The sequence below is a fragment of the Streptomyces sp. NPDC001927 genome (assembly GCF_053594455.1).
The window spans coordinates 305,940-414,978 of the sequence record NZ_JBSFEN010000006.1; the positions used below are offsets into that span (position 1 = coordinate 305,940).

112 protein-coding genes and 2 pseudogenes (2 of these 114 only partly in view) are annotated in these 109,039 nt (G+C 72.7%); 53 read left to right on the forward strand and 61 right to left on the reverse strand.

Features of this window, described 5'->3' with window-relative positions; genetic code table 11:
* Positions 1 to 53: the 3' portion of a discoidin domain-containing protein gene (locus ACWCO8_RS18565; protein WP_451033111.1), read on the forward strand. The gene continues 1,693 nt to the left of window position 1, outside the view; 53 of the gene's 1,746 nt are visible here — the last part of the coding sequence; its start codon lies beyond the left edge, outside the window; it ends in the stop codon at positions 51 to 53.
* 14 nt (positions 54 to 67) lie between these two features.
* On the opposite strand, the gene ACWCO8_RS18570 is transcribed toward ACWCO8_RS18565, so the two are convergent.
* The 4 genes from ACWCO8_RS18570 to ACWCO8_RS18585 form a co-directional block, all read right to left on the reverse strand.
* The gene (locus ACWCO8_RS18570; RefSeq protein WP_451033112.1) at positions 68 to 514 is read right to left on the reverse strand and encodes an SRPBCC family protein; all 447 of its coding nucleotides are present in this window, start codon (positions 512 to 514) and stop codon (positions 68 to 70) included.
* A gap of 112 nt (positions 515 to 626) precedes the next feature.
* Entirely contained in the window at positions 627 to 1,064 is a 438-nt protein-coding gene (locus ACWCO8_RS18575) for a DUF5990 family protein (protein ID WP_451033113.1), read from the reverse strand.
* Positions 1,061 to 1,390: an ArsR/SmtB family transcription factor gene (locus tag ACWCO8_RS18580; RefSeq protein WP_451033114.1), complete on the reverse strand. Its 330-nt coding sequence runs from the start codon at positions 1,388 to 1,390 to the stop codon at positions 1,061 to 1,063. Before ACWCO8_RS18580 ends, ACWCO8_RS18575 begins: the two co-directional genes overlap by 4 nt.
* A 22-nt stretch (positions 1,391 to 1,412) precedes the next feature.
* On the reverse strand, positions 1,413 to 2,006 hold the full coding sequence (locus tag ACWCO8_RS18585) for a cysteine hydrolase family protein (RefSeq protein WP_451033115.1): 594 nt from the start codon (positions 2,004 to 2,006) through the stop codon (positions 1,413 to 1,415).
* A 144-nt stretch (positions 2,007 to 2,150) separates the two neighbouring features.
* Between ACWCO8_RS18585 and ACWCO8_RS18590 the strand changes: the two genes are divergently transcribed.
* Positions 2,151 to 3,521, forward strand: a complete 1,371-nt coding sequence (locus tag ACWCO8_RS18590) for a cytochrome P450 (RefSeq protein WP_451033116.1) — start codon at positions 2,151 to 2,153, stop codon at positions 3,519 to 3,521.
* Between the two features lie 16 nt (positions 3,522 to 3,537).
* Here the strand turns inward: ACWCO8_RS18590 and ACWCO8_RS18595 are convergent, their stop codons facing one another.
* Both ACWCO8_RS18595 and ACWCO8_RS18600 read right to left on the reverse strand, forming a co-directional pair.
* Positions 3,538 to 4,212 (reverse strand): permease prefix domain 1-containing protein, encoded by a 675-nt coding sequence (locus tag ACWCO8_RS18595; protein ID WP_451033117.1) that lies wholly within the window; start codon positions 4,210 to 4,212, stop codon positions 3,538 to 3,540.
* The gene (locus ACWCO8_RS18600) at positions 4,209 to 4,550 is read right to left on the reverse strand and encodes a PadR family transcriptional regulator (protein ID WP_362008778.1); all 342 of its coding nucleotides are present in this window, start codon (positions 4,548 to 4,550) and stop codon (positions 4,209 to 4,211) included. Before ACWCO8_RS18600 ends, ACWCO8_RS18595 begins: the two co-directional genes overlap by 4 nt.
* A gap of 85 nt (positions 4,551 to 4,635) precedes the next feature.
* Here ACWCO8_RS18600 and ACWCO8_RS18605 point away from each other — a divergent pair, with 85 nt between their 5' ends.
* The 6 genes from ACWCO8_RS18605 (at position 4,636) to ACWCO8_RS18630 (ending at position 8,386) form a co-directional block, all read left to right on the forward strand.
* Positions 4,636 to 5,082 (forward strand): hypothetical protein, encoded by a 447-nt coding sequence (locus tag ACWCO8_RS18605; protein WP_451033118.1) that lies wholly within the window; start codon positions 4,636 to 4,638, stop codon positions 5,080 to 5,082.
* A 5-nt stretch (positions 5,083 to 5,087) separates the two neighbouring features.
* Positions 5,088 to 5,330 carry a hypothetical protein gene (locus ACWCO8_RS18610; RefSeq protein ID WP_451033119.1) on the forward strand — a complete coding sequence of 81 codons (243 nt, stop codon included), beginning with the start codon at positions 5,088 to 5,090 and terminating at the stop codon, positions 5,328 to 5,330.
* Between the two features lie 56 nt (positions 5,331 to 5,386).
* Positions 5,387 to 5,971: a hypothetical protein gene (locus tag ACWCO8_RS18615; RefSeq protein WP_362008784.1), complete on the forward strand. Its 585-nt coding sequence runs from the start codon at positions 5,387 to 5,389 to the stop codon at positions 5,969 to 5,971.
* A 23-nt stretch (positions 5,972 to 5,994) separates the two neighbouring features.
* Positions 5,995 to 6,825, forward strand: a complete 831-nt coding sequence (locus ACWCO8_RS18620; RefSeq protein WP_451033120.1) for a DUF5995 family protein — start codon at positions 5,995 to 5,997, stop codon at positions 6,823 to 6,825.
* A 120-nt stretch (positions 6,826 to 6,945) separates the two neighbouring features.
* Positions 6,946 to 7,461: a nucleotide triphosphate diphosphatase NUDT15 gene (locus ACWCO8_RS18625; RefSeq protein ID WP_451033121.1), complete on the forward strand. Its 516-nt coding sequence runs from the start codon at positions 6,946 to 6,948 to the stop codon at positions 7,459 to 7,461.
* Between the two features lie 85 nt (positions 7,462 to 7,546).
* A complete protein-coding gene (locus ACWCO8_RS18630; RefSeq protein WP_451033122.1) occupies positions 7,547 to 8,386 on the forward strand; it encodes an SGNH/GDSL hydrolase family protein in 840 nt (279 codons plus the stop codon).
* Here ACWCO8_RS18630 and ACWCO8_RS18635 read toward each other — a convergent pair.
* Positions 8,334 to 8,738, reverse strand: coding sequence for a DUF5997 family protein (locus ACWCO8_RS18635; RefSeq protein ID WP_362008795.1), 405 nt, complete (start codon positions 8,736 to 8,738; stop codon positions 8,334 to 8,336). The genes ACWCO8_RS18630 and ACWCO8_RS18635 overlap by 53 nt on opposite strands.
* A 58-nt stretch (positions 8,739 to 8,796) precedes the next feature.
* Here ACWCO8_RS18635 and ACWCO8_RS18640 point away from each other — a divergent pair, with 58 nt between their 5' ends.
* Both ACWCO8_RS18640 and ACWCO8_RS18645 read left to right on the forward strand, forming a co-directional pair.
* Positions 8,797 to 9,570, forward strand: a complete 774-nt coding sequence (locus ACWCO8_RS18640; RefSeq protein WP_451033123.1) for a LysR family substrate-binding domain-containing protein — start codon at positions 8,797 to 8,799, stop codon at positions 9,568 to 9,570.
* Between the two features lie 32 nt (positions 9,571 to 9,602).
* Entirely contained in the window at positions 9,603 to 10,595 is a 993-nt protein-coding gene (locus ACWCO8_RS18645) for an MBL fold metallo-hydrolase (RefSeq protein ID WP_451033124.1), read from the forward strand.
* Positions 10,596 to 10,615: 20 nt separating this feature from the next.
* Here the strand turns inward: ACWCO8_RS18645 and ACWCO8_RS18650 are convergent, their stop codons facing one another.
* From ACWCO8_RS18650 to ACWCO8_RS18685, 8 genes are all read right to left on the reverse strand, one after another.
* Positions 10,616 to 13,696, reverse strand: a complete 3,081-nt coding sequence (locus tag ACWCO8_RS18650; protein ID WP_451033125.1) for a phosphocholine-specific phospholipase C — start codon at positions 13,694 to 13,696, stop codon at positions 10,616 to 10,618.
* A gap of 200 nt (positions 13,697 to 13,896) precedes the next feature.
* On the reverse strand, positions 13,897 to 15,081 hold the full coding sequence (locus ACWCO8_RS18655) for a cytochrome P450 (RefSeq protein ID WP_451033126.1): 1,185 nt from the start codon (positions 15,079 to 15,081) through the stop codon (positions 13,897 to 13,899).
* Complete coding sequence (locus tag ACWCO8_RS18660) at positions 15,071 to 15,781, reverse strand: tRNA-dependent cyclodipeptide synthase (RefSeq protein ID WP_362008806.1); 711 nt, start codon at positions 15,779 to 15,781, stop codon at positions 15,071 to 15,073. The genes ACWCO8_RS18655 and ACWCO8_RS18660 overlap by 11 nt, the downstream gene beginning before the upstream one ends.
* Before the next feature lie 289 nt (positions 15,782 to 16,070).
* Entirely contained in the window at positions 16,071 to 17,480 is a 1,410-nt protein-coding gene (locus ACWCO8_RS18665; RefSeq protein WP_451033127.1) for a serine hydrolase domain-containing protein, read from the reverse strand.
* A gap of 140 nt (positions 17,481 to 17,620) precedes the next feature.
* Entirely contained in the window at positions 17,621 to 18,409 is a 789-nt protein-coding gene (locus tag ACWCO8_RS18670) for a hypothetical protein (RefSeq protein WP_451033128.1), read from the reverse strand.
* A gap of 174 nt (positions 18,410 to 18,583) precedes the next feature.
* A complete protein-coding gene (locus ACWCO8_RS18675) occupies positions 18,584 to 18,928 on the reverse strand; it encodes a hypothetical protein (RefSeq protein WP_451033129.1) in 345 nt (114 codons plus the stop codon).
* A 72-nt stretch (positions 18,929 to 19,000) separates the two neighbouring features.
* Positions 19,001 to 20,527: a carboxylesterase/lipase family protein gene (locus ACWCO8_RS18680; RefSeq protein WP_451033130.1), complete on the reverse strand. Its 1,527-nt coding sequence runs from the start codon at positions 20,525 to 20,527 to the stop codon at positions 19,001 to 19,003.
* An 81-nt stretch (positions 20,528 to 20,608) separates the two neighbouring features.
* The gene (locus tag ACWCO8_RS18685; RefSeq protein ID WP_451033131.1) at positions 20,609 to 23,119 is read right to left on the reverse strand and encodes a SpoIIE family protein phosphatase; all 2,511 of its coding nucleotides are present in this window, start codon (positions 23,117 to 23,119) and stop codon (positions 20,609 to 20,611) included.
* A 175-nt stretch (positions 23,120 to 23,294) separates the two neighbouring features.
* Here ACWCO8_RS18685 and ACWCO8_RS18690 point away from each other — a divergent pair, with 175 nt between their 5' ends.
* Entirely contained in the window at positions 23,295 to 24,671 is a 1,377-nt protein-coding gene (locus ACWCO8_RS18690; RefSeq protein ID WP_451033132.1) for an NAD(P)/FAD-dependent oxidoreductase, read from the forward strand.
* Here ACWCO8_RS18690 and ACWCO8_RS18695 read toward each other — a convergent pair.
* Complete coding sequence (locus ACWCO8_RS18695) at positions 24,607 to 25,788, reverse strand: Cmx/CmrA family chloramphenicol efflux MFS transporter (RefSeq protein WP_451033133.1); 1,182 nt, start codon at positions 25,786 to 25,788, stop codon at positions 24,607 to 24,609. The two genes, ACWCO8_RS18690 and ACWCO8_RS18695, sit on opposite strands and share 65 nt — an antisense overlap.
* Positions 25,789 to 26,087: 299 nt before the next feature.
* Positions 26,088 to 27,179: a magnesium/cobalt transporter CorA gene (gene corA, locus ACWCO8_RS18700; RefSeq protein WP_451033134.1), complete on the reverse strand. Its 1,092-nt coding sequence runs from the start codon at positions 27,177 to 27,179 to the stop codon at positions 26,088 to 26,090.
* A gap of 172 nt (positions 27,180 to 27,351) precedes the next feature.
* Between corA and ACWCO8_RS18705 the strand changes: the two genes are divergently transcribed.
* The gene (locus ACWCO8_RS18705) at positions 27,352 to 28,707 is read left to right on the forward strand and encodes a serine hydrolase domain-containing protein (RefSeq protein WP_451033135.1); all 1,356 of its coding nucleotides are present in this window, start codon (positions 27,352 to 27,354) and stop codon (positions 28,705 to 28,707) included.
* A 55-nt stretch (positions 28,708 to 28,762) separates the two neighbouring features.
* Here the strand turns inward: ACWCO8_RS18705 and ACWCO8_RS18710 are convergent, their stop codons facing one another.
* From ACWCO8_RS18710 to ACWCO8_RS18720, 3 genes are all read right to left on the reverse strand, one after another.
* On the reverse strand, positions 28,763 to 29,359 hold the full coding sequence (locus ACWCO8_RS18710) for a hypothetical protein (RefSeq protein ID WP_451033136.1): 597 nt from the start codon (positions 29,357 to 29,359) through the stop codon (positions 28,763 to 28,765).
* 127 nt (positions 29,360 to 29,486) lie between these two features.
* Complete coding sequence (locus ACWCO8_RS18715) at positions 29,487 to 30,452, reverse strand: tellurite resistance/C4-dicarboxylate transporter family protein (RefSeq protein WP_451033137.1); 966 nt, start codon at positions 30,450 to 30,452, stop codon at positions 29,487 to 29,489.
* A 132-nt stretch (positions 30,453 to 30,584) separates the two neighbouring features.
* Positions 30,585 to 31,499, reverse strand: a complete 915-nt coding sequence (locus ACWCO8_RS18720; RefSeq protein WP_451033138.1) for a carbohydrate kinase family protein — start codon at positions 31,497 to 31,499, stop codon at positions 30,585 to 30,587.
* Positions 31,500 to 31,681: 182 nt separating this feature from the next.
* Between ACWCO8_RS18720 and ACWCO8_RS18725 the strand changes: the two genes are divergently transcribed.
* Positions 31,682 to 32,302, forward strand: a complete 621-nt coding sequence (locus tag ACWCO8_RS18725) for a hypothetical protein (protein ID WP_451033139.1) — start codon at positions 31,682 to 31,684, stop codon at positions 32,300 to 32,302.
* A 98-nt stretch (positions 32,303 to 32,400) separates the two neighbouring features.
* The gene (locus ACWCO8_RS18730) at positions 32,401 to 33,324 is read left to right on the forward strand and encodes a universal stress protein (protein ID WP_451033140.1); all 924 of its coding nucleotides are present in this window, start codon (positions 32,401 to 32,403) and stop codon (positions 33,322 to 33,324) included.
* A 36-nt stretch (positions 33,325 to 33,360) separates the two neighbouring features.
* Here the strand turns inward: ACWCO8_RS18730 and xylB are convergent, their stop codons facing one another.
* Complete coding sequence (gene xylB, locus ACWCO8_RS18735) at positions 33,361 to 34,848, reverse strand: xylulokinase (RefSeq protein ID WP_451033141.1); 1,488 nt, start codon at positions 34,846 to 34,848, stop codon at positions 33,361 to 33,363.
* Positions 34,849 to 34,991: 143 nt separating this feature from the next.
* On the opposite strand from xylB, the gene xylA reads away from it, so the two are divergent.
* Positions 34,992 to 36,179, forward strand: coding sequence for a xylose isomerase (gene xylA / locus ACWCO8_RS18740; RefSeq protein WP_451033142.1), 1,188 nt, complete (start codon positions 34,992 to 34,994; stop codon positions 36,177 to 36,179).
* A 126-nt stretch (positions 36,180 to 36,305) separates the two neighbouring features.
* Entirely contained in the window at positions 36,306 to 36,518 is a 213-nt protein-coding gene (locus tag ACWCO8_RS18745; protein ID WP_451033143.1) for a DUF4287 domain-containing protein, read from the forward strand.
* Positions 36,519 to 36,528: 10 nt separating this feature from the next.
* Here ACWCO8_RS18745 and ACWCO8_RS18750 read toward each other — a convergent pair whose 3' ends face one another.
* From ACWCO8_RS18750 to ACWCO8_RS18760, 3 genes are read right to left on the reverse strand one after another with little or no spacing between them, the layout of a single operon-like run.
* A complete protein-coding gene (locus tag ACWCO8_RS18750) occupies positions 36,529 to 36,795 on the reverse strand; it encodes a hypothetical protein (RefSeq protein ID WP_362008845.1) in 267 nt (88 codons plus the stop codon).
* A gap of 52 nt (positions 36,796 to 36,847) precedes the next feature.
* Positions 36,848 to 37,357, reverse strand: coding sequence for a DinB family protein (locus tag ACWCO8_RS18755; RefSeq protein ID WP_451033144.1), 510 nt, complete (start codon positions 37,355 to 37,357; stop codon positions 36,848 to 36,850).
* A 40-nt stretch (positions 37,358 to 37,397) separates the two neighbouring features.
* Entirely contained in the window at positions 37,398 to 37,691 is a 294-nt protein-coding gene (locus ACWCO8_RS18760; protein WP_451033145.1) for a hypothetical protein, read from the reverse strand.
* Positions 37,692 to 37,794: 103 nt separating this feature from the next.
* Here ACWCO8_RS18760 and ACWCO8_RS18765 point away from each other — a divergent pair, with 103 nt between their 5' ends.
* Positions 37,795 to 40,326, forward strand: coding sequence for a SpoIIE family protein phosphatase (locus tag ACWCO8_RS18765; RefSeq protein WP_451033332.1), 2,532 nt, complete (start codon positions 37,795 to 37,797; stop codon positions 40,324 to 40,326).
* A gap of 87 nt (positions 40,327 to 40,413) precedes the next feature.
* The gene (locus tag ACWCO8_RS18770; protein ID WP_362008853.1) at positions 40,414 to 40,668 is read left to right on the forward strand and encodes a type B 50S ribosomal protein L31; all 255 of its coding nucleotides are present in this window, start codon (positions 40,414 to 40,416) and stop codon (positions 40,666 to 40,668) included.
* A gap of 226 nt (positions 40,669 to 40,894) precedes the next feature.
* On the opposite strand, the gene ACWCO8_RS18775 is transcribed toward ACWCO8_RS18770, so the two are convergent.
* The 4 genes from ACWCO8_RS18775 to ACWCO8_RS18790 form a co-directional block, all read right to left on the reverse strand.
* The gene (locus tag ACWCO8_RS18775; protein ID WP_362008856.1) at positions 40,895 to 41,113 is read right to left on the reverse strand and encodes a hypothetical protein; all 219 of its coding nucleotides are present in this window, start codon (positions 41,111 to 41,113) and stop codon (positions 40,895 to 40,897) included.
* Positions 41,114 to 41,262: 149 nt separating this feature from the next.
* Positions 41,263 to 41,763 (reverse strand): NUDIX domain-containing protein, encoded by a 501-nt coding sequence (locus ACWCO8_RS18780; RefSeq protein WP_451033146.1) that lies wholly within the window; start codon positions 41,761 to 41,763, stop codon positions 41,263 to 41,265.
* Positions 41,764 to 41,861: 98 nt separating this feature from the next.
* Positions 41,862 to 42,563, reverse strand: a complete 702-nt coding sequence (locus tag ACWCO8_RS18785; protein WP_451033147.1) for a response regulator — start codon at positions 42,561 to 42,563, stop codon at positions 41,862 to 41,864.
* Positions 42,560 to 43,786, reverse strand: a complete 1,227-nt coding sequence (locus ACWCO8_RS18790) for a sensor histidine kinase (protein ID WP_451033148.1) — start codon at positions 43,784 to 43,786, stop codon at positions 42,560 to 42,562. The genes ACWCO8_RS18785 and ACWCO8_RS18790 overlap by 4 nt, the downstream gene beginning before the upstream one ends.
* A gap of 133 nt (positions 43,787 to 43,919) precedes the next feature.
* Between ACWCO8_RS18790 and ACWCO8_RS18795 the strand changes: the two genes are divergently transcribed.
* Both ACWCO8_RS18795 and ACWCO8_RS18800 read left to right on the forward strand, forming a co-directional pair.
* Positions 43,920 to 44,837 (forward strand): ABC transporter ATP-binding protein, encoded by a 918-nt coding sequence (locus ACWCO8_RS18795; protein ID WP_451033149.1) that lies wholly within the window; start codon positions 43,920 to 43,922, stop codon positions 44,835 to 44,837.
* Complete coding sequence (locus tag ACWCO8_RS18800; RefSeq protein ID WP_451033150.1) at positions 44,834 to 45,685, forward strand: ABC transporter permease; 852 nt, start codon at positions 44,834 to 44,836, stop codon at positions 45,683 to 45,685. The genes ACWCO8_RS18795 and ACWCO8_RS18800 overlap by 4 nt, the downstream gene beginning before the upstream one ends.
* A gap of 18 nt (positions 45,686 to 45,703) precedes the next feature.
* On the opposite strand, the gene ACWCO8_RS18805 is transcribed toward ACWCO8_RS18800, so the two are convergent.
* On the reverse strand, positions 45,704 to 46,588 hold the full coding sequence (locus ACWCO8_RS18805) for a YhjD/YihY/BrkB family envelope integrity protein (RefSeq protein ID WP_451033151.1): 885 nt from the start codon (positions 46,586 to 46,588) through the stop codon (positions 45,704 to 45,706).
* 255 nt (positions 46,589 to 46,843) lie between these two features.
* Between ACWCO8_RS18805 and ACWCO8_RS18810 the strand changes: the two genes are divergently transcribed.
* Entirely contained in the window at positions 46,844 to 47,332 is a 489-nt protein-coding gene (locus ACWCO8_RS18810; protein ID WP_451033152.1) for a PaaI family thioesterase, read from the forward strand.
* A 32-nt stretch (positions 47,333 to 47,364) separates the two neighbouring features.
* On the opposite strand, the gene ACWCO8_RS18815 is transcribed toward ACWCO8_RS18810, so the two are convergent.
* Positions 47,365 to 47,733 carry a luciferase domain-containing protein gene (locus ACWCO8_RS18815; protein WP_451033153.1) on the reverse strand — a complete coding sequence of 123 codons (369 nt, stop codon included), beginning with the start codon at positions 47,731 to 47,733 and terminating at the stop codon, positions 47,365 to 47,367.
* Positions 47,734 to 47,915: 182 nt separating this feature from the next.
* Positions 47,916 to 49,115: a PP2C family protein-serine/threonine phosphatase gene (locus ACWCO8_RS18820; protein WP_451033154.1), complete on the reverse strand. Its 1,200-nt coding sequence runs from the start codon at positions 49,113 to 49,115 to the stop codon at positions 47,916 to 47,918.
* Between the two features lie 297 nt (positions 49,116 to 49,412).
* On the opposite strand from ACWCO8_RS18820, the gene ACWCO8_RS18825 reads away from it, so the two are divergent.
* The 3 genes from ACWCO8_RS18825 to ACWCO8_RS18835 all read left to right on the forward strand — a co-directional run bounded on the left by ACWCO8_RS18825 (position 49,413) and on the right by ACWCO8_RS18835 (position 52,134).
* Positions 49,413 to 50,282: an AAA family ATPase gene (locus ACWCO8_RS18825; protein ID WP_451033155.1), complete on the forward strand. Its 870-nt coding sequence runs from the start codon at positions 49,413 to 49,415 to the stop codon at positions 50,280 to 50,282.
* Positions 50,279 to 51,673 carry a vWA domain-containing protein gene (locus tag ACWCO8_RS18830; RefSeq protein WP_451033156.1) on the forward strand — a complete coding sequence of 465 codons (1,395 nt, stop codon included), beginning with the start codon at positions 50,279 to 50,281 and terminating at the stop codon, positions 51,671 to 51,673. Before ACWCO8_RS18825 ends, ACWCO8_RS18830 begins: the two co-directional genes overlap by 4 nt.
* A gap of 92 nt (positions 51,674 to 51,765) precedes the next feature.
* On the forward strand, positions 51,766 to 52,134 hold the full coding sequence (locus ACWCO8_RS18835) for a hypothetical protein (RefSeq protein WP_362008882.1): 369 nt from the start codon (positions 51,766 to 51,768) through the stop codon (positions 52,132 to 52,134).
* A 24-nt stretch (positions 52,135 to 52,158) separates the two neighbouring features.
* On the opposite strand, the gene ACWCO8_RS18840 is transcribed toward ACWCO8_RS18835, so the two are convergent.
* Positions 52,159 to 52,362, reverse strand: coding sequence for a cold-shock protein (locus ACWCO8_RS18840; protein WP_362008885.1), 204 nt, complete (start codon positions 52,360 to 52,362; stop codon positions 52,159 to 52,161).
* A 79-nt stretch (positions 52,363 to 52,441) separates the two neighbouring features.
* Here ACWCO8_RS18840 and ACWCO8_RS18845 point away from each other — a divergent pair, with 79 nt between their 5' ends.
* Positions 52,442 to 53,026: a nucleosidase gene (locus tag ACWCO8_RS18845; protein WP_451033157.1), complete on the forward strand. Its 585-nt coding sequence runs from the start codon at positions 52,442 to 52,444 to the stop codon at positions 53,024 to 53,026.
* Between the two features lie 4 nt (positions 53,027 to 53,030).
* On the opposite strand, the gene ACWCO8_RS18850 is transcribed toward ACWCO8_RS18845, so the two are convergent.
* Positions 53,031 to 54,032 (reverse strand): GlxA family transcriptional regulator, encoded by a 1,002-nt coding sequence (locus tag ACWCO8_RS18850; RefSeq protein ID WP_451033158.1) that lies wholly within the window; start codon positions 54,030 to 54,032, stop codon positions 53,031 to 53,033.
* A 52-nt stretch (positions 54,033 to 54,084) separates the two neighbouring features.
* On the opposite strand from ACWCO8_RS18850, the gene ACWCO8_RS18855 reads away from it, so the two are divergent.
* Both ACWCO8_RS18855 and ACWCO8_RS18860 read left to right on the forward strand, forming a co-directional pair.
* A complete protein-coding gene (locus ACWCO8_RS18855; RefSeq protein WP_451033159.1) occupies positions 54,085 to 54,507 on the forward strand; it encodes a cupin domain-containing protein in 423 nt (140 codons plus the stop codon).
* 356 nt (positions 54,508 to 54,863) lie between these two features.
* On the forward strand, positions 54,864 to 55,694 hold the full coding sequence (locus ACWCO8_RS18860) for a hypothetical protein (RefSeq protein ID WP_451033160.1): 831 nt from the start codon (positions 54,864 to 54,866) through the stop codon (positions 55,692 to 55,694).
* A gap of 34 nt (positions 55,695 to 55,728) precedes the next feature.
* Here the strand turns inward: ACWCO8_RS18860 and ACWCO8_RS18865 are convergent, their stop codons facing one another.
* From ACWCO8_RS18865 to ACWCO8_RS18875, 3 genes are all read right to left on the reverse strand, one after another.
* A complete protein-coding gene (locus ACWCO8_RS18865; RefSeq protein WP_451033161.1) occupies positions 55,729 to 56,802 on the reverse strand; it encodes a PP2C family protein-serine/threonine phosphatase in 1,074 nt (357 codons plus the stop codon).
* 88 nt (positions 56,803 to 56,890) lie between these two features.
* Positions 56,891 to 58,408, reverse strand: coding sequence for an MFS transporter (locus ACWCO8_RS18870; RefSeq protein ID WP_451033162.1), 1,518 nt, complete (start codon positions 58,406 to 58,408; stop codon positions 56,891 to 56,893).
* Positions 58,409 to 58,422: 14 nt separating this feature from the next.
* Positions 58,423 to 59,061 carry a TetR/AcrR family transcriptional regulator gene (locus ACWCO8_RS18875; RefSeq protein ID WP_451033163.1) on the reverse strand — a complete coding sequence of 213 codons (639 nt, stop codon included), beginning with the start codon at positions 59,059 to 59,061 and terminating at the stop codon, positions 58,423 to 58,425.
* Positions 59,062 to 59,361: 300 nt separating this feature from the next.
* Here ACWCO8_RS18875 and ACWCO8_RS18880 point away from each other — a divergent pair, with 300 nt between their 5' ends.
* The 3 genes from ACWCO8_RS18880 (at position 59,362) to ACWCO8_RS18890 (ending at position 62,318) form a co-directional block, all read left to right on the forward strand.
* Positions 59,362 to 59,946, forward strand: a complete 585-nt coding sequence (locus ACWCO8_RS18880) for a TMEM165/GDT1 family protein (RefSeq protein ID WP_451033164.1) — start codon at positions 59,362 to 59,364, stop codon at positions 59,944 to 59,946.
* A gap of 121 nt (positions 59,947 to 60,067) precedes the next feature.
* Complete coding sequence (locus ACWCO8_RS18885) at positions 60,068 to 60,685, forward strand: TetR/AcrR family transcriptional regulator (RefSeq protein ID WP_451033165.1); 618 nt, start codon at positions 60,068 to 60,070, stop codon at positions 60,683 to 60,685.
* A complete protein-coding gene (locus ACWCO8_RS18890) occupies positions 60,669 to 62,318 on the forward strand; it encodes an acyl-CoA dehydrogenase family protein (protein ID WP_451033166.1) in 1,650 nt (549 codons plus the stop codon). Before ACWCO8_RS18885 ends, ACWCO8_RS18890 begins: the two co-directional genes overlap by 17 nt.
* Before the next feature lie 67 nt (positions 62,319 to 62,385).
* Here the strand turns inward: ACWCO8_RS18890 and ACWCO8_RS18895 are convergent, their stop codons facing one another.
* The 3 genes from ACWCO8_RS18895 to ACWCO8_RS18905 form a co-directional block, all read right to left on the reverse strand.
* The gene (locus tag ACWCO8_RS18895; RefSeq protein ID WP_451033167.1) at positions 62,386 to 62,718 is read right to left on the reverse strand and encodes a hypothetical protein; all 333 of its coding nucleotides are present in this window, start codon (positions 62,716 to 62,718) and stop codon (positions 62,386 to 62,388) included.
* On the reverse strand, positions 62,690 to 63,280 hold the full coding sequence (locus ACWCO8_RS18900; RefSeq protein ID WP_451033168.1) for an RNA polymerase sigma factor: 591 nt from the start codon (positions 63,278 to 63,280) through the stop codon (positions 62,690 to 62,692). The genes ACWCO8_RS18895 and ACWCO8_RS18900 overlap by 29 nt, the downstream gene beginning before the upstream one ends.
* A gap of 190 nt (positions 63,281 to 63,470) precedes the next feature.
* Positions 63,471 to 63,812, reverse strand: coding sequence for a DUF5713 family protein (locus ACWCO8_RS18905; RefSeq protein ID WP_362008918.1), 342 nt, complete (start codon positions 63,810 to 63,812; stop codon positions 63,471 to 63,473).
* Positions 63,813 to 63,936: 124 nt separating this feature from the next.
* Between ACWCO8_RS18905 and ACWCO8_RS18910 the strand changes: the two genes are divergently transcribed.
* Positions 63,937 to 65,220 (forward strand): amidohydrolase, encoded by a 1,284-nt coding sequence (locus tag ACWCO8_RS18910; protein ID WP_451033169.1) that lies wholly within the window; start codon positions 63,937 to 63,939, stop codon positions 65,218 to 65,220.
* On the opposite strand, the gene ACWCO8_RS18915 is transcribed toward ACWCO8_RS18910, so the two are convergent.
* Positions 65,217 to 66,131: a LysR family transcriptional regulator gene (locus ACWCO8_RS18915; RefSeq protein WP_451033170.1), complete on the reverse strand. Its 915-nt coding sequence runs from the start codon at positions 66,129 to 66,131 to the stop codon at positions 65,217 to 65,219. The two genes, ACWCO8_RS18910 and ACWCO8_RS18915, sit on opposite strands and share 4 nt — an antisense overlap.
* A gap of 91 nt (positions 66,132 to 66,222) precedes the next feature.
* Here ACWCO8_RS18915 and ACWCO8_RS18920 point away from each other — a divergent pair, with 91 nt between their 5' ends.
* Together ACWCO8_RS18920 and ACWCO8_RS18925 are read left to right on the forward strand one after the other, a co-directional pair.
* Positions 66,223 to 67,512 (forward strand): MFS transporter, encoded by a 1,290-nt coding sequence (locus ACWCO8_RS18920; protein WP_451033171.1) that lies wholly within the window; start codon positions 66,223 to 66,225, stop codon positions 67,510 to 67,512.
* Positions 67,509 to 67,826, forward strand: a complete 318-nt coding sequence (locus ACWCO8_RS18925; RefSeq protein ID WP_451033172.1) for a cupin — start codon at positions 67,509 to 67,511, stop codon at positions 67,824 to 67,826. Before ACWCO8_RS18920 ends, ACWCO8_RS18925 begins: the two co-directional genes overlap by 4 nt.
* 17 nt (positions 67,827 to 67,843) lie before the next feature.
* Here the strand turns inward: ACWCO8_RS18925 and ACWCO8_RS18930 are convergent, their stop codons facing one another.
* Positions 67,844 to 68,353, reverse strand: a complete 510-nt coding sequence (locus ACWCO8_RS18930; protein ID WP_451033333.1) for a tetratricopeptide repeat protein — start codon at positions 68,351 to 68,353, stop codon at positions 67,844 to 67,846.
* A 216-nt stretch (positions 68,354 to 68,569) separates the two neighbouring features.
* Between ACWCO8_RS18930 and ACWCO8_RS18935 the strand changes: the two genes are divergently transcribed.
* The 3 genes from ACWCO8_RS18935 (at position 68,570) to ACWCO8_RS18945 (ending at position 74,424) form a co-directional block, all read left to right on the forward strand.
* Positions 68,570 to 70,210, forward strand: a complete 1,641-nt coding sequence (locus tag ACWCO8_RS18935; RefSeq protein ID WP_451033173.1) for an extracellular catalytic domain type 2 short-chain-length polyhydroxyalkanoate depolymerase — start codon at positions 68,570 to 68,572, stop codon at positions 70,208 to 70,210.
* 108 nt (positions 70,211 to 70,318) lie between these two features.
* Positions 70,319 to 71,785, forward strand: a complete 1,467-nt coding sequence (locus ACWCO8_RS18940; protein WP_451033174.1) for a threonine/serine exporter family protein — start codon at positions 70,319 to 70,321, stop codon at positions 71,783 to 71,785.
* Between the two features lie 131 nt (positions 71,786 to 71,916).
* A complete protein-coding gene (locus ACWCO8_RS18945; protein ID WP_451033175.1) occupies positions 71,917 to 74,424 on the forward strand; it encodes an ATP-dependent Clp protease ATP-binding subunit in 2,508 nt (835 codons plus the stop codon).
* Positions 74,425 to 74,513: 89 nt separating this feature from the next.
* Here the strand turns inward: ACWCO8_RS18945 and ACWCO8_RS18950 are convergent, their stop codons facing one another.
* The gene (locus ACWCO8_RS18950) at positions 74,514 to 75,530 is read right to left on the reverse strand and encodes a LysR family transcriptional regulator (RefSeq protein ID WP_451033176.1); all 1,017 of its coding nucleotides are present in this window, start codon (positions 75,528 to 75,530) and stop codon (positions 74,514 to 74,516) included.
* A gap of 71 nt (positions 75,531 to 75,601) precedes the next feature.
* On the opposite strand from ACWCO8_RS18950, the gene ACWCO8_RS18955 reads away from it, so the two are divergent.
* The 3 genes and pseudogenes from ACWCO8_RS18955 to ACWCO8_RS18965 form a co-directional block, all read left to right on the forward strand.
* Complete coding sequence (locus ACWCO8_RS18955; RefSeq protein WP_451033177.1) at positions 75,602 to 76,519, forward strand: dihydrodipicolinate synthase family protein; 918 nt, start codon at positions 75,602 to 75,604, stop codon at positions 76,517 to 76,519.
* 60 nt (positions 76,520 to 76,579) lie between these two features.
* Positions 76,580 to 76,984 (forward strand): annotated as a pseudogene (locus ACWCO8_RS18960) (maleylpyruvate isomerase N-terminal domain-containing protein); the annotation flags it as partial.
* Positions 76,985 to 77,099: 115 nt separating this feature from the next.
* Positions 77,100 to 77,822: pseudogene (locus ACWCO8_RS18965) on the forward strand (IS5 family transposase); the annotation flags it as partial.
* Between the two features lie 478 nt (positions 77,823 to 78,300).
* Here ACWCO8_RS18965 and ACWCO8_RS18970 read toward each other — a convergent pair.
* The 4 genes from ACWCO8_RS18970 to ACWCO8_RS18985 form a co-directional block, all read right to left on the reverse strand.
* Positions 78,301 to 78,606 (reverse strand): CU044_2847 family protein, encoded by a 306-nt coding sequence (locus tag ACWCO8_RS18970; protein WP_362008942.1) that lies wholly within the window; start codon positions 78,604 to 78,606, stop codon positions 78,301 to 78,303.
* Positions 78,607 to 78,672: 66 nt separating this feature from the next.
* Complete coding sequence (locus ACWCO8_RS18975) at positions 78,673 to 80,013, reverse strand: Ig-like domain-containing protein (RefSeq protein ID WP_451033178.1); 1,341 nt, start codon at positions 80,011 to 80,013, stop codon at positions 78,673 to 78,675.
* 184 nt (positions 80,014 to 80,197) lie between these two features.
* Positions 80,198 to 80,992: an ArsR/SmtB family transcription factor gene (locus ACWCO8_RS18980; protein ID WP_362008948.1), complete on the reverse strand. Its 795-nt coding sequence runs from the start codon at positions 80,990 to 80,992 to the stop codon at positions 80,198 to 80,200.
* Between the two features lie 62 nt (positions 80,993 to 81,054).
* On the reverse strand, positions 81,055 to 81,582 hold the full coding sequence (locus ACWCO8_RS18985) for a TetR/AcrR family transcriptional regulator (RefSeq protein WP_451033334.1): 528 nt from the start codon (positions 81,580 to 81,582) through the stop codon (positions 81,055 to 81,057).
* Positions 81,583 to 81,773: 191 nt separating this feature from the next.
* On the opposite strand from ACWCO8_RS18985, the gene ACWCO8_RS18990 reads away from it, so the two are divergent.
* From ACWCO8_RS18990 to ACWCO8_RS19020, 7 genes are all read left to right on the forward strand, one after another.
* Positions 81,774 to 82,988, forward strand: a complete 1,215-nt coding sequence (locus ACWCO8_RS18990; protein ID WP_451033179.1) for an FAD-dependent monooxygenase — start codon at positions 81,774 to 81,776, stop codon at positions 82,986 to 82,988.
* Between the two features lie 41 nt (positions 82,989 to 83,029).
* Positions 83,030 to 83,620, forward strand: coding sequence for a PadR family transcriptional regulator (locus ACWCO8_RS18995; protein WP_451033180.1), 591 nt, complete (start codon positions 83,030 to 83,032; stop codon positions 83,618 to 83,620).
* A 74-nt stretch (positions 83,621 to 83,694) separates the two neighbouring features.
* Positions 83,695 to 84,150 carry a peroxiredoxin gene (locus tag ACWCO8_RS19000; RefSeq protein WP_362008957.1) on the forward strand — a complete coding sequence of 152 codons (456 nt, stop codon included), beginning with the start codon at positions 83,695 to 83,697 and terminating at the stop codon, positions 84,148 to 84,150.
* Between the two features lie 107 nt (positions 84,151 to 84,257).
* Complete coding sequence (locus ACWCO8_RS19005) at positions 84,258 to 84,653, forward strand: SHOCT domain-containing protein (protein ID WP_451033181.1); 396 nt, start codon at positions 84,258 to 84,260, stop codon at positions 84,651 to 84,653.
* 146 nt (positions 84,654 to 84,799) lie between these two features.
* On the forward strand, positions 84,800 to 85,624 hold the full coding sequence (locus tag ACWCO8_RS19010) for a hypothetical protein (RefSeq protein WP_451033182.1): 825 nt from the start codon (positions 84,800 to 84,802) through the stop codon (positions 85,622 to 85,624).
* Positions 85,625 to 85,660: 36 nt separating this feature from the next.
* Positions 85,661 to 86,113, forward strand: a complete 453-nt coding sequence (locus ACWCO8_RS19015; RefSeq protein WP_362008964.1) for an RrF2 family transcriptional regulator — start codon at positions 85,661 to 85,663, stop codon at positions 86,111 to 86,113.
* A gap of 81 nt (positions 86,114 to 86,194) precedes the next feature.
* A complete protein-coding gene (locus ACWCO8_RS19020) occupies positions 86,195 to 87,382 on the forward strand; it encodes a globin domain-containing protein (protein WP_451033183.1) in 1,188 nt (395 codons plus the stop codon).
* Positions 87,383 to 87,473: 91 nt separating this feature from the next.
* Here ACWCO8_RS19020 and ACWCO8_RS19025 read toward each other — a convergent pair whose 3' ends face one another.
* The 4 genes from ACWCO8_RS19025 to ACWCO8_RS19040 form a co-directional block, all read right to left on the reverse strand.
* Entirely contained in the window at positions 87,474 to 87,845 is a 372-nt protein-coding gene (locus tag ACWCO8_RS19025; protein ID WP_451033184.1) for a peptidase inhibitor family I36 protein, read from the reverse strand.
* Positions 87,842 to 88,555 carry a hypothetical protein gene (locus ACWCO8_RS19030; RefSeq protein ID WP_451033185.1) on the reverse strand — a complete coding sequence of 238 codons (714 nt, stop codon included), beginning with the start codon at positions 88,553 to 88,555 and terminating at the stop codon, positions 87,842 to 87,844. Before ACWCO8_RS19030 ends, ACWCO8_RS19025 begins: the two co-directional genes overlap by 4 nt.
* Before the next feature lie 403 nt (positions 88,556 to 88,958).
* Positions 88,959 to 89,744, reverse strand: a complete 786-nt coding sequence (locus ACWCO8_RS19035) for a polysaccharide deacetylase family protein (protein WP_451033186.1) — start codon at positions 89,742 to 89,744, stop codon at positions 88,959 to 88,961.
* A 232-nt stretch (positions 89,745 to 89,976) separates the two neighbouring features.
* On the reverse strand, positions 89,977 to 90,402 hold the full coding sequence (locus tag ACWCO8_RS19040) for a hypothetical protein (RefSeq protein ID WP_451033187.1): 426 nt from the start codon (positions 90,400 to 90,402) through the stop codon (positions 89,977 to 89,979).
* A gap of 146 nt (positions 90,403 to 90,548) precedes the next feature.
* Here ACWCO8_RS19040 and ACWCO8_RS19045 point away from each other — a divergent pair, with 146 nt between their 5' ends.
* Positions 90,549 to 91,034 carry a DUF6328 family protein gene (locus ACWCO8_RS19045; RefSeq protein ID WP_451033335.1) on the forward strand — a complete coding sequence of 162 codons (486 nt, stop codon included), beginning with the start codon at positions 90,549 to 90,551 and terminating at the stop codon, positions 91,032 to 91,034.
* A gap of 2 nt (positions 91,035 to 91,036) precedes the next feature.
* Here the strand turns inward: ACWCO8_RS19045 and ACWCO8_RS19050 are convergent, their stop codons facing one another.
* From ACWCO8_RS19050 to ACWCO8_RS19060, 3 genes are all read right to left on the reverse strand, one after another.
* On the reverse strand, positions 91,037 to 92,584 hold the full coding sequence (locus tag ACWCO8_RS19050) for an ATP-dependent DNA ligase (RefSeq protein ID WP_451033188.1): 1,548 nt from the start codon (positions 92,582 to 92,584) through the stop codon (positions 91,037 to 91,039).
* Positions 92,585 to 92,680: 96 nt separating this feature from the next.
* Entirely contained in the window at positions 92,681 to 93,724 is a 1,044-nt protein-coding gene (locus ACWCO8_RS19055) for a DUF6397 family protein (RefSeq protein WP_451033189.1), read from the reverse strand.
* Positions 93,725 to 93,807: 83 nt separating this feature from the next.
* The gene (locus tag ACWCO8_RS19060; RefSeq protein WP_362008981.1) at positions 93,808 to 94,212 is read right to left on the reverse strand and encodes a roadblock/LC7 domain-containing protein; all 405 of its coding nucleotides are present in this window, start codon (positions 94,210 to 94,212) and stop codon (positions 93,808 to 93,810) included.
* Positions 94,213 to 94,397: 185 nt separating this feature from the next.
* Here ACWCO8_RS19060 and ACWCO8_RS19065 point away from each other — a divergent pair, with 185 nt between their 5' ends.
* The gene (locus ACWCO8_RS19065) at positions 94,398 to 94,823 is read left to right on the forward strand and encodes a PPOX class F420-dependent oxidoreductase (RefSeq protein WP_451033190.1); all 426 of its coding nucleotides are present in this window, start codon (positions 94,398 to 94,400) and stop codon (positions 94,821 to 94,823) included.
* Between the two features lie 70 nt (positions 94,824 to 94,893).
* Here ACWCO8_RS19065 and ACWCO8_RS19070 read toward each other — a convergent pair whose 3' ends face one another.
* From ACWCO8_RS19070 to ACWCO8_RS19090, 5 genes are all read right to left on the reverse strand, one after another.
* On the reverse strand, positions 94,894 to 95,511 hold the full coding sequence (locus ACWCO8_RS19070) for a GTP-binding protein (RefSeq protein WP_315889912.1): 618 nt from the start codon (positions 95,509 to 95,511) through the stop codon (positions 94,894 to 94,896).
* Positions 95,492 to 95,908 (reverse strand): DUF742 domain-containing protein, encoded by a 417-nt coding sequence (locus tag ACWCO8_RS19075; protein ID WP_362008985.1) that lies wholly within the window; start codon positions 95,906 to 95,908, stop codon positions 95,492 to 95,494. Before ACWCO8_RS19075 ends, ACWCO8_RS19070 begins: the two co-directional genes overlap by 20 nt.
* Positions 95,909 to 95,921: 13 nt before the next feature.
* Positions 95,922 to 96,356, reverse strand: a complete 435-nt coding sequence (locus tag ACWCO8_RS19080; protein WP_362008988.1) for a roadblock/LC7 domain-containing protein — start codon at positions 96,354 to 96,356, stop codon at positions 95,922 to 95,924.
* Entirely contained in the window at positions 96,353 to 99,175 is a 2,823-nt protein-coding gene (locus tag ACWCO8_RS19085; RefSeq protein WP_451033191.1) for a sensor histidine kinase, read from the reverse strand. Before ACWCO8_RS19085 ends, ACWCO8_RS19080 begins: the two co-directional genes overlap by 4 nt.
* A gap of 152 nt (positions 99,176 to 99,327) precedes the next feature.
* On the reverse strand, positions 99,328 to 100,269 hold the full coding sequence (locus ACWCO8_RS19090) for an MHYT domain-containing protein (protein ID WP_451033192.1): 942 nt from the start codon (positions 100,267 to 100,269) through the stop codon (positions 99,328 to 99,330).
* Positions 100,270 to 100,420: 151 nt separating this feature from the next.
* Here ACWCO8_RS19090 and ACWCO8_RS19095 point away from each other — a divergent pair, with 151 nt between their 5' ends.
* From ACWCO8_RS19095 to ACWCO8_RS19105, 3 genes are all read left to right on the forward strand, one after another.
* Complete coding sequence (locus tag ACWCO8_RS19095) at positions 100,421 to 101,023, forward strand: class I SAM-dependent methyltransferase (protein WP_451033193.1); 603 nt, start codon at positions 100,421 to 100,423, stop codon at positions 101,021 to 101,023.
* Between the two features lie 202 nt (positions 101,024 to 101,225).
* Entirely contained in the window at positions 101,226 to 101,531 is a 306-nt protein-coding gene (locus ACWCO8_RS19100) for a hypothetical protein (RefSeq protein ID WP_362008998.1), read from the forward strand.
* 100 nt (positions 101,532 to 101,631) lie between these two features.
* Positions 101,632 to 102,483, forward strand: coding sequence for a hypothetical protein (locus ACWCO8_RS19105; RefSeq protein ID WP_451033194.1), 852 nt, complete (start codon positions 101,632 to 101,634; stop codon positions 102,481 to 102,483).
* Between the two features lie 129 nt (positions 102,484 to 102,612).
* Here the strand turns inward: ACWCO8_RS19105 and ACWCO8_RS19110 are convergent, their stop codons facing one another.
* Positions 102,613 to 102,795: a hypothetical protein gene (locus tag ACWCO8_RS19110; protein WP_362009004.1), complete on the reverse strand. Its 183-nt coding sequence runs from the start codon at positions 102,793 to 102,795 to the stop codon at positions 102,613 to 102,615.
* A gap of 16 nt (positions 102,796 to 102,811) precedes the next feature.
* Positions 102,812 to 103,936 (reverse strand): fatty acid desaturase family protein, encoded by a 1,125-nt coding sequence (locus ACWCO8_RS19115; protein WP_451033195.1) that lies wholly within the window; start codon positions 103,934 to 103,936, stop codon positions 102,812 to 102,814.
* Positions 103,937 to 104,211: 275 nt separating this feature from the next.
* Here ACWCO8_RS19115 and ACWCO8_RS19120 point away from each other — a divergent pair, with 275 nt between their 5' ends.
* Positions 104,212 to 107,166 (forward strand): DEAD/DEAH box helicase, encoded by a 2,955-nt coding sequence (locus ACWCO8_RS19120; protein ID WP_451033196.1) that lies wholly within the window; start codon positions 104,212 to 104,214, stop codon positions 107,164 to 107,166.
* The gene (locus ACWCO8_RS19125) at positions 107,163 to 108,509 is read left to right on the forward strand and encodes an SWIM zinc finger family protein (RefSeq protein WP_451033197.1); all 1,347 of its coding nucleotides are present in this window, start codon (positions 107,163 to 107,165) and stop codon (positions 108,507 to 108,509) included. The genes ACWCO8_RS19120 and ACWCO8_RS19125 overlap by 4 nt, the downstream gene beginning before the upstream one ends.
* A 26-nt stretch (positions 108,510 to 108,535) precedes the next feature.
* Here the strand turns inward: ACWCO8_RS19125 and ACWCO8_RS19130 are convergent, their stop codons facing one another.
* Positions 108,536 to 109,039 carry the 3' portion of a hypothetical protein gene (locus ACWCO8_RS19130; protein ID WP_451033198.1) on the reverse strand. It continues 96 nt past the right edge of the window, so the window shows 504 of its 600 coding nt (coding positions 97-600); its start codon lies beyond the right edge, outside the window; the stop codon is at positions 108,536 to 108,538.

The following is a 109,039-nucleotide window of genomic DNA, read 5'->3' on the forward strand; positions in this document are numbered from 1 at the left end:
ACACGGTCACGAACGCGGGCAGCGGCCTGACGAACATCCCCGTCACGCCGTGACCTGACCCGGGTGTCTACGACGCTTCGGCCGCCGCCTTGATGCGGCGGCCGAACGCGTCGGCGTCCTTGCGGGCGGCGGACAGGGCGAAACCGACGAGGAGCTTGCCGATGCCGTGGCCCTCCAGGACGTTGTGGATCCTGACCCTGGTGCCGCCCGTCGGCAGGGGTTCGAGGTCGTAGCCGCCCTCGCGGGCCTTGACGATGTTCTTGGAGATCTCGGCCCAGCGGATCCGGTGCGGCGCTTCGAACTCGGTGATGCGGAACTCGCGGGAGGTCGTCATCCCGGCGTCCTTCACCGTGCTGCGGAAGACGGTACCGACGGCCGTCGGGGTGTCAGGGACGCGTTCGATCTTCTGGACGCGGGGGCTGAACTTCGGGTCGTTGCGGCCGTCGGCGAGGAACGCGAAGACCTCGTCGATGGGGCGGTCGACGTCCGTCGTCGCCTCGAACTGTCCGGACATGAGCCCACTCCCTGGAGTCTTCGCTGTCGTGCGGCGATCGTACGGGCGGGAACCCCGCGCCGCGCTCCGGCAAGCGCCGGTCGGGTGACGGGGGCTCAGCGGCTCGTCGGGCTCAGCCCGCCGTCCATGCGATGCGGGGCGGGCGTACTGCGGCGCAGAGCGGCAGGCCGTGGGCGTCGGTGAGGCCGAGCCGTCCCTCGGCCGCGCCCCGGTCGACGGCGGTCGCGGGCAGGTCGTCGAGGAAGAGCTTGGCCCGGCGGAACATGGTGAACGCGCCGCCCGGGGGCCACTCGCCCCACGTGAGGTAGAGGAACCGCGCGCCGCGCTTGCCGTGGACGTACGGCCCGCGGAAGTCCCGGGTGCCGTCCGGTGCGAGCACCGTGTCCACGGTGAACTCCCACACCGCCTCGGCCGCGTCCCCCGGCACCGCGCCGTCCGGCTCGCGCCCGCGCTGCACGGCGACGTGGACGTCCTCGAACGTGCCGCAGGAGCGCCCCGGCAGTTCGCCGCCGACGATGCGCAGCGCGAGCGGTGTCCCGGCGGCCCTCATTCCTTCCCCACCACGGCCTGGAGCAGGCCGGGGAAGGCCTCCTCGAACTCCTCGCGGCGCAGCCCGTTCATTCGGGAGGTGCCGACGTAGTGCTGCCGGATGAGGCCGGCCTCGCGCAGCACGTGGAAGTGGTGCGTGGCGGTGGACTTGCTGACCGGGAGGTCGATGGCTCCGCAGTTGAGGTCCTGGTCCGCGGCGTGCAGCGCGCTGACGATCTGCCGGCGGACGGGGTCGACGAGGGCTTCCAGCACCTGCTGGAGGCCGATCGTGCGGAGGTCCGGGTGGGGCGGGACCCGGTCCTGCCCGCTGCGTTGTGGTGTCACCATCGGCTGTCTCGACCTCCCGCGGTCATCGTAGGGCACCCACCTGGTGAGCCGGGGCGGTGAAGGTGACGGCGGAGGCGGGGGTGGTGGTGTCGGCCTCGCGGCTGAGGGCCCAGGCGGCGACGCGGGAGACCGTGGCGGCGGGGACCGGGTCGGCGATTCCGGGGGCGGCCGGGATGTCGTGCGTGGCGTGGGCGTCGTACGGGAGGACGACGCGGTAGCCGAGCTCCAGGGCCGTGCGGGCGGTCGCCTGGACGCACATCTCGGACATCATTCCGCAGACGGCGAGCGAGCGTACGCCCGCGTCGGCGAGCATGCCGTTGAGTGAGGTCCCCGCGAAGCTGTCGTCCCGGACCTTGCGGATCACCACCTCGGTGGGGCCGGGCTCGACGCGGTGGTGGAGTTCCCAGCCGGGGGTGTGGGGTGCGCAGTCCGCGCCGGGCGGGCCGTCGTTCTGCACGTGGACGACGAGCGCGCCGCCCTCGCGCGCCCGGGCGATCAGGGCGGCCGTACGGTCCAGGAGACGGCCGGCGTCCGGTACGGCGCCGGGGCCGGTGACGAAGGCCGTCTGGACGTCCACGACGAGCAGGGCTTCTGCGGGGTGCGCGCGAAGGGTCATGGCGTCATCCTGTCCGGCCGCGCGTGGGCGCCTCCACAGGATTTCGCGGGGGCTTGCTACGGCGCATGGCGGGCGCCCGACCAGGCGTGATCCGGCGCACAGACCGGCCGGTAGGGGCGGGGCCGCGTGCTAGCGTCCGCGAGCGTGACATCCGCCCCCGGCGGGCCGGGGCCCGCTTCCGCGACGGCTCCCGTCGGCTCCTGTCCGTACGGTGGAACGACTCCGTACGGAGGGACGACTCCGCACGGTGGGACGACCGGCGCCGAGGGCTCTCCGCTCCCGCTCCTCGACCAGCTGGACGTCTTCGGGGAGGACTTCGTCCGCGACCCGTACCCGTGGCTCGACGTGCTGCGGGACCAGGCGCCCGTCCATCGCGACGCCGCGACCGGCCTGTGGCTGGTCAGCCGGTACGAGGACATCCGCCGGGTGCTGCTCGACCCCGAGGCGTTCCGGCCGGACAACGCCCAGCACGCGGTCACGCCGTTGAGCGTGCCGGCGCTCCGGCTGCTCGCCCGCGCGGGCTTCCGGCTGCGGCCCGCCCTCGCCAACAACGCGACCGAGAGCCACGCGGGCCTTCGCCGTGTCGTCACCCGGTTCTTCAACGCCCAGCGGGTCGCGGCGGCGGTGCCCGTCATCGAGCGGGTCGCGGGCGAACTCCTGGACGCCGTACGGGCGGAGCTCGACGGTCAGGGCGACAGCGACCTCTTCGGCACCTTCGCGCACACGCTCCCCTGCCGGGTCATGATGGAGCTGCTCGGCATCGACGGCCTGGCCCCGGAGACCCTGGTGCGCTGGAGCGACGCCTCCCTCGAGCTGTTCTACGGACGCCCGACGCCGGAGCGGCAGCTCGAACTGGCCGCGCTGGTCGGCGAGTTCCATCAGTGGCTGACCTCGGTCGTGACCGACCGGACCGCCCCGCCGGACAGTTTCGTCGGCGCGCTGGCCCGTCACCGGCTGCCGGACGGCGAGCCGGTGGACGTGGCGACGGCGGTCGGCGCATGCTTCTTCGTCTTCATCGCCGGGCAGTCCACGACCGGCCAGCTCATCGCCACAGTGCTTCGGGGCGCCCTGGCCGAACCCGGCCTCTGGCAGCGCCTGGCGCACGAGGAGGGCCTGGCCGAGGCCTGGGTCGAGGAGGTGCTGCGCCGCGAACCGCCCGTGACGACCTGGCGGCGCGTGACGGCAGCGCCGGTGGAACTGGGCGGCGTACGGCTCCCCGCCGGGGCCGAGCTGCTGCTGATGCTCCTGGGCAGCGGCTCCGACCGGGAGGTCTTCGACGCCCCCGAGCGGATGCTTCCCTCCCGCGAGAACGTCCGCCACCACCTCTCCTTCGGCGCGGGACGCCACCGCTGCCCGGGCGCGTCCCTCGCACGTACGGAGGCCGCCGTCGCGCTGCGCGCGGCGGCCCGCCGACTCCCCGGTCTCCATCCGACACCGGGCGCGCCGCTTCCGCCGGTCCTGGACCTGCTCTCGTTCCGGGCACCTCTGGAAGTGCGGGTGAGCGTCGCTCCGTAGGGAGCGCGCTCAGGGGTCATACGGGCAGCTTGGCGCAGCGGCGGCAGGCGCGGGCGGAGGGCGCGGTCAGCGCGTGCGAGGCGGCGGCGAGGGTGCAGGCGGTCGCGATCAGGGGCCAGGCGGCGGTCGTGAAGGCGGCGACGGCCAGGGAGAGGGTCGCCACGGCCATCGACACACTCGCCGTGGTGCCCGTCCAGGCGACCAGGAGCGGCAGCCGGTGCGGGACGCGTACGTGACGGGCGAGGGGGCCGGTGGCGGCGAGGGCGGTCGCTGCGAGCAGGGCAGCGACGCCCGCGACGGCGGCCAGGGACTGGGCCGTACCGGCGAGCAGTCCGTCCTGGCCGGTTCCCGTGGTGAGGAGCGCGTACCAGCAGGCGAGCAGCAGCGGGGCGACGAGGACGACGGAGCGGGCGGTGTGGCGGGCCTGGGCGACCGTCAGTTCGCGCTGGCATGAGGGTGCGAGCTCGGCGGGGCTGCCGAACTCCCGTACCGCTTCCTTGACCGCGTCCTCGTATCCGACCCCTTCATTGATCAGGGCCTCGGCGGTGTCGATGAGCCCGCCGCGTACCTCCTCGACGAGGCGCGCGGTGGCCTTGGGCGGGCCGTGGAGGGCGCTCCGGAGTTCCGCGACGTAGGCGTCGACGGGGTCGACGGGGTCGGTCGGGCCGGTGGGGTCCGCGGCGGCGCTCATGTCGCGGGTCCGGGGCGGACGGCCGGGTTCAGGACCGAGCCGATGGCCGCCGTGAACTCGTGCCAGGCCGCCCGCTCCCCCGCGAGGCCTTCGCGGCCGGCGTCGGTGAGTTCGTAGCAGCGCCGGCGGCGCTCGCCGACCGCGTCCCAGCTGCTGCTCAGCAGCCCGATCCGCTCCAGCCGGTTGAGCGCCGGGTAGATCGTGCCCGTGCGCAGGTCGAGCACGCCTCCGCTGCGCTGCTGGACTGCGGTGATGATCGCGTACCCGTGCAGCGGCCCCTGCTCCAGTACGGCCAGCAACAGTCCGTCGAGGTGCCCTCGCACCGCATCCGCCCTCATGAGTAGGCAGCCTACACACCAGAGGAGTAGACATGCTATCTATTGGCAGCCAACACATACGCTCACTCGACTGAAGAGGCCCGCGGTGACCAAGCTGCTGCTGTCCGTACATGTCCTCGCGGCGATCCTGGTGGTCGGACCGATCACCGTGGCCGCGTCACTGTTCCCCCGTTACGCGCGCCAGGCCTCGCCGGTCGCCGCGCTACTGCACCGGATCTGCCGGGGCTACGCCGTCGCCGGTGTCGCCGTCCCGGTCTTCGGCCTCGCGACCGCGCTCCAACTGGGCGTCCTCACCGACGCCTGGCTGCTGACATCGCTGGCGCTCACGGCGGTAGCCGCGGGCGTCCTGGCGCTAGCCATACTCCCCGGCCAGCGACTCCTCCTCAACGGCGGCGAGGGCGACGGGGACACGACCGGCGCCTCGCGCGCGACCGCCTCGCGCCTGGCCATGCTCACGGGGGTCTTCAACATCCTCTGGGCGGTCGTCGTCGTCCTCATGATCGTCCGCCCCGGCTCGACCACGGGAGCGTGACGCCCGTGCGCACCCTGCGTATCGCAGCCGCGGCGGAAGCAGCCTCCCTGGTGGCCCTCCTGGCCAACCTGCTCACGACACACACGCCCGCGATCTCGTCACTCGTCGGCCCGCTGCACGGCACGGCGTACCTCGTCACCATCGCGGCCGCCTGGCCGGCACCGGGCACACGCTGGCTCTCCGTCATCCCCGGCGTCGGCGGACTCCTGGCCCTGCGCAGGCTGAAGGGCGGCCATCAAGCCGCTTAGAGCGGCCGAGCCGTCCAGGATCATCACTCACAGGGAGTGATGATACGCTACGCACCGTGACAATGGAGCCCGAGGGCATTCCTCGAACCCGCACGAACGCGCCCAATCACGTCTACTACTTCGACATCGGGACCGGCATCTGGCAAGGAATCGCCACCTTCCGCGTCACCGATTGGCGTCGTCTCCTGCGCAGCGACATCGGGTTGATGAACAAGCTGCTCGCGGCCGCCATGCACACCGTCGAGCGGCTCACCGGTGCGCCGCGGCAGGAGTCGACGATCGTGGCGAAGCCGCACGAGGGCGAGTTCGGTGTGGCCGACAACGTGGTCAAGATCTCCAAGTTCGGCATGACCCTGTACCTCTTGGAAGAAGAGTACGTACTGCACAGTGACGGAATCGGAGTCACCGTGAACGGGAAGGAGAGGCTCGGCCCTGTGCCGGGCCTGCTCACGCGGACCTTCACCTACTCCGCGGAAATTCGCGACGAAGGGATGGCCGCGACGTACCTCATGCCGTTGCTCGGAACCCCTTGGACCGCGGACTACCAGGTCGCGGCCGACCGCCAGAGCCTCTTCGCGGAATTGCTGTGCGACTGGGGCAGGGTGACCGAGGAAACCCGCCTGATCAGCGCGCCGGCTTAGCGAGCGGCTGGAACAGACTCCCGATGACCGCCGAGTTCATGCTTCCCGCCGAAAAGGTCACCCGGGTCGCCGGACTGCTTGCCGACCGGGTCAGGCAGTACGACACCACGCGCGATCGCCGGGCCGCGTTCGCCTACACCTACTACCGCCTCACGACGACGCTCGCCACCGCCTTGGACGCCGGCAGCCCCGCGTTCAAGGACCCGCCGTGGGTCGCCGAGCTCTGCGAGACGCTCGCATCGGCCTACTTCAGCGCGATGGACAGCATCGATGAATGGCTGGCGGGACGATCCGGTGGGGCCTCAGGCGAAGTTCAGCCCAGCGATCTGCCCGACTCCATCCCTCAACCGTGGCGAGACGTCTTCGCCGCTTCGAGCGTCCGGCGCTCCTACCTGCTGGAAGACGTGCTCTTTTCCATGATGGCGCACATGTCCTACGACTTGCCGGAGGCATTGCGGCGCATGGCGACGTCCACGGGCGACCGCAGGCACATCGCCGACTTCCACCACATGAACGCCGTGCTGGCGTCCTGTATCGACGAGGTCCAGGACGACCTTTCGTCCAGGTACATGCGTGGACTCAGCTCTCTGGACAAGCTGTTCACCCGTAGCGACGAACTGCTGACCAATTACGGGATCCGGGTCGCACGGGGCTTGGCCTGGTTCAACTGCGACCGACTCCTGGACCCGGATTCGACCGAGGATGCGACGCAGTCGATCGGCAGGAGCACCGCCGCGCTCATCTCCGAGATCCGCTCCCCCGGCAACCGGAAGCTGCGCGCCGGCTTGTGGATCCTGCGCAGATTGATTCCCGACCGCCGGCACTGGCCCGCAGCGGGTACGCCCCTCGCGTGATCACCATGTCCCACGACAGGTGATCGTCGGCGAACAAGATCCCCTTTCGCAACAGGCCCTCGCCGGGCATGGTGTTGGCTGGTGGGCGACACGCGTCCATGGTTCGTACGAGGAGTCGACATGCGTCCGGCCGACCGGCCCACCACACCCCCGCCGCACCGCAACGCCCAGCCTCCGTCCGCGCAGGCCTCGCTCGGGGCCGGTGTCGTGGTGACCGACGCGGCCGGGCGGGTGCTGCTCGGGCTTCATCCGAGCGGCACGTGGGAGCTGCCCGGCGGCAAGGTCGATCCGGGCGAGTCCATCGAGCAGGCGGCCGTGCGCGAACTCGCCGAGGAGACCACCCTCGTGGCCGATGTGGCCGATGTCGACGTCGTCGGGATCCTGTTGGACTCGCTGACGTCGACGGACCTCACCCGGCTGACGGCGGTGGCGGTGGTACGGGCCTTCAGCGGCACCCCGGTCGTCGCGGAGCCGGACAAGATCGAGCGCTGGGAGTGGACCCCGCTCGACCGCCTCCCCGAGACGATGTTCGCGCCCTCCGCCCAGGCGCTCAGGACGTGGCGCCCGGAACTGCCCATCGAGGAGGGGCCGTTCCATCTCTACCCCATGGCCCCGGCGGCTCCACCGAACCCCTAGTCGCGTAATTGAATAGGTCGGGTGTTGAATACCGTCGAGGGCGCGCCGCACGAGGCGCGTCGCCGCACGGAGGAGCAGCAGGCGTATGCACACCGGCCCGTACGAGCGTTACGTCGCCCTGGGCGACAGTCAGACCGAAGGACTCGGGGACGGCGACGACAGCACGGGGCTGCGCGGTTGTGCCGACCGGCTCGCGGAGCTGATGGCGGTCGGCAGTCCGGGGCTCGCCTACGCCAACCTGGCCGTCCGGGGCAGGCTCGCCGGGCAGGTGCGCGCCGAGCAGCTCGGCCCTGCGCTCGCGCTGCGGCCCGACGTGGCCACCGTGGTGGCGGGGATGAACGACCTGCTCAGGCCCCGGTTCGACGCGGACGAGGCGGCCGGCCATCTGGAGGCGATGTTCGCCGAGCTCACCGCAGGAGGCGCACGGGTGGCGACGGTGACGTTCCCGGACCTCGGGCGGCTCGTCCCGGTGGCCCGGCCGCTCGGCTCCCGTGTCGTCGCGCTCAACGTGCGGATCCGGGAGGCGGCGGCGCGGCACGGTGTGGTGGTCGCCGAGACCGACCGGCACCCGGTGGTGACCGACGCCCGGCTGTGGAGCCCGGACCGGCTGCACGCCAGTCCGCTGGGTCATGCGCGGATCGCCGCCGCCGTGGCCGACGCCCTCGGGCTGCCCGGCAGCGACGACTCCTGGACGCGTCCGCTGCCGGCGGCGCCCGGAACGCCTCCGGCGGGCCCGCGCAGGGCGCTCGACGAGGCGCGATGGGTCGCGGGCTTCCTCGGCCCGTGGATCGGCAGACGCCTGCGCGGCCGCTCCTCCGGAGACGGCCGCACGGCGAAGCGTCCCGACCTCATGCCGGTCGGGAACGCGCAGGTCAGGACTGCGAGCGGTCGGCCTTCGCGGCCTTCTCCGCCTGCTTCTCCTTGATGCGGACCGCTTCCTTGCGGACATCGGCCTGGGTGGCGCGCTCCTTCTGGAGCCACTCCGGGGCTTCCTGCTTCAGGGCCTCGATCTGCTCGGTGGTGAGCGCCTCCGTGATGCCACCCCGGGCGAGGCCGGAGATGGAGATCCCCAGCTTCGCCGCGATCACCGGGCGGGGGTGGGGGCCGTTGCGGCGGAGCTCGCGGAGCCACTCGGGCGGATCGGTCTGCAGGGCGTTGAGCTCGGTGCGCGAGACCACACCCTCGCGGAACTCGGCGGGGGTGGCCTCAAGGTACACACCCAGCTTCTTCGCCGCGGTCGCGGGCTTCATCGTCTGGGCGGTCTGGTGCGACGTCATGGTCTCAAGGGTATCGAGCGTATGAACCACCGCTGACCACGGCGGGTAACCTGGCGGAGTGACTGGCCAGGAAGAACCCTCCTCGTTCCGGCTCGCGTACGTCCCCGGAGTGACGCCCACGAAGTGGGTGCGGATCTGGAACGAGCGGCTCCCGGACGTCCCACTGACCCTCGTCCAGGTTCCGGCCGACGAGGCCTTCGAGCTGCTGCGGGGCGGCGGCGCGGACGCCGGCTTCGTACGCCTGCCCGTCGACGACACGGACCTCAGCGCGATCCCCCTGTACGTCGAGACGACGGTCGTCGTCGTGCCGAAGGACCATGTGGCGGCGGCGGTCGAGGAGGTGTCGCCGGAGGACCTGGCCGAGGAGATCGTGCTGCACCCGCTCGACGACACCCTGGACTGGGAGCGCCCGCCGGGGCTGCCGGCCATGGAGCGCCCGGCGACGACGGCGGACGCGATCGAGCTCGTGGCGGCGGGCGTGGGGCTGCTGGTGGTTCCGCAGTCGCTGGCGCGGCTGCACCACCGCAAGGACCTCACCTACCGGACCCTGCGGGACGCGCCCGAGTCGCGGGTCGCGCTGTCCTGGCCGCAGGCCGAGCCGACCCCGGACCTGGTGGAGGAGTTCATCGGGATCGTCCGGGGCCGGACCGTGAACAGCACCCGCGGCCGTGCGCAGACTCCCCCACAGCCGAAGGCCAAGGCCAAGACCGGCGACAAGACCAAGCGTCCGGAGCGGAGCACCGGGGGCAGGCCCGCGGCAAAGGGCGGTGCCAAGGGCGCGAAGGGCGTCAAGCGCGGCGCCAAGCCCGGGAAGCCTCGCCGCAGGTCCTAGCCTTCCGGCCCGTCGCCTGATCTTCTGGCGGCATGAACGACGACACTCACACCTTTCACCGGCGGACCGTCCTGCGGGGCGCCGCCGCCGGTTCGGCCTTACCCCTCCTCCCGGCCGCCGCCACTGCCGCGCACGCCCGCCCCGCCGCCTCCTCCCCCGCTCCCGAGCCCGGCTCGGCGGCGCTGCGCTGGCTGGGGACGGCCGGCTGGCGGATCGACGCGGGCGGGAGGACGGTGCTCTTCGACCCGTATCTGACCCGATTCAAGACCGGTCTCTTCGAAAAGCCCTTCAATCCGGCCACGCCGATCGAGGAGACCGACGCCACGCTGGTCCGGGATTTCGCCGGGCGTCCAGAGCTGATCCTGGTCAGCCACTCCCACTGGGACCACATCGCCGACGTCCCGTACCTCGCGAAGACGACCGGTGCCCGCGTGCTGGGGACCGAGACGACGTACCACCTGCTGGTCGCCCTCGGTGTCGATCCGGGGCAGATCTCCGTGGTCAAGGGCGGTGAGGTGCTCGACTTCGGCCGGGGCCTGGTGGTCGAGGTCGTGGCGAGCCTGCACAGCCGCAACAAGCAGCACTCCTACTTCGCGCCGGGCACGCTGACCGGGCCGCCCGCCACCGTGCCCGCCACCATCTCCGACCTGCCGGAGGGCGACACCCTCGCCTTCCAGGTGACGGCCGGATCCGACGGGCCCACGCTCTTCCTCATGGGCGCCAGCGACTTCGACCACCGGTCCGCCGAGGGGCTCCGCCCGGATGTGGCGATGGTCGCGGTCCCCTCCAGCACCTCCACCCACCGGTACGTGCCCCGGCTCATGCGGGCCCTCGGTCGTCCGGAGGTGGTCGTGCCCGTGCACTGGGACAACTTCGAGACGCCCCTGCGCGACCCCGTGCGGGCCGATCCGACGATGGACCTGGCCGGGCTGATCGGCCAGGTCCACCGGGAGTCGCCCGGGACGCGCGTCGTCGTCCCGGACTACCGGACGGTCTACGGCGCGGATCTGCGCCCCCGCCGCTGAGCCGGAGCTCCCGTTCCGTCTCAGCCGAGGCGGATGTGGTCCACCGCCCAGTACCAGTTGTTTCCGGCGTCGTACATCCGGAAGCGGAGGGTCACCGTCCTGGCGCCCGCCGGGACGGTGAGCTCCTTGGAGACGGCGGTGTTCTCGGCGTCCGGCGAGCCGGGGCCGTAGCTCAGGAGGATCTGCTCCTGGCCGGTGTCGAAGACGGCGCGGACCTCGGCCTTCTGGTTGCCCTCCTGGCGGTAGTGCGAGTCGAAGTCGAGCCGCAGCGTGGTGGTGCCGGCCGGGACGGGGACGGCCGGGGAGACGAGGGTCGAGTCGAACCGGCCCTTGGCCGCGGGCGCTCCGGTGTCGTCCCAGTCGTCCGGGTCGGCGACGGCGACGACGCCCAGGCCCCGGGTGAAGTTCGGGCGGTTCTGGGCGCCGCCCGACCAGGCGCGCCTGGTGTGGAACGTCCAGCCCTGGAACATGGGCGTGCCCTGCGGCATCGCGGCGGCGTTGACGACGGACCAGCCGTCGGGGGCGGTCGCCGTCCAGCCGAGCACCTGGCCGCGCTTGACGAGCTTGCCGGCGAGTGACTGAAAGTCCTCGCCGAGCAGGTGGCCGGTCATCGCGGGGGCGATCCGGGCCTGGATCTCGCCGTCGGCGAGGCGCAGGCCGTCGGCGGCGCGGGCGCGGGCGACGGCGAGCAGCCGGGCCGAGCCGTACGGCTCGGCGTTGGCGGGGGCGGTGACGTCCCAGCTCGCGGTGGTCGAGGAGCCGGGCGCCAGGTTCTGCGGCGGGGTGTCCGCGACGGCCTTGACGATCCAGCCGGCCGGTACGGCGAACCGGGCCCGGACGTCGTGCAGTTCGACGGGTCCGCGGTTGGTGACCGCGGCCGTGAAGCGGGCCGTGCCGCCGCCGGCGACGACGGGCTCGTCCCCGGCGGCCGTGGTGACCTCGACGGTCAGGGCGTCGGGCAGCCCCATCGCCGGGTCGGTGACGCCGGCCTCGCGGTCGGCGAACCGTCCGGCGAAGCGGCGCAGGTACAGCGGGTCATCGGTGGCGCTCACGGCGATGTCGTACCAGCGCTCGGCGGGCACGCGCACGGTCACGGTGCGGTCGTCGCGGGCGCCCACGCGGACCTCCTTGACGCCGCCGCCGTACGCGAGGTCGCCGACAAGGACGGTTCGGGCGCGGCGGCTCCGGTTCTTGATCTCGATCTCGATCTCGGGGCGGCGGCCGTCGTGGTCCTCGGAGAGGCGGACCTCGAGGGCGTCGTCGGCGGCGCCGCGCAGGTGCCAGAGGTAGCCGTTGGGGCCGTGGACGCGCACGTCGTAGCCGTCGGCGGCGGGGCGGCTGCCTGAGAGCTCGGAACGGGCGCCGACGGTGTAGTGGTCGGGCCGGGTGCCGGGCTCGGGGTAGACCTGGAAGACGGCGGCCTGGCGGCCCTTGTTGCGGAAGTCCAGTTCGATCCGGCCGTCGCGGAGCCGGGAGCGGAGGGAGAGGGCGTACGGCACGGGCCTGGCGGGCCGGGTGCCGCGCTGCTGCTTCGGGAAGAACTGCGGGGAGGGCACGGCGATCGACGGCTTCCCCGCGGCGGCCTGGCCCTTGGCCACGTTGCCGCTGGTATCGGGGAGTTCGGGCCAGTCGATCTCCTCGCCGGAGAAGTCGAAGACGGAGGTCAGATCGCCGGTGACGGCCCGTCGCCACTCGCTGATCTGCGGCTCGTGGACGCCGAAGCGGCGCTCCAGGAACTTGATGACGGAGGTGTGGTCGAGGACAGAGGAGTCGACGACACCGCCCCGGGTCCAGGGCGAGACGACGAGCATCGGGACCCGGATGCCGAGGCCCATGGCGTGCGGTCCGGAGACGAGGGTCTCGCCGGCGGGCAGGGTCGCGGACCATTCCAGGGTGCCGTCGGCGGCCTTCACGCGGTAGCGGCCGTCCTGGGCGACGACGCGCATCGCGGTGGAGCCGTCGGCCTTCTGGACGCGGACCACGACCTCGCCGTCGACGGACATGGTGGCCTCGCCACGGTCGGCGGAGAGCGGCGGGACCGGGGGCATGCAGTGGTCGAAGAAGCCGCCGTGCTCGTCGTAGTTGAGGATGAAGACGGTCTTGGCCCAGACGTCCGGGTGGTCGGCGAGGGCCTCGACGAGACGGGCGGTGAGGTGCTCGCCGTTCGGCGGCGGCCAGCTGGCGTGCTCGGAGAGCGCTTCGGGGGCGACGATCCAGGAGACCTGGGGCAGCCGGTCGGCGGCGATGTCGGCGCGGAAGGCCTCGACAAGCGCGTCGCCCATCTTGTGGCCGTCCTTCTCGTCGGCGGCCGCGCCGACCCGGGCCATGCCCTTGTCGTACAGCGGCTCGCCGGGCTTGGCCTGCTGGAAGGGCTTGAACCAAGCGAGGGCGTTGTCGTCGTAGTTGTCCCGGGCCTGGTACGTCTTCCAGCTGATCCCGGCCTCCTCCAGGCGCTCGGCGTAGGTCGTCCAGGTGTAACCGCCGGGTATGTAGCTGTTGTTGTAGACGACCGTGTCGTTGACGGTGCCGCCGCTCGTGCCCGTCATGAAGTGGTCGCGGTTGGTGTTGGTGTTGCACTGCACCGAGGCGTGGTACTGGTCGCAGACGGTGAACGTGCTGGCGAGGGCGTTGTAGAACGGCATGTCGGCGGGCTCGTAGAAGCCGTGGCCGAGCCAGCCGCTGGAGCGGCCGGTGACGAAGCCGTCGGCGCGGCCGTCGTTCCAGAGGGGGAAGGAGTCGACGAAGCCGAAGGCGGGCGCGCCCTGCCGGTAGGCGTTGGTGTGGGCCGCGTTCATCGCGAAGGGCACCAGATGGCCTTCGGCGCGGGACGGGTCGGGCTGGTGGAAGACGGACCGGCCGTTGGCGCCGCGGATCGCGGTGCGGTCACCGAGTCCCCGGACGCCGGGCAGGGTGCCGAAGTAGTGGTCGAAGGAACGGTTCTCCTGCATGAAGACGACGACGTGCTCGATGTCCTTCAGCCGGCCGGGCCGGGCGGGAGCGGCGAGCGCCTCGCGGACGCTGAGCGGCAGCGCGCCGAGGACGGCCGCGCCGGCGGCGCCGCCGAGGAGGGTGCGGCGGGAGACGTCGGGGGACGGGGGCATGGCAGGTGCTCCTTCGGGTGTCGCTTCGGGACCTCGCTTCGGTCCAGACCCGTTATGTGTAGGTGATGTGAGGGTCCGGGTTCCGCGTCTTCGGTGAACGGCGGACGAACACCCTTCGCGCTACTCGGGGGTACGGAAACGCCGTCGCCCCCGGCGGGTGTCCGGGGGCGACGGTGCGGAACGGGCCAGTCAGGCGGTGGTCACCAGGCGACCGGAAGGCGTTCGGGGATGCGCTTCATGAAGCGGGTGCGCCAGACGAGTTGGTCGACCGGGACCGCGAGGTGCAGGTCGGGCATCTTGTCGAGCAGGACCTCCAGGGCGATCTCGGTGTGCTTCTTGCCGAGGGCCGTGGCCGGGCAGTAGTGGCCGCCGCCGCCGAAGGAGAGGTGGGTGCCGGCGTTCGGCCGGGTGATGTCCACGGTGTGCGGGTCGGGGAAGACGGCCGGGTCGGTGTTGGCCGCCTCCACCAGGACGAGGAGGAGTTCTCCCTTCCGTACCTCGACGTCTCCGAGCGTGACGTCTTCGAGGGCGAGGCGCGGAAGCCCGTCGGCGATGGACAGGTTGACCCGCAGCAGTTCGTCCACGGCGGACGACAGAAGCTCCGGCTCCTTGCGCAGCCGCTCCCAGACGTCGGGGTTCTGGAGCAGGGAGAAGAGGGCCATGGTGAGGAAGCCCATGGTGGAGATGACGCCCGCGCCGAAGAAGGTGACGCCGACCGTGGCGAGCATCTCGTCGGTCAGGTGGGCATAGTCGGGGTTCCCGCGCAAGGCCGCGAGTTCGGCCATGAGCCCGGTGGTCGCCGGGTCGTCGAGCCGCTCGACCATGTACGCGATGTCGCGATCCCAGTTGAGCCGGGCGCCGGTGATCGGGCAGGCCGAGTTCATGAACGCGATGTCCAGGCTGGCGGCCAGGCGCGGCGCGTCGGACTCGGGGATGCCGAGGATCCGGCAGTGCAGGTTCTCCGCGTAGGGGTTGGTGAATTGGCTACGGAGGTCGACCGGCGGTCCGTAGGCGAGGAGTCCGTCGACCAGCGCGGTGGCGTGGTCGCGCATCCAATCGGTCAGGCCGTCCGTCTTGGGGTTGATGGCCTTGAGGACGGCCTTGCGCAGTCCGGCGCCGGTGATGTTGCCCATGTTGTTGACCACCTCGGGCGGGATGGTCAGGGCGTACTGCCGGGGCGCGCCGGGCGCCGAGGTGTCCTTGAGCGAGAACCTCGGGTCTTCGAGGACCTGCTTGCAGAGCTCGTAGGAGGAGACGAGCCAGGCCTCGTCGCCGGCGATCGTACGGACCCGCTTGACCGGTTCGGCGCGCAGGGACTCGATCTCCGGCGGCAGGCGGTCGCCGCGCGCGGAGAACGGGAAGTCGAGGAGCGTGTCAGTGGTCATCGTGGTCTCCGAGCATGGGTGTGACGATGGCGTGGCCCTGGTTGCGGGAGGCACGCAGTCCGGAGCCCCTGGAGTAGAGGAGTTCGGCCATCGGCAGGAGCTGGTGGTAGCAGTTGAGGGAGGAGGGGACACCGAGGATCGCGGGGGTGTCCAGGAAGAGCGGTGCCTCGGCGCAGATGTACTGGAGGCAGACCTCGCGCTGGCGGGCGGTGGGGGTCTGTCCGTCGAGGACCTTGGAGGAGAGGAACGCCGCGACGAGCCGGTCGCAGGTGGCGAGGAACTCGGCGTCGGTGGCGAGCAGATCGTCCAGGTGTTTGCGCAGGTGCCGGTAGGCCGGGATGTCGAGGAGCGCGGACATGGGGCGCCCTCGGAGCCGTTCACCACCGGGGTCGATGGCGGCGACGGCGTTGTTGACCTTGGCGCGGACGCCGCGGAGGTTCTTGACCGCTTTGCGGCGGGCTTCGTCCGGCGGGTAGCCGAGAGCCTCGTACATGTCGGCGACGTGCAGGTCGGTGTAGATGAGGTCGACCTGTTCGAAGCCGCGGAGTCCCCAGGCGGCGAGGTCGGCCACCCGCTGGGCGGAGAAGTAGCCGTTGCCCGGGGAGATGCCGATGACCGCGTGGGCGCCTTCGGTGTGGATCACTTGGCAGTGCTGCGTGTACGGCTGGACCTTGAAGCTGTCGGTCGCTGTCGTCGTCAAGTGAAGAGATGTCCTTCGGGCCGCTAGTCCCGTCGGGGCCTTGTGCCCCTGGTGTGGCGGCGACGGCATGAAGTTACCGGCGATCTCCACAGAGTGACGATTCTGGGCATGAGGTGGCCGGATACTTTCGGTACCTGACGTGATTTGACGCATCATCTCGGCAGGGAGCGATGAATTCCGGTCACTCCGGACAGACGTCACCGCTGACCGGACGCACGGCCACCGGCCTCGCCCGTCCGAAGGCGTCGACGTCTTCGGAGCGGGCGAGGCCGGTGGCCTGGAGCGGGCGTCACACGGAGGGGGTGGGAACCCGGGTGAAGACCCGGCCGCCGAGGTCGATGCCGGCGACCGCGCCGTTCTCGCCACGGGAGAAGAAGCCCCGCTGCCCCGCGAGGCCACCGGCGGTCACGATGAACTCGTTGCCGTCGCCGGGCAGGAGCCCCATGGCGGCCGGCTCGTAGTCCGCCGGCATCTCGAAGTCGGCCGCCGCCCGGATCTCCGGCTTGATCACGGCCCCGAGGGTCAGCCCCGCCGCGTCCGTGCCGACGGTGAGGATCATGCCGTCGTTGTCGTACGCCCCGAGCAGGTCCCGGGCACGCTCCTCGTCGTACGGCAGCGGCTCCGGGTCCTTGTCGACGACGCCCAGGTAGTGCTCCAGGGCCCAGCGGACGGCGGAGCGGTTGAACGGAATGCCTTCCGCGCCCGAGTTGGACATGGCGACGACGGCGAAGTTCCGCTCGGGGACGATCACCAGTTCCACGAACTGGCCGTTGGTCGAACCGCCGTGCTCGATCGTCCGCACACCGTCCACCTCGCGCAGGAACCAGCAGATGCCGAAGCCGTCCCCCAGGTTGCTGCCGCGCAGCTCGACCGTCCGCTCGCGCATCCGGTGCAGCACCTCGGTCGGCATCAGGCGCTCGCCGCTCTCCGTACGACCGTCGCCGAGCTGGAACCGCGCCCAGCGCAGGACGTCCGTGGCCGAGGAGGCGAGACCACCGCCGGGGTTGTTGCCCCGGGTGAGCCGCCACTCCCTCGCGACGGCCAGGTCGCCGTCCTCGTCGGGGTTGTGGCCCACGGCGAACCGGCGGGTCATGACCTCCGCCGTCCCGAAGAAGCTGTCGGTGAGCCCCAGCGGCTCGAGCAGGAGCGAGGCGATGGCCTGCTCGTACGTCAGCCCCGTGACGTTCTCCAGGACGTGGCCGAGCAGATTGAACGCGGCCTGGCTGTACGAGGCGCGCTCCCCCGGCGCGCCGATGAACTGCAGGTCGGCCATCTTCGCCACGAAGCCGGCCAGGGCGTCGTCGCCGTCACCGGTGTCGACGATGACGTTCCAGTCGAGGCCCGAGGTGTGGTTGAGCAGGTTCAGGACGGTGATCTCGGCCGCCGCCTTCTCGTCGGCGAGGACGAGCTCAGGCACGTACCGGCGCACCGGCGCGTCCAGTTCGATCCGGCCGTCGGCGACCAGGCGCATCAGCGCGGTCGCCGTGAAGGTCTTGCTCGTGGAACCCAGCTGGAAAAGGGTGTCCTTGTCGACCGGCAGCGGGTTGTCCAGGCTCGTCACGCCGTGGCTCGCGAAGGCCTCCCGGCCGTCGGCCCACACCCCCACGATGCCGCCGGGGATGCTGTGCTTGACGCCCATCCGCTCGACGAACTCGGCCAGCTGGGACGGGGACTGCTCGATGGTGGTGGTGGCGCTCATGGTGTGTGCTCCGTATCGGGTGTCGTCGTTCCTGATGACCACGACGATGCCCGGGCGCGCTGACAGCGTGCCGACCGTGCGCTGACAGCGGCTGACCGGCGGCGGACGGTGCTGTCAGCGGCGCCACCGCGGGCGGGCGGTCAGCCCGCGATCTTGGCCGCCGGTCCCATGACGATGACGGGTTCCTTGGCCGGGTCCAGGGCGAGCAGGAGCTTTCGCATGACGTCGACGGTGAGGGAGACGCAGGCCTGGGTGGGGCCGCCGTGGTCGACGTGGACCCAGACACCGCCGCCCTTCTCCAGGCCGAGCGGCCGCTCCTTGTTCAGGGGGGTGGTGCCCGGGACGCGGTTGTAGTCGATGGCGATCACGTGGTCGAACGAGCCCTCCAGGGGTTCGCCGAGGAACCCGACGCCCGGGGAGACGAACTCCTCGTCCTGGTCGTAGGGCAGCTTCGAGCCGGGGTCGGGCAGCAGTCCGCCCGCGTCGCCGAGCCGGAACACGCCGGTCGGGGAGCGCAGATCGCCGGCCCAGTGGTCGTCGGTCCAGCCGCGCAGGGCGTTGTGCGCCGTCCACGGCCCGCCCGTACGGCGCCACTTCCCCGCCGTGTCCCGCTCGTAGAGCGAGGCCGTGGCCACGTTGGAGTCCTGGGACTCGCCGGTCACGACGAACACCTGTCGCGTACCGTCCGGGATCCGCGTCAGGGTCGCGGGGCCGACCCCGGGCGGCGCGGCGGGCACCTGCGGCGCGGGGGCCCGCGGCGGGAGCGGCGGGGCCTGCGCCCCGGTGTTCTTGGCGGCGGCCCGGGCCTCCGGCGACGCGTCCGGGGCGGCGGGTTGGTCGTACACCTTCAGGTAGCCGACGAGCGCGAGGGTCGCGCAGAGCGCGGCGGTCACCACGCGCGGGCCGGGGCGGACGTTCCTGACATGCATGGGGCGGCATCCTCCGACGCTCGCGGACGGCAATGCCGCGATACGTACCCGATCCGCGCCCGCGCCTGTCGGCAGAGCCGCGCACTCACCCGACCGGTGCAGAGCGGAGGGCGATCGCCCGGGCGGCAGTGGCCCGCTGAAGCCCCGTCAGGAGTGTCAGGAATGCCAGGGGTGTCAGGCCGTGGCGGTGGGGGTCTCGTCGAGTTCCCAGGCGTGGCGCTTGAATTCGCGGGCGAAGTCGGGGTGGTCCTCCCAGTTGCGGGCGACTCCGCGCAGGACGTCCCAGTTGTGCTCCAGGGCCTGGTCGATGATGTGGCGGAGCGCCGGCTCTGCGGCCGCCCGCTGGTCGGCGAGGCCCTTGACGGCCGCGGCGGCCTTCACCGTGCCGAGGAGGGCCCGCAGCGCGCGGGAGGTGTCGTCCATGCCGAATCCGTGGTCGCTGCCGTTCGCGGGGTCGAACAGCGGCCGGAGACGGTCCTCGATGAAAGCGGTGATCCGCTCGAAGTGCCGCACGTCCATCGGGTTCTCATCTCCTGTGTCGGGGGGCGCGCCCGGGTGGGTCGCGTCTGCGCCGTCATTATCCCGTGCGCGTCACGGGAGAGACGGCGGGGCCATCCGCGCGCCGCGCCAGAGCGCGTGAGCGGGCATCGGGCCCTCGGTGCGGTCCCGGGGGACGTCCCAGACGTGGACGGTGGGGGCGGCGGGAGCATCGGGGCCGGCGGCCGGGCCGGCGAGCGGGGCCCAGCCCGGGTCGCCGGTGGCGGCGAAGGCCACCCAGGCGTCGACCATCCGCCGGGACAGCGCGCGGTCGTCGGCGTCGGCGGGGCCTCCGGTCAGGAAGTCGACGCCCGTGGCGTCCAGGGTGCCGAGGGCGAAGGGCACGTCGGCGGCGTGCCAGGCGCGCACCGGGCTGCCGTCGGGCCGGGTACGGCGCCGGTCGAACCGGGAGAGGAACGTGCGTCCGCCTCCCGCGCGGGCGTGCGCCTCGGCGAGGCGGACGGTGGGCAGGGTGAAGACCGCGTCGCCCGCGAGCGCGAGGAAGACGTCGAGCACCGGCGCTTCGGGCATGAGGGTCCGGTAGGCGGCGACGAGGTCGGAGGAGAGGCCGTAGGCGGCGGCGAACCGGGCGAGTCCGTCGTCGTTGGTGACGGGCGGCATGGCTCCCACCTGACGCATGAGCCAGTACTCCTCGGTGGTGTGGCAGACGAGGAGGTCGACGTGACCGCCGACGGCCGGGCCTTCGAGGGGGTCCCGGTCCAGCAGGACGCCGTCGAGAACGGGTCCGTAGAGGACGGTGTCGTAGTGGAGGAAGCCGGCCGACGGATCGCCCGCGTACCGTGCCACCACCCGGTCCGAGGCCTCCACGAGTTCCTTCGGGGTCGCGGAGAGCAGGCCCTCGGCGGTCGGCGCCACTCCTGCGGCCTCGGCCACCTCGCGGGCCAGGCCCGCGGCGAACTCCGGCGGGAAGAACGCGTCCGGGACACTGTGCGCGACGGCACGGTGGAAGAGTCCGTCGGCCCGGGCGCTGCTCATCAGGCAGGCGATCGAGCCGCCGCCCGCGGACTGGCCCGCCACCGTGACGTTGTCCGGGTCGCCGCCGAAGGCCGCGATGTTGTCGCGCACCCACTCCAGCGCGGCGATCTGGTCGAGCAGCCCCCGGTTCTCGGGGAAGCCGGGCACATGGCCGAAGCCTTCGAAGCCGAGGCGGTAGTTGCAGGTCACCACCACCGTGCCGGCCCGGGCCAGGGCGGAGCCGTCGTAGTCGGGCTGCGCGGACGAGCCGAAGGTGTAGGCGCCGCCGTGGATCCAGAACAGAACAGGCAGCGGGCCGGAACTCTCCTCCGGCGCCCACACGTTGAGCGTGAGAACGCCTTCGTCGTCCGGGTTCCAGACCGGGGCGCCGGGCAGTTCCGCCGACTGCGGGGCCACCGGGCCGAAGCGGGTGCAGTCCCGCACCTCGTGCCAGGCCGCCGCCGGTCGCGGCGCCCGGAAGCGCCCGGGGCCGAAGGGCGGTGCCGCGTACGGAATGCCCAGCGTGATCCTCAGCCCGTCGGCGACGGTGCCGCGCACCGGTCCCCTGTCCGTCTCGACGGTGTGGTCGGCGACGCCCGTACGCACAGGTGGAGCTCCTTCTCGACGCCGTCGGCCCTTCCGCGCGGCAGCACACCCTCGCACGGGCGGCACGGACCGGACAATCGGTTAAAGATCTTCCAGTGCAGCGGGGTCCAGGGCGGCCTCGAGAACGGATTCGTCCAGCTCCAGGGGCTGTTCGGCCCAGATGACCTTGCCCTCGGCGGTGTAGCGGGTGCCCCAGCGGCGGGTGAACTGGGAGATCAGGAAGAGCCCTCGGCCGCCCTCGTCGGTGGTGCGGGCGTGGCGCAGGTGGGGCGAGGTGCTGCTGGCGTCGAAGACCTCGCAGATCAGGGTGCGTTCGAGGATGAGGCGCAGCCGGATCGGTCCGGAGGCGTGCCGGATGGCGTTGGTGACGAGTTCGCTGACGACGAGTTCGGTGGTGAAGGCGAGTTCCTCCAGGCCCCAGGCGGCGAGTTGGCGGGCTGCCATCACCCGGGCGCGGGCGACGACGGCCGGGTCGGCGGGCAGGTCCCACACGGCAACCTGCCCGGCCGCGAGGCCGCGGGTGCGGACCAGGAGGAGGGCCGCGTCGTCGGTGTACGGCCTGCTGGGCGCGAGTTCGTCGGCGACGCTGCGACAGAGTTCGTCGAGCGGCAGGTCCCGGGACTCCAGGACCCGGCGCAGCCCGTCCCTGCCCGCTCCCGGCGCGGCGATCAGTCCGTCGGTGTAGAAGGCGAGGACGCTGCCCTCGGCGAGGGGCAGCTCGACGGACTCGAAGGGGAGTCCGCCGATACCGAGGGCGGGTCCGGGCGGGAGTTCCGGGAAGGTGACGGTGCCGTCGGGTGCGCGGATGGCGGGCGCGAGGTGGCCGGCGCTCGCCAGGTCGCAGCAGAGGCCGACCGGGTCGTAGACCGCGTACAGGCAGCTGGCGCCGACGCCCGCGGGGTTGGGCGCGCCGCTCAGGTCCGTCGCGGTGCCCTCGCGGCTGACCTGGACGACGAGGTCGTCGAGGTGGGCGAGGAGTTCCTCGGGCCCGAGGTCGAGGTCGGCGAGGGTGCGTACGGCGGTACGGAGCTGGCCCATAGTGGCGGCGGCCTCGATCCCGTGGCCGAGGACCTCGCCGACGACCAGGGCGACCCGTGCTCCGGAGAGCGGGATGACGTCGAACCAGTCGCCGCCGAGGCCGGAGAGTTCGTCGGCGGGACGGTAGAAGGAGGCGGCGTCGACGGCTTCCTGGGGCGGGACGCCGTGCGGCAGCAGGCTGCGTTGGAGCACGAGCGCGGCGGCCTGCTCGCGGGCGTAGCGGCGGGCGTTGTCGAGGCAGACGGCGGCGCGGGCGACGATCTCCTCGGCGAGCCGCAGGTCGTCCTCGTCGAACGCCTCGTCCCGCCGGGTGCGCAGGAACGTGGCCACGCCCAGGGTGACGCCCCGGGCGAGGATCGGCACGACCATCGCCGTGTGGGGTACGGCCTCGGCCGCCCCGCTCGCCTCGGCCGGGGCCGTCGTCTCCGCCAGGGCGGTCGGGATCGCCGCTTCGCGTGTCGAGGCGTCCAGGTGGGCCGCCCGCCAGGAGCGGCCGTGGGCGACGGCGTCCATCTGGGGCGAGGACGGCAGGTATCCGGACGGCTGCCCCGGCTCCAGAACCTCCTTCACTCCACCGGTACGTACGTTCTGCGCGCCGCCTCGGACCAGGCGCAGTGCGGTGGCGGCGGCCGTCGGGCCGGGGGACGGCTCGGCGCCTCTCAGGACGGCGTCCAGGAGGTCGACGGCGACGAAGTCGGCCAGGGCGGGGACCGCCACGTCGGCGAGGTCCTGGGCGGTGCCCATGACGTCCAGGCTGCGGCCGATGCGTTCGCTGGCCCGGGCCATGAGGGCGAGGCGGAGCCGGGCGCGGTAGCGGTCGGTGATGTCGACGACGGCGTAACAGACGCCGAGGGCCCGGCCGTTGTCGTCGTCGAGCCGGACGAAGGACATGGCGTGGGCGTGGTCCCGGTAGGGGTGGGCACGGGTGCGGCCCACGTGCTCGTACCCGACGACCGGTTCGCCGGTCGTCAGCACCTGGCGCATCTTCGACTCGACGATGTCGGCGTTCATCCCGGGCTGGATCTCCGCAAGGCGTTTGCCGCGCCGCTGCTCGACCGTGCCGCCGCCGAAGTGTTCCAGCGCGGTGTTCGACCACACGCACCGCAGCTCGGCGTCGACGAAGCAGAGCCCGATGGGCATCTCGGTGACCATGCGTTCCAGGAGCGCGGGGCCCATGGTCCACTGCCGGGAGGGCGCCGCGCCCACGGCGACGACCAGCCAGCGGGCCGGGCCGGCCTCCCCCGGCAGGGGCAGCACGGTGACGTCGACGGCGATGGTACGGCCGTCCCGGTGACGCGCGAGCAGGACGCCCGACCAGCCGCCGTCACGCTCCGCGGTCGCCAGGATGTCGGGGAGCCGGCCGCCCTCGTCGCCCGCCAGGAGCGAGCCGACGCGGCGGCCGCCGAGCTCCGCCGCGGGGTAGCCGAGCAGCCGCTCGGCGGCGTAGGGGCGGCCTACGACCGTCCCGCCCTCGTCGAAGAGGAGAACGACGGAATCGGCGACACCGAACACGGCCTCGTGCGCGCTGGTGTCTGGGTCCTCGGGTCTCCCCACGGCCGTCGGCTCCGTTCTCACAGCCCACCCTGCCTGTCCCTTCTATCACAGCATGCCCGGATTATTACCGTTGGATCCCGTTTTGACATCACTCCTTCGGCGGACAAACCGGGTTCCGGATCGGCCGGAGAGGTTAGTGAGGTCTCAAGGACCGACGACCCGGGAGGCGGGCTCCGTGACTCGACCGAGGATTCTGGTGGTGGGCGCCGGCTTCGCCGGGGTCGGCTGCGTACGGCGGCTTGAGCGGCGGCTCACCGGGCGCGAGGCGCAGATCTCGCTCCTGTCCCCCTTCTCGTACCAGCTCTATCTGCCGCTCCTCCCCCAGGTCGCGGCCGGTGTGCTGACCCCGCAGTCGGTCGCCCTGTCGTTGCGGCGCAGCAAGCGGCACCGGACGCGGATCATCCCCGGCGGCGCGGTCGGCGTGGACACCAAGGCGAAGGTCTGCCTGGTACGGACGATCTCGGGCGAGCTCGTCGACGAGCCGTACGACCACCTGGTGCTCGCGCCCGGCAGTGTGACGCGCACCTTCGACATCCCGGGCCTGAGCGAGCACGCGCGGGGCATGAAGACGCTCGCCGAGGCGGCCTACATCCGCGACCACGTCATCGCCCAGCTCGATCTGGCGGACGCGGGCGAGGACGACGCGGAGCGCGCGGCCCGGCTCTGTTTCGTGGTGGTCGGCGGCGGATACGCGGGGACCGAGACGGCGGCCTGTCTGCAGCGGCTGACCCATAACGCGGTCCAGCGCTATCCGCGCCTGGACCCGGCGCTGATCAAGTGGCATCTGGTGGACCTCGCGCCCAAGCTCATGCCGGAGCTGGGCGACAAGCTGGGCGCCGCCGCGCTCGAGATCCTGCGGCGGCGCGGGATCGAGGTCTCGCTCGGTGTCTCGGTGGCCTCCGTGGACGCCGAGGCGGTGACGCTCACCGACGGGCGGGTGCTCCCGAGCCGCACGCTGATCTGGACGGCCGGGGTCGCCGCCAGCCCCCTGATCGGCACGCTGGAGGCGGAGACGAACCGGGGCCGTCTGGTGGTCGGACCCGACATGGTGGTGCCGGGTCTCGACGGCGTGCACGCCCTCGGTGACGCCGCCGCCGTACCGGACCTGGCGAAGAACGAGCCCGGCGCGATCTGCCCGCCCACGGCGCAGCACGCCATGCGCCAGGGCAAGCAGGTCGCCGACAACCTCGTCGCGACGCTGCGCGGCGAGCCGACGTACCCCTACCACCACCGGGATCTCGGTCTGGTGGTGGACCTGGGCGGGCGGGACGCCGTCTCGAAGCCGCTCGGGATCGAGCTGCACGGCACGCCCGCCCAGGCGGTGGCCCGGGCGTATCACTGGGCGGCGCTGCGCACCAATGTCGCCAAGACGCGGGTGATGACGAACTGGCTGCTCAACGCCGTGGCCGGGGACGACTTCGTCCGTACGGGATTCCTGTCGTCCCGGTCCGGGACACTGGCCGACTTCGAGTACACGGACGCGTACCTCACACCCGATCAGGTACGGGCCCACACTGCCGCGCTGCGGGCTCAGGTGTCACCAGGGCCGTGAGCAGCGCCAGGACCGTGAGGAGGGCGCTGGTCCACAGAGGCGCGCGGTAGCCGTGCCCGGCCGCGAGGACGGCGGCTCCCAGCCACGGTCCGAGGGCCGCGCCCACGTTGAGCGCGGCCACGGCGAAGGCCCCGGCCAGGGTGGGGGCTTCGGCGGTGGCCGTGCGGAGCGCGCGGGTGATCAGGGTGGAGCCGACGGCGAACGACAGGGCGCCCAGGGCGAGGACGAGGACGATCGTCGCCGCCGCGCTCCCCGCCGTCAGCGCGAACAGGCTCCAGCCTGCCGCCGCACCCGTGCCGCACACGGCCAGGAGCAGGCCGGGGCGGGTGTCGGAGAGGCGGCCCGCGAGGACGACGCCCGCGAAGGAGCCCGCTCCGAACAGGGCGAGGAGGAGGGGGATCCAGCCGGGGGCGAGGCCGGTCACGTCGGTGACGACGGGCGCCAGGTAGGTGAAGCCACAGAACATGGCGCCGTTCGCGAGGGCGCAGACCAGGAGCGTCACCAGGAGCCGCGGACTGCGCAGCGCCCGCGCTTCGGACCACGCGTCACGGGGCTTGACGGTGGCGTCGCCGCCTGCGGCGGGTACCGACCGGGCGATGGCGAGGAGCGCGGGTACGCAGAGCAGGGCGACGGCCCAGAAGGCGGCGCGCCAGCCCCACAGTTGGCCGAGCAGCGCTCCGCCGGGCACGCCCACGACACAGGCGAGCGTCGTGCCGCCGAGCAGCACGGCGGTCGCCCGGCCCCTGGATTCCGGGCCGACCATGGCGGTCGCGGCGACGAGTGCCACCGCGAGGAATCCGGCGTTGGCGAGGGCGCCGATCACCCGGGTGGCGAGCAGGATCCCGAAGTCCGGGGTGAGGGCGCCGATCACGTGCGCGAGCAGGAAGGTGCCGAGGAGGACGGTCAGCGCGGACCGTCGCGACCAGCGCCTGGCCAGGAGCGCCGTCAGGGGCGCGCCGACGATCATTCCGACCGCGAAGGCGGAGGTGAGCGTCCCCGCGAGCGGGATCGACACCCCCAGCTCCGCGGCGATGTCCGGCAGCAGGCCGGAGAGCATGAACTCGGAGGTTCCCTGGGCGAAGACGGCCAGGCCGAGCAGATAGAGGGCGAAGGGCATCGAGAGGTCTCCACGGTCGAACAGCGGCGTGAGCCGCAACCCCGTGCCGGAACAGGGGTGCGGCGGGCTGCCGGCGCGCGGTCACGCGCGGGCAGGGGAGACGGCCGATCCGATGGCCTCGGTCACGCTCACGCCCAGCACGACGCACGGCCCCTCAGGGGCCGCGGTGCTTCAGCGGGTCGACTCGGGAAGCCACCGGAGGGCCGGTGGCCGGAGTCTGTCCGACTCGGGGCTCGACATGGGGTCACCGTACGGGGCGTGCCCTCGGCCGGTCCAGCCGATAGCGCCGCCCCGTCGCCTCACAGCCAGCCGTTGCGGCGGAAGCTGCGGTGAAGGAGGAAGCAGGCGAGGGCCATGACGCTCACGACGAGCGGGTAGCCGTAGGTCCAGCGGAGTTCGGGCATGTGGTCGAAGTTCATGCCGTAGACGCCGCAGACCATCGTGGGGACGGCGATGATCGCGGCCCAGGCCGTGATCTTCCGCATGTCCTCGTTCTGGGCGACGGTCACCTGGGCCAGATGGGCCTGGAGGATCGAGTCGAGGAGCGCGTCGAAGGAGGTGATCTGTTCCGTGATCCGCGACAGGTGGTCGGCGACGTCGCGGAAGTACGGCTGTATCTCCGCCGAGACCAGGGACAGGGGCTGCGCGGTCGCCAGCGCCTGCAGCGGACGGTCGAGGGGGGCCACCGCTCGCTTCAGTTCGAGCAGTTCGCGCTTGAGCTGGTAGACGCGGCCGGCGTCGCCGCGGGAGACCTGCTCGCTGAAGACGGCCGTCTCCACGGCGTCGATGTCGTTCTGCACGGCGTCGGCGACGGCGAGGTAGTCGTCCACCACGTGGTCGGCGATCGCGTGCAGCACCGCGGCAGGACCCTTGGCGAGCTGGTCGGGCTCGGCCTCCAGCGCCTCGCGCAGCGGGCCGAGCGAACCGTGGCTGCCGTGCCGGACGGTGATGACGAAGTCCGGCCCGGTGAAGACCATGAGTTCGCCGGTGTCGACGACCTCGCTGGTGGCCGTGAGCTCCTCGTGCTCCACGTAGCGGACCGTCTTGAAAACGGCGAAGAGCGTGTCGTCGTACCGCTCCAGCTTGGGCCGCTGGTGGGCGTGGACGGCGTCCTCGACGGCCAGCGGATGGAGTCCGAACAGCTCGGCGAGCCCGGCGAACTCCTCGACGGACGGCTCGTGCAGACCGATCCAGACGAACCCGTCGCCCGATTTGCGGACCCGCCGCACCGCCTCGTCCGCGGGGCAGGACCCGCGCTGCCGCGCCCCGTCCTCGTACAGCACGCAGTTGACCACCGAGCTGCCCAGCGGCGAGCGGGCGGGGTGGCTCAGGTCGACGGTCCGGCGGTAGGCACGGCGGACGGTGCGCCTCAGGTTGCGGATTATGGGCACGCGGGACTCCTTGGAACGATCAGCGGCCAGTCTGCCACCGACGCACCGCGGACGGGACTCCTGACAAATGTCACGCGTTCCTGTGCGCAAGATCCTCCCGAGGGCTGAGGGCGGGCGGGACGCGCGCGACGAGTATGGGACCACTGCCGATCGAGCGAAACAGGATCTCTTGATGAATTCGTCCCGCAGGGCCCCCCTTTCCGTCGTCGCCGCCGCCACGCTGGTCGCGCTCTCCGCCACGGCGTTACCGGCGCAGGCCGCCGTCACCGCCGCGCCCGGCTCCCCCACCGCCGCCGTCTCCGCCGCCTCGGCTTCCGCCGCCGGCCACCGGCTCGACCGGCCCGCGCTGCGCGGCTCGCTCGACGCCTTCCACAAGGCGGGCATGTACGGCGCCTATTCGGCCGTCCGCGACGGCTCGGCGCAGTGGCGTGGGGCCACCGGGTTCGCCGACATCGACAGCCACCGCCCCACGCGGCCGGACCTCGAGCACCGGGTCGGCAGCATCACCAAGACCTTCACGGCGGTCGCCGTCCTCCAGCAGGCCGGCGCCGGACGCATCGACCTGGACGCTCCCATCGGCCGCTACATCCCCGACATCGTCTCCGACGAGCGGGGGCGGCAGGTGACCGTCCGGATGCTGCTCAACCACACCAGTGGCATCGCCGACTACGTCCTGCCCGCCTTCCCCGGCATCCTGGAGAACCCCGGCAAGACCCTCGACGACAACCGGCTCCGCAAGATCGCCCCCACGGAGCTCGCCCGCCTCGGTCTCGCCGCCCCGCCCGTCGCGCAGCGCGGCACCCACTCGTACTCCAACACCAACTACATCCTGGCCGGGCTGATCCTGGAGCGGGTGACCGGCCAGAAGGCCGAGGCGTACATCACCCGCAACGTCATCCGCAAGGCCGGTCTGCGGCACACCTACTTCCCCAGCTCGCCCGCGATCAAGGGCCCGCACGCGCGGATGTACGAGTCCTTCTTCGGCCTGATCGACCCGGCGCGCGACTACAGCACCTACGACATGTCGTGGGCGGGAACGGCCGGCGCCCTGGTCTCGACGACGAGCGACCTCAACGACTTCTACCGCCAGCTCCTCGGCGGCCGGTTGCTCGGCAAGGCACAGCTGCGCGAGATGAAGACCACCGTCCCCGCCTACGAGACCCAGCCGGGTGAGGAGGTGCTGATGGGCTACGGCCTCGGCATCTACACCCTCAAGATGCCGAACGGCGGCTGGTACTGGGGCCATGACGGTGGCGTCTTCGGCGCCGGCACCTGGGCCCTGTCGTCCGAGGACGGCCGTCGTCAGGTCGCCATCGGCTACAACCTGATGAAGTACCAGCGCTTCGACTCCGAGGGACGTCCGCTGCCGGACCCCGTCACCGACGCGCTGTACGCCCACGTGGATGGGGCCCTCGGCGGCACCACCGCTCCCCCGCGCGGCGTGACGCCCCAGCGCGCGGAGGGGACGCAGTCGCTGACCGCCCTGCCGATCGGCCCGGACGCACTCCACCAGGCGACCCTCCGGTAGCCCCCCGCCGGCAGCACCCTGCCACCGCCCCCGTCGGGGTGTGGCGGACAGGCCGTCACCTGGACTGCAGCGCGTCCAGGGCGACGGCCTGGGCTATCGCCAGGCGGCGGTCGAGGTGCTCGTCGTGGATCGTCAGGACGTACCTGTCCCGCAGGCCGAGGCGCTTGCGCACCGACATGACGGGGCGGTCCGACCGGGCGAAGTCGAAGTGGTACGGCCAGGCGAACGGCAGGATGTCGACGAAGGGGATGATGTCCCAGACCCGGCGCAGGACGGCCACGGTCATGTTCCGCTCGACACCCGTCGTCTCGGCCGCCGCCCCCTCCTCGCTCATGTGCCAGGTGCTGCGCAGCAGGGAGGCGGCGAAGTTCTTGCGGAACGTGCCGACCTGGCTGCCCGAGGCCGCTCGGACGTCGTAGGTCGCGCCGAGGTCCACGACCTGCCGGGCCTGGAAGGTGAAGAGGACCTGCTTCTGGGACTCGTCCGTGTAGAACGTGATCCGTTCCTTCAGGGCCATGCGCTTCTGGTGCGCGAACGCGACCATCTCGCCCTCGGCGCCGTCCGGTCCGGCCGTGTGGACCACGTAGCGGTTGGCCATGGGCGTGATCTTCTGGCTGATGTGAAACTGCTGCTGCGCCTGCTCGAGACCCATGGTGTGCTCCACGCTCGTCGATTCCTTCTCGACGATGTTCGCCCGCCGGGAGCACCCGCCGCAGTCATCGAAAGTCGCTTCTCGGGGAGACGAACGGATCGCGTGTCCCCGACACCGGCCCCGGCTCTCAAGGCCTGTACTCGCCTGACGGGGCGACCGCCCGCCCGGCCATCGCCCGGACCATCAGGGCCAGGGTGACGAGCCAGGCCACCGTAGCGATCCACAGGAGGGCCTGCCCGAGGCCGTCGAGCCAGCCGATGTCGGTCGCCGCCGAGGTCGACAGGCAGGCGACCGCCGTCATCCCCATCGGGAACACGGTCGCCCAGCGTCGTACGTCGTAGCCCGGGCGGTGCGCCAGCATCTCGGAGCCGAACAGGATGACGTACCAGGCGAGATCGGCTGCCAGCAGGACCAGGGTGACCGTCCGCAGGACGGTGTGGGCTCCCGTGCCCGCCCATACGCCGGTGGCGAGCAGCTTGGAACCGGCGAGCGCGGAGATGGCGAGGGCGCCACCCGCCACCCACTGGTCGCCGGCGCCCTCGGTGACCTGGCGGAAGTCGAAGCGGAACAGGGCGGCCGCGTAGAGCAGCAGCCCGAGGACGAAGAAGACCGGGGCCGTCCGGGCGAGCCACTCCTCCGCCGCCGGAACAGCCAGGGTGGCTGCGAGGACCGCGAGTCCCTGCGTGGCGACGCAGATCAGGAAGACGCCGCCGGGCATCCGGCGCCCCACGTGCCTCAGCACCGCCGTGAGCAGCGGTGCCCACAGCACGGCGGACAGCGCCAGGAGGGCGGCGGCCGTCGTCGTCCAGCCGAGGAGCGCCACGCGCACCCCGAGCACCGTCGTGGCGGCGACGGCGGTCAGGGCGGGCGGGGTGTCGGCCTCGGCGACCCATCGGCGCCTGCTGCGCAGCAGGCGGTTGGCGAAATCGCCCGCAAGCAGGACCCACACCACGGCCGCGAGGCAGAGCAGCACGCGGGAGACCGTCTCACGACCGGTCAGGTGGAACCCGACCGAGAGGATGCCGGTGGCCATCACGGCGGCGCCCGCGGCAGGCGGCAACTCGGCCCACCAACGGGCGACGCGCTCCTTCATGCCCCCTATCGCACCGGCTGCCCGCCGTCCCCGCCACTCGGACACCGGAGGACACGGGAGGAGACGGGAGGACACGGGAGGAAGGACGTGAGACGGCCGGGACGTCGGCCGGAACGGGCGGTACGCCCCTGGTCAGCCTCCTGCCGCGGTCGCCAGGAGCGCCTCGGGGGTGATGAGTGCCGTGGAGCCGGGGGCCGTGCAGGCGTGGGCTCCGGAGATCGCTCCAAGGTGGGCGCAGGTCAGGACGGGCTCACCGGCGAGCCGGCCGTAGAGGAAGCCGCTGACGTACGCGTCGCCGGCGCCGTTGGTGTCCACGACCGGGGCGTGCGGGGCGACGGCCGGGACATGGTGCGGCGTCGGGCCGCCATCCCGGGTGAGGACGTACGAGCCGTCCGCGCCCGCCGTCGCGACCACGGTCCGGGCTCGGCCCTCGCGCAGGATCTCCCGCATCAGCGCCGTCGTACCGTCGCCCGCGCCCGCCGCGCTGAGGAAGACGAGGTCGGAGCGGAGGGCGAACTCCCGGTGGTGGTCCGCGAGGCCGTCCCAGTCGTGCAGGTCGGTCGAGACGGGCACGCCGAGTTCCTCGAGGTCGTCGTAAAGGAAGCGCGCGAAGTTCATGATCGAGACGTGGACGTGGCGCGCGTGGCGCAGCCGGGGCAGGTAGTGCTCCCTCGGCATCCGCAGGTCCGCCGGGTCCCGGCTGTCGTAGAAGGACATCCGGCGTCCGGTCGCGTCGACGAGGTTCACCGCGCGCCGGGTCCCGGCGGGTGAGATCACCGGGTGGAACTCGACGTCCCCCTCGGCCATCCGCCGCCGTACGAGCGCGCCGATCCCGTCGTCGCCCACGCAGTCGAGCAGGGCGACGCGCAGGCCGAGGGCCCGTGTGCCCAGGGCCACGTTGCCGCCGGTGTGCCCCGGCCACTCCTCGATCGGTCCGACGTGGACCGAGTCCGCGAGGGGGACGGGCAGGGCGTCGACACGGATGACCGTGTCCACCCCGCTTCCCCCGACCACCACGATGTCGTACAGGTCGTTCTGTCGACTCACCTCTGCCGCCTCTCGGTCCCGCCGCGCCCAGTATGGGGCGCCGTCCGCGGGAGGGAGCAGGCGCCGTCCGCTGAAATGAGCAAGGCGCCGTCCGAAGGAGGGAGCAAGGGGCTCGTCAGGAGCACGTATACGGGTCGTCAAAGAGCTCTGTCGGGGTGGGGCGCCGGGCCTACCGTCCCTTTATGGAACCTCCTGAACCCTCGTCGCCCGCCGACGGACATACCCCGGTCGCGCACGGCGCGTACGCGGCGCACACCACGCCCGCGGCGCGCGGCGCCCAGCCGACGCACGCTGTGCACGAGGCTCACGAGGTACACGACGACGAGTGGGCCGGCGAGACCCGCGCCGCCGCCGGATGCGCGGCGCTGCTGCTCGCCCTGTCCCTGACGATCGACGCCGGCACAGGCTCCCTGAGCACGGCTCGCGTGGTGCTCTGGATCGGGCTCGCGGCCCTGCTGTTCGTGATCCTCGTGCCCTCGCGGGTGTCCGCAACCCCCGGCCGGCTCACGGTCCGCGGCCTGTGGACCCGGCACACCGTCCACACCGACCGACTGCGGTCCGTCCGCTGGTCGAACGGCGTCTCCCAGCGCCTGGTCCTGCGCGACACCGAGGACAACAGGGCCGAGATCGACCCCCGCGTCCTCATCGCCAACCCCGCCCTCTGGCACCGTGTGGCGGCGGACGCCCGGATCTCCTCGGCCCAGGGCACGCTGCTCTGCGGCGCGACCGCCCTTGACCAACTCGCCCGCCGCATCGACCGGGAGACCGCTGAGACCGTCTTCAAGGTCTCGGGCCTGCGGTAGCCGACCCGCCCCGGGTGCACCCGGGGCACCCTGCCACGTCCGGCAACGTCCGGTCACGTCCGGGCGCGGAGATCCGGTATCGGGGTGATCATTCCTCTATGGATGAAAAGCCGGTTGTCGTCGGTGTGGACGGGTCGGAGCACAGCCAGCTCGCTCTGACCTGGGCCCTGGGTGTCGCGCAGCGGCTCGACGCGCCCCTGGTCGTCGCCCATGTGCGTTCCGAGGCGCTCCAGCTCGGGGAAGCCCGGATCGCCTCCCTCGGTCCGAACCCCAACATTCCCGACACCGTCCTCAACGGGGTCGGCGCCTGGATCGAGGGGCAGGACGCGCGCGTGCCGGTGCGGTACGAGTCGCTCGACGGCACGGTCCCCGACGCCCTCCTCCACGAGGCCCGGTCGGCACGCCTGCTGGTGGTCGGCTCGCGTGGGCGCGGCGGCTTCGCGAGCCTGCTGCTCGGCTCCGTCAGCCGGTCCCTGGCCGCGTCCGTGCCGTGCCCGGTCGTCGTGGTGCCGCACGAGGAGCGGACCGTGCCGCCGGAGAGCGAGGCGGAGGCGGGGCGGGTCCTCGTGGGGCTCCACCCGGAGGAGACCGCGGACGAGGTCCTCGACTTCGCGTTCCACGCGGCACAGCAACGGGGCACCGTCCTGGAGGTGGTGACGGCCTACCGGCTGCCGCCTTCGTCGGTCCTGATGGTCGCACCGCCCGCGCCGGCCCTGCAGGTGCCGCCCTCGATGCCCCTGGACGACGACACTCCCGAGCTCGTCCGGGAGACCGCGCGCCTCCAGGAGGAACGGCTGCGACCCTTCACCGAGCGGTACGGGGACGTCCAGGTCTCCCCCACCGTCGTACCGGCGGACGCGGCGGGACGCCTCGTGGAGGGTTCCCGCAGCGCGGACCTGGTGGTGGTGGGCCGCCACCGGAGGCACCGGGTCGCGACGCTCCTCATGGGCTCGGTCGCCCACGCCGTGCTGCACCACGCCCACTGCCCGGTCGCGGTGGTCCCGTCACCCACCCCTTCTTGAGGACTTTGCCCACCCCTTCCTGAGGGCGCCGACGCGTCAGCTCAGGAGGCTCGGAGTCGCGCGGGTCAGGACCGAGTCGATCCGGTTCCAGGCCTCCTCGTCGCGAGCCACCGGCGGGAGGGTCTCGCCGTCGCCCGTGCCCCACGTCGTGGCGAGACGCACCGGGTCCTCGCCGGCCGCGGCGGAGGCGGCAAGGGCGGCCGCGCCGAGGGCGACGAGTTCGGTCGCGGCGGGGATCACCAGGGGCCGCCCGGAGAGGCGCCGGATCGTCTCCCGCCAGGCGTGGCCCTGGGCGCCGCCGCCGATCAGGCGCAGCGGGCGGTCCCGTACGGCCGGGTCGGAGGGGTCGAGACCGCAGGCGACCAGGAGGTCGTCGAGGGCGCGCAGCACGGTGAACGCGGCGCCCTCGTAGGCCGCGCCGAGGATGGCGCGCGGGGTGGTGGTGTGGCGCAGGCCGGTGACGAGGCCGGTGGCGTGCGGCAGGTCGGGGGTGCGTTCGCCGTCGAGGTAGGGCAGGACGACCACGCCGTCACCCGGTGCGGTGTCCTCGCGGTCGAGGCCGAGCAGGCCGGCGAAGTGGTCCACGGCCTGCGAGCAGTTGAGGGTGCAACCGAGCGGGAGGTACCTGCCGTCGGCGGCGGCGAACCCGGCGAGTCCCGTGGAGGCGGGGCGGGTACGGGTGGCGGCGAAGACGGTGCCCGAGGTGCCGAGGCTGACGACCGGGTGGTCGAGGAGCCCCGCGCCGCCGAGACCGAGGCCGACGGCGGCGGCCATGTTGTCCCCCGTTCCGGCGGCGACCGCGACACCGGCCGGCAGTCCGAGCGCGCGGGCCGCGTCCGGGGTGAGCCTGCCGACGGGGGTGGCCCCGCTCGCGGCGACGGCGGGCAGCAGGGCCGGGTCGAGGCCGAGGAGGCGCAGGATCTCCGGGTCGTAGGCGTGGGTCGCCGTGTCGTACCAGCAGGTGCCGGAGGCGTCTCCGGGGTCGGTCGCGGCGACGCCGCAGAGGCGCTCGGTCAGGTAGTCGTGGGGCAGCCGGACGGCCGCCGTGGCGTCGGCGACGGAGGGCTCGTGGGCGCGCAGCCACTGCCAGGTGGTGGCGGTCATGGAGGCGACCGGCACCGAGCCGGTGCGGGCGAGCCAGCGGTCCGGGCCGCCGAGCGCGGCGGTCAGCTCGGCGGCCTGCGGCGCCGACCGGGTGTCGTTCCAGAGCACGGCCGGGCGGAGCGGGCGGCCCGCGCGGTCGAGGACGACGAGGCCGTGCTGCTGGCCGGCCACGGCGATGCCGGTGACGGCGCTCGGGGGTACGTCCGCGGTGGCGAGGGCCGCCGCGACCGCCTCGCAGAGGGCGGACCACCACTGCTCGGGGTCGCTCTCGCGGGCTCCGTCCTCGCCCGTGACCGTGTGCGCGGCCCGCCCGACGGCGCGTACGGCGCCGGTGGCCACGTCCACGACGGCCGCCTTGGTGGACTGCGTGGAACTGTCCACGCCGATCACGACCGGGGGTGCGGTGCGCGTCGCCGCCATCGGTGTCACCTTTCGTCGAACCGCGTGACCACTCTGGCGCGGGATCGCCCCGTGCCGTATTAGTTATCTCAGAAAACAAATAGAGGGGCCAGACCTCGCCGCGCCCCTCTCCTCCCCGTGGACGCGCAGAAGAGGGACAGATCATGACGGAAGCCTTCTCCCCCGAGCCCTTCTCCCCCACCCCCGGCGACCGGTTCACCTTCGGCCTGTGGACCGTCGGCTGGCAGGGCCGCGACCCGTTCGGCGAGGCCACCCGCCCCGCGCTCGACCCCGTCGAGTCGGTCGAGCGGCTCGCCTCCCTCGGGGCGTATGGCGTCACCTTCCACGACGACGACCTCATCCCCTTCGGCGCCTCGGAGGGCGAGCGCGAGGCCGTGGTCAAGCGCTTCCGCGCCGCCCTGGAGCGCACCGGTCTGGCCGTGCCGATGGCCACGACCAACCTCTTCACCCACCCCGTCTTCAAGGACGGCGCCTTCACGGCCAACGACCGTGACGTGCGGCGCTACGCCCTGCGCAAGACGCTCCGCAACATCGATCTCGCCGTCGAGCTCGGTGCGTCCACCTATGTCGCCTGGGGCGGCCGCGAGGGCGCCGAGTCGGGCGCGGCCAAGGACGTCCGGGTGGCCCTCGACCGGATGAAGGAGGCTTTCGACCTTCTCTGCCAGTACGTCACCGAGCAGGGCTACGCGCTGCGTTTCGCGATCGAGCCGAAGCCGAACGAGCCGCGTGGCGACATCCTGCTGCCGACGATCGGTCACGCCCTCGCGTTCATCGAGCGTCTGGAGCGGCCCGACCTGGTGGGCGTGAACCCGGAGACCGGCCACGAGCAGATGGCCGGGCTCAACTTCCCGCACGGCATCGCCCAGGCGCTGTGGGCGGGCAAGCTCTTCCACCTCGACCTCAACGGCCAGTCGGGCATCAAGTACGACCAGGACTTCCGCTTCGGGGCCGGGGATCTGCGCCAGGCGTTCTGGCTGGTGGACCTGTTGGAGACGGCCGGCTACCAGGGGCCTCGGCACTTCGACTTCAAGCCCGTGCGCACGGACGGCTTCGACGGTGTGTGGGAGTCCGCGAAGAACTGCATGCGCAACTACCTGATCCTGAAGGAGCGCGCCGCCGGTTTCCGCGCGGACACCGAGGTCCAGGAGGCGCTGGCCGCGTCCCGTCTGCCCGAACTCGCCCTGCCCACGGCCCCCGACGGTCTCGCCGGCCTGCTCGCGGACACCGGCGCCTTCGAGGACTTCGACGTCACGGCGGCGGCCGAACGGTCGATGGCCTTCGAGCGCCTCGACCAACTCGCCCTGGAACACCTGCTGGGCGTACGCCGCTGACGCCGCTGACCCCGACCGATCCCCACCGAAGCCGAGTGATCCACATCACTCCGCCTCGCCGATGATTCCTCGGGCTGCCCACCGTCTTCCTTACGAGAGCACACCGCACCGGAAGGAACACGCGCCATGACCGAGACCGTCAAGGGCCCCGCCAGCTACTTCCCCTCGATCGAGAAGAAGTACGGCCGTCCCATCGCCGAGTGGAAGGAGCTCATCCACGCCTCGCCGCTCACCAAGCACATGGAGCTGGTCGGCTGGCTGAAGACCGAGCACGGCCTCGGTCACGGCCACGCCAACGCCCTCGTCGCTCACACGCTCGCCGAGTCCAAGGACCGCTGAGGCGCCGCGCCTAGCGCGTGTCGCCCTCCCAGTCCCAGTGGAGGTCGTCGCCCTCCCGGGGGCCGTAGCGGGCGTGGCCCCCGGGGCCGTACGCGCCTATCTCGGTGGCGAGGGCGGCGCCCTCGTCCAGCTGGCCACGCGTCCAGCCGGTGACGTCGAGGAGGAGGCCGTCCAGGGGGCCGGCCACCAGCTCGCGGTAATCGTGGCCGGGTAGGGGACCGGGGTAGGGGTCGTCATGGTCGGCGCCGTACACGCGGCCTCGCATCAGCTCGTCCATACTCCGCAGCATCGCACCCGGCACTGACACTCGCCCCGTCACGGAGGTCCGTTCAGGCGCCGACGGTGCCGTCCACGCCCTCGCGCAGGAAGTCCGCGTGACCGTTGTGGCGCCCGTACTCGAGCAGCACGTGCACCATGACCATCCGCAGCGAGACCTCCTTGTCCCACCGGGGCTGGTACCCGGCGAGGTCGAGGGAGCCGGCCTCCCGTTCGATCCGCCGGGAGTTCTCCACCTCCGCCTCCCAGGCTGTGAAGGCCTCCGCGCGCGTCGAGCGGCTCGCGTCGTACGCGGCCTGGAAGTCGACCTTGTCCGACCAGACCATCGGGGCCTCGCCGTCCTGGAAGACCCGGCGGAACCAGGCCCGCTCGACCTCCGCCATGTGCCGGACCAGGCCGAGCAGCGTCAGCAAGGACGGGGGCATCGACCGCTCCCGCAGCTGGGCGTCGTCGAGCCCCTCGCACTTCCTCGCGAGCGTCGCGCGGTGGTAGTCGAGAAAGGCGCGCAGGGTCTCGCGTTCGTCACCGAAGTGGGGCGGCGAGACGCGCGGGTCGGCGGTCACGGGCATGGCTCCTCGTCACGATCCTTCGCGGGCCCCGAACTTACCTCGGCTCTCCGGGTGGGCGCTCCTCATTCACGCGCCCGCGCTCCGCCGTGAGGGAGGCGACCAGCACGCCGGCCAGACCTGCCCACACCAGCACCGCGCCACCGCCGACGGTCGCCCAGCCCACGGCGCCGAGCACGCACGCCACAGCGAGCCCTGTGCCCAGTGCGCGGCGGTCGGTGGCGAAGGCCCAGACCCGTCGCCCGGCGCCGGGCGTACGCATCTCGAGCACCGCCGCACGGCACACCAGGGCCAGGGCGGCGAGCACCGCGGTCATCACGGACGGGTCCATGCCCTCTCCCTCCCCGACCATGGTCGCGCAGACCGGCCGGATTCGCTCCGGGTCGCCCGACGGACGGCGGACGCCTCCTCGGACGCCTCCTCGGCGGTCCGAGATGCGGGGCCCCTTCGCCCGGGAGCATGCTGGCAGTGTGATCCCGCACGGCGTGGCCGGACAGGACCCGTCGACCGAGAACGAGGAAGCGCCCGGGAGCGTGGACACCGACGGGAGGCTGCTCGACGCGCTGCCGCTGGTCGTGGCCGAGGCCGCGCTACGGACGATCGAGGCGGTCGGCGGCTACGCGGGATGCGTGTACCTGCGCTCCGGGACCCCGGGGCTGCTGCGGATGACCGTGCTCGCCGGGCTGCCCGGCTCCCTGTTCCGCCCCTGGTGGCGCATGCACGTGAACCGGCCGTTCCCCGTCGCGGAGGCCCATCGCTCGGGCCAGCCGGTGCACCTGGCGGACGTCGAGGAGGCCATGCGGAAGTTTCCGCAGCTCGTGGCCAGTCTGCCGTTCCCCTTCGCCTCCCTGTACGCGCCGATCGTGAGCGGCCGGGAGCGGTTCGGCGTGCTCGTGGTGCTGCGTACGCCGACCCCCGGTGTGCCCGTGAACGCCCGGGACCGGAGCCGGATGGCGCGGGAGGCCCAGCGGCTCGCGGCGGCCCTGAAGGACCTCGCGGACGCCGGTACGACCGTGGAGTGGCCCGATGAGCCGGTGTGCGTCCAGCTCCCGTCCGGTGGCACGAAGCCGGTGCGGATCGGCACCTTCGACTGGGACCTGAACACCGGCGAGGTCCTCGCCGACGAGGGACTGCGGGCGATCCTCGGCGACGACGACACCGTCCCCGGCACGATCGAGGCGCTGACGGCCCGCCTCGCCCCGGAGGACGCCTACGCGCTGTGGACGATGGCGCGCCGGGCGGCCGAGTCCGGTTCCCGGGTCGCGCGCCGGATCCGGCTCAAGGGCCCCGACGGCGGGCTGCATCTGCTGGAGGTCTCGGCCCGCGTCGCGCCGGGCGGGCCCGCGGGGCGGCTGGCCGGCTCCCTGGTCGACCTGGGTACGGGCCTGGTCGGCTCCGACGCCGTCGACCGGCTGCCCCGGGCGATCCTGGCGATCGACCGCCTTGGCCGGGTCACCTATGTGAACCATCTGACCGAGGCGCTCCTCGGTGTCCCGCGCGCCTCCCTCGCCGGCCGGAGCGTGTGGGAGGTGCTGCCCTGGTTCGCCCATCCCGCCCACGAGGAGCATCTGCGGGCCGCGCTGCTCTCCGACGAGCCGGTGCACTTCCTGGTCCACGCGGCCGATAAGGAGTGGCTGTCGGTCTCGCTCTACCCCGGCCACGACGGGGTGACCCTGGTGCTCGTACCGGAGGGGGATCCCGCGTACGAGCCCCCCTCGGTCTCCCGGCCCGACGTCGGGCTCGGTTCCCCGGCGGACAAGGCGTCGGCGCTCTACCGGCCCGTGGCGCTGGCCATCGCGCTGACCGAGGCGATCACGGCCCGCCAGGTGTCGGCGGTGGTGACCGACGAGTTGCTGCCCGCGTTCGGCGGCCGGCAGCTGGCGATCTATCTGCTGAGCGACCGGCACCTGTATTTGGCGTGGGAGACCGGGTTCCCTCCCGGGTTCCTGGAGCCGTTCGACGGGGTGGGGCTCGACGCCCACATGCCGGGTGTCGAGGCGCTGACGACGGGCCGCCCGCTGTTCTTCGAATCGATCGACCAGATGAGCCGGGCCTATCCGGAGCTCCCCCTGGACGCGCTCTCGGGTGCACGCGCGTTCCTTCCGCTGATCGCCTCGGGCCGGCCGGTCGGCTCGTGCATCCTCGGCTTCGACCGGCCGCGCGGCTTCTCTCCGGAGGAGCGCACGGTCCTGACGGCGCTCGCCGGGCTGATCGCCCAGGCGCTGGAGCGGGCCCGCCGGTACGACAGTGAGGCGGCGCTCGCCCGCGGCCTCCAGGACGCCCTTCTGCCCGCCCGGCTGCCGGTCCGCGACCACGTCGACACGGTGGCGCGCTACCTGCCGGGCACGCAGGGCATGGACGTGGGCGGCGACTGGTACGACGTCGTGGAGACCAAAGGAGGCCTCCTCGCCCTGGTGTGCGGCGATGTGCAGGGGCACGGTGTCGCCGCGGCGGCCACAATGGGGCAACTGCGCAGCGCGGTACGGGCCTTCGCCCTCGGCGGCCACGCTCCGGAGGAGGTGCTGAAGGGCACCAACCGGCTGCTGATCGACCTCGACCCCGGGCAGTTCGCCAGCTGCTGCTACGTGGTGCTCGACCCGGCGACCGGGGCGGCCGAAGCCGTACGCGCGGGGCATCCGCAGCCCCTCCTGCGGCACCCGGACGGGACGGCGGAGATCCTGGAGCTGGCGGGCGGTCTCGTCCTTGGCATCGATGCCGACGCCACGTACCCGGTCACGGAACTGCAGCTGGAACCCGGGGCGGTGCTCGCCCTGTACACGGACGGTCTGGTGGAGCGGCCGGGCCACGACATCGACGAGGGGACCGAATGGCTGCGCCGTACGTTCTCCGTGACGGGGTCGATCGCGCTGACGGAGACGGCGGACCGGCTGATCCGGGACGCCCGGCAGGCCAGCGACCGGCCGGACGACATCGCCCTGCTGCTCGCCGCCCGTTGGACGGACTGACCGCCCTCACCCGGTCGGCCGCGTGGCGCTGGTCGGCGGGTCCGGGGCCGAGCAGGCTGGGGCCATCAGGCTTCCCGAGGAGGACGTGTGCAGCAGGACAAGCAGCCGGAGTACGGCCCCGTGGTCTTCCGTGACCGCTCCGCCGGGTTCGCCTTCCTGACCCGGTCGACGGCGACGAGCGAGCAGACCATCGAGTGGGACGACGGCAACACCTATCCCGTGGTCGACGTCGAGATCTCCTCCGAGAGCCACCCGTTCTACACGGGCAAGGCGCGGACGGTGGACGCCGAGGGCCGGATCGCCAAGTTCGAGCGGCGCTTCGGGGAGGAGTCGCCCTCCTGACACGGCTTCCTGAGACCGCCGCCAGAAACGGCCGACCGCCCCCACGTGGTGCTCTGCGGGGGCGGTCGTGCGGAGGGGTACTGCCAAGGGCCTCGGCTCGTCCTCCGGCCGCACCAGCGCCAAGAGCACCATCGCCGAGTCCGGCGTCATCCAGGGCTGAGCGGTACGGCCTGCACTTCTGTCATTCCCGCTCACGCGGCGCGCGCACGGGCTGCCCTTCGGAGGGTCACGCCACCCCGCCGATGTCCGGCGTCTGGGGGAGCGCCTCGCTCACCAGGGGAGCCGCCCCGTCCAGGAGCGGGGTGACCGGGTTGTCGTTCTGCAGGAGGCCCGTGGGGCCGGCCGTGCCGTGGTCGGCGGCGGAGGCGTGGGGCGGCGGGGTCACGAGGGCCGTGACGACACCGGCGGCGAGGGAGGCGATGGCGAGCATGCTGCGCTTCTTCATGCCCTGGTCAACTGTTGGGACGCTCCGGGGTTACGGCCTGCGGGCCAGGTGAACGGATTCGCCGGAGCGCGCGCTCCACGCGCGCGTGCGCCCCGCGCGAAGGCCGTCGCGGGGACGGCCTCCGCTCGCGCCTTGCTCACCGGCCCCGCTCAGAGGTCGGTACCCGTCTCCACGTACACCGTCGTGCCGGAGCGCCGGGCGAGGTCGATCTCGGCGAGCCGGGCGAAGTTCCTCGGTGCCATCTCCCGCTCCCACTCGGCCATGGTCCGCACGCGGAACTCGCTGTGCTCCTCGGGGTCGAGGACGACGCCCGCGAGCTGCTCGTCCGTCAGGACACCGCCGTCGAAGATGAAGCCGATGTGGTTGGCCGGCCAGTCGTCGCCCCGGTGGGAGACGAAGTGGGTGCCAAGAAGCCTCGGCTCGCCCTGGAAGACGATCCCGGTCTCCTCGTGGCACTCGCGGACGGCCGTCTGCCAAGGGGTCTCGCCCGGGTCCATGTTGCCGCCGGGCCACTGCCAGAGCTCGGTGGCGTACGTGGCACGGAGTTGGAAGGGCCTGCCGTCGGTGTCGGTGAAGTACAGGCAGGCGTACGCCGTCGCCCTCGGCAGCGTCGCGATGTACTCGGCGGGCGGCAGCCAGGTGTTCGCCATGGGGCGGCTCTCCTTCGACGGGGTGGGTGGAACCTCCATCCAATCGGTCGCGGTCGCCCGGCCCCGCTCGTGACGATCATGTCCACCGGATCGTGTGATCACGGGGTCACGAGCCCCGTCTCGTACGCGATGATGACGAGCTGGACCCGGTCGCGGGCGTCGAGTTTGGCCAGCAGGCGGGTCACGTAGGTCTTGGCGGTGGCGACGCTGATGACGAGTTCGTGGGCGATCTCGGTGTTGGACAGGCCGCTGCCGATGAGGGTCAGGACCTCGCGCTCCCGCTCGGTGATCGAGGTGACGCCGCGCCGCGGCGCGCCCGTCGCCGGGCGGCCCGCGAAGTCCTTGATGAGGCGCCGGGTGACGCTCGGCGCGATCAGCGCGTCCCCGGCGGCGACGACCCGGATCGCGGCGAGGATCTCGTCGAGCCCCATGTCCTTGACGAGGAAGCCCGAGGCACCGGCGCGCAGCGCCCCGTAGACGTAGTCGTCGTCATCGAAGGTCGTGAGGACGAGGACCCGGGTGGGGCCGGGCTCCGGCCCCTCCGGGCCGGGGTCGGACAGGATGCGTCGGGTGGCCTCGATGCCGTCCATGCCGGGCATACGGAGGTCCATGACGATGACGTCGGGGCGGAGGGTCTCGGCCAGGGCGACGGCCTCGGCGCCGTCGCCTGCCTCGCCGACGACGGCGAGGTCGGGGGCCTCGGCGATGACCATCCGCAGGGCGGTGCGCACCAGGGGCTGGTCGTCGGTGAGGACGATGCGCACGGGGTGGTCGGCACGGTCGGCGGCGGGGGCGGTCATCGGACTCCTGTAGGGACGGGAGAGGCGGGAGGTACGGGGAGGCGGGCTGCGACCCGGAAGCCGCCTTCGGGACGTGGGGCGGCGGAGAACTCGCCGTGCAGGAGGGCGACGCGTTCGCGCATGCCGGCGAGACCGTATCCGGGGCTCGTACCGGGACTCGTCCCGGATCTCTCGCCTCGGCCGTCGTCGACGACCTCGATGCGGAGCTCGTCCGCCTGGGAGTCGACGCTGACTCGGCAGGAGTCGGTGGCGGCATGGCGGACGACGTTGGTGACGGACTCCTGGATGATGCGGAACGCCGACAGGTCGATGTCCGGTGGCAGCGGGCGCCGTTCGCCGTGCCAGGTGACGTCGACGCGGACGCCGACGGCGGTCGTCGCGGCGGCGAGCCCCTCGACGTCGGCGAGTCCTGCGGTGGGCTTCAGCCCGGCGCCGTCCGGCTGTTCGTGCTCACGCAGGGCGCCGAGCATCCGCCGGAGCCCCGAGAGGGTCTCCCTGCTCGCGTGCTCCACGGCGGTCATCGCCTCGCGCGCCGCGTCCGGCTGGGTGACGACGACCCGTGCCGCCGCGCCGGCCTGGAGGGCGATGACGCCGATGGAGTGGGCGACCATGTCGTGCATCTCCCGGGCGATCCGGAGCCGTTCGTCGGTGACGGCCCGTGCGGCGGCCTGGGCGGCCGCGTGTTCGCGTCCCACGCGGGCCTGGTGGGACGAGCGGCCGAGCAGCCAGGCGACGACCGCGGTGAGAGCCACCGCCAGCTCGGCGGAGGTGCCGGCCTCCCACCCCATCACCAGCCGGAAGGACAGGAAACCGACGAGGACCGCGAGCGCAAGGGCCAGGGCGATGAGCCCGGTGCGGCGGGGCCGCTGGGCGGCGATGGCGTACAGCGCCACGTCGACCGCGAGGAACTGGGCGAGGGGGATCTCCGCGACCCCCAGCGGCATCGTCGCGGTCACGGAGGCGAAGAGCAGCATGCCGAGCGCCGGCAGCGGCCGGCTGCTCAACAGGCGGGCCCCGGCGAGGGTTCCGGCGGTCGCGAGGGCAGTGGACAGCAGGCCGTCCCAGCGCAGATACAGCACCCCGATTCGGACGGCCGGTTCGCTCTCTCCGGGCAGCCCGGTCCGCATCAGGTAGGCGAACAGCGCACCCGCGCACCACGCGAGCACCGTCCAGGTGGCGAGGGACACGCGTCTGACCAGGGGAAGCGGCGTGGTGCTGGGCATGATCCCGATCGTAGGCGGGTGCGGTCGCGCGGTCATCGGACTCGGGGTGTACACCCCAGGTCGACAGCGGGCCGCGCCGAGTGTCCGCCCTGGACCAACGACGTGCGGGCCGCCGCCCGGCACGGTGGTTCCCGTGATCGACGTCAACGAACTCACCAAGCGCTACGGCGCGACGACGGCCGTGAACGGGCTCACGTTCACGGTCCGCCCCGGTCGCGTCACCGGCTTCCTCGGGCCCAACGGGGCGGGCAAGAGCACCACGTTGCGGATGGTCCTGGGGCTGCATGCCCCGACCAGCGGCTCCGTGACGGTCGACGGGCGCCCGTTCCGCGACCGGCCGCGCGGGCTGCGGCACGTCGGGGCGCTGCTCGACGCGGGCGATGTGCACGGCGGGCGGACCGCTCGCGCCCATCTGTCGCTCCTGGCCCGCAGCAACCGGATTCCGCCGTCTCGGGTCGACGAGGTCCTGGCGGAGGTGGGTCTCACGGGGGCGGACGGGCGGCGGATCGGCGGGTTCTCGCTCGGGATGCGCCAGCGGCTCGGGATCGCGGCCGCGCTGCTCGGCGATCCGCCGGTGCTGCTGTTCGACGAGCCTCTCAACGGCCTGGACCCGGAGGGCGTGAAGTGGGTACGGGGGCTGTTCCGGCGGCTGGCCGGCGAGGGCCGCACGGTCTTCGTCTCCAGCCATCTGATGTCGGAGATGGAGCACACGGCGGACGATCTGGTGGTCGTCGGCCGGGGCGAGCTGATCGCGGCGGAGAGCCTGGCCGCGTTCTCGGCCCGGGGCACGCAACGGGGCGTGACGGTCTCGACCCCGGACGCCGCCGCCCTGCGGGAGGTGCTTGTCGCCGAGGGCGCATCGGTCTCGACGCACGATTCGGGCGGCGAGCTGCTGGTCGTGTCGGGGATGCCGGCGGCCCGGATCGGCGAGCTGGCGCTGCGGCACCGCTTCCCGTTGCACGAGTTGACCACTCGTAAGGCCTCCCTGGAGGAGGCGTTCATGGAACTCACGGCCGACAGCGTCGAATACCTCGCAGGGGAAGGCCGATGACCTCTCTCGCCACCGTGCGTCCGTCCGCCGAGGTCGCGGTCGGGGAGCCGCGTCCGCGTTTCCGGGACCTGCTCGCCGCCGAGTGGATCAAGCTGTGGTCGTTGCGGTCGACCCCATGGTCCCTGCTTCTCACGGAGCTGGTGGTCCTCGCCTTCAACGTGGGCACGGCGTACGACCACTACCGCTACTGGCCGACGTTCGACCCGGAGCATCAGGCCCGGTTCGTCGCGGACAGGATGGCGCTGTGGGACGCGTTCAACGGCAACGCGGCCCTGGTCGTCATGCTCGCCTTCGCCGCCTTCGGCTCGATGACGGTCGTCGGCGAGTACAGCAGCGGGATGATCCGTACGACGTTCGCGGCCGTCCCGGCCCGCCGGTCGGTCATGGCGGCGAAGGTGGTCGTGGTCGCCACGGTGACGACGGCCGTCGGCGCGATCGTCGCCGCCTCCTCGTTCGCCGCGACCCAGGGCATCCTGTCGGCGCGGGGCGCCGGCTTCCCGATCACCGAACCGGGCGCGCTGCGCCTGGTCGTGGCGTCGGCGCTGCTCGCGCCGGTGTCGGCGCTGGTGGGCATGGCGATCGGCGCGGTGCTGCGGCACAGCGGGGCCACCATCGTCACCAGTGTGGTGGTGCTGCTCCTCGTCCCCGCCGTGATCACCGAACAGCGGTACTGGTCGGCTGTCGTCAGCCACACGCTCCCCTACGGGGCGTGGGAGCGGCTGGTGCAGGCCGGACCGTACGAGGTCCCCTTCCCCTGGTCACCGGGCGGGGCGTGGTGCGTGTACGGGGCGTGGGCGCTGGTCGCGGCCGTGGTCACGGTGACCGCGGTGCACCGAAGGGACCAGTGACGCCGACGGTGCCGGGGCTCACGGGGTCTCGTCGCCCGCCAGTTCGGCCGGCAGCCGGTCGATGCGGCGCAGGACCAGGTGCTCGTGGATCAGGCGCCCGACGAGGGCGCCGCCGTAGACCACGAAGCCGACGCCGACGAGCCAGGACTGGAGGACGAGGACGGTGCCGAACGGTCCGTAGGTGACCGCGTTGGAGGCGATCAGCGGGGAGAACACGAACTGGGAGAAGATCCGCAGCCCGAAGAGCCCCAGGGCCGTGCACAGCGCCCCGGGGGCCAGCGCGCGCCAGCGGATGCGTCCGCAGAGGAGGAAGCGCTGCGACCACCAGAAGAAGAGAAAGGCCCCGAGGACGTCCGCGACGGTGACCCCGAAGGTGACGGCTGTCGAGGACTCGGCGGGGACGGGGGCGGCGATGAAGAGGAGGAGGGCGGCGACGAGGACGGCGAGCCAGACGACATGGCGCCACATGGTGTGCCAGCGGGCGGTCGGCAGGTCCCAGACCCGTTCGTAACCGGTCTGGACGGCCGATCCGAAGGTCACACCGAACGCGGCGAGGGCGGCGAGACCGAAGGCGGTGGTGCGCTGCAGCGCCTCCCCCGGCTGACCGAAGAGCATCTCGACCTCCTCCTGCGAGACCTCGGAGACGCCGAGCCCCTGGATGAGCCAGCGGGCGAAACCCTGGCCGCTGGCGAGATCGGCGGCGGCGACGACGATCAGCAGCGGGACGAGGGTGAGGAGGCTGAGCGCCGCGAAGCCCATCGCGCGGTGCATGAGCTCCACCTCGCGGCCTCGGTTCCAGGCGAGCCCGACGACCGACGTGAGGACGGACCGGTGGAGCCTCTGGAACCAGTGGCCGTGCTCGGCGGGGGCACCGTCGTGGGGCGCACCGGAAGTGGGGGGCATGCCACGGGGGTTACCCGCCCAGACGGTGCGACACCTCCGTCATGCCGCCGAACGGGGGGTGCGGGCCGTCGTGGACAGAGGGTGCGCGGGGGTCTAGCGTCGATCTTCGCGTCGGTGCGCGGCGCGGGTGTGGGGAGTGAACCTCACGGTCAGGCTCAGCCTCAGCGTCAGGGTCGAGTTGAGGTTGAGAGTCGGGGTCGGGTCCGGGCTCGGCGGCAGGGTCGGTTCGGGGCGAGGGCGAGGAGTGGAGTGGGCATGAAGCGGTCACGGACGGTCGAGTGGGAGGACGCCTCCGACACAGCGAAGGCGGCGGGGACGATGGCGGGGCTCGACTTCCTGCGGGAGATCGTGGCCGGGCGACTGGCTCCCGCCCCGCTCGGCTCCCTGCTGGGCTTCGTGCTCGAGGAGGTCGAGGACGGCCGCGCGGTCTTCGGCTTCGAACCGGCCGAACAGCACTACAACCCGATCGGCAGCGTGCACGGGGGCGTCTACGCGACGCTGCTGGACTCGGCCGCCGGGTGCGCGGTGCACTCGACGCTCCCGCGCGGCATGGCGTACACCTCGCTCGACCTGTCGACCCGCTTCCTGCGCCCGATCACGGTCGACACGGGCAAGGTGCGCGCGATCGGGACGGTCATGAGCCGGGGCCGGCGCACGGCGCTCGCCGAGGCGGGTCTGTACGACTCCTCCGACCGGCTCCTCGGGCATGCCACGAGCACCTGCATGCTGTTCCCGACGGAGTGACCGGCGGCTGTCCGGCGGACAGCCGTCAGCGATCAGATCCGCGCGGAGGCGAGGCAGGAGCGGGTGCAGCCGTCCGGTGCCGTGTCCGGGCGGCCGGTGGAGGCCTGCAGCGCGGCGCTCACCAGCGTCGCCAGCAGGTCGATGTCGGAGCCCATGTCGAGCCGGACCGTCACCCAGCCCGAGCCGGCGCGCAGGCGCACCGCGCTCGACCGGAGGAGTGCCGGGCGCAGCTTCGCGATCATGGCGCGCGTGAGGTGGACGTCCGCCTCGTGCTCGCTGTGGAAGTGCACGATGTCGTGCGTCGCCGTGTGCAGACCGAGCTCGGCGCCGCACTGGGCGCGGCCGGGGGCCAGCGAGGGCCAGCTCATCAGACGTTCACTGGCGTGCCGGGCGGTGTTCATACCCAGGAGCGTGCCGGGAGTGCGGGCCGTGCACAAGCGTCCTGCGCGATTAATCGCGCCCAGGCGTGAAACAGGCCTGCCCGCGGTGACGCAGCGCGCGTACGACGCCCCAAAAGCCCCTTGCGCGACGGAGGGTGGACTGCGGCGCCCCGGCGGCGACGGCCCGTCGGTTCACCCCCCGTTCACTGGGCGGCCTGGCGTTCGCGGATCCGGGCGGCCAGGACGGCGACGTCGTCCTCGGCGTGGTGGGCGTCGAGGCGCTGCAGGACCTCCTCGACGAGTTCCTCGGGGTCGGATCCGGGGCGTACCCGGAGCGAGGACAGCCGGGCGAGCGAGACGTCGATGTCCTCGCCGCGCCGCTCGACCAGGCCGTCGGTGAAGAGCACGAGGGTGTCGCCGGGGGCGAGGGTCCGGGTGACGGGTTCGTAGCCGCCGACGCCGGTGCCCAGGGGCGGGCCGACGGGGAGTTCGACGAGGTCGGCGGAGCCGTCCGCCGCGAAGACCGCCGGCGGCAGATGGCCGGCGCTGGCGAAGGTGGCCGAGCCGCGCGCCGGGTCGACCTGGACGAGCAGGCAGGTCGCGGGCCGCAGCCCACCGTCGTCGGCGACGACGGAGTCGAGCTGGCGGAGCACGCGGTGCGGCGGGAGGTCGGTGGAGGCCACGTCGCGCAGGGCGGAGCGGTACGCGTTCATGTCGACGGCCGCGTCGAGGCCGTGGCCCATCACGTCGCCGACGACGAGCAGGCTGCGGCCGAAGTGGAGCCGTACGCTCTCGAACCAGTCGCCGCCCACCAGCGTCCTGGCGCCGACCGGCAGATAGCGGCCCGCGACCTCCAGATTGGGGTGCGGCCGGCCCGGCTCGGCCACGAGGGCCTGCTGGAGGTGGAAGGCGGTCCGCTCGGTGGCGGCGAGCCGGCGGGCGTGGCCCAGGTGGACGGCGGCGAGCCGCGCCGCGTCGTGGACCGTGGCGGTCGCGTGCTCGCCGAGGGGGTCGGCCCGGGCGCTGACGGCGCTCACGTACCCGATGGCCCGGCCCTGGGACTCCAGGGGTGCCACGACCACCTGGACGTGGACGCCGCCGGGGGCCATGTCGGCGTACGCGAGGGGCGCTCCGTGCTCGTGCGGGGGGTCCACCCGGTCGATCAGCTTCGGGTCGCCGGCCACCGCCGCGCGGACCCAGCCGGGCCCGTCCTCGGGGCGGACGTCCACGGCCACCGCCTCGTACCCGTGCCCATACAGGAACCGGGCCAGATCCTCACAGACGCCCTGCTCGTCGGGGTGCGACCCGATCTCGTCGATCGCGTCCGTCACGGCTCTCAACCGGTCCAGGACCGCCGCTTGCTCCTCGACCAGGGAGGCCTGTTCCCCCGCTCGCTCCGACAAGACACCTCCACCGCCGCTTCGGGCCCCGAGCAGCGCACACATCCATTGGACCAGCGGGGCGACGCGCCCGCCCGCCACACCGGCCGGACCAGGAGTCCATCACATTCCGTGACCCCGTAGCCAGATCTTCCGCCCCCACGCTACGCCGAGACGGTGATCTCGTCCGATCTTCACCAAATCCCCCGTGAGCTTGGCCGCACTGACGGTCCTGACGGTTGTGGAGCGGGGTGGGAGCTGATCGAGTACGCGCATGGCTACTCACCAGTACAGGATGTCGAGGCTCCGGGGGAGACAACCATGACGACCGGGTACTTCAGCTCCGTCGACGACGTGGCGGAGCGGCTCGCCGCGACCGGCTACCTGGCCTCGCCCGCCGTCGCCACCACCGTCTTCCTCGCCGACCGGCTGGGCAAGCCGCTCCTCGTGGAGGGCCCGGCCGGTGTCGGCAAGACCGAGCTGGCCAAGGCCGTCGCCGAGGTCGCGGGCGCGCGGCTCGTACGGCTCCAGTGCTACGAGGGCGTCGACGAGTCGCGCGCCCTGTACGAGTGGAACCACGCCAAGCAGCTGCTGCGGATCACGGCGGGCCGCGACGAGACCTGGGACGAGACCCGCACGGACATCTTCAGCGAGGAGTTCCTGCTCCCCCGCCCCCTCCTCACGGCGATTCGCTCCGCCGAGCCGACCGTGCTGCTCGTCGACGAGATGGACAAGGCCGACATCGAGGTGGAGGGGCTCCTCCTGGAGGTGCTCAGCGACTTCCAGATCACCGTCCCCGAGCTGGGCACCATCACCGCGACCCGGCGCCCCTTCGTCGTCCTCACCTCCAACGCGGGCCGCGAGCTGTCCGAGGCCCTGCGCCGCCGCTGCCTCTTCCTCCACATCGACTTCCCCGAGGAGGAGCTGGAACGCCGGATCGTCGCGACGAAGGTCCCGGGGCTCGGCGCGGCGCTGACGACATCGGTCGTACGGGTGGTGGGCGCGCTGCGGGCGATGGACCTGCGGAAGGCGCCCTCGGTGGCGGAGACCATCGACTGGGCGCGGACCCTGCTCGCCCTGGGCGCCGACGAACTGGACGAGACGGTCGTGCGGGACAGCCTGGGCGTGATCCTCAAGCATCAGGACGACATCCAGAAGGCGGCCGCCAAGCTCGACCTGGACGCGGTGTGACCACGCCGCCGGGCGGGGTGACGGACCGGCTCACCGGTCTGGTGCACGCGCTGCGGGCGCACGGCCTGTCGATCGGCACGGGCGAGAGCGTGGACGCGGGGCACGCCCTGGAGGCGGTGGGGTTCACCGACCGGGAGCGGGCGCGGGAGGCGCTCGCTGCGACGCTGCTCCACAAGGCCGGACAGCGGCCGCTCTTCGACCGGGTCTTCGACCTGTACTTCCCACTGACCGCGGCCGCCTCCGACGGGGATCCCTCGTCCCCGGATTCCGCGCGGGCGTTCGACAGGGCGGCGCTACGGGAGCGGCTCGCCGCCGCCCTGGCCGCCGACGACGCCTCGGCGCTGACCCGGCTGGCGGGCGAGGCGGTGGGCGGCCTCGGCGGCTACGGTTCCGCGCCGGGCTCGGACGGCTGGTCCTCGTACCAGACCCTCGATCGGCTCCGCCCGGAGACGCTGCTCGCCCGGGTGAGGGCCATGCTCCGGGAGGCCGGCGGTGACGGGGCGGAGCCCGCGTTCACCGACCGGCTGACGGACGACGAGATCCGGCGGCGCATCGAGGCCTTCCGCGAACGGGTACGGACGGAGGCCCGTCGGCGGGTCGCCGAGCGGCAGGGCCGGGACCGGGTCGCGCGGCGCGCGGTCGCGGGCACCCCGGAGAGCGTCGACTTCCTGCTCGCGGGACGGGCCCAGCTGGACGAGCTGCGCACGACGGTACGGCCGCTGGCGCGCAAGCTCGCGACCCGGCTCGCGGCCCGGCGGCGGCGCGCCGCGCGCGGCCGGATCGATCTGCGGCGCACGCTGCGCGGCTCGCTGTCGACCGGAGGCGTACCGATGCGGCCGGTGCTGCGGCGCCGCAGGCCCGCCCGCCCGGAACTCGTGCTGCTGTGCGATGTCTCGGGCTCCGTCGCGGGGTTCGCGAACTTCACGATGCTCCTGGTGCAGGCGCTGCACGACCAGTTCAGCAAGGTGCGGGTGTTCGCCTTCGTCAATCGGGTCGACGAGGTGACCGACCTGATCGCGCGGGGCGCGGCGGACCCGGCAGGCCTCGGCGCGCGCATCCTCGACGAGGCCGTGGTGACGGGCTGGCACGGGCAGAGCGACTACGGGACGGCCCTGGGCGAGTTCGCGGAGCGGTACGCCGACGCCGTCGGCCCCCGTACGGCGGTCTTCGTCCTGGGCGACGCCCGTACGAACATGGCCGACCCGAACCTCCCGGCGCTGAAGCGGATCGCCGACCGCGCCCGAAGGGTCCACTGGCTCAACCCCGAGCAGCCCGCCCTGTGGTCGACGGGCGACTCGGTCGCGCACGCGTACGCCGAGCTGGTCGACATGCACTCCTGCCGCAACGCCCGGCAGCTCGGCGAGCTGATCGGCCGCCTCCTGCCGGTGTGACCCGCCTGGCAGCTCCCCCGCCTCGGCCCGAGCATGGAGGGCATGGAGGGCATGGAGAAGAGCGGTACGGGCGGGACGGGTGGCGAGGTGTGATGGCGCGAGTGACGGTGGACGGCGACGACATCGTGGTCCGGCTGTCCGCGCGCGAGCGGCTCGCCGCGCGCCGCGGGCACGTGCGCGTGCCGGTGTCCGCCCTGCGCGAGGTACGGGTCGAACCGGACTGGTGGCGGGCGCTGCGCGGGCGGCGCGGACGGGGGTTGTGGATCCCCGACCGGCTGTGCGTGGGCGTCCGCGTCCTGCCGGACGGCCGGGACTTCGCCGTGGTGAAGCCCGGCACGCCCGTGGTCTGCGTCGAACTCCGCGGTGACGCGCCCTTCCGTCGGCTGGCCGTCTCCGACCCCGATCCGGAACGGGCGCTCAATGATCTGCGCCCCCATGTCCCCACGGACCTGCTGGGGTGAGGCGCTGGTGACTGCTCCCGCCGATCAGCTGGGGGTGACGTTCTCGGCCTGGGGGCCCTTCGGGCCCTGCACGACGTCGAACGCGACCTTCTGGCCCTCGGCGAGCTCGCGGTAGCCGGTGCTGGCGATGGCCGAGTAGTGGACGAACACGTCCGGGCCTCCGCCGTCCTGCTCGATGAAGCCGAAGCCCTTCTCCGCGTTGAACCACTTCACTGTTCCAGTTGCCATGACGAGCTCCTCGGCTCTTGACTACACCTCCATGGTCTCTCGGGACGGGCGGGAAGTCCCGGCGGGTAGCGTGGCCGCCATGGAACTCATCGGAGACATCGCCGCCGACCGGCCCCTGCTCGTCCTCGCCGTCAAGGAGGAGGCCCAGTTCCTCGACACGGATCTGCCGGTCCTGCTGACCGGCATGGGGAAGGTGAACGCGGCGACGGCGCTGGCCACCGTCCTGGGGCGCGGCCCGCGCCCGTCGGGCGTCGTGAACCTGGGGACCGCCGGGGCGCTGCGTCCCGGGTGGACGGGAACGCACGTGGTGGGCACGGTGATCCAGCACGATCTGGACGGCGAGCTGCTGGCGACGCTGACGGGCGAGACGTACGGCGCCCCGGTCGTTCTGCCGGACGGCGGTGACGTCACCCTGGCCACCGGTGACGCCTTCATCTCGGACGAGGAGGCCCGGGTGCGACTGGCCGCCCGCGCCGCACTGGTCGACATGGAGGGCTACGCCCTCGCGACCGCCGCGGGCCTGGCCGGGGTGCCGATCCGGATCGTCAAGCACGTGAGCGACGAGGCGGGCGACGGCGCGGCCAGGACCTGGCGGGAGTCGGTCGCGGAGTGTGCCCGGGCGCTCGCGCGGTGGGCGGAGGAGAACACTCCGTACCGCTCGTAGCGGGTCAGGAGCGCGGCCCGACCGTCGGGGACGCCGTCGGGCCGAAGCGGCGACGGTAGGCGGACGGGGAGAGGCCCGTCTCGCGGTTCATCAGGGCGCGCAGATGGGCCGCCGTGCCGAGGCCGCTGGCGCGGGCGACGACGTCGAAGCGGGTCTCGCCACGTTCGATCAGCCGGCAGGCAAGGGTCACCCGCTCGCCGGTGAGCCAGGCGAGCGGCGTGGTGCCGAGCTCCGCGCGGAAGCGGCGGTGAAGGGTCGCCGGGCTGACCGCCGCCCGGGCCGCGAAGTCGGCGACGGTGAGCGGGGAGCCGAGGCGCTCCTGGGCCCAGGCGAGGAGCGGGGCGAGGGACTCGTCGGGGATCTCGGGGACCGGACGCTCGACGAACTGCCGTTGCCCGCCGTCGCGGTGGGCGGCGAAGACGAGACGACGGCTGACCGCGTTGGCGGCCTCGGCGCCGTGGTCGCGGCGGACGACATGGAGCCCGAGGTCGAGGGCGGCCGCGCTGCCTGCGGCGGTGAGGATGTCGCCGTCGTCGACGAAGAGGACGTCCGGTTCGAGGCGTACGGCGGGGAAGCGGGCGCGGAAGGCGTCGGCCCACTGCCAGTGGGCGGTGGCGCGCCGCCCGTCGAGCACGCCTGCCTCGGCCAGGGTGAAGGCGCCGCTGCAGAAGCCGATCAGCCGGGCACCGCGCGCGTGGGCCCGGCGGACGGCGTCGAGCACGGCGGGACGGCGGGGCACCTCGACGTCGGGCCGGTTGGGGACGATCAGCGTGTCGGCGGTCTCGGCCGCGTCGAGTTCGGCGACACCGGTGAGGGTGAAGAAGCCGTCGCGCATGAGCGTGCGGGGCTCCGGCGAGCAGAGCCGGAAGTCGTACAGGTCGCGCCCGAGTTCGGGGCGGCGCAGGCCGAAGACCTCGGTGGCACAGCCCAGTTCGAAGGGGTTGGAGTTCGCGTCGACGATGACGACGACGCGGTGCGGCCCCTGCTGCGAGGATCCTTGCGACATATGCTATTTCTAGCACTCACGCCGGGAGGCGGGCGCGGACCACGATGGCCGCATGACCCAGAACCCCGCTGTGACCAGCGCTTCTCCCGCCCCGATCGCCCTCGCCACCGCGTTCGCGTCCTTCGAGGAACTGTGGAGCCCGCGCATCCTGACGCGCGTGAACGACTACGACGTCCGCGTGGCCAAGGTCGCGGGCGAGCACGTATGGCACGCCCACGACGACACCGACGAGTTCTTCCTGGTGATCGAGGGCGAGCTCCACATCGCGCTGCGCGAGAACGGCACGGAACGGACGGTGTCCCTCCCCGGGGGCTCGGCGTTCACCGTCCCCAAGGGCGTGGAACACCGTCCGTACGCCCCCTCCGGCGCGTCCCTGCTCCTCTTCGAGCCGACGGGCACCCTCACGGTCGGCGACCGCCACGACGCCGTACCCGAGCACGTGGACGCGACGACGGGTCACGCACTGGAGGTATGAGTCCCTGCCGGACCCTGCGAGCCGCTACGACAGACGGCCGCCCCGGCCAAACGCATTGCGGACAGAGCCACCAGAGAGCGCAGGAACAGCGCACGAGGCACCGAACCGGTCGTCAACGACACGCCTTGCCCGGATTTCCACGTTTCGGACGGGCGGCCCCGTGTGCCCACGCGCGCGTGGCCGCCGGCCGTCCTCGCCGCTTGGCCGATGCCGGGACCATCCTTGAGGCAGGGGCACCGTCCCGTAGCCGCTCCGCGGTGCGGGTGGTGCGCCTGTGCGCCCCCGATGAGGACGCGAGCGCCGGGTCGTGGTCCGCGCACGATGCCCATCTGGGGCCTTGGAGGGAGGCGGGACGCATGAGCGAGTCCGGCACAGAATGGTCCGGCGCGGGGGACACGGAGGGCATCGGCGGCAAGACACGGTTCGAGGACATCTACGACCGGCCCGACCCGAGGGCGTACTTCCGGCGCCTCGCCCCGCTGGAGTACGAGATACCGCAGCGGGCCCAAACCGCCTTCCGGCGCGCGGCGGCCGAACGGGACGGCGGAACGGTGCTCGATCTGTGCTGCTCGTACGGGATCAACGCGGCCCTGCTCAACCACGACGTCACGCTGGCCGAGCTGTACGCGCGCTACACCGACCCCGCGGTGAGCGGGCTGACCTCGGCGGAACTCGCCGTACGGGACAAGGAGTTCTACGCGTCACGGCGCCGGCCGGACGCGGTCCCGGTCATCGGCCTCGACGTCGCGGACAACGCCGTGCGGTACGCGCGGGCGGTCGGGCTCCTGGACGACGCGTTCGCGGAGAACCTGGAGCTGGGCGTGCAGCCGAGCCCTCGGCTGCGTGCCGCGATGGCCGACGTCGGCCTGATCACGCTGACCGGCGGCGGCAGCTATCTCACCCGTCGCACGTTCGACGCGCTCCTCGGGTGGGCGGGGCGGCCGCTGCGGGTGAGCGCGTTCGTCCTGCGGACGGTCTCGTACCGGCCGATCGCCGATTGCCTCGCGACCCACGGCCTGCGGACCACTCACGACCCCTCGCGGACCTACCCGCAGCGGCTCTTCACCGACCCGGCCGAGCAGCGCTTCGCGGTGGAGGCGGTACGGAGACTCGGTGCGGACCCGACGGGCCGGGAGGAGGCCGGCCGCTTCCACACGGTGCTGTACGAGTCGGTCCCGGCGGACTAGGGCGGCTGGTCCCGGTGGTCCGTGGCCGGCGGAGTTACTCGCGGCGTACGACGAGCATCGCGGCCACGTCGTCGTCGAGGCCGTGGTCGCCGTAGGTGTCCAGCTCGTCGTGGAGCAGGGCGGGGACACGCTCGCCCGGCTCGTTCACCCACTGGGTCATCCGGTCCTCGAGCGGGTAGAAGGTGCCCGCCCGGTCGCGGGCCTCGCTGACCCCGTCGGTGTACAGGAGCAGCCGGTCCCCCGGCACGAACGGAACCTCCTCGACGCGATGGTGGGAGTCGAGCAGGCCGGAGAGGTTGATCGGCAGGGACGGGTCGGCGAACGGAACGAACCGCACCCGGTCGCCGTGCTGGAGCAGGGGCGCCGGGTGGCCGCAGCTGAGGAGGCGGGCCACGGCCCCGTCGTCGGGGATCTCGACGAGGACGACGGTGGCGAAGCGTTCGGCCGCGTCCGTGTCGGGGTCCCAGGCGCCGTAGCGGACGAGGCCCTCCTCCAGGCGGTCGGCCAGGGCGGGCAGGTCGGGGGCGTCGTTGACGGCGGCGCGGAAGGAGCCGAGCAGGACGGACGCGGTCTCCACTGCGCCGAGACCCTTGCCCTGGACGTCGCCGAGCATCAGGCGTACGGCTCCGGGTACCTGCACGGCCTCGTAGAAGTCGCCGCCGATCCGGGCCTTGGCGGCGGCCGCGACGTACAGCAGATGGAGGTCGACGGGGCCGAGCCGGGGTGCGAGGGGGCGCAGGACGACGCGCTGGACGACCTCGGCGACGGCGGTGACCTCGCGCAGGTCCCGCTCGTAGCGGGACCTGGCCCGGCTGACCCAGGCGGCGACCACGGTCACGACGCCGAGGGCCGACTCGTTCGTGGCGATGTCGGGGACGAAGGGGTCGCCGCTGGTCGTCCCGAGGATCACGCCGAGCACCATGGCGACCACGCCGATGACGACGGTCCCCCGGACGCTCCAGGTGACGGCGGCGAGGGCGGGCGCCGCGGCAAGGAGCCGGTCGTAGCGCTCCTCGTTCTCGGAGAAGAGGTCGGCGAGCACCGTCAGGACCATGACCAGGACCGGCAGCGCCCGGCCGATGCTGATCTGCGTGCGCGACCGCCGCATGGGGCGGCCCCGTGGATCACCGGAGGGCATTGCGTGATCGTACGAGGCCGGGGCGGCGCGACCTCGCTGTCGCCGCCCCTCTGGCGTGTCAGGGCAGGGGCGCGGGCACCTCCCGGCTCGTCGCGGGTGCGGCGCGTCCGGGCAGCCCGAGCGCCGCGGCGACGCCGAGGGCGGCGACGGCCGCCAGGACCAGGAACGTGGTGCCCATCGCGGGGACGAGACCCGAGGGCGCGGTGACCGTCATCAGCAGGGTCGCGGCGGCGACGCCGAGCGCGGGGCCGACGTTCATGGCGGTCTGCTGGAGCCCGCCCGCGACCCCGGCTTCGGCCACGGGGGCCCGGTGCACGACGACGGCGGTCGCGGTGGCCATGACCGTACCGAAACCGGCGCCCAGCAGGGCGAAGCAGACTCCGGTCGGCACGGCCGTCGCGGTCGCGTCGAGCCGGGACAGCAGGAGCACGCCGAGGGCGAGCAGGGCGGCACCTCCGGCCGTCGTACGGCGCGGCCCGAAGCGGCGCTGCAGCAGGGCCGCGGCGGGCGCGCCGAGCACCATCAGCACGGCGAGGGGAAGCACCCACAGGCCGCTGGTGAGCGGGTCGAGTCCGCGGACGTCCTGGAGCAGGTACGTCGCCACGAACAGCGCGCCGAACAGGGCCGACGACGAGGCCAGCAGGGTGGCGAGTCCGGCCAGGACGGGCCGGGACCGCAGGAGGGCGGGCGGCAGGAGCGGGCGGGCGGCGCGCCGCTCGTGCCGCGCGAGGACCACCCCGGCCGCGACGGCGGCGCAGAGCGCGAGCCCGGTCGCCGGGCTCCAGCCCGACTCGGGGACGGCGACAAGCACATGGACCAGACCGGCGAGCGTGACGGCGAGCAGCACGGCGCCGGGCAGGTCGAGCGCAGAGGCGGCAGAGGCCGCGGTTCGGGGCTGCGGCGGAAGGCCTGGCGCGGGCTTGTCCTTCGCGGTCTCGGCCTGCGCGGGCTTGTCCTTCGCGGGCTTGTTCTTCGCGGTCTCGTTCTTCGCGGTCTCGGCCTGCTTGGACTCGCCCTGCGTGGCCTCGCCCTTCGCAGGCGCAGCCGCCGGGGTGGTTGCCGCCAGGAGGGCGATGGCCAGGGCGGGAACGGCCGTCACGACGAAGACCGAGCGCCAGCCGTAGGCCGTGACGAGGGCGCCGCCCACGAGCGGGCCCGCCGCGGCAGCCAGGCCGATCGCGCTCATCCGGAGGGCGATCGGCATGGCCAGGCGGTCGGGTGGGAAGGCCGCGCGGAGCATGCCCAGGGTGGCCGGTTGCAGGAGCGCCCCGGCCACGCCCTGGAGGACCCGCAGGGCGACCACCCAGCCGATGCCGGGCGCGAGGGCGATCGCGGCCGAGGTCGCCGCGAATCCGAGCGTGCCGATGACGAAGAGCCGTCGGTGCCCGTACGCGTCGCCCAGCCGGCCCGCGAAGACGAGGAGGCTCGCCACCGCGACGAGATACCCCGTGCTGGTCCACTGGACCTGGCCGAAATCCGCGCCCAGATCACGCTGGAGCGTGGGCTGGGCGATCGTCAGGACCGTGCCGTCGAGGGCCACCACGGCCGCGCCCACGACGCTGCAGGCGAGGGTCACCCACCGTTGACGTATCACCGCGCACCCCCGGCCGAGCCGAGGTGCGCGTCGAGGACGGCCCGCAGGAGCGGCTCGATGTCGTCGGTGCGCGTGGCGAGCCGGAGGCTCCCCCAGGCCCGGAGCTGGGCGATGCCGTGCAGGTTCGCCCAGAGGGCGGCCGCGACGACGGTCGGCTCCGGGTCCACGCCCGGACGGGCGCGGGCGACGAGCCGGCCGAGGAGGTCGAAGAGCGGCAGGCTCGTCTCGCGCAGCCCGAGCCGGCCGCTCTCGAGGAGGTCGTGCCGGAACATCAGCTCGTACATCCCGCGCCGGGTCTCCGCGAAGTCGAGGTGCACCCGGGCGAGGGCGTCGAGCTGCGTACGCGCCCCAGCACGATCCCGCGCCTCCTCCCCCACCACGGCCGCCACCCGGCCCGCGAGCTCCGCGAAGCCCTCGCGGGCGATGGCCGACAGCAGGTCGAGGTGGGTCGGGAAGTACCGGCGCGGCGCCCCGTGCGAGACCCCGGCGCGCCGGGCGATCTCCCGGAGGGACAGCGCCTGCGCGCCTTCCGCGTGCACGAGCTCGACCCCGGCCTCGACCAGCCGGCCGCGCACTCCGGTCTCCGACTCGGCCCCGGCCCCGGCCTGGGTCCCCGTATGCGTCTCCTCAGTCATAGACACTGTCTACCAGGTCGGCGTAGACAGTGTCTACGTAGATCGACACGACTCTCCGCTACACTGTCCGACAGCGAAGGGGAGTAGCCCTGCGAACCGGTCGTCGACACACTGGAGCCCTCGGGTTCCCGGTGACCGGGTCCACGCGAACAGCGCGGACGGGCGAGACCTTCGGCCAGGCATTCGCCATGTCCGCGTTCCGTGGGCGTGGTCCGTCATGCCGGGCCGAGTGGTTCTCCCGTCGCCCACCGCGGTGCCGTGCAGATCCCGGGCCCGGAACGAGCAGAGAGCCCCCGGTACATGCATCTCGATCCCTTGGCGATTCTCACCGCCTTCGGACTGATCTTCCTCGCCGAGCTTCCCGACAAGACGATGTTCGCGTCCCTCGCCATGGGCACGCGCATGCGTCCGCTGTACGTCTGGTTCGGCACCTCGACCGCGTTCCTCGCGCATGTGGCCATCGCCGTGGGCGCCGGCAGCCTGCTCGGCCTGCTGCCGGGCTGGATCGTCAAGCTCGTCTCGGCCCTGCTGTTCGGCTTCGGCGCGTTCATGCTGCTGCGCGGCGGGGGCGACGACGATGCGGACGAGGCCGGCGGCAAGACGGTGACCGGCTTCTGGCCGGTCTACTCGACCGCGTTCATGGCCGTGTTCATCAGCGAGTGGGGCGACCTGACGCAGATCACCACCGCCAACCTCGCCGCCACCAACGGCACCTGGTCCACGGCGATCGGCTCCGCCGCCGCCCTGATGAGCGTCTCGGCCCTCGCGCTCGTCGCGGGCCGTTTCATCGCCAAGCGCGTCCCGCTGAAGACCGTCCAGCGCATCGGCGGCCTGTGCATGGCCGCCCTGGCCATCTGGTCGCTCACCGAGATCTTCGTCGGCTGACCCTCCCGACCACCCACGACGCCCCGCCCGTGCGACGCCCCCGGATCGCTCCGATCCGGGGGCGTCGCGCATTCCGCGCCGAACCCTTGTTGAAGCACTGAATCGCTGCTTCACTTCTTCCATGCCCTACCGACGCACCCCCGCCGTCCAGGCCCGGCTCGACGACCGGCGTGCCACCGTCGTCGACGCGGCGCTCGGGCTGCTCGCCGAGCACGGGTACGCGGGCTGCACGATGGCCGCCGTCGCCGCGCGCGCCGGGATCGCGACCGGCAGCGTCTACCACCACTTCCCCAGCAAGGCCGAGCTGGCCGTGGAGCTCTTCCGCACCGTGGTCTCGCGCGAGGTGGCCGCCGTGGCCGAGGCGGCAGGCCGCCCCGAGCACGAGGGGGCGGCCGAGCGGGTCGTCGCGGTCATAGAGACCTTCGCCCTGCGCGCCCTGAAGTCCCCCCGGCTCGCCTACGCCCTCCTTGCCGAGCCGGTGGACCCGGCCGTGGACGCCGAACGGCTCGTCTTCCGGCGGGCGTTCCGCGATGTCTTCGCCGAGCGGATCGCCGAGGGCGTGCGGTCCGGTGAGCTTCCGCCGCAGGACGCCTCGCTGACGGCGTCCGCGCTGGTCGGGGCGGGCGCGGAGGCACTCGTCGGTCCGTTGGCGGAGGGCACGGTGGGGCCCGAGACCGTACCCGCACTGGTCACCTTCACCCTGAGAGCCCTGGGAGTTCCCGATGCCGGCCACGCATGAGGTCACCAACCAAGTCCCGCCGCTGAGCGGTTACGACGTGTCGGCCGACCCGGCCCTCCTGGAGGGGCTGCACCGCGAGGGCGCGGGCTGGGCCGAGGCCGAGGTGCGCGAGCTCGGGGTGCGGGCCGGCAGCAAGGAGGCCCAGGAGTGGGGGCGCCTTGCCGAGCGGCACTCCCCGGTCCTTCACACGCACGACCGGTACGGCCACCGCGTCGACGAGGTCGAGTTCCACCCGTACTGGCACGAGCTGATGACCGTCGCCGTACGGCACGGGCTGCACGGGGCGCCGTGGCGCGACGAGCGACCGGGCGCGCACGTGGCGCGGGCGGCGAAGGTGTTCGTGTGGGGGCAGGCCGATCCCGGGCACCTGTGCCCGATCTCGATGACGTACGCGGCGGTGCCCGCCCTGCGCGCGGAGCCCGGTCTCGCCGAGGTGTACGAACCGCTTCTCTCCTCCCCCTTCTACGACTTCGGGCTGCGCGAGCCCACGTCGAAGGCCGGCATCATCGCCGGGATGTCGATGACCGAGAAGCAGGGCGGCTCGGACGTCCGCGCGAACACGACGCGTGCGGTGCCGACGGGCGAGGACGGCTTCTACGCACTCACCGGCCACAAGTGGTTCACGTCGGCGCCCATGTCGGACGTCTTCCTCACCCTGGCCCAGGCTCCGGGGGGACTCTCCTGCTTCCTCGTGCCCCGGGTGCTGCCCGACGGCACGCGCAACGCGATCCGGTTGCAGCGGCTCAAGGACAAGCTCGGCAACCGCTCCAACGCCTCCTCCGAGATCGAGTACGAGGGCGCGCTCGGCCGCCTCGTCGGCGAGGAGGGCCGCGGGGTGGCGACCATCATCCGGATGGTCAACATGACCCGCCTTGACTGCGCGGTCAGTTCGGCGTCCGGGATGCGCCAGGGTCTCGTCCAGGCGGTGCACCACGCCACGCACCGCAGCGCGTTCGGGGCGCGGCTGATCGACCAGCCGCTGATGACCAACGTCCTGGCCGACCTGGCGGTGGAGGCGGAGGCGGCGACGATCGCGGGCCTGCGGCTCGCCGGCGCCGTGGACCGGGCGGCGGCGGGTGACGCGGACGAGGAGCTGCTGCGCCGGATCGGGCTCGCGGTGACCAAGTACTGGGTCTGCAAGCGGGCTCCCGCGCACGCGGCCGAGGCGCTGGAGTGCCTGGGCGGCAACGGTTACGTCGAGGACTCCGGCCTCCCCCGGCTCTACCGCGAGTCCCCGCTGCCCTCGATCTGGGAGGGCTCGGGCAACGTGGCCGCGCTCGACGTGCTGCGCGCGATGGGGCGGCAGCCTCAGGCGGTCGAGGCGTTCTTCGCGGAGGTCGACCGCGCCTCGGGCGCCGACCACCGGCTCGACGCGGCGACGGCCCGGCTGCGGAAGGACGTCGGCGACCTCGGCGACGACCCGGCGGCCCTGCAGTACCGCGCGCGGCGCCTCGTCGAGCGCATGGCCCTGGTCCTCCAGGGCTCGCTGCTCGTCCGGCACGGCCACCCGGCGGTGGCCGACGCCTTCTGCGCCTCGCGCCTGGACAGCGACTGGGGCATCGCGTTCGGCACCCTGCCGCCCGGCCTGGACACAGCGTCGATCATCAGCCGCGCCACCCCGCAGCAGGCCTGAGGACCGGTCCGACGCAACGGACCGACGGTAGGTGTCGGCCGTGGCTTCTCCGAGCCACGGCCGACACCTACAGCGATATCGATGCGGTCGGGCGACGCTCCTCATGGTCCCGATCCGTATGGTCGTCCCGATCCGCGCGGGTCAGGCTGCACACCCCGTCCTCGCAGGAGCGCTGCAGGCGGCCCCGCGAGACGGTCTGGATCAGGCCGATGGTCCAGCACATCGGGCAGCCGCGCAGGGCCAGTACGCCGACGGGCAGGAGCAGCAGACTGATCGGGCCGACGACCGGGAGGAGCGCGAAGGCGCCGACGATACCGCCGAAGCCGAGTACGCCCCGGACCAGGTGGCGGGGCAGGGACGCACTCGCGAAATCAGGGCCGCCGGCACTGGTCGTCTTCATGGATGCCTCCGGGCGAGGGTTCGGGTGTGGGGTCGGTCGTGGCACGGAGCGAGCGCTGAACAGCGGTACGGGCGCGGTGCAGTCGCGACTTCATCGCGGCGGTGCTGAGGCCGAGCGCGTCCGCGGTCATGCGTCCGCTGTAACCCTGGATGTCCCGCATGATCAGCACGTGGCGCTGGTCGGCCGGAAGCGCGGCGACGGCGGCCGCCACCCTGCCCGCCTCCAAGCGCTGCAGCACCACGTCCTCGGCCGAACGCACGGCGACGTCCGGCAGCGGAGCGGGCGCCCGCATCGCCCGTGCGCGCCGCAGGCATTCGTTGCGGACGATCCGGAACATCCACGACGCCAGCGCACCGGACGCCCGAAGCATCCCGATCTTGCGATAGAGGATGATCAGGGCTTCCTGCGCCGCGTCCTCGGCGTCCTCGGGAGTGGCGCAGAGCGAGCGGGCGAACCGTCGCACGTTCGGGTGCGCGCCCGAGACCAACGCGGTGAGCGAGTCGACGTCGCCGCGCTGGGCGGCGACGATCAACTGTTCACCGGGCCAGGTCGGGTCAGCCACGGGCTTGCTTCCACTTGCGGAGGGCGACGTAGCTGCACGTGCAGAGCAGCACGACTCCGACGGCGATGGCGATACCTGTGATCATGAAGACCTCCTCGTCACGTCCCGACGTCTGTCGGCACGTGTATAGGAGGCGCTGCCCCCCGGAAAGGATTCGGTCCGCGCCGGGAATTGTCGACGCGGCCGCCCGTCACCACTCGCGGGCGGCTATCAGCTCCTCCACGTCGGCGTCGGCGAAGCCGTACGCCGTGGCGACGAACCAGAAGTTCTCGGCGATCTCCTCACGGGCGACGGTCTCGATCTCGCTGCCGGCCTCGTCGAAGTCCGCCTCCAGCGCGTTGAACTCCTCGGTGGCCACCTCCGTGAGCGCGTACAGCGCGGTCAGGTCGGCCGGGCGCTCCGCCTCGATCCGTCCGCAGAGCCGCAGCAGGATCGCCCGCCCCTTGTCGACCACGTGGTCCGGGTAGTACCCGTCCTCGTACAGCGCCTTGAGAAACGCGTACCCCGTCACCTGCTCGTTCGTGATCCTCATCCTGGCCCTTCCCCTGGTGATCACCGGACGTGTCCATCGTGCAGCACGCCACTGACAACGCCCCTGGAACGAGGTCGGGCTGGCACTCTGGAGGGGACGGTCCGACGACGACGAGGGGTGGCCCTTGAGCACCGATCCGATCCACCGGGAACTGGACCGGCTCGCCGAGAAGACGGCCCCTCAGGTCGTCGCCTGGCGGCGGCATCTGCACCAGCACCCCGAGCTGTCCAACCGCGAGGCCGGGACCGCCCGTCTGATCGCGGATCACCTCCGGTCCCTGGGCCTGGACGAGGTCCGTACCGGGATCGCCGGGCACGGTGTGGTGGGTGTGCTGCGGGGCGGTGTGCCGGGCGGGCGCGTGATGGCGCTGCGGGCGGACATCGACGCGCTGCCCGTCGAGGACCTGTGCGGTGAGGACTTCGCCTCGCGGGTCGTGGACGGCGACTACCCCGGTGGCCCGTTCCCCGTCTCGCACGCGTGCGGCCACGACTGTCACACCGCCATGCTCATGGGCGCGGCGACCGTGCTCGCGGGGGTGCGCGAACGGCTGCCTGGGACCGTGCTCTTCGTCTTCCAGCCCGCCGAGGAGGGGCCTCCGGTCACCGAGCGGGGCGGGGCGCGGGCGATGCTCGACGAGGGCGCGTGCGCGGATCCGGTGCCGACGATGGCGTTCGGGATGCATGTCACGCCGTACCCCAAGGGGTACGTGGGCTACCGGGTGGGCAATCAGTACGGGGCCTCCACGCTGGTACGGATCGTCGTCACCGGCAAGCAGACGCACGGCTCCACGCCGTGGCAGGGTGTCGACCCCATGCCGGCCGTCGGCGCGATCCTGACGGGCATCGGGCAGCTGTACCGCCAGGTCTCCGCGTTCGACCCGATCACGGTCTCCATCGGCCACATCGAGGACGTCGGACGCTTCAACATCGTCGGCCAGACCGTCACTCTGTGGGGCACCATCCGCTGCGCGGTCGAGTCGGACATGGCGAAGGTCCAGGGTCGGCTGACCACGCTCGCGGAGCACTCGGCGGCGGCGTACAACGCCTCGGCAGCGGTCGAGTACCTGCAGCCGGTCCCGCCCGTGCACAACAGCGCCGAGTGGGTCGCGGCGGGCCTCCCGACGATCCGGCGGGTGGTCGGCGAGGAGCGGACGGTCGAGACCGGGGCGACGCTCGGGTACGACGACGTGTCCGAGTTCATCGCCCGCTTCGGCGGCCTCTACGTGATGCTGGGCGTCCAGGACGCCGCACTGGACGCGGACGGCCACCCGGTCCCCGTACCGGGAGGCCGCGGTCTGGTCACCAACCACAATCCGCACTTCTACGCGGACGACGACACCCTCGTCACCGGCGTCCGGCTGCACGCGCACATGGCATACGACCATCTGACGGGCAGCGCGACCGTCTAGCGACCTTGGGAATCCCGGCCCCGCGCCGCGGCGACCGTCACGACCTGGGCGGCGAAGGCGCGGACGAGCGCGTTCTCGGCGGCCGTCGGCCAGACGAGTCCGTACGCGACGGGTGGGGCGTCCCGCAGCGGTACGTAGGCGATGCCGGGGCGCGGGTGGTACGCGGCTCCGCGTGCCGCGCCTGGCGAGACGCCGCGTCCGGCGCTGACGTGGGAGAGGACCTCCTGCCAGGTGGAGGCGACCGGTCCGCGCGGGATGGCGGCGCCGGAGGGGGTGCGCCGGGGGTAGTGGGCGTCCAGCCAGTGGCCGGGGTGGGCGCCCGCCGTGGTGACCATGGGGACGCCTGCGAGGTCCTCGATGCCGACGGAGTCCCGGCGCGCTAGAGGGTGACCAAAAGGTACGAGCAGGACTCGGGGTTCCTCGGCGAGGACCGGGCCGGCCGTGAGTCCGGGTTCGCGGACGGGGAACACCGTCAACTGGACGTCGAGCGCGCCGTCGAGGAGGGGCCGGAAGCCGGCGTCGAGCGGTACCTCGCGCACGGTGACCTCGCAGCCGGGGTGGCCGGCGAGGAGCTTGTCGGCGGCGGCGCTGAGCAGTTCGCCGTCCCAGGGGGTTCCGAAGCCGACGCGGAGGGTGCCCCGCACGCCCCGTCCGGCCGCCGTGGCCCGTTCGAGGGCGGCAAGGATCTGACGGTGGGCGGGGAGGAGTTCGTCGTAGAGGCGGCGACCCACCGGGGTCAGCAGGACACGGCGGCTGGTGCGCTCGAACAGCGGTGTCCCGACCCTGCGTTCCAGCTTCTTGACGGTCTGGCTGATCCGGCCGGTGGAGACGCCGAGCCGCTCGGCCGTGCGGCCGAAGTGCAGCTCCTCGGCGAGCGTCAGGAACGTCTCCAGTTCGTACCGTTCGAGCACCTGACACCTCCCTCATTGTTGAGCCCGGCTAAACGCCGGTTGCATTGTCGCACCTTGATGGGGCGGTTCGGCGGGCAGGAGGGTGAGGGGCATGGATCTGCTGACCGGCCGCCGGCCGCCGAAGGCCCCACGGCCCGAGCCACGCCCCCTCACCCGCACCGACGTCCTCGTCATCGCGGTGGCGGGCGCCGTCACCGTGGCCAACCTCTACTTCCCGCAGCCGCTGCTCGACGCGATCGCCAGGGGGCTGCGGGTCTCGCCGCACACGGCGGGGCTCGTCGCCTCCGCCGCCCAGCTCGGGTACGCGCTCGGCATCCTGTTCCTCGTACCGCTCGCGGACACCGCCCGGCTCCGCCGGCTGACCACCGTGCTGCTCGCCCTGACCAGCGGCGGGCTGCTCGTCGCCGCGGCGGCGCCCAACGTCCTCACCCTCGCGCTCGCGACCCTGGCGGTCTCCACCACGACGGTCCTGCCGCAGATCCTCACCCCCGTGGCCGCGGCGCTCGCGGGGCCCGGCCGGCGTGGCCGGGTCGTCGGGCTCGTCGGGCTCGGCCTCACCCTGGGCTCGACCCTCTCCCGTACGGTCTCCGGCGTGGCTTCCGACGCCGGCGGGAGCTGGCGTACGGCCTACGTGCTGGCCGCGGCCGCGACGGCGGCCCTGCTGTGGTTCGTCCCGCGCACCCTGCCGGAGCGCCTCGGCACGACCGGGGACCGGCTCCCGTACCGAAGGCTCCTCGCGAGCCTTCCGCGGCTGTTCGCCGAGCACCGGGAGGTACGCGAGTCGGCGCTGACCGGGGCCGCCGTCTTCGCCGCGTTCAGCGTCTTCTGGGCGACCCTCGCCTTCCATCTGGCCTCCCCGGGCCTCGCCCTCGGTCCTGGCGTGGCGGGGCTCTTCGGGGTGCTGAGCCTGCCCGGGGCGCTGCTGTCGGCGTACGCGGGACGGCTGGCCGACCGCTGGGGGACGGGGCCGGTCCGCGCGGGTGCGCTGCTCTGTGTGGCCGCCGCGTTCGCCGTCGTCGGCCTCGGTGCGTACGAGCTGGTGGCACTGGTGGTGGGGGCCAATCTGCTGGTCCTTGGCACGAGCGTGGCGCAGGTGGCGAACCAGGCGCGGATCTTCGAACTGGATGCGCGGATCGCGGCCCGCGTGAACACGGTCTTCATGCTGTTCACCTTCGGCGGCGGGGCACTCGGCTCGCTCACGGCGGCGTGGCTGTACGGGGCCTACGGCTGGACGGCGACGGTCCTCGCGTCAGTCGGGTTCACGGCCCTGGCCGCACTGGTGGTGGCGGCAGCGCAGCGGACGGCGGCTCCGAGTTGCGGCGCGCGGGACAGGCGCGAGGCTGGGAATCGGACCCGCGTACCCCGCAGGGAGAGACGATGAAGGATCTCGCAGACCTCGCCGACGAGCATCTGGCCGCCGCACGCACCGCCCCGCACGGCCGGAGCGCCCAGGTGGTGATGCACGACGGCGTGCTCCGGCAGAGCGTGATCGCCCTGCTGGCCGGAACCGCGCTCGACGAGCACAACGCGCCCCCGGCGGCGAGCCTCATGGTGCTGCGCGGGCGGGTGAAGCTGACGACCGCGGGGTGGTCCGACGAGTTGTCGGCGGGCGAGCTGAAGATGATCCCCAAGGAGCGGCACGGCCTCCTCGCCCTGGAGGACGCGGTCGTCCTGCTGACCGCCGTCAACGACTGAGCCGTATCCCCTCCCGCTCACTCGATCGCGTCGAGGTCCTCGGCGTAGTGCTCGATGGCCCGTCGGTACCGCCGTACGGACGGGTCGTCGCTGGTCGCCGCGAGCAGCCACAGGAGCAGCCGGGCCGACTCGTGGTGGTCGCCCGTGTTGTACAGGGCCATCGCCAGGAAGGTACGCAGGGCGCCGTCGTCGGGGAACTCCCCGACCGCGCCGCGCAGGGTGGTGACGGACTCCTCGTACCGGCCGAGGGTGCGGAAGGTGCTGCCGAGGCCGAGGAGCGCGCCCCTGCGGTCCGCCTCGGAGAGGCCGGCGGGGCCGGTCGCCTTCAGGGCCCGCTGGTAGTGGGGGACGGCTTCGGCCTCCAGGCCGAGCACATCGTGTACCCAGGCGGTCTGGTACGCCACCTCGGCGTCGTCGGGCCGCCGCGCCGCGAGTTCCACCAGCCGGTCCCGGGCCTCCTCCGGCCGGCCCTGCTCGCGCAGGCCGACCGCCGCCGCCAGGAGGCGGTCCCGCTCGTCGTCGCTCATCGGGGTGGTGTCCATGTCCATGGACGGCATCCTCGCAGGTCGTCGTGGAGTGCCGGGCGGCGGCTGCCAGGTGACGGAACGCCATACTCCAGGCGGCCGGTTGTGGCTCCCGGGCCCATAGGGCGCCCGCGCGGACCGCCCCTACTCTCCCGGCATCCACCTGCCATGCCCAGGGCCACGACCTTGGGCCGGCCCGAGCCGCCGGGAGATCCCCCTATGCGTCCACCCCGCCCCCTCCACCCACGTCGGCGCAGGCTGACGGCCCTGCTGCTGTTCGCCGCCGTGGCCCTCTTCCCGACCGCGGCACCGGCGGCGGCCGCCGGATCCGCCGCGGTCGCGGCGCCCGCCGCCGCCCCCGCCGCCGTCGCGCCCGTTCCCGGGCAGCTCAAGCCGTACGCCATCGACGCGGTCTACAGCGCCGGCATCTCGTCGGGCGGCTACATGGCCACGCAGCTCCACGTCGCGTACTCGGGGACCTTCAGCGGTTCGGCGGTGTTCGCGTCGGGCCCGTACAACTGCGCCCAGAACACGCTCTCCACCGCCCTCAACGCCTGTATGAACACCGTGCAGGACCTTCAGCTCGCGCAGTTGGAGCAGACGACCCGGACCTGGTCGTCGCAGGGGCTCGTCGACCCGGTCGCGAACCTCTCCGGCGATCCGGTGTACGTCTTCAGCGGCTCGGGCGACTCGACGGTGAAGCGTCCGGTGGCGGACGCGCTGGCCGACTACTACGGGCGGTTCGGCGCCCAGGTCCGGTACGACCGCTCCACGGCGGCCGGCCATGCCTGGATCAGCCCGCTCGGCCCCAACGCCTGCACGGTCACGCAGACTCCGTTCATCAACAACTGCGGCTTCGACGCCGAGCGTGACCTCCTCGGCCATCTGCGGGGCTCCGTCGCCGCGCCGAGCGCCACGCCCGGCGGCACCCTGACCCGCTTCGACCAGAACACCTACGCCCCGGGCGGCGCGGCGGCGATGTCACTGGGCGCCGAGGGATTCGTCTACGTACCGAAGTCCTGCTCCGAGGGCGCGACCTGCTCGCTGATGGTGGCCCTGCACGGCTGCAAGCAGGGGTACGGCTACCAGGGCTTCGGGACCCAGTTCGTGGACCGGGCGTACCTCAACGAGTACGCCGACACCAACGACATGATCGTGCTGTACCCGCAGGCGGCGGCGACGGGCACGCTGGAGAACCCCAACGGCTGCTGGAACTGGTGGGGTTACCTCGGCGACTCGGCGTACGCCCGGCACGGCGGCAAGCAGATCGAGGCGATCATGAGGATGGTGCGGGCGCTGCGCGGCTCCACTCCCCCGCCCGCGGCCGACCGGGTGACGCTGTCGAGCGTGGACGCGCAGGACGGCTACGTGAAGGCCTCGGCCGACGGCACGGGTGCGGCGGTGGGCCCGCTGGAGGACACCTACGGCCTGGCCCTCGGCCGGGGCACGGACGCCAAGGTGAACCGGACGCTGCTCTCCTTCGACACGTCCGGGATCCCGGCGGGCAAGGAGATCACGCGCGCGTACCTGACGGTGGCGCGGAGCAGCGGCTCCGGCGATCCCTGGGCCTCCCCGGCGGGCAACCGGCTGCTGGTGGACGTGACGACGGGGTGCTTCGGCGGGTGCGCGGTCGAGCCCTCGGACTGGTCGGCGGCGCCGACGGTGGCGGGCGGGGCGACGATCGCCGCATTCTCCTCTGGTTCGGCGACCTCCACGGATCTGTCGGCGCCCGCCCTGGCGGCGCTCAACCGCGGTGGGACGACACAGGTGCGGCTGGGATTCGAGGCGGCTCCGGCCTCGACCGCGTACCTCTTCGTGAACAAGGACACCCCGGTGACGCTGACGGTGGAGTACCGCTAGCGGCGGGACCTCCGTCGGCGGCCACGCGCGCGTGCCGGTCGGGGCGCGGCTCCTGTCCTGCTGTTACGTTGCGCGAATGGGACGAATCGGCGGCAGGAGCGAGGCCCGATGAGGGCACCGCGCCTCGACGTGCGCGGCCTCGTCCGCAGGGCGGCGGCGCTGCTGCCCTGGCGGAGGCGGCGTTCGGCCACGGTCACGCTGCCCGAGGCTGCCGACGTCGAGCGGGAGCGGCTGCGGGAGCTCGCCGCGCTCCTGTGCGAGCTGGGGTCCGAGCTGCTGCGGGCCGGTGACCGGACGGCGGAGGTGGAGCGCGTCCTGCACGACATCTCCGCCCGGTACGGCATGAGGGCCCGCTGCTTCGTCGTCCCGACCGGTCTCTTCGTCCGGGTCGGCGGCGGGCCCGACGGGCGGGGCGGGGAGCTGGACTTCGCCCCGGTCGAAGGGCCCGACCTTCGCCTGGACCAGGTGCAGACCCTGCACTCCCTGGTCGACCGGATGCGCGCGGAGGCGATGCCCTTCGAGGACGTACGGCGGGCCCTGCGCGCGGAGCGGGAGCAGCCGGAGCGGTTCAGCCCGTCCGCCACCGTGCTCGGCTACGTCCTGCTCACCGTGGGGCTCGGGGTGATGCGGCACGCGACGGTGGCGGCCGTCGTCGGGTACGCGGTGCTCGGCGCCGGGGTCGGTCTGCTGCGGCTCTTCGGGGACCGGCTGCCGGCCGCGCGCACCGCGCTGCCGGTCGTCGCGGCGGTCCTGGTCACGGCGGTCTCGCTGCGCTGGGCGGGACCGCTGCTGCACGAGGTGCCGACCGTGCTCTACGTCCCGCCGCTGATCGCGTTCCTGCCGGGCGCGGCCCTGACGCTCGGCGCGATCGAACTCGGCACCGGCGCCGCCCTGTCGGGCATCGCCCGGCTCGCCGGGGCCATCAACGTCCTGCTGCTCCTCGCGCTCGGCATCCTGGTCGGCACCGAGCTGGTGAGGCCCCGCCCGCCCGGCGGCCCGCAGTCGGAGGCGCTCGGCGGGTGGGCACCGTGGGTCGGCGTCCTGCTCCTCGGTTTCGGGTTCCTGCTGTACCACTCCGCGCCGCCCCGGGTCACCGGCTGGCTCCTCGGCGCTCTGCTCCTCGAGCGCTTCGTGCAGTCGGCGGCGACGGACCTGGCCGGATCGACGTTCGGGGCGTTCGCCGCCGGGATGCTGCTGCCGCCGATGGCCGGCTGGATCGAGCGCCGCTCGCGCACCCCGGACCAGGTGGTGTTCCTGCCCTGCTTCTGGCTGCTCGTGCCGGGAGCCGTCGGGCTCACGAGCGTCTCGGAGCTCATCATGGAGCGCGGCACGGCCGGGCTCTCCAACCTCGTGGAGACCGTGATCACCGTCGCGGCCATCGCGCTCGGCATCCTCGTCGGCGCGGGCCTCCAGCGCCGGCCGCGCCTCCTGATCGGTGAGCCGCTACCCAGCGGCGGCGGGCAGGCCGAGGGCGGACAGGGCTCGGGAGTCCACGGCGGGCAGGCCGAGGGCGGCGCCGCTCACCCGATCGGCGGGCCGGAGGGCGGGGACGTCCCGGCGGGCGAGGCGCGCTGAAGCCGCACGCCGACGCGTCAGGGCCCTTGCGGGCCACGCTCCGTAGCCGTGCCTCGCCGGGTGGGAGCCGTCGGGATCTGGTCCAGTGAGGGGAGCAGTGCCCGGACGTCGACGCACCTGGACGGCATCACATGACCATGTCCCCCTTCGGCTCCCTCGGTGGGTCGGACCCGTTCAACGAGCTGCTCAACCGTTTCTTCGGGATGTCGCCCGCGGCCTCTCCCCCGGCTGTCCAGCGCGTGCCGATCGGCCGGCTCCTGACGGACTCGGCGCGGGACCTGATCGGCCGGGCCACGGTCCGCGCCGCCGAGGACGGCAGTGCCGACCTGGACACCGAGCATCTGCTGTGGGCGTGCACCCAGATCGACCCGGCCCGTTCCCTGCTCGCCCAGTCCGGTGCCGACCCCGACCAGCTGGGCGCGTCGATCGCCGAGGTGCTGCCCGGTGAGAGCGGCGTCCCCTCGGCGGAGCCCGGGCTGACCCCCGCGGCCAAGCGCGTCCTGCTGCGGGCGTACGAACGCTCCCAGGAGTCGGGGGTCTCGTACATCGGACCGGAGCACATCCTCGGCGCCCTCCTCGACGACCCGAACTCGGCGGCGGCGAAGCTGCTCACGGCGTACGGGACGGACGTCGGGGGCTTGCGGTCCACGGCCGACCGCGCGACACGGGCCGCGCGGGCGGACGGTACACCGACGGCGAAGCCGGAGAGCAGGACGCCCACGCTCGACGAGTTCGGCCGGGACCTGACCGAGGAGGCGAGGGCCGGGAAGCTCGACCCGGTGGTGGGACGGGCCGAGGAGATCGAGCAGACCGTCGAGATCCTCTCCCGCCGCGCGAAGAACAACCCGGTCCTCATCGGTGAGCCGGGCGTGGGCAAGACCGCGATCGTGGAGGGGCTCGCCCAGCGGATCGTGGCGGACGAGGTCCCGAAAACGCTGGAGGGCAAGCGGGTCATCGCCCTCGACCTGTCGGGACTCGTCGCAGGCGCCCAGTACCGCGGCCAGTTCGAGGAGCGGCTCAAGAACGTCATCGACGAGGTGAAGGCCGACGCGGAGTCGACCGTCCTCTTCATCGACGAACTGCACACCGTGGTCGGCGCGGGGGCGACGGGCGAGGGTGCGATGGACGCCGGCAACATGCTCAAGCCCGCCCTCGCCCGCGGTGAGCTGCACGTCGTCGGCGCGACCACCATCGACGAGTACCGGCGGTACGTGGAGAAGGACGCCGCTCTGGAACGGCGCTTCCAGCCCGTGCTGATCCCCGAGCCCTCGGTGCCGGAGACCATCCAGATCCTGGAGGGGCTGCGGGACTCCTACGAGGCCCACCACCAGGTCCGCTACAGCGACGCCGCGCTGGCGGCGGCCGCCGAGCTCTCCGACCGGTACGTCTCCGACCGCTTCCTGCCCGACAAGGCCATCGACCTGATGGACCAGACCGGCGCCCGCGTACGGCTGCGCTCGCTCGGCAAGTCGACCGAGGTGGTCGACCGCGAGGACCGGCTTGCGAAGCTGCGCCGCGAGAAGGACGAGGCGGTCTCCGCCGAGGACTTCGAGAAGGCCAACGAGTACAAGAAGGACATCGCCCGGCTCGAGGGCGAGCTGGCCGGGCTCGTCGAGCGCCGCGAGGGCGTGATGGAGGTGACGGTCGACGACATCGCGGAGGTGCTGTCGCGCCGTACCGGCATCCCTGTCGCGCAGATGACGCAGAGCGAGAAGGAGAAGCTCCTCAAGCTGGAGGACGCCCTGCACAGCCGGGTGGTGGGCCAGGACGAGGCCGTCACGGCCATCGCGCAGGCGGTGCGCCGCAACCGGGCCGGCATGGGCGACCCGAACCGTCCCGTGGGCTCCTTCCTCTTCCTCGGTCCGACGGGGGTCGGCAAGACCGAGCTGGCGAAGGCGCTGGCGGAGCTGCTCTTCGGCGACGAGGGCCGGATGATCCGTTTCGACATGGGCGAGTTCCAGGAGAAGCACACGGTCTCCCGGCTCGTCGGCGCCCCTCCCGGATACGTCGGTCACGAGGAGGCGGGCCAGCTCACCGAGAAGGTGCGCCGCCAGCCGTACAGCGTGCTGCTCTTCGACGAGGTGGAGAAGGCGCACCCGGACGTCTTCAACACCCTGCTCCAGGTCCTGGACGACGGCCGGCTGACGGACGCCCAGGGCCGGACGGTCGACTTCCGGCACTGTGTGGTCATCATGACGTCGAACATCGGCGCGCAGCGGATCCTGGCCCACCACGGTGACGTCTCGGAGATCCGGGATGACCTCAAGCAGGATCTGCGCGGCTACTTCACTCCGGAGTTCCTCAACCGCATCGACGAGACGATCATCTTCCACGGTCTCGGCATGGACGATCTCGGCGACATCCTCGATCTGCTGCTGCGGCAGAGCGAGCGCCGGGTCCATGCCCAGGGCCTGGAGCTGGAGGTGACGGAGGCGGCGAAGAAGCTGCTGGTCGCCCACGGTCACCAGCCGGAGTTCGGCGCTCGGCCACTGCGCCGCACGATCCAGGCGGAGTTGGACAACCGAATCGCGGACCTGCTGCTCGGCGGGGAGGCCGATCCAGGCGACACGATCGTGGCGGACGTCCAGAACGACGCCCTGGTGTGCCGGGTGAAGTCCCCCCAGTCCACCTCTGCCTGACCGCGGGCCGCCTCGGCCCGCCCCCCGAACGCCGCGGGGCCTGAAGGGTGTTGTCCCCCGCTTCAGGCCCTGCGGCCATGTCCGGGCGATCAACGGCTTGATTCCGCGTTTCCACAGGAGGCGGCGGTACTTGCCGGGGCGGCGTGCAGGCATGGCCAGACGCCGGCCTCGGTCCTTTCGATCAGTAAGGCGGCGCGGCCCGTGGCACCCACCGCTGTTCGCGCCGCCGCCACGAATGCCGCGATCGCCGGGTGGGTGCCGCCGCCCGCGCGGAAGGCGACCTTCGAGCGGCGGAAGAGGGGCAGCCGGGTCAGGACCACGTCCTCGGGGGCGTGTGCGGTGGCCATCTCCGGTACGAATCCGGCGCCTTGCCCGATGGCGGCCAGTGCCAGGACCGTACGGAAGTCGTTGACCTGATGGCGGATGCGCGGCTGGAATCCGGCTGCCTGACAGGCGCGCACGGCCATCGCGTGACCGGTCGTGCCGTCTCGGGCCGTGATCCATGGGGACGTGGCCCACGGTCCGAGCAGCTCGGCCAGCGTTTCGCCGCGGGCGACGAGACCGGTGGCGGGCGCGCTTCCGGTGGCCAGGTACATCGGCTCTTCCAACAGGGGCACCTGGTCGACCGTGGTGTCCGGTGACGCGGGCACGAAGTCGTAGTCGTGGACGAGGGCCACGTCGAGTTCGCCGGCGCGTAGGCCGTCGGAGACGCGCGCCGAGTCGATCTCCTGGACCATTGGTTCCAGCGCGGGATGCCGCTGGGCCAGTTCGGCCAGCGTGGCGGGCACGATCGCGGGGCCGCCAGAGGGAAACGTCCCGATCCGCAGCGGCCCGCCGATGCCCTCGCGTGCCCCGGCCAGCTCGGAGACGGCCAGTTCGAGGCGTTCGAGGACGGCATCGGCGTGGCTGACGAGGGTGCGGCCCGCGGGGGTGAGCACCACCTGTCTGCCACTTCGTTCCAGCAGGGGTACGCCCGCCTCGCGCTCCAGCACGCTCAGCTGCTGGGAGACGGCCGAGGCGGTGAAGGTCAGCGCCTCGGCGACGGCCGCGATGGTGCCGCGTCGGTCCAGTTCGCGCAGCAGGTGGAGTCGTCGAACATCGAGCATAAGGTGAGCTTACGTATAAGCGAAGAAACATGAACTGGATCTACTGGGTTGATGTCGGTCAGGCTGAGCGTATGAAGCCCCAAGCGAATCTCACCGGCCTGTTTGTCCCCTTGGTGACTCCGTTCACCGACGACCTGCGCCTCGCCCCGGACGCGCTCGCCTGCCTCGCCGACGAGGCGCTGTCGGTCGGCGGCGCTCGGGGACTCGTCGCCCTGGGCACCACTGCGGAGGCGGCCACGCTGACCACCGAGGAGAAGCGGGCGGTGGTCCGCATCTGCTCGGCCGCCTGCCGGGCACACGGAGCTCCGCTGATCGTCGGCGTCGGCACCAACGACACCGCCGCCGCCATCACGACACTGCGGGAGCTCGCTCAGAGCAGTGACGTCGCCGCGGCGCTGGTTCCCACGCCGCCCTACACCCGGCCCGGTGAGGCGGGAACGCTGGCGCACTTCACGGCACTCGCCGAACACGGGGGCCTGCCGCTGGTCGTCTACGACATCCCGTACCGCACCGGTCAGTCGCTCAGCACCGGCACTCTCAACGCGCTCGGGCAGCTACCGGAGGTCGTCGGGGTCAAGTACGCGACCGGTGCGATCGACGCGGCCGCGATGGAACTGCTCGGCTCGTCGACACCGGGCTTCGCGGTGCTCGGCGGCGATGACGCCGTCATCTCGCCGCTGCTCGCGTCGGGCGCCCGCGGCGGCATCCTGGCGTCGGCCAATGTCCGCACCGCTGACTTCGCCGAGCTGATCTCGCTGTGGCAGCGAGACGCCACCGGACCGGCCCGCAGGCTGGGAACGGAGCTGGCCCGGCTGTCCGCCGCGCTCTTCGCCGAGCCGAACCCGACCGTGGTCAAGGGGGTGTTGCACGCCCAGGGCCGTATTCCCAGCCCCGCCGTCCGGCTGCCGCTGCTGGCCGCCTCCACCGATTCGGTCCGGCTGGCGGCGGCCCTGTCCGCCACCAGGACCCACCAAGGGACCGCGGCCTGAGACAGACCCGTGGTCCCCGGGGGAACCCCGTAGACCTTCGCTGCAAGCCGATCGGGCCCGGCCCGCTCCCGTGCCACCACACTGAACGTCAGAGTGCGTGCCCGCAGCGAGGAAACTGCCGCAGCCGGGTCCGCTGCCGTGGCTGAGCAGGCCCGGGCAGCGTGGCTGCGGCTGACGCAGCGGCTGGGCATGGAGTCGGCCGATCGGCGGGTGGCTGTCCTTCACCGGCCGGGAGAGGAGATGTCGCTCGACGGATACCTGCGGACCCCTTGCGTCGAGCTGGCGGTTCACCTTGATGACCTCGCGCTCAGTGTCGACGCGCCATGCCGAGTGCCCGATGCTGCGCTCGCCATCGCGGTGGACGTGCTCGTTGCCGCCGCCCGGGACCGGCACGGCGACCAAGCCGTGCTGCACGCGCTCGCCAGACGTGAGCGCGACGTCGACCAGGCCCTGCGTGTGTTGTAGGTATACGAACGACCCGCCGATCTCCACCAGGCGCTGCTCGAACCGGCCTGCAGCCTCCTATGCTTCCGCCGCCTGCGAACCTCATTCTGAAACGATCAGTACTAGAGCGTATTGGAAGGGCCTGGACATCGGCCGGCCGCCCGAGCACGACCTGCGTCGGATCATGGACGCCATCCTCTACGCCGACCGCGCCGGAATCCCGTGGAGGTATCTGCCGCACGTCTTCGCCCCGTGGGAGACCGTCTACGGAAATTCGCCGCATGGCAGAAGGACGGAGTCTTCGACCTCCGCCGACTAGTGAGGGAAGCTGAGGGCCGGGACGCCGAGCCGAGCGCCTGCGTCCTTGACGCCCAGAGCATCAAGACCTCTGCGAACGTCCCCGCGTCAGGCCAGGGCATCGACGCGGGCAAGAAGATCGCAGGCCGCAAACGCCGCATCGGCGTCGACACACTCGGCTTCCTCCCGGCCGTGCTGGTCACCGCCGCCAGCGTCTCCGACAGCGTCGGCGGCACCCACGTGCTCTCGATCATCGCCGCCGATCACCCCCGCATCACCAAGGCATGGGCCGACACCGGCTAGCGCACCAAGGTCATCGAACACGGGTGCCCGCCTCGGCATCGACGTCGAAGTCACCCATCGCGATCCTGCCCAGAAGGGCTTCAAGGTGATTCCGCGCCGGTGGGTCGTCGAGCGGACGTTCGGCATGCATCACCGCCGCCTCGCCCGCGACTACGAGACCTACCCCCACCGCTCCGAAGGCATGATCAAGGTGGTGATGGTCGACCTCGTGAGCCGCAGGCTCACCCGAGAGTCGGCTCCGAACTGGAAGGACTTATAGCCGCCGGGCCACACTGACCCGCGCGTCCGCACCTCTCATCGCCTGCGGCCAGCGGTCGTCGATGACATTCGCCGCTTCCCGACAGGCGCCACAGGCGTCCTCCCGTTCCGGCAACCACCAGTAGTCGGACGGCGACATGCCAGATTCCTGAATACCGCACAGCGTCCTGTCGAAGATGCCGAAAGCGTGAGAGGCGCCAGCGGGAAGGCCGTTCGCGACGGCCCTCTCCCAGCGCATCTCTATCGGCAGGTATGGCGGTCGCGAGATCTCGAACCACTCGCCGCCTACATGGGTCGCGGCATGGCACCAGGAACAGGACCAGGTCTCCTCGTCCCACGCTGTCGGCGGCACCGGCCACTGCCACATCGCCTGACCACACACATCGCACTCCACAGGCGGATCCTCACACGTCGGTACGGTCCGCCCCAAGCAGCGACAACACGCCAGATAGCAAACGCCCCCGCCAGGACAACGCTCGTTAAGAGGATTTGGTCCATTCGAGGGTGACGCGGAGGTTCGCGTGGCTGCTGCCCTTGACGATGAGGGCGGTCAGGCCGCCCGCGTCCAGGCCCAGTTCGCAGCCGAACTCCACCGTCGCCCGGTCGGGGGCGGCCTGGTGCAGGGCCTGGCTGAGTTGGCCGGCGAAGGAGGACAGGGCGCGCGTGACCCCGGAGAGGTCCGGGACGCGGTCGCCGAGGCCTTCGAGGTCCGAGTCGGGGCCGAGCCGCTCCGTCTCCACGTAGAGAACGGCGTCGTCGACCTCGACCCTGGTGATGTCCCGCATCACGGATCCCTCCGGAGTGGCTGGTTCACGGTGCTCCAGCAGAGCGCCAGTATCACCGAGCAGAGGTCAGAGGGCGGGCAGCAGGCTTCCCGAGGCGTGGCGGGTGTGCCCGGGCCCCGAGGCGAGCGCGCTGCCGCGCTGCCAGTCCGGCCAGGTCAGGTTCCAGTCTCCGTAGCCGTTGTCGAAGGGCGTCATCGGTTCGCCGTAGCCGTTGACCACCTCGACGAGGTCGCCCTCGCGGACGGTACGGAAGAGCCAGGCGGCGTCCTCGGTGCTCATGCCGGTGCAGCCGTGGCTGACGTTCTCGCTGCCCTGCACGTCCGTCGACCAGGGCGCCGCGTGCAGGTACTCGCCGCTCCAGGTGACCCGGGTCGCCCAGCGGACCTTGAGGTCGAAGAAGTCGTCGCTGCCGCGCGCGATGCCGATGGAGTCGCCGCGCATCCGTACCAGGGGCTCCTTGCCGAGGACGACCTTGACGCCGCCGCGGGTGCGGTAGCCGGCCTTGCCGGTGGTGACCGGGATGGTGCGGACGACGCGGCCGTTGCGCAGGACGGTCATCCGGAGGGACGCCACGTCGGTGACGGCCTCGACGCGGTCGCCGGTGGTGAAGGTGAGCGGCGTCGAGGGGCCGCCCTGGAGCTGGTCGTCGACCCCTACGGCGTCGAGTCCGCTGCGGACGCGGACGGTGGCGTGGGCGGGCCAGTAGCCGCGCGGCCGGTAGTGCAGGGTGGTGGGGCCCACCCAGTGCCAGGCGCCCTCGACGGCGGGCTCGGAGCGTACGACGAGCGCGCGTTCGACGGTGCGGCGGGCGTCAAGGGCGGACTCGGGCACGGGGTGGCTGAGTTCGGCGGTGACCGGCTGCCCGACGCCGTACGTCCGCCCGGACGACGGTCCGAAGCTCGCGGTCAGCCGCTCCCCCGCCGGTGCCCGGCCGGTGCGGAAGTCCAGGCGCGCCGCTCTCCGTACGGAACCGCCGGGGCGGGCCTCCTCGACGGTGAGGCGCGCGGTGTAGCGGGCGTCGGCGCGGAGCGCGCCGGTCGTGGTCCAGCGGGTGCCGTCCTGGCTCGCACTGCCGGGCACCCCGCGTCCGCGCTGGTCGGTCACCGTGACGTCGGTCAGCCGGCCCGGTGTCCTGAGCGTGATCCCGACCGGTCCGGACGCCTCCCGGCGGTCGAGCACGAACGCCCGGCCCGTCAGGGCGGACGCGCCGGAGAGCAGCACGGTGTGGCGGACCGGGGCGCACGGGCCGCCGCCCGTCCCGCAGCCGCTCACCGTGACCAGCGCGGAGCCCGTGGCGGAGCCCGGTGGGAGCTGTACGGCCGGGTACTGACCGGCCGTTGTGACGAGGACGGCCCCGATGGCCAGCGACAGCGCGCCCCAGCCCTTGATGTTCCTGCGTGACGGCACGACGCGACACTCTCCCCTTCTCGGATCCGTGGCGGTATCGGGCATCAAAACGGATCAAGAGAAGAAACGATGATCACATTGCCGGGCGTGGCGCCGGAGAGGGGCGGGAGACGACTCGAATGAACCAATCCGCCGCCCTCGTACCCCTCGTCCCGCCGGGCCTCTCGCCGTGGGTCCGGTCGGCTCAGCGCGGGGGTTCCGGCAGCTCCTCGCCGGTCTCCAGGAGGGACTTGAGGCTGGAGAGGAGAGCCGGCCAGCCCTCGCCGATCATGCCGCGCATGGTGCCGTCGGGCTCCAGGTCGTCGTGGACGACGGTGAGCTTGACCGTGTCCCCGGCCGGTTCGATCTCGAAGGTCACCTTCGAGCGGCGCTCTGTGGCGAGCTTCGCGTACACGTCGTCGCCGATGCCGACCGCCTCGGCCCACTCGGGCGTGAAGGTGTGCCAGGTGTAGGAGAGCTTGCGGCCGGGCACGGCCGCGAGGACGACCTGCTCGGGGTCGCTCGTTCTGCGGCCACCCTCGTCCCAGACCATCGGCGATCCGGCGGTCCAGGTCGTCTCGAACGCCACGCCCCAGTAGCGCTTGGTGAAGGCGGGGTCGGTCAGGGCCTGCCAGAGCTCCTCGGGGGTGGTGCGGATGTAGGTGGTGTAGACGAACGCGTTGCTGTCCATCGGGTTCTGCTCCAATGCTGACTTCAGGTCGGCGAGCGCGCTGACGCGCTCGCGGGCGTACCGGCTCATCCAGCGGTCCCCGATGGCGTGGATCGGAGCGGCGTTCAGGTAGTGCAGCTTCTCCCGTCCCCGCCGCACCGTGACCACCAGCCCCGCCTCCTCCAGGAGCGCCAGGTGCTTGCTGACGGACTGCCGTGCCATGTCCAGCCCCGCGCAGAGTTCGCGCAGGGTCTGGCCGTTGTGGGCGTTCAGGCTGTCGAGCAGCCGTCGCCGACTGGCATCGGCCAGCGCCTTGAACACCTCGTCCATCGCCCCACCTCAACATGCAGCCTTTTAGCTGCCTCTACGATAGGCAGCCTCCTGGCTGCATGTCAACGACCGTCCGTCGCGCCCGCACCCCGGGCGGGCCGTAGGGCCGCCACCACCAGGCCTTCCACCTCCTCCGCCGAGACGTTCCCGCCGCGGACCACCCGGTCGAGCACGAGCCCGTCCACGCACGCGAGGAGCGCGAGCGTGCGCCCCTCGGGGTCCTCGACCCCTTGGGCGGCGAGGAAGCGGCGGACCGCGTCGCGCCCCGGGTTCTCCCGTGGAACCAGGATTTCGCGGAGTTCGGGGTCGCGCACGCTCTCGACGGCGCAGGCGTAGCGGGCGAGTGAGCGGCGCCGCCCCTCGCCGGTGAGCCGTGCGGTCACGAGCCCGAGGACGCCTTCGGCAAGTTCGGCCGCCGAGCGCGGTTCGGGAAGCCGTTCACCGGCGGCGCTCAGCTCGGCCTGATCGAGGTCGACGAGCCTGCGGACGAGCGCGGTCAGCAGGGCCGAACGGGTGCGGTAGTACGCGGAGGTGGTGCCGGCCGGGAGTCCCGCGGCGGCGTCCACGGCGCGGTGGGTCAGCCCGCGCATCCCGGCGTCGGCGAGCACACCGAGCGCAGCGTCGGCGAGCAGGGTGCGGCGGTCGGAACGGTCGGCGCGCTTCGGGGCGGGGTGGCGTGGAGTCTCGGGAGTCACACCCCATTTCTACACCTGTAGAAGGCGCGCGCTACCCTTCTACACCTGTAGAAGAAGGTGGGACGGAGCGGGAGGGGCTGGTCGCCATGGGGAACAACGCTGTCGTCGTCGGCGCGGGCATCGGCGGACTGGCCGCGGCCATCGGGCTGCGGCGGGTCGGCTGGGAGGTGACGGTCATGGAACGCGCGCCCGTCCTCGACGACGCGGGCGCCGGGATCTCCCTCGCCGCCAACGGCATCCGCGCCCTCGACGCCCTCGGGGTCGGGGCCGCCGTACGCGCCGCCGCGCGGGGCCAGTACACCGGCGGCACCCGCACGCCGGACGGGAACTGGCTCGCCCGTATGGACGGCGCCGCTCTCGAACGCGCCCTCGGCACGCCCATCGTCGGCATCCCACGCGCCACGCTGCACCGGCTGCTGCGCGAGGCCCTGCCTGCGGAGTGCCTGATCGTCGGGGCGGAGGTGACCGGCCTGGACCGTACGGAACGGGGGCGGGTCCGCGTCCGGAGGTCAGGATCTGCGGCCGTCGAGCTCGACACCGATCTGATCGACGCCGATCTGGTCGTGGCCGCCGACGGCGTCAACAGCCGTACGCGGGCCGCCCTCTTCCCCGACCACCCCGGCCCCGCCTACAGCGGCTCGACCGTGCTCCGCGCTCTCACGGACCGGCCGCTGGACCTCTCCTCGGACTTCGAGATCACCTGGGGGCACGGGGCCGAGTTCGGGCACATCGCCTTCGCCGACGGGCGTGCGGAGTGGCACGCCGTCCTCAACTCGCCCGCCGGGGTCCGGTACGCCGATCCGCTCGGGGTGGTCCGGGAGCGGTTCGCCGGCTGGCACCGGCCGGTCCCCGAGCTGCTCGACGCCACCCGCCCGGAGGCCGTCCTGCACCACGACATCCACGAGTTGGCGCCCCCGCCGCCCTCCTTCGTCGTCGGCCGGGTCGCCCTGCTCGGCGACGCCGCCCACGCCATGACCCCGAATCTGGGCCAGGGCGCGTGCCAGGCGCTGGAGGACGCGGTCGTCCTCGCCGCGGCGCTGGCCGAGAGCCCGGACGTCGACTCCGCTCTGCGCGCGTACGACGCCGAGCGGCGCCCCCGCGCCCAGGCGGTCACGGTCGCCGCCCGCAAGGCCGGGCGGATGGGGCAGCAGCTCTCGGCGCCGGGAGCCGTGGCGCTGCGCAATGCCGCCATGCGCCTCGCGCCGTCGGGCGCGACGCTCCGGATGATCCTGCGACACGCGGAGTGGACGCCGCCGAGCCTTCCCGAGCCGCCGTCCGCACGGGTGCCCGTCGTTGAATAGGTGCGAAACCACCTGATCAACGGTGCTGCTAGCGTGTCCGGATGTCCCTGAAGCACGCTGTCCTCGCCGCCCTCCTGGAGGGCGAGGCATCCGGATACGACCTGGCCAAGATCTTCGACGTGTCCGTGGCCAACTTCTGGGCCGCCACACCGCAGCAGCTCTACCGCGAGCTCGACCGGCTCTCCGAGGCCGGTCTGATCGCCGCTCGCGTCGTGGAGCAGGAACGGCGCCCCAACAAGCGGATGTTCTCCCTCACCGACGCGGGCCGGCAGGACCTCACGGCGTACACGGCCCAGCCGCCGCGGCCGAGCGCGATCCGCGACGAGTTGATGGTCCAGGTGCAGGCCTGCGACGAGGGCGACACCGAGGCCGTCCGGGGCTTCGTGCAGGAGCGGATGGACTGGGCGCGGGGCAAGCTCGCGCGGTGGGAGAGGCTCCGCGAGTGGATGCTCGCCGGGCGGGACGAGGCCACGTACCTGCGCGAGGCGGAGCGGATCGGCCCGTACCTGACCCTGATGCGCGGCCGTTCCCTGGAGGAGGAGAACCTGCGCTGGGGCGAGCAGGTCCTCGCGATCCTGGACCGGCGGCTGGCCGCGCGCGAGCGGGCCGAAGCGCCGCGCACCTCCCGGTGACGGGATTCCCTACCCTGCGGTAGCGTCACCGGTCGTTGACCGGAGCAGCCGGTCGGAGACAAGGGGCGGGCCGGATGAACGTCGGTGACATCGTCGAGGACTTCACTCTTCCGGATGAGACGGGGACAGCCCGTTCGCTGGTCGGCCTGCTCGCGGACGGCCCGGTCGTCCTTTTCTTCTACCCGGCGGCCATGACCGCCGGGTGCACGGCCGAGGCCTGCCACTTCCGTGACCTGGCCGCCGAGTTCCGGGCGGCGGGGGCGCAGCCGGTCGGCATCAGCTCCGACAGCGTCGCGCGCCAGCAGGAGTTCGCCGACCGCCACTCGCTCGGTTACCCACTGCTCTCCGACCCGGAGGGCACGATCCGCGAGCGCTTCGGCGTCACCCGCGGCTTCTCGCTGGCGCCGACGAAGCGGGTCACGTTCGTCGTCGACGAGGAGCGGCGGGTCGTGGAGGTCGTGCGCAGCGAGCTGCGGATGAGCGTCCACGCGGATCGCGCCCTGGCGGCACTGAAGGCACGCATCGCCTGACCGCGGAGCCGCGCACACTCTCCCCGACATGCGGGCGGGCCAAGGCTGGGCGACACTCGCTCGTATGCCCGGTCCTCCGGTGGCCGTGGCCGGAACGGAGTGCTGGCATGGACGACTATCCCCTCCTCAACGTCTTCTGGACCATGCTCTGGTTCTTCATCTGGATCATGTGGCTGTTCCTGCTGTTCAAGGTCATCACCGACATCTTCCGTGACCACGAACTGCACGGCTGGGGCAAGGCGGGCTGGCTGATCCTGTGCATCCTGCTCCCCTACATCGGCGTGTTGATCTATGTGATCGCGCGCGGCAAGGGAATGAGCCAGCGGGACGTCAAACAGGCCAAGGAGAGCGAGGCCGCGTTCCAGTCGTACATCCGCAAGACGGCGGGTACGGGCGAAGGCAAGGGCCATGCCGACGAACTCGCGCGGCTGGCCGAACTCAAGGACAAGGGCGCCATCACGGACGAGGAGTTCGAGAAGGCGAAGGCCAAGGTCCTGTCCTGACGAAGAACGGCACACCGGACGAACCGGCCCCGGCGGAACCGGCCCGCACCGAACCGGCCCCGGCGCTCTCCCGCTCGCTGCTGCGGGACGCGCGGGCCGACCCGGGCCGGTTCCCCGAACTGCTCGCCGCCTTCGCCCTGCGGCACATGGGTCCGGCGGCCGGGCGGAGCGTGGATCGGCTGCGCAAGGCGCGCCCGGGAGCGACTCCCGCCGAGCTCCGGGCCCTGGTCACCGAGCGCGGACGGCGCGCGGTCACCACCGAGGGGGCATTCGTGGGCGGGCCGTTCATGCTGCTCATCCCCTTCGCCTTCTGCGGGGCGCTCCTGCTCCAGGCGCGGACGATCCTCGAGCTGGCGGGCCTCGACGGCCGGGACACCACCGCCCCCGAGCGGGCCGCAGAACTGCTGGTCCTGCAAGGGGTGTACGAGGACCCCGAGGCCGCCCTGGCCGGTCTGCGCGCCCGCCCCGATCCCACCGACGGAGAACGCCCAGGCCGGATGGCCGCGCTCTGGCGCCTGGTCCTGCGGATGGCCCGCCTCCTCGGCATTCTGACCCCGGACGACGGCGGAGTCCGTCGGGGCCGAGTGGCCCGGATCGGCCAGTGGGTGCTCCTGGTCGTGGTGATCGTGGCCGGTTTCGTGGCGCCGCTGGTGTGGCTGCCGTACATGGCGGTCTCGTACCATCGCGCCACCACCGTGCTGTTGGACCGGGCGACCCTCTTCTACTTCGGTGTCCGCGACCCCCGGGAGCCGCGTACCGGGCGGCTCCAGCCGGACATGGTGGTGGCCGGGCTGCGGGCGCTGGTGTCGATCCTGATCCCGGTCGTCGGGGTGATCCTGATCGTCGTCACGGACATCCGGCTCGCCGGTGCGCACTGGCCTCTACTGCTCATCGTGCTCGTCTCCACTCCCCTGGTCGTGGGCGGTCTGTGGCTCTGGCGCCGGCACTCGTCGCGACGCACGCACCCTTAATAGGTGTCCGAAATACTCATTTGATACGGTCATGGCGTGCGGTTGACAAGATTCACCGACCTGGCGCTGCGTGCCGTGATGCGTCTGGCGGTTCCCGGAGCACCTGGGCAGGAGCCCTCGGCCACGACGCGCGAGGTGGCCGAGGTGATGGCGGTCCCCTACGCCCACATGGCGAAGGTCGTCACGCGCCTGCAGCACCTCGGCGTCGTCGAGGCGCGGCGCGGGCGCGGTGGCGGCCTGGTCCTGACCGAGACCGGACGGCGCGCCTCCGTGGGCTGGCTGGTCCGGACGCTGGAGGGCGAGGAGGAGGTCGTCGTCTGCGAGGGCGACACCCCCTGCCCGCTGCGGGCTGCCTGCCGGCTGCGCGGTGCGCTGCGCCAGGCGCAGGAGGCGTTCTACAGCACGCTCGATCCGCTGACGGTGGCGGATCTGGTCGAGTCGCCCACCGGGCCCGTGCTCCTGTCGTTGAGCACGCGGCGCGAGGACTGACGACCGCACCTTCCCTCCGAGAGCTCTCCCCTCAGTCACCCCTTTAAATACGTAGATCATCTACCACAATAGGAGTCCCGGATGCTGTCCGCGCAGGCCACCCCCATCGTCCGAGCCACCCTCCCCGTCGTCGGGGCCGCGCTCGGCGAGATCACCGAACGCTTCTACGCGGGCATGTTCGCGGCCCGCCCCGAGCTGCTCCGCGACCTCTTCAACAGAGGCAACCAGGCCAGCGGTGACCAGCGGCGGGCGCTGGCCGGCTCGATAGCGGCCTTCGCCGGGGCGCTCCTGGAGCACCCGGACAGCCGGCCGGACGTCATGCTCGGCCGGATCGCGCACAAGCACGCCTCGCTGGGCGTCACGTCCGAGCAGTACAAGGTCGTCCACGAGCACTTGTTCGCCGCGATCGTCGACGTGCTCGGTGACGCCGTCACTCCCGAGGTCGCGCAGGCCTGGGACGAGGTCTACTGGCTGATGGCCAACGCGCTGATCGCCCTGGAATCCCGGCTCTACGAGGAGGCGGGCGTGCCCGAGGGCGAGGTCCGCCGCCCGATGGAGATCGCCGAACGGCATCGGCAGACGGCCGACACGGTCTCCTTCACGCTGCGGCACGTCGACGGACGCCCGACGGCGTCGTTCCGGCCGGGACAGTACGTGAGCGTGCGCGTCGAACTGCCCGACGGCGCACGGCAGATCCGTCAGTACACCCTGTCGGCGGCGCCCGGTCGGCCGGACTGGCGGATCACGGTGAAGCGCGTGGACGGCGACCCCGCCGGTGAGGTGTCGAGCTGGCTGCATGAGCACGCGCGCGTGGGCGACACGGTCGAGGTGTCCGCTCCCTTCGGCGACCTGGTGCTGCCCGAGGGCGACGGGCCGCTCCTGCTCGCCTCGGCGGGGATCGGCAGCACACCGATGCTGGCCATGCTCGACCACCTCGCCGCCACCGGTTCGCGCCGCCCTGTGACCGTCGTCCACGCCGACCGCTCCCCCGCCGACCACGCGCACCGTGAGGAGTTGCTCGGCCTGGTCGACGCCCTGCCGAATGCCTCACTGCACCTCTGGTACGAGCAGCCGGGTGCCTCGGAGGCGCGCCCCGGCCGCGCGGACGTCACCACGCTCGACCTCCCCGAGGGGGTGACGGCCTACCTCTGCGGCCCGCTGCCTTTCATGCGCCAGTTCCGCGGCGACCTGCTGTCGTCCGGTGTCGCCGCCTCGGACGTCCACTACGAGGTCTTCGGCCCCGACCTGTGGCTGGCCGGCGAGAACTGACGGCGGCACGCGGCACGACCGGGACGAGCGGAAGCGGAGGGCCCGCGGCCCCGCACCCTGCGTGGGTGCGGGGCCGTGGGGACGGAGTGGGTCAGCAGCTCATCGCCCAGGTGTGGGAGTCGCCGCGGTCGTTGGCGGCTCCGTTGTACCCGACCTCCTGGCCGGGGGCCAGACAGATCGTCATGGAGCCGCCCTGGTGGGCGCTCTCGTAGACGCGGACGTGGTCCTTGATGCCCGGCCCGGAGATGCCGTGATTGGCCCAGGAGGAATCGGTGTCGGCGATCCAGCTCTCCCACCAGCCGTCGTCACCGCTCCAGTTGGCCCGCTGGCCGCCGAAGTCGGCGTCCTGCCAGACGCAGAACTCGCCGCTCCGGCAGTCTGCCGCCTGGACGGGAGCCGCCAGAGCGAGGCCACCGGTGAGGGCGAGGAGCGCTGCGGCGGCGGTGGTGAGGATGCGCTTCATAGGGCGTTGGTGCCTTCCTGTGGGGTGATGGGTGCGGGCAGTTCGACTGCCCGCCGCAGCGCGCGGGTGCGCAACTGCTGGTAGGTGGTGAGCTGGTCGCCGCGCAGGGCGCGCACCTTCGCCAGCTCGACGGGTTCCAGTCGCGCCCGCACCTCGGCGAGTCCGCTCTCCTTGTCGCAGCGGGCGACGACGGCGGGGTCCGGCCGTTCGGCGCGTGCGGCGCTCGGGGTTCCCGGAGGTGTCGCGCACCGGTTCCAGCGGGCGAGGGCGGCCTGATGTGCGGGGTCGCCCTTCATCCGCTGCTGGGCTTCGGCGCGCAGGTTGTCCACGGTCACCTGGGCGCGGAACCAGCGCGTCTGGTCGCCGTAGAGGGTCTGCCGGGCACGGGCGAGACAGCCGTCGGTGTGGGCGGTGACGGTGTGGCCGGTGGCGAGGGTGAGCGACAGTTCTCGGGGGCCGGCTCCGAACAGGGCCTCCTGAAGGCGTCGGTCCTCGTCCGCGGTGGCCGGCCGGTGGGCGAGGGTGAGTCCGCGGGCTTCGAGGCAGCGGTCGACGAGGGTGCGCTCGGCCGTTCTGAGCAGTGCGTCCTGGGCCTGGGGTGTCGGTGGGACGGTCGGTCCGGGGACGGCGGTGACACACCCCGTGAGCAGGAGTCCGGCGGCAAGCGCGCCGGCGGCGGCGCGCCGGATGCGCGTGGCGATGTCCTGCATGGCGGCCCCCTCGTGACGTCCCCGCTCGGCGGGCCGCCGACATGATCGTCACAGCCCGTGACGATCACTGCCCGGGTGGTGAGAGGGCAATGCGCGAGGTCACTCGAAGGGGTCGAACGCGCCGGAGCGTGCGCCGCCCGTGAGCTGCCCGCGCCTGGGTGCGGCTTGAGAGACGGCCGGGGCCCGACCCCGGGAACGACAAAGCCCCGGTTGGACGGGGGATTCCAACCGGGGCCGATTGCCGCGACGACGAAGAGCGGTCACCTCAAGGGGGGGACCTGGGGACCGGGCCCCTTCACCGTCACACATTGATGAACGATAAACCTTCGCGAGGCGTTCCGCCGTGCCCGAGGTGACCGATGTGAGACACCTCACCCCATTTTCACCGTTCGTGCCGCGCGCGTCACGGACGGTAGACGGCTCCCGGTTCGGCCTTGCCGGGGGCGAGGAGCTGGGGCACCGTCACGAAGGTGAAGCCCCGGTTCTTCAGTTCGTCGATGATGCCGGGCACCGCGGGCACGGTGCCGTCGTAGATGTCGTGGAGCAGGATGATGCCGTCGCCCTGCGAGGCGTCGAGCACCCGCTTCCGTATGAGCTCCGAATCGGTCGTGGAGTAGTCCTTGGCCGTGACGCTCCACAGGACCTGCGCGAGACCGAGGTCGCGGCTCACCTCGGAGACCGTGTCGTCGGTGCGCCCCTGCGGCGGCCGCATCAGGGTGGGCCGCTTCCCGGTGATCTTCTCTATCGCGTCCTGGGTGCGGGAGAGCTCCTCGCGCACCTCGTCCGGCTCCAGTTCGGTGAGGATGCGGTGGGTCCAGGTGTGGTTGGCGACCTCGTGCCCCTCGTCGGAGATGCGCTTGACGACCTTGGGGTACCGGTCGACGTGCTTGCTGCCGAGCAGGAAGAACGTGGCCGGGACCTTCTTCTCCTTGAGCACGTCGAGGAGGTGAGGGGTGTCCTTGCCGGGGCCGGCGTCGAAGGTCAGCGCTATGCACTTCGCCTTCGCGCAGTCGACCGCACCGGCCCCACCGGCCGCGCCCGCCTTGTCGTCGGACGCCGCGGCCTCGCCCCTGGCATCGCCCGGGCTGATCGAGTCGACCCCGCAGCCGCTGAGCGCGAGCACGAGAGAGGCCGCCGCCAGAAGGGCGACGGCCGGAGCACGGCGCTTCCCCGTTTTCGTTCGGAACATGTTGCTGCAGACCCGCTTTCCCCGTCGATGGCATCGGAACGCCACGAACGCCTGGTCAGGGGCGTCTCCGCGTGGCACTCGAGCACTCTACACACGGTGTATACACACCATGCATAGGGGGGTCGGGGCAGAGATGTGCCCCGGGCGGCGCCCGTCCGCTCCGCCCGGGGTGTCAGGATGCCGGCGGGGAAGCCGGCAGGTCAGCGGGTCAGCAGTCCGGCACGACGGCCGGTCAGCGGGAGGAGAGCAGCAGCCGGGCCTCGGTCTCCTGGTCCCCCGAGACGGACTGCATCGACTGGATGTCGAAGGTGGCCGCGAGGGTCTTCTCGACCTCGTCGACCGCGCGGTAGCCACCGGTGAGGAGCGCTCCGACCATGCCGGTCAGATGCACGGGTCCGGTCTCCTCGCGACGCCCCTCGGCCGTGTCGAACGTGGCCATCCAGACGGTGGGGGCAGGTGCGGTCGCCGCCCGCGGTCCTGGCGCCGTCATGTCCTCGAGCCGGTAGACGTGGTCGAGGACGTCGAAGACGGCCTTCGCGTCCTCGCGGTCGCAGTCGCTCAGCTGCACGGTGACGTCGGTGTCGATGTGCCTGTCGTACACGTCGCTCATCTCCTCGCTGCCGGGCGTACGGATGTCGTCCCGCCACGCTTCCAGCATCCCTCGCGGCGGGGTGTCACGCGACGTTCGGGGATTGAAGTCGCCGCACGCGGTAACACGCGGGAAGGGCGACCACGGGAGGTTCTGTGTCCACTCGACCGCAGCGCGACCAGGCACCGGACCAGGACCCGGAAGGGAGCGACGGTCTGTTCCATGGACGTCGCGAGACGCCGGAGGAACGCGCGGACCGCCGGTGGAGCGAACTGATGCAGGAGATCAGGGTCGCCCAGACCGGCGTGCAGATCCTCTTCGGTTTCCTGCTCACGGTCGTCTTCGCGCCCCGGTTCACCGACCTGTCGGACACCGACCGGACCATCTACGTGGTCACGGTGTCGTTGGCCGCGGCGGCCACCGGGGCCCTGATCGGGCCGGTGTCCTTCCACCGCATCGTGGCGGGGCGCCGCCTCAAGCCCGAGACGGTGGTCTGGGCGTCCCGGCTGACGTTCGTCGGACTCGTCCTGCTGCTCGCGACGCTGACCTCCGCGCTGTTGCTCGTCCTACGGGTCGCGACGGACGACACGTTCGTGCCGTGGCTGGTGACGGGTCTGGTCGCCTGGTACCTGCTCTGCTGGTACGCGCTGCCCCTCTGGGTCCGCAGCCGGTACACCGACCAGCGGGAGGAGGGGCCCTGACGTCACGCTCCGCCGAGGACCCGCTCCACCGTGTCGGCCTCGGAGGCCGCCTTGTCCGGCCGGTGCCGTACGACACGGGCGAAGCGGAGCGTCACTCCGGCCGGGTAGCGGGTGGATCGCTGCAGACCGTCGTAGGCGATCTCGACCACGAGCTCGGGCCGCACCCGTACGGTGAACCCGTCGTCGTCCACGGCGAGTTCGCCGAGCTTCTCGGTCTGCCACCGGAGCATCTCGTCGGTCAGGCCCTTGAACGTCTTGCCGAGCATCACGAACGTGCCGTCCGCCGCCCGGGCGCCGAGGTGAAGGTTGGACAGCAGCCCGGTACGGCGACCGTGACCCCATTCGACGGCGAGGACGACGAGGTCGAGGGTGTGCACCGGCTTCACCTTCAGCCACGTGCGGCCACGACGGCCCGCCACGTAGGGCGCGTCCAGGGCTTTGACGAGGACCCCCTCATGGCCCCTGGCCAGGGTGTCGGCGAAGAACCGCTCCGCCTCCCGGACCTGTTCGGCCTCGTCCGCTTGGTCGACGACGAACCGGCGCACGCGGCGCTCCTCGGGGAGCAGCCGGACCAGCGCGGCGTGGCGCTCCTGGCCCGGCCGGTCGATGAGGACCTCACCGTCCGCCGCGAGCACGTCGAAGAAGACGGGCGAGAGGGGCACCGCGGCGCTGGCGCCCTCGACGTCGACTCGTGAGCCGACCCGGGAGGCGATGTCCTGGAACGCCATCGGCCGACGCGTGGCGGGGTCGAGCGCGATGACCTCGCCGTCGAGGATGAACGGGTCGCCGGGCGTCTCCCGTGCCACGGCGACGACTTCGGGCAGCCGGCCGGTGATGTCGTCCAGGGAGCGGGTGAACACCCGCACGTCCTCTCCTCTCCGGTGCACCTGGATACGGATGCCGTCGAGCTTCTCCTCGACGGCACAGGCGCCGAGGCCGGCGACGGCCTCGGTGACCGAGCCGGCGGCGTGGGCGAGCATGGGCAGGACAGGGCTGCCGACGCGCAGCGCGAAGGTGTCGAGGGCGGCGTGCCCCTCGGCGAGCACGGCGCGCGCGACGCGCGGCAGGGACCCTTCGAGCATCACGGCCCGGCGCAGCTCGTCCGAGGGCACGGTGGCGGCCCGCGCGACGCCTTCGAGCGCGATCGCGTCGAGGGCGCCCTGGCGCACCTCACCGGAGAGCAGCCGGATCAGGAACTCCTGCTCCTCCTGGGTGGCGGCGGCCATCAGTTCATGGACGAGCCGGGCGCGCTCGGCCTGCGACCCGGCCCCGGAGACGGCCGCGAGCTCGGCCATGGCGGCGTCGGTGCCGTCCAGGGTGAGAGTGGGCAGCCCGGCAGGCGGCACCGCAGGCGGCATCACGTTCTTGAGGACGCTCCAGCCGACGCCGATCCGTCCCTGCGGGAGCCTTCCGGAGAGGTAGGCGATGACGAGCGGGCTCTCCTCGGGCGCGGCCTCCGAGAAGAGATCGGCCAGGACCGCGATCTTCCGCGAGCGGGCGGAGACCGCGGAGACCTGGAGGGACGCGTCCGCGAGACGGGCCAGCAGCATGCGACCATCCTCCACCTGCCGGGAGCGGCGCCGCACGTCGGGTGGCCGTCCCCGGTGACACCCGACCCGAGCCGCCCCCCTCCTGCTGGTCTCCCGCTAGCCCTGGGGCGCCACCTCCGCCTCTGCCTCGGCGACCGCCTTGCGGCGCCGAAGGCGGTCGAGGAGCCCCCGCCGGGTGCGACGCGCGGGCGGGCGGACGAGCGTCGCGGCACGGGGCGACCGGGCCGCACCCACGCCCGGCACGCCCGCACCCGGCACGTCGATTAGTGGCAGCCCCTCGACCGCCCCCTCGACCGTCGCCCCGAAGGCGCCCACAGCGCCCTCCGGGCGCGGGGCCGGCCGGTACGCGCGCGCCTCGTTCAGGGCGAGGGCGAGGCTCATGCGGTGCCAGAGGATCTCGTCCGGGTCGTCCGCCACCGTCAGCCGCTCCGCGATCTCGCGGGAGGCCGCCGACTCCGGCAGTCCCGAGAACGGTTCCGGGCGCAACCGGTGGAGGTGGGTCCGTTCGTACGGGTCGTCGACCACCTCGGCCATTTGGGCCGGGTCCAGGAGTGAGGCGATGGCGGCCGCCCGGACCCAGGGGTCCTCGGTCGCCCGCAGGAGCAGCCCGAGACGCCGGGCACGCCAGTTGCGCGGCCGGCAGTCCTCTCCTCCGTCGACGCGCTCCCTGATCTCGACCGGCAGCCTGCCGGTCAGCAGGGCCTGCTGGGTGAGCGCGAACTCGCCCACCTCGGCGGCGAGATAGAGCCAGACCACCGCGCGGTAGCGGTTGAGGTAGAACCGCACCGGGCTCAGGTGCCCCGTCCTGGCAAGGCGCGTGAAGCGCTCAGGCGGTACGGAGAGCAGTGCCGCCGCCTCTGTCGTACCGACCGTCCGGACCCGCTCGCGCAGCCCGGACGGGAAGTCCGGTGCGGCTTTGAGCCGGTCGATCTCGCCCTGCGCGACCCTGCGTCGCCCGCCGCCCCGTGCTCCGGAGGCCGCCGACGCGGCGCCCGAGGCCCTGGGCGTGCCGGGCTCGGCGCCCGGCACGGTCCTCACCAGGCCCAATTGCACGGCGAGCTGGAACTCGTCGCGCCTCAGTTCCAGTTCCTGCGCCGCTCGCGTCGGCGCCAGCGTGCGGGTGTCTTCTTCTCCTGCCATGACGGTCTCCCCCGTGAGTGGCAATTACTCTCGGTGACGACCGTAGCGCGGAGGAGTTCACTCCCGCTCGCCCTGTGGACAACTCAGAGGTCGGCGCCGCCCGGCTGCCGTGCCGCCACGCCGAGGTGCTCGCCGACCCGGTTGACCAGCAGCGTCATCTCGTAGGCGACCTGGCCGACATCCGCCTCCGCGCCGCTCAGGACGCAGAGGCAACTGCCCTCGCCCGCCGCCGTGACGAAGAGCAGGGCTTCGTCGAATTCGACCATCGTCTGCCGGGCGCGCCCGGCCTGGAAGTGCCGGCCCGAGCCACGCGCGAGGCTGTGCAGCCCGGAGGAGACGGCGGCCAGGTGCTCGGCGTCCTCACGGGCCAGGCCGCTGCTCGCGCCGGTGACCAGCCCGTCGTTGGACAGCACCAGCGCGTGTTGTATGTACTCGACCCGGCGGGTCAAGTCGTCCAGGAGCCAGTCCAGTTCCGTGTCCAGCGCCATGCGTCGGTCCTTCCCCCTGTGTGTTGCGTCCCCGTCGACCCGAAGTCCCCGCGGTCCGCGTGTCCCGGCAAGCCTTACGCACTGTCGTGGACAGGGCAAGCACCCCCGGCCGCCCGGTGTCCCATGGGGCAACGCGGAAGGCCGCGGAGTACCACGAAGGACGGCCGGTGGCGGAGCATGGGGACATGGCAAAGATGACCGAGGAACAGTGGCGGGCCTTCGTCTCCGAGGGAACCCGCACCGGCAAGCTGGCCACCGTCCGCGACGACGGCAGTCCGCACGTGGTCCCGATCTGGTTCGTGCTCGACGGCGACGACATCGTCTTCAACACCGGCAAGGGCACCGTGAAGGGCCGCAATCTGGCCCGCGACGCGCGCGTGGCGCTGTGCGTCGACGACGACCGGCCGCCGTTCGCGTACGTCTCGCTCCGCGGCCGCGCCGAGATCAGCGAGGACCCGGCGGAGCTGCGCCGCTGGGCCGCGCGCATCGGAGGCCGGTACATGGGCGAGGACCGCGCCGAGGAGTTCGGCGCCCGCAACGGGGTCCCGGGCGAACTCCTCGTACGCGTACGGATCGAGAAGGTGACGGCCGAGGGCGGCGTCGCCGACTGAGCCCTCGCGCCGCGTGATGCCGGGGCCGTACACGCGCGGGAGCGCGGCACCGGCATCACGGAGCGTGCCGTCACCCGACCGAGTCCAGCAACCGTGCCGTGTGCATCCGGCCCGCGTACTCGACCAGCCTGATCAGCACCTCCTTGCCCGAGTCCCGGTCCCGGGCGTCGCACAGCACCACCGGCGTGCCCCGGTCCAGGTCAAGGGCGCGCGAGACCTCGTGCGCGCCGTAGTTCCGGGCGCCCGCGAAGCAGTTCACGGCGACGACGAACGGGATCTTGCGGTGCTCGAAGTAGTCGACCGCCGGGAAGCAGTCCTCCAGCCGCCGCGTGTCGGCGAGGACGACGGCCCCGAGCGCCCCCTGGGACAGCTCGTCCCAGAGGAACCAGAACCGGTCCTGTCCGGGCGTGCCGAAGAGGTACAGGGAGAGGCCGGACCGGATCGTGATCCGGCCGAAGTCCATGGCGACCGTCGTGGTCGTCTTCTGGTCCACGCCCCCGGTGTCGTCGACCGACTCCCCCGCCCGGCTGAGCTGTTCCTCCGTCCTCAGCGGTCGGATCTCGCTGACCGCGCCGACCAGGGTGGTCTTGCCGACGCCGAACCCGCCGGCGACCAGGATCTTCAACGCGAGGGCCGTGGAGTCCACGCCACCGCCCGCACCCGTGCTCTCAGAGCGCTCGTAGGCCATCGATGACTTCCCTCAGGATCCGTTCGTCGGGCAGCTGCGCGGGCGGCACGGGTCGGCTGACCTTGACAAAGCCCGCTTCGAGGAGGTCGCCGAGAAGGACCCGGACGACTCCGATGGGCAGGTCGGCGTCGGCGGCGAGTTCGGCCACCGACTGCGTCTCCGCGCGGCACAGGGTGAGCAGGGCCCGGTGTTCGGGGCCGAGGAGCGATTCCTCGGCCCGGCCGGGCGGGTTGTCGTCGACGACGACGAGTGCGATGAGGTCGAACCGTACGTTGCTGGGTCCCGGCTTCGTACGGCCACCGGTCATGGCGTACGGCCGGACGAGCGGACCGGCGTCCGCGTCGTACCACTGACTGCCCGGCGCGGGCTGGCCGTCGCCGGTGCTGTCCACGTTCATGGGGTGTCTCCGGTCAGCCGGCGGCCGGCGGGGTCGCGGTGAGCCGCGGCGGGGTGTGCAGATGCTCGCCGACCCGCTTCACCAGGCGGGCCATCTCGTACGCGATCAGGCCGATGTCGGCGCTCGCGGAGCTGAGGACGGCGAGGCAGGAGCCGTCTCCCGCGGCGGCGACGAACAGGAATCCGTCGTCCATCTCGACCATCGTCTGACGCACTCCGCCGGTGTGGAACTGGCGGCCGGCGCCCTTGGCAAGGCTGTTGAAGCCGGAGGCGATGGCGGCCAGGTGCTCGGCGTCCTCGCGGCTGAGCCCGCTGGAGGAGCCGACGGCGAGGCCGTCGTTCGAGAGCACGACCGTGTGCCGTACCTCGCGGACCCTGACGACGAGGTCGTCGAGGAGCCAGTCGAGTTCACCGGAGCGGTGGTGGGACATCCTCTCGTGGTCGATCATGCGTGGTCTCCTTCACTGCCGGGGTCGCGGCCGTGGTCGGGGCCGAAGTCGCGTCCGTGGTCGGGGGCGTTGCCGTGGTCATGGCCTGAGCCGGTTCCGAGGGGGCGTCTGGTGCCGGGGGCCGCGCCGCCGCCCCGCGTCCAGCCGTCGCGGTAGGCGGTCATCCGGTCCCTGACCTGTTCCGGGGTGCGTTCGCCCGCGCCCTGGACGGTCGGCGTGGGCGGGAGGTCGGTCGGCGGTGCCTCGCGCAACTGCGGTACGAGGCTGGCCTGACGGACCCGCCGGGGCAGGTCCCCGGAGTCGTCGGCGGGAGTGCCCTCCTGGGCCGGGACGGGCGGAGTCCGGGGCGCCGACCGAGTCTGCGGGGGCGGCGCGCTGTGCGGGGCGTGCTGGCCCTGCGGGGAGGGGCGGCCACGCCCGCGGAGGCTGGTCACCCCGGCCGGGGTCTGGTCGGGCGCGTCCTGCTCCGCCCCGTCCGGCTGCCCCGCCAGGGCGGGGATGCGGGGCGGGCGGGGCAGCGGCGGGGACGGGGGCGCGGGTGCGGCCTTGGGGTGGGACGGGGGCAGGGACTGGGCGGGCACCGAGCCCGCGGTGACGGACTGCTGCTGCGGGTGCTGGTGGCGTGGGAAGGCGGAGTCCGGACGCTCCCGGTGGACGGTGTGCCCGTACGACCCGTCCCCGAAGGCCGGTTCGGACGTCCGGGCGTTCGGGACGCCCTTCCCGGGCGGGAGCGCGCCCTGCAGCACGTCCATGGGCAGCAGGACGACGGCGGTCGTACCGCCGTACGGCGAGGTCCGCAGGTGGACCTTGATGTCGTGCCGGGAGGAGAGCCGGCTGACGACGAAGAGGCCGAGCCGGTCGCTGTCGAAGAGGTCGAGGGCCTCGGACTGGGCGATCCTCGTGTTGGCCTCGGCGAGGCTCTCCTTGCCCATGCCCAGGCCCCGGTCCTCGATCTCCAGGGCGTAGCCGTTGCCGACGGGTTCGCCGCTGATCCGCACCTTGGTGTGGGGCGGAGAGAACTGGGCGGCGTTCTCGATGAGTTCGGCCAGCAGGTGGGTGAGGTCGGCGACCGCGCCGCCGACGACGGACGTCTCCGGGAGCTGGCGCATCTCCACGCGCGCGTAGTCCTCGATCTCGGAGACGGCGGCGCGTACGACGTTGGTCAGCGGAACGGGCATCCGCCAGGCGCGTCCGGGGGCGGCGCCGGACAGGATGATCAGGCTCTCGGCGTGGCGTCGCATGCGGGTGGTGAGGTGGTCGAGCCGGAAGAGGTCGCCGAGCTCGGAGGGGTCGTCCGCGCGGCGCTCCATGCTGTCGAGCAGGTTGAGCTGACGGTGGACCAGGACCTGGCTGCGGCGGGCGAGGTTGACGAAGACCCCGGAGATGCCGCTGGCGAGCTCGGCGCGTTCCACGGCGGCGGAGAGGGCGGCGCGGTGGACGGTGGTGAGCGCCTCGCCGACCTGGCCGATCTCGTCCTGCGGGGCGGGGCCGGGCGGCGCCTCGGCCTGTACGTCGATCTCCTCGCCGGCCCGCAGCCGCCGCATGGCAGAAGGAAGCTTTCGCCGGGCGATGCCGAGGGCCGTGTTGCGGAGGCTGATCAGCTCGATGACCAGGCCGCGGCCGATGCGTACGGAGATCACCAGGGATGCGGCCACCGCGGCCAGACCGAGCAGGACGGCGGCGCCACCGGCGGTGAAGACGCCGCCGCCGAAGGGGGCCGCGCGGTCGGCCGCCGCGTGCCGGGCGTCGGTCTCGATGGTCGCAAGGCCGCCGCGTACGACGGCCATCGCGTCGTCCCAGGTGGTGGCGGGCACGGCTTGGAGCGCCTTGCGGCCCGGGGTGGCGGCGCCGATCCGGTCCTCGGCGGCGGTGAGCTGCAGGTAGCCGCGCTCGTCGGCGAGTTTCTCCCAGGCGGCCCGCTCTGGGCCGCGCAGGTCGGCGGTGGCGGACTCGGTGAGGGTGCGGCGGGTCGCGACGGCGCCGGTGAACAGCCGTTGCCTCTCCGCGCTCAGTTCACCGCCGAGGTACGCGGAGCCGAGCAGGGCGTCCTCGCGGGCGAGCATCTCGCCGACCCGGCCGAATTCGAGGAGCACACGCGCGTGGGCACCGACCTCGGCGTCCTGGATACCGGCCAGGGCGCCGCCGACCGCGAAGGCGGCCGTGATCGTGGCCGTGTACTCCGTGTACACCTCGTTCCAGTCGGCCTTCCCGGCCGCGGCGGCAGTGCGCAGCGCGGCCAGACCCTCGACCTCGGTCACGAAGCGGCCGACCCGCTCGGCGACCTCGCGGGGAAGGTCACCCGTGGCGCCGACGGTGTGCCGCTCGTCGAGCCGGAGCCGGGCGACCGCGGCGTCGGTGCGCCGCGCCTGGTCCTTGAGCTCCGTGGCGCGCCCGGTGCCGGGCGAAGCGACCTGCCGGACGGCGGCCCGGCGTTCGGCCTGCAGCGCGGTGACGGTGGCGGCGACGGGTTCACGGATCTCGGCGTCGACCTGCTGGAGCTGGCGCAGCCGGGCGATGTCCTGGGCGGTGGTGACCGTGGCGAACCCCCAGAGGGCCAGCAGCGAGACCACGGGAACCATCAGCAGCGAGACGATCTTCGCCCGGACGGTACGGGGGCGCAGTCCGCGCCGCCGTGGGGCCGGGGCAGGGCCGACGGGCGGGGTGCCCGGGTCGAACGGGTCGGCCGCCCCGGGCGGGGCTTCGGGGGCACGCTCGGACGGTTCGTCGGCGGGCGGCCCCGCGTGCGCGCGCCGCCCCCGCACCGCCTGCTGCTGCGGCGGCGTCGTCCCGGCGTCCTGGGTCTTGCGGGGAGTTCGCATGGCCTCCTCGTTCCGGCTGCGTCTGTCGTGGTGCGGTGTGCGTCGGGTGCGTGGGGTGGCGTCGGTTGCGTGGGGTGGCGTCGGTTCCGTGGTGTGGCGTCAGTTGCGCCGAGTGCGGCGGGCGGTCTGCGGCGGCGCGGGACCGAGGAGTCCTACGTCCCGGGCGGACCGGCGTCCACGGGTCCCGCGGGGTAGGCGTACGACGGAGTGGCGCCGGACGACGAGCCGTACGAGGTCCCCGCGGCCGCCGTCTGCGGCCGGCCGGCCTCCGGCACCCGTCCGCCGCCCGCCGCTCGGAACCCGGGCGGGGCCACGTCCACCGCTCGCTCGTCCGGTTCGGTGAGCAGTTCGGCGGAGGCGTACGCGGCACGCTCCCTGGCGGTCGGGGAGAGCGCCACGAAGGCCGAAGTGATGAAGAGGTAGGAGCCGAGGCCCACGGCGAGCGGGAAGATGAACTGCATCGCGGTGGCCCCGGGAAGCTCCGCCGAGGAGGGCGCCACCTCCACGTCGACCGCCAGCATCCCGGTGTAGTGCATGCTGCTGACGGCCACTCCCATGACCAGGGAGGCGAGGGCCACGGCGGCCGGCGCGTGGATGTTGAGCGCGGCCCACAGCGCGGCCGTCGCGGCGACGACGGCGATGGCGACGGAGAGCCCGACGAGCATCGGGTCGTACGTCACCTGACCGTGCAGGCGCAGGGCGGCCATGCCCATGTAGTGCATGCTCGCGACGCCGATGCCGGTCGTCAGACCGCCGATCAGCAGGGAGCGGCCCCGGTCGCGGCCGTAGCCGACCGCGAAGACGCCGACGCCGACGACGGCCATGGCGATGAGCAGGCTGAGGATGGTCAGCGGAACGTTGTAGCGGATGTCCGTTCCCGTGACGCCGAAGCCGAGCATCGCGACGAAGTGCATCGTCCAGATGCCGGTGCCGATGGCGGACGCGGCGGTGAGGAGCCAGTTGCGGCGCGAGCGGCCGGTCGCGTCGAGCGCTCGTACGGTGCAGCGCAGCCCGAGGGCGGCGCCTATGCAGGCCATCGCGTACGACAGCACAGGTGTCAGCCAGCCGAAGGCGGCGTGGTCCAGGTGTCCCATGACTCAGGGACGCTAGTCCGGACAAGGGGGCGCATCAGGGGCGCATTTCGAAAGCTGATGGAATATGACGCAGAGATGTTCCAGAACGATCGTGCCGCGCTCGAACATGGACACAGGACGCTCACCCCGGGGACTGAGGCATCATGCACGCATGAGCGATGACCCCACCCATGTCCAGGAGTTCTTCGGCCCCCGCGCCGCCGGCTGGGACACCCGCTTCCCCGACGACGCCCCCGCGTACGCCGCGGCCGTCGCCGCGCTCGGCCTGCGCCCCGGTGCCGCCGTGCTCGACGCGGGGTGCGGGACCGGACGGGCGCTGCCCGCGCTGCGCGCGGCCGTCGGCCCGACGGGGACCGTGGTCGGCGCGGACCTGACCCCCGAGATGCTCGCCGCGGCGGTGCGCGCCGGGCGCGACGGGGCCGGCGCCCTGCTCCTGACCGATGTCGCCCGGCTGCCGCTGCGCACGGGGGCGCTCGACGCGGTGTTCGGTGCCGGGCTCGTCTCCCATCTGGCGGATCCGGCCGCGAACCTGCGCGAACTCGCCCGGGTCGTACGCCCCGGCGGGCAGCTCGCCCTCTTCCACCCCGTGGGCCGGGCGGCGCTCGCCGCCCGCCACGGGCGCGTCCTGACCGCGGACGATCTGCGGGCCGAGCACAATCTCCGCCCCCTTCTGTCGGGTTCGGACTGGCGGATGGTCAGTTACGTGGACGAGGACGACCGTTATCTGGTGCTCGCCGTACGCCAGGACCGTTGAGCTCGCGAAGCACAGGAGGTCGGCCGGCCGCGAACCGGACATGAGCGGGGCATGAGCGGCGCGTGAACCGCGCGTGAGCCCGACCTGAGCTGACCTGAGCCTGACCTGATCACGCCAGCCGTGCTCCGCGCCCTTCTGTCCCGGCACCTCCCTGTCTACGGTGGAGATGCCGGGCAGCCGTGTCCGGGAAAGGCGGCAGGCCATGGCCCGTGTGCGAGCGCTCCTGAACTCCCTCCTCCCCTCCGCGCGCCGGACACCGGGCGAACGGCGCGAGCGCGGCGAGGTGCGACGGCAGCACAACATCTTCGAGGCCGCGGCGACCTACGTCACGGGGTGCGTGGAGGACGACCAGGACCGGATCGACGAAGCCGTCACATGGGTGTCGCCCGAGGCCCTCACCTTCGGCATCAACGAGCTCGCCTGCCGGGCGGTGATCGCGCTCGCCCGCGAGCGGGACGAATCGCCGGAGACCGTGGCCCGGCACCTGCTCGGGCTTCCGCCCGCCTGACCTCGGGCGGAACGGGCCGCGCCACTTTCCTTCCGAAGACTCTCGACGTGCGGGTTACCCACTGGTTAAGGTGCGCCGACGACCAGATGGGGAGGCTGCCGTGGCTACCGCCGACGACGACGCGCTGTATGTGCTGACCGCCGTGCTGCTGACGCCCGCGCAGTTCCCGAGCGTGCTCGGCGACGACTACCCGGCGGCGTGCGCGGCGCTCGGCCTCGAACCGTACGCCGAGGGGTACGGCCTCGTCCTCGGCCAGGACGGCGCGGGCGCCCGGTGGACGGTGATCATCGACGACGTGTCGCTGGTCGCCGTGGCGATCGCCTCCTGGGACTGCGGGATGGAGTACGACCTCTCCCCCGACGAGCGTACGGTCGTGGCGGCCCTCCCCGGCTGGCCGCTCGACGTGGCCACGGCCGCGCCCGGCCTTCCGGCCCCGCACGACCCCGAGCACGAGGAGGGCGACCGCGCTCCCCTGTCCCCGCCGGACGGCGAGGGCTGGGGCCCGGCACAGCGTCGGCTCGGCGCCGACGAGGTCGCCCTGCAGTGGGCGGACTGGCGGGCACAGATGGACGAGGGCGCGGACGCAGACCAGGGGCAGGACCACGATTCGGGCACGGCCTCGGACGGCGACCGCGCCTCAGCGGCCTCCCCGACCGCCGCCGGGACCACTCCCGTACGCGACCCCTACGACGGTGTCCGGCGCGCGCTCACCGAGCTGCGCGGCTATCTGGAGGACGCGCCGCCGGTGGGCCGGGTGCGCTCCGCCTTCGCCACGGGTGAGGCGCGGATGCTCCGGGCCGACGGGCCGGGCTGGTCGCTGGTGGCCCGGACCGACGACATGGCCTTCGTCCTCCTGGACGACGAACCCCGCGAAGTCCTCCCGGTGGCCCGCGGCCCCAAGCTGCCCGCGCTCCTGGAAGCCCTGGACGCGATGGCTGTACGCCCCTCCTGATCCCGCGCCGCTCGCACGCCCCTGGACCCTGATCCCGCGCCGCTTCCACGCCCCCTGAACGCCGAGACCCGCGAGCAGCGTGATGCTGTCGCGGGTCGGCTTCGTGAACGAAGAGCGGTGTGAGCGGTGTCAGCGGTTGATCTCCTTGCGGGAGATCCGGCGGAGCCGGCGCCGCTGACTGGGGTCGAGGGCGAGGTAGGCGACGGCGGGTACGCCGAGCACCACCAGCAGGGACAGCCAGAATCCGATGAGGGGCATCAGGAGGAGGCCGACGGCCACTCCCCCGATGACGACCTTCGTCCGTGTCGACATGTGCGACGCCTCCTTCTCACGCTGCCGAGCGCAGCGGCTCGCCGACCTCGTGCAGATGTCCGAGCGCCTGTCGGTAGGACTCGACGAAACCGGTCTCTGTGTAGGGGATACCCACCGTACGGCAGTGCGCACGCACGGCGGGCTGGGCCAGTCGCAGATGCGGGCGCGGCATGCTCGGGAAGAGATGGTGCTCGATCTGGTAGTTCAGTCCGCCGAGGAACCAGTCGGTCAGGAACCCGCCCCTGATGTTGCGCGAGGTGAGCACCTGGCGGCGCAGGTGGCCCCAGCTGTCGCCGTCGGGGTGGGCGTCGGGCGTCTCCATGCCCTTGTGGTTGGGGGCGAAGGCCATCCCGAGGTGGAGGCCGAGCAGCATCTGGTGGATCAGGGCGAAGAGGAGGGCCTGGACGGGCGTGAGGGTGGCCAGCAGGAGAGCCGCGTAGCCGGCGACGTGGGCGAGGAGGAGGGCGCCTTCGACGAGCCGCTCGCGCCGGGTCCGGAAGGGCCCGTCCTTGGAGAACAGCGCCTGGAATCCGTACACCTTGAGCGCGATGCCCTCCAGGGTGGTCAGCGGGAAGAAGAGCCAGGCCTGGTGGCGGGTGAGCCAGCGGCGGAATCCGGTGCGGTCGGTGGTCTGATGCTGGGCGAAGACGAGGATGTCGGCCGCGACGTCCGGGTCCTTGTCGAGGTGGTTGGGGTTGGCGTGGTGACGGTTGTGCTTGTCGTTCCACCACTCCTGGCTCATCCCGAGGAGGAGGTTGGCGTGGACGAGCTGGATGATGCGGTTCCAGCGCCGGTCCGCGCATATCTGGGCGTGGCCCGCGTCGTGACCGACGAAGGCCACGCGCGCGGAGAGCAGCGCGAGCGGTACGGCGAGGAGGAGGGCCCACCAGGAGGGGCCGAGCAGGACCAGACCGGTAGCCACGGCGGCGAGTCCCAGGAAGTTGACCGCCATACCGCGCGCGTACCAGCCGGTCCTCCGCTCCAGGAGTCCCTGGTCCTTGATGGTGCGCAGCAGCGGCCCGAACTCGCTGCCGCCGCCGCGCCGGGCGGCGGTGGGCGGGGTGGCGGTACGCGGGTCGGCGGGACCCGCGGGGGCGGCGCTCCGATCGGGCTCCGTGAGCGTTGCGGTGGCCTGGGGCATGGCGGTCTCCGGGGTCCGTGGGCGGGGTCCCGGGCGCGTACCGCCCGGACTCCCTCGAACCTACGGACCGGTGATCCTCCGCAACCATGACGTCACCCCCCGAGATTCCAGGGGGATTCCCCGGGGGCGGGGGTAGGGCTGGCTCCACCCCCGGTGCGGCGCCGGGCCGTCGGCGATCGGAACGTGATCCAGGTCACCGCGATTCCGCTCACGGGTGGGCCGGGCGTTCCTGTACCCTCGGCCGCTCGGCCCAGTAGTCAAATTTGAGGAATGTGTTGTCGCCGTCCCTGAGACTCGATGAACTCGTCCGTTGTTCCACCGTTTTCCTGCCCGCCGACCCGCCGCGCGCCGGGCGCATCGCCTTCTGGTCCCCCGAGCACCTCCCGGCGACGGCCGACCGGCTGACCGTGGTGGCCGACGACGTACACCCTCGGGAGGTTCCGGCCGTGCTCGTACCCGTACGGGACGCCCTGCCGCTCCTCACCCGCGCCCGGTTCTCGGACGTGGCCTCGCCCGCGGCCGCGTTCTGGGGCGCCGCCGCCCTCTTCGCCCTGCACCTGGCGGCGAAGGGGCTCCTGCTGCCCGGCCTCACGCCCACCGACCGCGACGCCTGGCGCGCCGGGCCGCTGGGCGCCGAGGAGTTGGCCGACCTCCGGTCCCTGGCGGCCTCGATGCCGCCGACCGCCCATGCCGTACCGCTCTCCGCCGACAGGCCCCTGCTCCTCCCCGAGCCGGAGGGGCTGCTGCGCGCCTTCGTCGACGCGGTCGTGGACGGGCTGCCGCGTACCCCGGCCGCCCCCCTGGCCGCCGGCGGGCCCGCCTTCGCGGCCGACGAGCCCCAGGAACTGCCCGCGCAGCGGGCGTGGGCGGCGGACGTGGCGGCCGGTCACGACGCCGGCGTACGGCTCTCCCTGCGCCTTGAGCTGCCCGGTCTGAGCGAGCGGGCGGCCCCGGCCTTCCGCGCCGTGCTCCAGATGCACAGCGTCGCCGACCCGACGCTGGTCGCGGACGCGGCGGAGGTCTGGGCCGGCTCGGGCCCGGCGGCCGCGGCCTTCGGGCCCCGCGCCCGGATGGACGCCCTGCTCGCGCTGCGCCGCGCCGCGCGCGCCTGGGCCCCGCTGGCGCCGCTGCTCTCGGCGGCCGTCCCGGACGCGGTCGAGCTGGCCGACGACGAGGTCACGGACCTGCTCGGCCCGGCGGCCCGTGCGCTCGCCGCGACGGGCGTCCAGATCCACTGGCCGCGCGACCTGGCCCACGGGCTGACGGCGAGCGCCGTGATCGGCCCGGTGGGCGGCGACAACGCCGAACCCACGCGCGACACCGACGCTCAGGGCACCGGCTCCGTTGCGGACGGGGACCCCGGACGGCGGTCGTCCGCGCTGCCCTCCTTCCTCTCCGCCGACGCCCTCCTCGCCTTCAACTGGCGCTTCGCCATCGGCGACCAGGACCTCACCCGCGCCGAGCTGGACCAGCTCGCCGAGTCCGCTCGCCCTGTCGTCCGACTGCGCGACCAGTGGGTCCTCGTCGACCCCGCCGAGGTCCGCCGCGCCCGCGCGTCCCAGGACCGCAAGGTCACCCCGGTCGACGCGCTCGGAGCCGTACTCACCGGGACGGCCGACGTGGACGGCACGCGCGTCGAGGTCCGGGCGTCGGGCTGGCTGGAGCAGTTGCGCGCCCGCCTCGCCGACCCGGAGGGCGGCCCGCAGGAGGTTCCCCAGCCCGCCGCACTCGCCGCGACGCTCCGCGACTACCAGCTGCGCGGGCTTAACTGGCTGCACCGGATGACCTCGCTCGGACTCGGCGGCTGTCTCGCCGACGACATGGGTCTGGGCAAGACCATCACGCTCATCGCCCTCCATCTGCACCGGCAGAGCGACCCGTCGGCCGCCGGTCCCACCCTCGTCGTCTGCCCGACCTCGCTGATGGGCAACTGGCAGCGGGAGATCGAGAAGTTCGCGCCCGGCACTCCCGTACGCCGCTTCCACGGCCCGTCGCGCAGCCTGGAGGGTCTTGCCGACGGCGAGTTCGTCCTCACGACGTACGGCACGATGCGGCTCGACACCGACCGGCTGGCCGAGCGGACCTGGGGCATGGTCGTCGCCGACGAGGCCCAGCACGTCAAGAACCCGTACTCGGCCACCGCCAGGCAGCTCCGCACCCTCGGCGCCAAGGCGCGCGTCGCCCTGTCGGGCACCCCGGTCGAGAACAACCTCTCCGAGCTGTGGGCCATCCTCGACTGGACGACCCCCGGTCTCCTCGGCCGGCTCGGCACGTTCAGGACCCGCTACGCCTCGGCCGTCGAGGGCGGCGAGGATCCGGCGGCCGCCGAGCGCCTGGCCGCCCTCGTCCGCCCGTTCCTGCTGCGCCGCCGCAAGTCCGACCCGGGCATCGCGCCCGAGCTGCCGCCGAAGACCGAGACCGACCGCGCCGTCTCTCTCACCGAGGAGCAGGCGGGGCTCTACGAGGCGGTGGTGCGCGAGACCCTCGCTGCGATCGCCGAGGCGGACGGGATGGAGCGGCGCGGTCTGGTCGTGAAGCTGCTGACCGGGCTCAAGCAGATCTGCAACCACCCGGCGCAGTACCTCAAGGAGGAACGGCCCCGTATCGCGGGCCGTTCCGGCAAGCTGGAACTGCTCGACGAGCTGCTCGACACGATCCTCGCCGAGGACGCGAGCGTGCTGGTCTTCACCCAGTACGTCCAGATGGCGCGGCTGTTGGAGAGCCATCTGGCGGCGCGGGGCGTGCGCACGCAGTTCCTGCACGGCGGCACGCCGGTCGCCGAGCGCGAGCGGATGGTCGCGCGCTTCCAGAGCGGTGAGGTGCCGGTCTTCCTGCTGTCGCTGAAGGCGGCGGGCACGGGCCTCAACCTGACCCGGGCCGGACACGTCGTGCACTACGACCGCTGGTGGAACCCGGCCGTGGAGGCCCAGGCCACCGACCGCGCCTACCGGATCGGGCAGACCCAGCCGGTGCAGGTCCACCGGCTGATCGCCGAGGGGACGGTGGAGGACCGGATCGCGGACATGCTGCTGCGCAAGCGCGCGCTGGCCGACTCGGTGCTCGGTACGGGCGAGGCGGCGCTGACCGAACTGACCGACGCCGAGCTGGCGGACCTCGTGAGCCTGCGCGGGAACGGGGACGGTGGCGGGACCGGGGACGGAAGCGGAATCGGGAGCGGGACCGGAATCGGCAAGGGCAAGGGCAACGGCAACGGGGAGGACGGTCGATGAGCGACTACGGATTCGGCTACGAGCACGAGCACGACCGCGGTGACGCCCACGGCGGCCGCCACCACCGTCCCGACGAGGAGCGGACGTTCGCCGCGCTGCCGCCCGCCCCGGGCTCGGCCTTCGCCCGCACCTGGTGGGGCCGCGCCTGGCTCAAGGCCCTGGAGGACACGGCGCTCGACGGCCAGCAGGTCAAGCAGGGGCGCAGGCAGGCACGCGCCGGCGCGGTGGGCACGGTGTCGGTGCGGCCGGGACGGATCACGGCGGTCGTCAAGGACCGTGACGGTTCCTCGTACCGCAGCGATGTCCTCCTCCAGGAGCTCTCGGAGGAGGACTGGGACCGGCTGCTCGACCTGGCCGTGGAGAGCGCCGGGCACATCGCGGCGCTGCTCGACCACGAGATGCCGCCGCACCTGGTGGAGGACGCTGCGGCGGCCGGGCTCGAACTCCTGCCGGGCATCGGCGACCTGGACCCCGAGTGCGGCTGCGAGGCGTGGGACCACTGCCCTCACACGACCGCCCTCTGCTACCAGGTGGCACGGCTGCTGGACGAGGACCCGTTCGTGCTGCTCCTGATGCGGGGGCGCGGTGAGCGGGCGCTGGTGGACGCGTTGCAGGAGCGCAGCGCGGCGCGGGCGGCGACGGGATCGGAGACGGGCCCGAGCACTCGCCGGTCCGCCGCGGGCGTACCGGCCGAGGAGGCGTTCGCCGCGCGGGACATCCTGCCGCCGCTGCCCGCTCCTCCGGCGCTTCCGTCCGCCCCGGGCGAGCCGCCTTCGCTGGACACCGAGACCGAGCCGGCGCCGGGGCTCGACCCGGCCGCGCTTGAGTTCCTCGCGGCGGACGCGGCCGCCCGTGCCCACCGGCTGCTGGCCGAGGCGCTCGCGCCGTCCGGCCATGAGCGCCCCTGGCCGGAACCGTTGTTGACGCCCGCTCAGGACGCCGTGCGGATGGCGGCCACGGGGACTCCGCCGTCCTGGGTCGCGACGCGGCTCGCGGAGGGAGCGGGGCGGCGCCGGACGGACCTCGGCGCGGCCACGCGCGCGTGGCGCTTCGGGGGCGCTGCCGCCCTTTCCGTACTGGACGAGGACTGGACCCCGGGTCCCGAAGCGCTGGCCCGCGCGAAGACGGTGCTCGCGGAGGCCTGGGAGGAGGCCGAGCGGCCGGCTCTGCGGCAGTCGGGGGCGGCGCGCTGGACGGTGGTGGGCGCGGACGCGCAGCTGCGCGTCGGCGAGGACGGCCGCTGGTGGCCCTTCCGTAAGGAGCGCGGCTCCTGGGTTCCGGCGGGCCCCGCCGACCAGGACCCCGCCGCCGCGCTCGCGAGCCTTGCGGCGCGGGAGGACTGACGGCGCCTGCACCTCCGGGACGGGCGTCAGCGCAGGCGGGCCGTGAGCGGGCGGGCGGCCTTGCCGGGGGCGGCGTGCGCGGTGAGGCTGCAGGCCACGGTGTCGGCGCCGAGGAGGTAGCCGGAGCGGTACGGGTACTGGACGAAGGTGGTCCAGCGGGTACCGCGCGGCTGGGCCGCGGCCTTGCGGCGGAGCGGCTCGCGACACAGGGCCGCCGCCGCGTCCCCGATCTGCCGGTCGGTGCGGTGCTCGCCGGTCAGGCGGACCACGGCGACGAGCTGGGCGTCGTGCGGCCTGTCGCACCCTCGCCGTACGACGGAGCCGGCGGCGGCCCGGTCGATGTCGAAGCACTCCCCCGGCTTGAGGCGGTGGTACGGGAGGACGGCGGCGGTCCCGTCCGTTCCGCCCTGCGCGGCGAGCTGGTCACCGGCGGCCGGCGCACCCGCGGCGGTCGCGCCGACGGTCGCGCCGGCCCGCTGCCGCGCGGTCGCGTCCCACCGGCTCTGGCCCTCCTGGCGGAGGGCGAAGGC

Coding starts and splice junctions, on each gene's coding strand:
- ACWCO8_RS18850 (WP_451033158.1), bottom strand. CDS start 54,032: ATGTCGCAAGGATCCTCGCAGCAGGGGCCGCACCGCGTCGTCGTCATC.
- ACWCO8_RS18710 (WP_451033136.1), bottom strand. CDS start 29,359: ATGGGTCTCGAGCAGGCGCAGCAGCAGTTTCACATCAGCCAGAAGATC.
- ACWCO8_RS18645 (WP_451033124.1), top strand. CDS start 9,603: ATGAACGACGACACTCACACCTTTCACCGGCGGACCGTCCTGCGGGGC.
- ACWCO8_RS18725 (WP_451033139.1), top strand. CDS start 31,682: ATGGAACCTCCTGAACCCTCGTCGCCCGCCGACGGACATACCCCGGTC.
- ACWCO8_RS18570 (WP_451033112.1), bottom strand. CDS start 514: ATGTCCGGACAGTTCGAGGCGACGACGGACGTCGACCGCCCCATCGAC.
- ACWCO8_RS18840 (WP_362008885.1), bottom strand. CDS start 52,362: ATGGCAACTGGAACAGTGAAGTGGTTCAACGCGGAGAAGGGCTTCGGC.
- ACWCO8_RS18855 (WP_451033159.1), top strand. CDS start 54,085: ATGACCCAGAACCCCGCTGTGACCAGCGCTTCTCCCGCCCCGATCGCC.
- ACWCO8_RS19110 (WP_362009004.1), bottom strand. CDS start 102,795: ATGTCGACACGGACGAAGGTCGTCATCGGGGGAGTGGCCGTCGGCCTC.
- ACWCO8_RS18815 (WP_451033153.1), bottom strand. CDS start 47,733: ATGAACACCGCCCGGCACGCCAGTGAACGTCTGATGAGCTGGCCCTCG.
- ACWCO8_RS18600 (WP_362008778.1), bottom strand. CDS start 4,550: ATGAGGGCGGATGCGGTGCGAGGGCACCTCGACGGACTGTTGCTGGCC.
- ACWCO8_RS18675 (WP_451033129.1), bottom strand. CDS start 18,928: ATGGACGTGCGGCACTTCGAGCGGATCACCGCTTTCATCGAGGACCGT.
- ACWCO8_RS18895 (WP_451033167.1), bottom strand. CDS start 62,718: ATGAAGACGACCAGTGCCGGCGGCCCTGATTTCGCGAGTGCGTCCCTG.
- ACWCO8_RS18650 (WP_451033125.1), bottom strand. CDS start 13,696: ATGCCCCCGTCCCCCGACGTCTCCCGCCGCACCCTCCTCGGCGGCGCC.
- ACWCO8_RS18930 (WP_451033333.1), bottom strand. CDS start 68,353: ATGAGCGACGACGAGCGGGACCGCCTCCTGGCGGCGGCGGTCGGCCTG.
- ACWCO8_RS19040 (WP_451033187.1), bottom strand. CDS start 90,402: ATGCTGGAAGCGTGGCGGGACGACATCCGTACGCCCGGCAGCGAGGAG.
- ACWCO8_RS18805 (WP_451033151.1), bottom strand. CDS start 46,588: ATGCCCCCCACTTCCGGTGCGCCCCACGACGGTGCCCCCGCCGAGCAC.
- ACWCO8_RS18865 (WP_451033161.1), bottom strand. CDS start 56,802: ATGCGGCGGTCGCGCACGCAGATCAGCATCGGCCGGGCGCTGCCGGTC.
- ACWCO8_RS18625 (WP_451033121.1), top strand. CDS start 6,946: ATGCGTCCGGCCGACCGGCCCACCACACCCCCGCCGCACCGCAACGCC.
- ACWCO8_RS18835 (WP_362008882.1), top strand. CDS start 51,766: ATGGCGCGAGTGACGGTGGACGGCGACGACATCGTGGTCCGGCTGTCC.
- ACWCO8_RS18925 (WP_451033172.1), top strand. CDS start 67,509: ATGAAGGATCTCGCAGACCTCGCCGACGAGCATCTGGCCGCCGCACGC.
- ACWCO8_RS18970 (WP_362008942.1), bottom strand. CDS start 78,606: ATGCGGGACATCACCAGGGTCGAGGTCGACGACGCCGTTCTCTACGTG.
- ACWCO8_RS19055 (WP_451033189.1), bottom strand. CDS start 93,724: ATGGCAGGAGAAGAAGACACCCGCACGCTGGCGCCGACGCGAGCGGCG.
- ACWCO8_RS19025 (WP_451033184.1), bottom strand. CDS start 87,845: ATGAAGCGCATCCTCACCACCGCCGCCGCAGCGCTCCTCGCCCTCACC.
- ACWCO8_RS18995 (WP_451033180.1), top strand. CDS start 83,030: ATGTCCCTGAAGCACGCTGTCCTCGCCGCCCTCCTGGAGGGCGAGGCA.
- ACWCO8_RS18990 (WP_451033179.1), top strand. CDS start 81,774: ATGGGGAACAACGCTGTCGTCGTCGGCGCGGGCATCGGCGGACTGGCC.
- ACWCO8_RS18705 (WP_451033135.1), top strand. CDS start 27,352: ATGAATTCGTCCCGCAGGGCCCCCCTTTCCGTCGTCGCCGCCGCCACG.
- ACWCO8_RS19005 (WP_451033181.1), top strand. CDS start 84,258: ATGGACGACTATCCCCTCCTCAACGTCTTCTGGACCATGCTCTGGTTC.
- ACWCO8_RS19085 (WP_451033191.1), bottom strand. CDS start 99,175: ATGCGAACTCCCCGCAAGACCCAGGACGCCGGGACGACGCCGCCGCAG.
- ACWCO8_RS18845 (WP_451033157.1), top strand. CDS start 52,442: ATGGAACTCATCGGAGACATCGCCGCCGACCGGCCCCTGCTCGTCCTC.
- ACWCO8_RS18945 (WP_451033175.1), top strand. CDS start 71,917: ATGACCATGTCCCCCTTCGGCTCCCTCGGTGGGTCGGACCCGTTCAAC.
- ACWCO8_RS18750 (WP_362008845.1), bottom strand. CDS start 36,795: ATGGACGAGCTGATGCGAGGCCGCGTGTACGGCGCCGACCATGACGAC.
- ACWCO8_RS18890 (WP_451033166.1), top strand. CDS start 60,669: ATGCCGGCCACGCATGAGGTCACCAACCAAGTCCCGCCGCTGAGCGGT.
- ACWCO8_RS18760 (WP_451033145.1), bottom strand. CDS start 37,691: ATGGACCCGTCCGTGATGACCGCGGTGCTCGCCGCCCTGGCCCTGGTG.
- ACWCO8_RS18745 (WP_451033143.1), top strand. CDS start 36,306: ATGACCGAGACCGTCAAGGGCCCCGCCAGCTACTTCCCCTCGATCGAG.
- ACWCO8_RS18825 (WP_451033155.1), top strand. CDS start 49,413: ATGACGACCGGGTACTTCAGCTCCGTCGACGACGTGGCGGAGCGGCTC.
- ACWCO8_RS18630 (WP_451033122.1), top strand. CDS start 7,547: ATGCACACCGGCCCGTACGAGCGTTACGTCGCCCTGGGCGACAGTCAG.
- ACWCO8_RS18860 (WP_451033160.1), top strand. CDS start 54,864: ATGAGCGAGTCCGGCACAGAATGGTCCGGCGCGGGGGACACGGAGGGC.
- ACWCO8_RS19080 (WP_362008988.1), bottom strand. CDS start 96,356: ATGATCGACCACGAGAGGATGTCCCACCACCGCTCCGGTGAACTCGAC.
- ACWCO8_RS19065 (WP_451033190.1), top strand. CDS start 94,398: ATGGCAAAGATGACCGAGGAACAGTGGCGGGCCTTCGTCTCCGAGGGA.
- ACWCO8_RS18635 (WP_362008795.1), bottom strand. CDS start 8,738: ATGACGTCGCACCAGACCGCCCAGACGATGAAGCCCGCGACCGCGGCG.
- ACWCO8_RS18785 (WP_451033147.1), bottom strand. CDS start 42,563: ATGACCGCCCCCGCCGCCGACCGTGCCGACCACCCCGTGCGCATCGTC.
- ACWCO8_RS18575 (WP_451033113.1), bottom strand. CDS start 1,064: ATGAGGGCCGCCGGGACACCGCTCGCGCTGCGCATCGTCGGCGGCGAA.
- ACWCO8_RS18665 (WP_451033127.1), bottom strand. CDS start 17,480: ATGAGCGCCACCACCACCATCGAGCAGTCCCCGTCCCAGCTGGCCGAG.
- ACWCO8_RS18655 (WP_451033126.1), bottom strand. CDS start 15,081: ATGACCACTGACACGCTCCTCGACTTCCCGTTCTCCGCGCGCGGCGAC.
- ACWCO8_RS18780 (WP_451033146.1), bottom strand. CDS start 41,763: ATGGCGAACACCTGGCTGCCGCCCGCCGAGTACATCGCGACGCTGCCG.
- ACWCO8_RS18800 (WP_451033150.1), top strand. CDS start 44,834: ATGACCTCTCTCGCCACCGTGCGTCCGTCCGCCGAGGTCGCGGTCGGG.
- ACWCO8_RS18985 (WP_451033334.1), bottom strand. CDS start 81,582: ATGCGCGGGCTGACCCACCGCGCCGTGGACGCCGCCGCGGGACTCCCG.
- ACWCO8_RS18580 (WP_451033114.1), bottom strand. CDS start 1,390: ATGGTGACACCACAACGCAGCGGGCAGGACCGGGTCCCGCCCCACCCG.
- ACWCO8_RS18935 (WP_451033173.1), top strand. CDS start 68,570: ATGCGTCCACCCCGCCCCCTCCACCCACGTCGGCGCAGGCTGACGGCC.
- xylA (WP_451033142.1), top strand. CDS start 34,992: ATGACGGAAGCCTTCTCCCCCGAGCCCTTCTCCCCCACCCCCGGCGAC.
- ACWCO8_RS18980 (WP_362008948.1), bottom strand. CDS start 80,992: ATGGACGAGGTGTTCAAGGCGCTGGCCGATGCCAGTCGGCGACGGCTG.
- ACWCO8_RS19030 (WP_451033185.1), bottom strand. CDS start 88,555: ATGCAGGACATCGCCACGCGCATCCGGCGCGCCGCCGCCGGCGCGCTT.
- ACWCO8_RS19090 (WP_451033192.1), bottom strand. CDS start 100,269: ATGGGACACCTGGACCACGCCGCCTTCGGCTGGCTGACACCTGTGCTG.
- ACWCO8_RS18765 (WP_451033332.1), top strand. CDS start 37,795: ATGCGGGGCCCCTTCGCCCGGGAGCATGCTGGCAGTGTGATCCCGCAC.
- ACWCO8_RS18595 (WP_451033117.1), bottom strand. CDS start 4,212: ATGAGCGCCGCCGCGGACCCCACCGGCCCGACCGACCCCGTCGACCCC.
- ACWCO8_RS19100 (WP_362008998.1), top strand. CDS start 101,226: ATGGCCCGTGTGCGAGCGCTCCTGAACTCCCTCCTCCCCTCCGCGCGC.
- ACWCO8_RS19020 (WP_451033183.1), top strand. CDS start 86,195: ATGCTGTCCGCGCAGGCCACCCCCATCGTCCGAGCCACCCTCCCCGTC.
- ACWCO8_RS18955 (WP_451033177.1), top strand. CDS start 75,602: ATGAAGCCCCAAGCGAATCTCACCGGCCTGTTTGTCCCCTTGGTGACT.
- ACWCO8_RS19035 (WP_451033186.1), bottom strand. CDS start 89,744: ATGTTCCGAACGAAAACGGGGAAGCGCCGTGCTCCGGCCGTCGCCCTT.
- ACWCO8_RS18880 (WP_451033164.1), top strand. CDS start 59,362: ATGCATCTCGATCCCTTGGCGATTCTCACCGCCTTCGGACTGATCTTC.
- ACWCO8_RS19070 (WP_315889912.1), bottom strand. CDS start 95,511: ATGGCCTACGAGCGCTCTGAGAGCACGGGTGCGGGCGGTGGCGTGGAC.
- ACWCO8_RS19075 (WP_362008985.1), bottom strand. CDS start 95,908: ATGAACGTGGACAGCACCGGCGACGGCCAGCCCGCGCCGGGCAGTCAG.
- ACWCO8_RS19010 (WP_451033182.1), top strand. CDS start 84,800: ATGGGTCCGGCGGCCGGGCGGAGCGTGGATCGGCTGCGCAAGGCGCGC.
- ACWCO8_RS18905 (WP_362008918.1), bottom strand. CDS start 63,812: ATGAGGATCACGAACGAGCAGGTGACGGGGTACGCGTTTCTCAAGGCG.
- ACWCO8_RS18670 (WP_451033128.1), bottom strand. CDS start 18,409: ATGCATGTCAGGAACGTCCGCCCCGGCCCGCGCGTGGTGACCGCCGCG.
- ACWCO8_RS18940 (WP_451033174.1), top strand. CDS start 70,319: ATGAGGGCACCGCGCCTCGACGTGCGCGGCCTCGTCCGCAGGGCGGCG.
- ACWCO8_RS18920 (WP_451033171.1), top strand. CDS start 66,223: ATGGATCTGCTGACCGGCCGCCGGCCGCCGAAGGCCCCACGGCCCGAG.
- ACWCO8_RS19000 (WP_362008957.1), top strand. CDS start 83,695: ATGAACGTCGGTGACATCGTCGAGGACTTCACTCTTCCGGATGAGACG.
- ACWCO8_RS18810 (WP_451033152.1), top strand. CDS start 46,844: ATGAAGCGGTCACGGACGGTCGAGTGGGAGGACGCCTCCGACACAGCG.
- ACWCO8_RS19115 (WP_451033195.1), bottom strand. CDS start 103,936: ATGCCCCAGGCCACCGCAACGCTCACGGAGCCCGATCGGAGCGCCGCC.
- xylB (WP_451033141.1), bottom strand. CDS start 34,848: ATGGCGGCGACGCGCACCGCACCCCCGGTCGTGATCGGCGTGGACAGT.
- ACWCO8_RS18730 (WP_451033140.1), top strand. CDS start 32,401: ATGGATGAAAAGCCGGTTGTCGTCGGTGTGGACGGGTCGGAGCACAGC.
- ACWCO8_RS18950 (WP_451033176.1), bottom strand. CDS start 75,530: ATGCTCGATGTTCGACGACTCCACCTGCTGCGCGAACTGGACCGACGC.
- ACWCO8_RS18585 (WP_451033115.1), bottom strand. CDS start 2,006: ATGACCCTTCGCGCGCACCCCGCAGAAGCCCTGCTCGTCGTGGACGTC.
- ACWCO8_RS18875 (WP_451033163.1), bottom strand. CDS start 59,061: ATGACTGAGGAGACGCATACGGGGACCCAGGCCGGGGCCGGGGCCGAG.
- ACWCO8_RS18790 (WP_451033148.1), bottom strand. CDS start 43,786: ATGCCCAGCACCACGCCGCTTCCCCTGGTCAGACGCGTGTCCCTCGCC.
- ACWCO8_RS19060 (WP_362008981.1), bottom strand. CDS start 94,212: ATGGCGCTGGACACGGAACTGGACTGGCTCCTGGACGACTTGACCCGC.
- ACWCO8_RS18885 (WP_451033165.1), top strand. CDS start 60,068: ATGCCCTACCGACGCACCCCCGCCGTCCAGGCCCGGCTCGACGACCGG.
- ACWCO8_RS18775 (WP_362008856.1), bottom strand. CDS start 41,113: ATGAAGAAGCGCAGCATGCTCGCCATCGCCTCCCTCGCCGCCGGTGTC.
- ACWCO8_RS18620 (WP_451033120.1), top strand. CDS start 5,995: ATGACCGCCGAGTTCATGCTTCCCGCCGAAAAGGTCACCCGGGTCGCC.
- ACWCO8_RS19125 (WP_451033197.1), top strand. CDS start 107,163: ATGAGCGACTACGGATTCGGCTACGAGCACGAGCACGACCGCGGTGAC.
- ACWCO8_RS19050 (WP_451033188.1), bottom strand. CDS start 92,584: ATGCTGCTGGCCCGTCTCGCGGACGCGTCCCTCCAGGTCTCCGCGGTC.
- ACWCO8_RS18715 (WP_451033137.1), bottom strand. CDS start 30,452: ATGAAGGAGCGCGTCGCCCGTTGGTGGGCCGAGTTGCCGCCTGCCGCG.
- ACWCO8_RS19095 (WP_451033193.1), top strand. CDS start 100,421: ATGAGCGATGACCCCACCCATGTCCAGGAGTTCTTCGGCCCCCGCGCC.
- ACWCO8_RS18695 (WP_451033133.1), bottom strand. CDS start 25,788: ATGCCCTTCGCCCTCTATCTGCTCGGCCTGGCCGTCTTCGCCCAGGGA.